This window comes from Streptomyces sp. NPDC014870 (assembly GCF_043081505.1).
Taxonomy (GTDB): Bacteria; Actinomycetota; Actinomycetes; order Streptomycetales; family Streptomycetaceae; genus Streptomyces.
The window spans coordinates 281,408-393,952 of sequence record NZ_JBIBWQ010000003.1 but is presented as its reverse complement, the minus strand read 5'-3'; the positions used below and the strand labels follow the sequence as shown (position 1 = coordinate 393,952).

Below are 112,545 nucleotides of genomic sequence, written 5' to 3'. Positions count from 1 at the left end.
ACCGCCGTCGCCAGATGCGTCACCGGGCTGTTGTTCACGAAGGCCTGCAGCCAGCCGGGCATCGTCTTCGGGTCGACGAAGACGTTGGACAGGAACGTCAGCGGGAAGATCACCATCATGCTGACGCCCATGACCGACTTCTCGCTGCGCAGCAACAGCCCGAACATGGTCCAGATCCACGAGAACGCGAACGAGAAGACCACCAGCAGCGCGACCCCGAGCAGCACGCCGACCACCCCGCCCTCCGGGCGGTAGCCGATGATCATGCCGACGGAGAGCATCACCGCCGAGGCGATCAGATAGCGCACGACGTCGCCGAGGAGATAGCCGACCATCGGCGCGGGCCGCCAGATCGGCAGCGTACGGAACCGGTCGAAGACGCCCTTCTCGATGTCCGTGTTGACCGATACACCCGTGTACATCGTGATCATCACGACGCTCATCACGAGGATGCCCGGCAGCAGGAACTGGATGTACGCCGAGGCCGATCCGGCCAGCGCGCCCCCGAAGAGGTACGTGTACATCAGCACCATCATGATCGGGAACGCCGTCACGTCGAACAGCTGCTCCGGCACGTGCTTGATCTTCAGCATGGCCCGCCAGCCGAAGGTCAGCGAGGCCGAGAGCGCGCTCGGGCGCGGCGGGCGGGTCTGCCCGACGAGCAGCGCCGCGAGCTCGTCCGCCTTCGGGGCGACGAAGTCGAGGGTGTCGGGGCCTTGCGGGTCCTTGCCGGTGGTGACGGTGGTCATGCCGCCGTTCCTTTCCTGTCCGTCAGCGCCAGGAACACCTCGTCGAGGCTGGGCTGGCCGAGCCCGAAGTTGTCGACCGTGATGCCCGCGCGGGCCAGCTCGGACAGCGCCCGGGCGGCCTGCTCCGCGGCGCCGAGATCCGTGCCGTGGCCGTTCACGGTGGCGGTGAGCGCGACCGGGTCCGGATCGAGCTGCACGGTGGCCTTCAGCGCCTCCTTGAGGACCCGCTCGGCCTCCGGGCGCTGCTCGGGGTCCCGGAGCCGTACGTGCACCGAGCCCGAGCCCACGGACGCCTTCAGCTCGCCCTTCGTGCCCTCCGCGATCACCTTGCCGTGGTCGATGACGGCGATCCGGGAGGCCAGCTGGTCGGCCTCGTCCAGGTACTGGGTGGTGAGCAGGACCGTGGTGCCCTGGGCGACCACCGCCCGGACGATGTCCCAGACCTGGTTGCGCGAGCGCGGGTCGAGGCCGGTCGTCGGTTCGTCGAGGAAGAGCAGGTCGGGGGTGTTCAGGATGGACGCGGCGATGTCGATCCGGCGCCGCATGCCGCCCGAGTAGTTCTTGATCTGCTTGTCCGCCGCCTCCGCGAGCCCGAACGCCTCCAGGAGCTGCGCGGAGCGTTCGCGGGCGGCGGGGCGGGTGTGGCCGAGGAGTCTGCCGAGCAGGACGAGGTTCTCGGTGCCGGTCAGGTCCTCGTCCACGGAGGCGTACTGGCCGGTGAGGCTGACGCGCCCGCGCACGGTGTCGGCGTCCCTCACGACGTCGTTGCCGAAGACCCGGGCCCGGCCGCCGTCGGGGCGCAGCAGGGTCGCGAGCATCTTGACGGCCGTCGTCTTGCCGGCGCCGTTGGGGCCGAGGACGCCGTACACCGTGCCCGCCGGTACGCGGAGGTCGATGCCGTCGACGGCACGGTTCGTGCCGAAGACCTTGACCAGGCCCTCCGTCTCGATGGCGAGGTCGGTCATGCGCTGTCCTCCCGCTGCCGGATGCGGGCCCGCTTGCCGGGTGCGGGCCCGTTCCGACCAGTCTCCGACGGTTGCCCGCGGGATGCCAGGGGGAACGCGTGTACGCGGTGGCCAGACCGGGCGGCCGGAGCGCCGTCCGAGACGGCGTCGGCGCCGGTCGGGCGGGTGGGAGGAGCGCCGCCTCCGCCGCGCGGGGGAGCCTGCCGGGCCGGCGGGCCGACGCCCTGGATGGCACCCGCACGCCACGCTGACGCCCATGACGCTCTCACCGACGAATTCACTGCTCAAGAGGTCACCGCTCAAAAAGTCACCGCTCAAGAAGTCACCGCTCAAGCAGCCGCTCCGGATCGACGCCCTGCCGGACGTGCCCCGCTGGGCCGCCGTCGCCGCCCACGCCGTGCCGCTGCTCGTCCTGCCCTCCGGGATCTGGCGGAGACCGTCGTCGCCGAGCTGCTGGCCTTCCTGACGCTCGGCCTGGTCCGCTCCTGGGGCGAGGTCCACCCGCGCCGCCTGCCGCTGCTCGGCGGGCGGCCGGTCTCCCGGCGCGGCGCGACCGCCGCCGCACTGGGCGGGGCGGCCGGGCTCTTCGCGCTGACGGGCTGGTACACGTACGTGGCGGTCAGCGGACTCGGGCGGGACGCGGCGGGCGGGCACACGGAGGGCACGTTCCAGGAGGTCCTCTTCCTCGTCTGCTACCTCCCGCTGGCCGCCTGGGCCCCGCTGCTCGCCGCCGTGGCGGTGGCGTACTCCCGCCGCCGCCGACGGACCCGGGCCTAGGGCCTAGGGCTCGTGCGTGTAGAGCAGGTAGAACGCGGTGACGAGGGTGCCCGCCGCCACGATCAGGCCGAGGATCACCCCGGACAGGATGCTCGCGCCGGACAGGCTGAACAGGAAGCCGATCGCGCAGCCGGCGACCACCGCCCAGGCCGCCGCGTGCAGTTCGCGGGGCAGCACGTGGCCCCACTGGCGCACCGCGTACACCGCCCCCGCGAGGACGAGGCCCGAGACCACGCCGAGCAGGACCTGGCCCCAGGTGATGACGCCCCCGGAGCGCTGGATGGCGGCGGCGTAGATGCCGTAGGCGAGGCCCAGCGTCACCGGCAGGACCAGGCCGTGGGTGCTCAGCTGCCGTCGCGTCGGTACCGCTGCGTGTGCGGCCATGGCAGGCGCTCCTTCGCTCTCGCCCCCCTCACCCTCACCCTCAAGGGCACACCCGGAGCGCCCGCCCGCGCAACCGGGCGGCTCAGCCCGCGGGCCGCACCGCGACCGCGTCGATCTCGAAGAGCATCCCGGGCAGCGCCAGGGCGGCGACGCCGCTCAGCGTCTGGGCGGGCAGTCGCTCGCCGAACGCGCCGTGCAGCGCCTTGCCGAGCACCTCCAGCTTGGCGAGGTCGTGATCGACGATGTACGAGCCGAGGCGCACGACGTGCTCGAAGCCGAGCCCGGCGCCTTCGAGGGCGAGCCGGAGGTTGGTGAAGGCCAGCTCGACCTGCGCGGCGAAGTCCCCGGGGACGGGTGATCCGGTCTCGTCGGAGGCGTACTGGCCGCCGAGGAAGACGAGTTCGCCGGGCGCGGAGACGGCGTGGCTGTAGCCGAAGGGCGACGGGTCGTGGAGGGTCGCGGGGTTGGTGATGGTGCGCCGGTCGGTGGGCGCGGAGTCGGTCGTGGCGGGGGTGGTGCCGGTCGTGGCGGGGGTGATGTCGATCGTGGCGGGGGTGGTGTCGGTGCTCATCGGGAGTGCTTCCTTCCGGAGAGTACGGCCGTCAGGCAGGCGGCCAGGGTGAGCGCGGCGCCCGTGGCGAGCACCGCGGTGAACGTGGTCGCGTCGGTGATCAGCCCGCCGAGGAGGGCGCCGAGCGCGATGGAGAGGCAGAAGACGCTGACCTGGAGGGCCGTCGCGGTCTCCAGGTCCTCGGGCGGGGCGACGGCCATGAGCCAGGACTGCAGACCGACGGAGACCCCGCCGTACGCGAGCCCCCACAGGATCAGCAGCGCCGCGCCGGCCGGGGGCGTACCGCCCGCGAGGGCGAGGGCCAGGAGCGCGACGGTCAGTCCCGCGCCGAGGGCGGCGAGGGTGCGGGCGGGGGAACGGGCGGCCCGGGGCCCGGCGAGGAAGTTCCCCGCGACGCCCGCGATCCCGTAGCCGAGGAGGAGCGGCCCGAGGAACCGCTCGGGCACATGGGCGTGTTCGGCGAGGACGGGCCGCACGAAGGAGTACGCGAGGAAGTGGCCGGTCACGAGGAGGAGGGTGAGCAGGAGGCCGACGCGGACGGGCACGTGACGGCGCGGCAGGTCGAGCGCCCCGGCGATCAGTCCGCCCCGGTCGCCGGCGGTCCGTCCGCCGGCGAGCCTGCCGGCAGCCGCTCCCGGCAGGGCGGGCAGGAGCGCCGCCAGTGCCCCCGTCGCCAGCAGCGCCACCACCCCCGTCCCGGCGAACGCCCCTCGCCAGCCGGTCCATTCCGCCGCCGCCGTGGCCGCCGGTACGCCGAGTACGGACGCGGCCGAGACCCCGCCGAAGATGACGGCGGTGGCCCTGCCCACCCCGGCGGCCGGGACGAGCCGGGGCGCGAGGCCGCCCGCGAGGGCCCAGAAGCCGCCGATGGCGACCCCGAGCAGGGCCCTGGCGCCGAGGACAACCGCGAAGTGCCCGGCCAGGGCGGTCCCGACGTTCGCGGCGGCGACCAGGGCCATCAGCAGGACCAGGACGGCCCGCCGGTCGTATCCGGCCGCGCGCAGCGCGATCAGCGGGGCCGAGACGGCGGCCACCAGACCCGGCACGGTCACCATCAGGCCCGCCGTGCCGGCGGAGACCCCGAGGTCGGCCGCGACCGGGGTGAGCAGGCCGACCGGGAGCAACTCGGCCGTCATGACAGTGAAGATGCCGAGCGTGACCGCACCGACCCGCAGCGGTCCCGACCCGGTCCGGCGGGCTCCGCCACTCCTCCTAATCTGGATATCTGACATCCAGAATCACCCCCTGAAGATAGGGCCGACACCCCACGCGTCGGCTCGACTCCGCGTCGTACGACGGCTCAGACGTTCGCGAACCAGCGGCGGATACGGTCCGGGGCCGCCGGCGCCTGACGCTCCGCCTGCTCCCGTACGCCGTCCAGCGTCCGGGCCGCCAGCTCCCGGCGCCAGGCCAGCTCCGCCGCCCCCATCGCACCCGCGATCGCGCACTCGGCGGCGTATCCGTCCGCGGGGCCCGCGCCCGGACCCTGCTGCCGGATCTCGCTGCAGCGGAACGCCTCCTCCGGGCCCTCGATCGCCGCGACGACGTCCATCAGGGTGATCCGGTCCAGCGGTCGCGCCAACCGGAAACCCCCCTTCGGGCCGGAGGTGGAGCTGAGGATCCCGGCCCGGGAGAGCGCCTGGAGCTGCTTGTTGAGGTAGGCCGCGGGCAGCTCGTGGTACGCGGCGAGCCGCGCCGCCGTCACCGCCCGCTCCGGCCCGATCCAGGCCAGGTTGAGGCAGCTGTGCATCGCCCACTCGACGCCTTCGTTCATCCTCATATTCTGGATACTAGACGTCCAGGATTAGTGAGGCAAGCCCGTCCCGTCCGGGCCCCGCTCCACCAGCTCCGCGAGCCGCGCGAGCGCCCCCGCCAGGACCGGCAGCGGCGGCGAGGCAAGCCCCACCCGGACCGCGTCCGCCGCGCCCCGCGCGAGCCCGCGCCCCGGTCCGGGCCGGCCGCCACCCCCGCCGCCCCCCGCGCCCCGCCCGTCGACCGCGAAGGACGGGCCCGGGGTCAGCGCGATGCCCCGCTCGGCCGCCGCGGCCGCGAAGGTCTCCGCGCGCCACGGCGCCGGCAGCTCCCACCAGCAGTAGTACGCGTGCGGCGAGGTACGGATCCGGTACCCGCCCATGTGCCGCAGCACCAGCGCGTGCCGGGCCGCCGCGTCCGCGCGCTTCGCCGCCACGAGCGCGTCGACCGTGCCGTCCGCCGCCCACCGGGTCGCCGCCGCTGGGGGTCCCCCCACGCCCCCTGGGCGTAGGGGGAGCGAGCCCGCCCGCCGTCCACGCGCCCGAGCGCAACGCCCGCGCGAGGTCCTCCACCATGAGGGCGTCCGGCGCGACCAGGTGGCCGACGGTGAGGCCGGGCGCGAGGCGCTTGGAGAGGCTGTCCACGAGCACCACCCGCTCAGGGGCGTGCGCCGCGAGCGGCGCGGGGGCGTCCGGGACGAGGAAGGCCCAGGTGGTGTCCTCGATCGCGGTGAGCCCCGACTCCCGCAGCACGTCCGCCAGTTCGGCCCTGCGGCCCGGACTCGCCGTCAGGGACAGCGGGTTGTGCAGGGTCGGCTGGACGTACACGGCGGAGAGCGGGGCCGCGCGGTGGGCCGCCGCCAGCGCGTCGGGACGCATCCCCTCGCCGTCGAGCCCGATCGGCACGAGCCGCACCCCGAGCCGCTCCGCCACCGTCTTGACCAGCGGATACGTCAGCGCCTCGATGCCGAGCGAGCCGCCGGGAGGCACGAGCGCGGAGAGCGCCGCCGCGATGGCCTGGCGGCCGTTTCCCGCGAAGAGCACCCGGTCGGGATCCGGCGCCCAGCCCGGCCGCGCGAGGACCCTCGCGGCGGCGGCCCGCGCCTCGGGTGTGCCGGTGGCCGCCGCCGGGCGGCTGGTCTGCTCGCCCAGCACGTCGGCGCGGGCGAGCGCCGCGAGCGCCCGTGCCATCAGCCCCGACTGCCCCTCCGCCACGGGGTAGTTGAGCTGGAGGTCGACCGGCGCGTCCCCGGCCGGCTCGGCGAGCGCGAGCGCGGCGCCCGGCGGCGGGGGAGCCGCCCGTACGAACGTCCCGCGCCCCACCTCGCCGACGACCAGTCCGCGCCGCGCCAGCTCGCCGTACACCCGGATCGCCGTGGAGTTGGCGATCCGGTGGCGCCGCGCGAGGACCCGCTGCGGGGGCAGCCGGTCCCCCGGGCGCAGCCGCCCGTCCGCGATCCGCCGCGCGAACAGATCGGCGATCCGCCGGTACTCCTCCATCGCACGCCCTCCTCCGACGGCACCTCATTGCACCGAGAGCAAAGGATCTCATTGCACCGAGCGAAAGCCGCTGCCTAGCCTCTGACCATGCCTTCCGCACAGATCGACGGACTCACCATCGGCTACGAGGACCAGGGCGCGGGCCCCGCGCTCGTCCTGGTCCACGGCCACCCCTTCGACCGCTCGATGTGGCGGCCCCAGATCGCGCGCTTCTCGGCCACGCACCGGGTCGTCGCCCCCGACCTGCGCGGCTACGGCGCCACCACGGTCGTCCCCGGCACCACCCCGCTCTCCGTCTTCGCGGGCGACCTCGCCGCGCTCCTCGACCACCTGGGCGTCGAGGAGTTCGTCCTCGGCGGGCTCTCCATGGGCGGCCAGATCGTCATGGAGTGCTACCGCCTCTTCCCGGACCGGATCCGCGGTCTGGTCCTCGCCGACACCTTCCCCGCGGCCGAGACCGCGGAGGGCAGGGCCGGGCGCCGCGCCATGGCCGAGCGGCTCGTCCGCGAGGGCATGCGGGGGTACGCCGACGAGGTCCTGGACCTGATGGTCGCCCCGTACAACACGCATGCCGCGCCCCAGGTGCACCGGATGATGCGCGGCACCGACCCGGAGGGCGCGGCGGCCGCGCTCCGCGGGCGGGCCGAGCGTCCCGACTACCGCGCGCTGCTCACCAGGGTCTCCGTACCGGCCCTGGTCGTGGTCGGCCGGGACGACGCGTACACGCCGGTCGCGGACGCGGAGGCGATGCACGCGGCGCTGCCGCACTCCACGCTCGTGGTCGTCGAGCGGGCGGCGCACATGCCGAATCTGGAGCGGCCGGAGGAGTTCGACGCGGCACTCGCCGGGTTCCTCGACACCCTCTGAGCGGGGCCGGTCGAGGGGTGCGCTCCCCCCGACCGACCTCACCCTTTCGCCCCCATTGGTCCGTTCGGTGGCGAATCACCCGAAATCGCCGCACCATGAGCCCATGAGCCAGAACACCGCACCTCCCCGCAGACAGAGCACCGACACCGGCTCCGGCTGGGCATCCGGCGGGACCCTCTTCGCCGGCGTCCTGATGGTGGTCATCGGCATCCTGGACGTGCTCCAGGGCATCGCCGCGATCGCCGAGGACGACGTCTACACCCGCGTCGGCGACTACGTGTTCAAGTGGGACCTGACGAGCTGGGGCTGGATCCACCTGATCCTCGGCATCATCGTCGCACTCGCGGGCTTCGGAATCCTCAAGGGCACCGGGTGGGGCAGGGTCGCCGGCATCACCCTGGCGTCCCTCAACGTCATCGCCCAGTTCCTCTTCCTGCCGTACCACCCCTGGTGGGCGCTGTTCTCCATGGCCATCTCGATCTTCGTGATCTGGGCCCTGGCCACGGACGACACCTACGGCAAGGACACGGTGTGAGGCACACGCGGCGCGCTCGCACCCGTACCCGCGTCCTCACCGCCGCCTCCGTCGCCGCCCTCCTCGCCCTGGCCGGCCTGACCGGCTGCACCGAGGAGGCCCAGCAGAAGGCGGGCGACATCGTCTCCTCGGCGACCTCGGCCGCGGCCTCGGCCGCCCAGGAGAAGATGAACGAGGTCAAGGACGGGGTGAACGCCACCGAGGAGGTGAAGGCGGGTCCGACGAAGGTGGACGGCGACCGGACCACCGCCGAGATCACCGCCACGAACCCGCAGGACAAGAGCGCCGACTACACCGTCATGGTCAACTTCCGCGACAGCGGCGGGAACCTGCTCGACGCCGTCGTCCTGAACATCGACGGGGTCGAGGCGGGGAAGTCCAAGTCCGGTACGGCGCGCAGCAACCGCACCCTGTCGGGCGAGACGAAGGCCGAGGTCGCCCAGGCGCTGCGACACTGACGGAGTGGAGCAACTCCTGGCAGCCCAGCCGTCCTCCGTGCCCGACCCCGCCCCGCAGGCCTCCCGGCCCAGGCACCGCGCAGCAGCCGCCTGGGCCGCCGGTCTGCTCGTGGCCGTGCCGACCCTGGTCACCGGCTGCCGGCTGCTCGACACCGACGCCCTGACCCCCGTACCGCAGCTGCTGTCCTTCCTGCCCTGGCTCACCCTCCCGGCCGCGCTCGCCGCCCTGCTCGCCCTGGTGGCCCGCCGTCGCCTCCTGGCCGGCTGGTCGGCCCTCGTCCTGCTCACCACGGCCTGGTTCACGCTCCCGTACGGCCCGGACACCACGACCGCCCGCGGGCCCGTCGTGGAACGGCTGCGGGTACTCGCCGCGAACGTCGAGTTCGGCGAGGCGACCGGCGCCCTCGTCACGGCGGCGCGGCGGGAGCGGCCCGCGCTCCTGTACGTCTCCGAGTGCGACCCCGCGTGCGTACGCGCCCTCACCGGCGCCCTGTCCACGAACCTCCCGCACCGGGCCGTCGTCGACGGCGAGGGCTCGACGGGCTCGGTGATCCTCAGCGCGTACCCGCTGACCGCGCGGCCCCCGATCCCGGCCGCGATGGGCATGCCGGGCGCCGGCGCCCGGATCGGCGGCCGGGACGTCGAGCTGCGCCTCGCGCACCCGCTGCCGCCGCTCCCCCGCCAGGTCGAGGACTGGCGGACCGAGCTGGGACGGGTGGCGGACGCCGCGGGCGCCGCGCACCGCGCGGGCGGCCCGGTGCTCCTCGCCGGCGACTTCAACGCCTCCCAGGACCACGCCGCCTTCCGCGCCGTCCTCGACACGGGCCGGCTGCACGACGCGGCCCGGCTCGCGGGCGCCGCCAGGACCCCGACCTGGCCGCGCGAGCTGGCCCTGCCGCCGTACGTGCAGATCGACCACGTGCTGGTCAGCGACGACTTCCGGGTCCGCCAGGTCCGCTTCCTGGAGCTGACCGGCTCGGACCACCGGGCCGTCCTGACCGATCTCGACCTGCACGCGGGCCGCTGATCGGCCACGCTGGACTGTATGGAGCACATGCACGACGACCAGCAGATCCTGGCGAACATCGGCGGCCTCGTCGAGGAGGAACGGGCGCTGCGGCAGCGGACGGGCGGCCTGCTCCCCGAGGAGCTGACCCGGCTCGCCGAGCTGGAGGTGCAACTGGACCAGTGCTGGGACCTGTTGCGCCAGCGCCGCGCGAAGAGCGAGTTCGGGGAGGACCCGGACACGGCCGCCGTCCGCCCGGCGGCGGAGGTGGAGGGCTACCGCAACTGACCGGCACCCGCCGGCCCCGTACCGTACGGGCACGAAGCAGCCCAACCGCAGGTGAAACCGCCCAACTACGGGCGGATCCCCGCAAGCCGCGTACCGTGACCCCATGGCACGCCCCGGACGCCTCACCCCGCCCACCTGGCTCACCGCAGGCCTGCGCCCCGCTCCCGCGCCGATCCCCTGGGCCGCCGTCGCCCGTGCCTCCATCGCCCTGTCCGCGCCGCTCGCCGTGGGCTTCGCCGCCGACCAGCCCGTCTACGGCGCCCTGGTCTCCATGGGCGCCCTCTCCGGGGTCATCGGCGACACCGCCGACGCGTACCGGATGCGGTTCCACAACATCGCCGTCCCCCAGCTCTTCGGCGCCCTCGGCGTCACCCTCGGCAGCCTCGTGTACGGCGACGGCTGGCCGGCCGTCGCCGTCCTCACGCTCATCGCGCTCGTCTCCGGGATGATCTCCTCGATCGGCGCGGTCGCCTCCGCGTCCGGGCTGCTCCTGCTCCTCAACGCGGTCGTCGGCGCCGGGCTCCCGATGCCCGACCCCTGGTGGAAGCCACCGCTCCTGCTGACCCTCGGCGGCGCCGTCGTCCTCGCCCTGACCCTGCTCGGCTGGCCGCTGCGCGGCCTCGTCCCCGAGCGGACCGCCGTCGCCGGCACCTACCGGGCCGTCGCCGACGTCCTCGAAGCCGCGGGCACGACACCCGCGTACGAGGAGCGGCGGCAGGCCGTCACCGCCTCCCTCAACCAGGCGTACGACCTCGTCCTCGCCCGCCGCGCCCGCGAGCACGGCCGCGCGCCGATCCTCGTCCGGCTGCTCGCCCAGCTCAACGCCGTCATCCCGCTCGTGGAGGCCGCCCCGGCCGCCCACATCGCCGCCCTCCGCTTCCACCGCCCCCTGCCGCCCGCGATCCCCGCCGCCGTCCGCGACCTCGCCGACGCCGTCGAGGAGGGCCGCACCGGCACCCCCGCCCTGGACCTCCCCCAGCCGGGCAGGCCCGCCGAGAAGGCCGTCGACCACGCCCTGCGGCACGCGGCGACCGTCGTCCACAGCGCGGAGCCGAACCCGTACAACGTGGACGACCGGCTCGGCCGCCCCGCCGCCCTGCGGGTCCGGGCCCGCCGGGTCGCCCGGGGCGTGCTGTTCTCCGAGGCCTCCTGGCGGTACGGCCTTCGGCTCGCGCTCTGCATCGGCCTCGCCCAGGCGCTGGTCTCGCTGATCGACGTACCCCGCTCGTACTGGGTCGCCCTCACCGTCACCTTCGTCATGAAGCCCGACTTCGGCTCCGTCTTCTCCCGGGCCGTGCTGCGCGCCTTCGGCACCGCCGTCGGCCTCGTCACCGCCGCCCTCGTGCTCGCCGAGGTGCCGCGCGGCTGGTGGGACGTGCCGGTGATGGTCGTGCTCGCCGGGCTGATCCCGGCCTTCTCCGCCAAGGGGTACGCCTTCCAGACGGCGGCGATCACGCCCGTGATCCTGCTGCTCTCCGACCTCATCAACCGGCAGGGCTTCGACCTGGTCCTGCCCCGGCTCTACGACTCCCTCATCGGCTGCGGGATCGCGCTGGTCGCCGGCTATCTGCTCTGGCCCGAGTCCTGGCACAGCCGCATCGGCGACCGGCTCGCCGACTCCGTCGCCGACACCGCCGCGTACGTGGCACGGGCGTTCTGCGCGCCCGAGGAGGAGGACCCGGGCGCCCGGGTGCGCGCCCGGCGGAAGCTGTACCGCGATCTGTCCTCCGTACGCTCCGAGTTCCAGCGCGCCCTGACCGAACCGCCGCCGACCGGCACCGTCGCCTCCGCCTGGTGGCCGCTGGTCGTCGCCGTGGAGCGGATCGTCGACGCCACGACCGCCGCCCGGGTCCGCGTGAACCACGGCGCGCCGCCGCCCGACCCGGCGGAAGTGGAAGCCGTGGAGCAGCAGTTGCGGGAGCTCGCGGACGGGCTGCGAGGCACGGACGTCCTGGTGGAGGTACGGGCCGAGCTGACCGGCGACGAGGAGGGCGTGCTCGCCCCGCTGCGCCAGGAGGTCCGCGCCGCCCGGGCGATCGCGACGCCCCGCGCGACGGCGGTGAAGGACTGAAACCGGAAGGCCGGGCCGCGGCGGACCGACGGCACTCTCCCCTTCCAAGATCCGCCCAAACACCCCGCCGGGGGCGTACGGATGGACTTACCGGCGGTCACTGAGCGGAACCCTCCATGCCGCCGTTACCGGAATCCGCCGGGGCGACTACGATGCGCTCGATTCACCTTGATCCGTGCGCGATCCGGGGAAGAACTCACCCGGCGAGCACGGTCACTTCGTCCTGCACCGCTCCCGTGCCCCCCAAGGACATCCGCCATGCGCACCACGACCGGCAGAGGGCTCCAGCCCAATGTCCTCGGGACCTTCGACACCGTCGTCATGGCCGTCGCCGGCAGTGCGCCCGCCTACTCCCTGGCCGCCACCACGGCCGTGCTCTTCGGCGCGGTCGGGCTCGCGGGCCCCGCGGCCCTGCTGTACTGCGCGATCCCGATGCTCGGCATCGTCCTCGCCTACGCGCGCCTCGGGCGGATCGACGTCAACGCGGGCGCCGGATACTCCTGGGTGGGGCGCACCCTCCACCCCTTCCTCGGCTTCCTCTCCGGCTGGGCCCTCGTCGTCTCCGCGACCGTGTTCATGGTCGCCGGTTCGCTGCCCGCCGGCGCCCTGACGCTCTCCCTCATCGACCCCTCACTGGCCGACAACACCCCGCTCGCCGCCGTCGTCGGCGCCGGCTGGTTCCTGATGATGCTGCTCGTCGTCCTGGGCGGCGCCCGGCTCACCGTACGGGCCCAACTCCTGATGTCGGGCGTCGAGATGCTCATCCTCGTCGCGTTCATCCTGGCCGCCCTCCTGCACCGGGGCCACGCGACCGCCTTCGACTGGTCCTGGTTCGGCTTCGGCCACTTCGACGGCCCGGCGGGCTTCGCCTCCGGCGCGCTGATCGCCGCCTTCTACTACTGGGGCTGGGACGTCACCAGCAACCTCAGCGAGGAAACCCGCAACAGCCGCCGTACGGCCGGGCTCGCCGCGCTCGTCGGCGTCGGCGTCGTCTTCCTGATCTTCGAGGCGTTCACGGTCGCGGTCAACGTCCTCCTGACCTCCGACCAGATCGAGCGGGGCGGCGCGAACGTCCTCGCCGTCCTCGGCCAGGAGATCTGGCCGGGCGTCGGCGGAAAGCTCCTGGTCGCGGCGGTGCTCCTGTCGACGGTCGCCACCCTGGAGACCACCCTGATCCAGGTGACCCGCTCGCTGTTCGCGATGGGCCGCGACCACACGATGCCGGCCGCGCTCGGCACCGTGCACCGCCGCTGGAACACCCCCTGGGTCGCCATCGCCGCCGTCGGCTGCGCCGCGCTGCTGATGTTCTGCGCCGCGGCGGCCGCCGGTTCGATGAGCCGGATCCTGCGCGACGCGGTCTCCGCGATCGGCCTCCTCATCGCCTTCTACTACGCCCTCGCGGGCCTCGCCGCCGTCGTCGCGTACCGCAAGATGCTGCTCACGTCCGTACGAAACCTCCTGATCGGCGGTGTCTGGCCGCTCCTCGGCTCGGCGTTCATGCTGTGGGCCTTCGTCGAGTCCCTCGGCGAACTGTCCACGACGGCCCGCGTGGTGGGCCTCGGCGGCCTCCTCGTGGGCCTCGTCCCGATGCTCGTGTACTGGCGCCGGGGCAGCGCGTACTACCGGCCGGCGCGGCTCGACGCGGCGCGCGCCCTGGCGGCGGCCGAACCGTTCGCACCGAGCACGCCGCGGGCGCGCAGGGCGGACGAGTCGCTCTCGACGGACTTCTGACGATGGCCGCACTCCGCCGCTCTGCGCGCTCGGGACGCTCGCCGCGCTTCACGCCCGTCTTCGACCCGGACTTCGGCGACCGGGCGCTGACCGTGGCGCGGAACGACATCGTCATCGGCCGCTGGCAGGGCGTCCGGGACCTGCTGCGGGAGACCGGCGAGGACTGGGCGCGCCGGACCCACCGGATACGGCTCCTCGCGCACGCGGCCGCGGGCAGCTCGGCGGTGGAGTCCTGGCGGGCGGCCGAACCGGACAGCCCGGACGCGGCGGTGCTGCGGGCCGCGACCGAGGTGGTGCGGATCTTCGACACGGCCATCGCGGCGGGCCGGGGCACGGTCGTGGACCGGGGCAGGGTCGACGCGACCGTCGACGCCTGCCTGCGGGCGACGGAGGCCGCGCCGGCGGACCCGATGCCCTGGGTCTCGCTGCTCTCGGTGGCCCGGCTGTACGAGGGCGGGGTGACCCGCAGGCAACTGCGCCAGTGGTTCGACGAGCTGCGGCACCGGGACCCGTACAACACCGAGGGCCATGCCCAGGTGATGCGGTACCTGTCGGCGCGCTGGCACGGCACGCACGGCGCCATGTACGACTTCGCGCGGGACGCGGCGGGCGTGGCGCCGCCCGGTTCGCCGCTGCCGGTCCTGGTGCAGGTGGCGCGCGTGGAGGAGTACCGCTACATCGCGGACGGGGCACTCGGCCGGGGCCCGGTGCGCGGGTTCGACCAGCACTGGAAGCACGAGCTGGCCGTGGACGAGCTGCGCCGCACCCACCAGCGCTGGATCGGCGGCCGGGAGCCGGGCGGTCCGGTGGCCCCCGAGGAGGTACCGGACCTCAACTACCTGGCGCACGCGGCCTGCTACGCCGGCCAGGTCGAGGTGGCGCGCGAGGTGCTCACCATGCTCGGGACGCGGGCGGCGTGGGTGCCGTGGGCGTACACGGGCGAACCGGAGGAGCAGTTCGTCCGCTTCCGGGAGGGCCTGGGGCTGGGCCCGGTGTGAGGGGCGGGGCCACGCCCCTCACACCGGGCTCCGACCGGCTCAGACGCCGATGTCGCGGCCGTCCTTGCGCCAGACGGAGACGACGGACGGACGGACGATCTTGCCGGGTCCGTCGGGCCACTCCGACTTCGGGTTCTCGACGGACGCGCCGTCGAGCTCGCCCGGGTGCTGGACGGCGATGACGACACGGCGGTCCTGGATGATCGGACCGCAGGTCTCGGCGCCCTTCGGGACGGTCAGGAACTGCTTGAGCTCACCGCGCCGCTCACCCTGCGTGGCCACACCGAACAGGCCGTCGTGCGAGCCGAGCTGGGCACCGTCGGTGGAGATCCACAGGTTGCCGTGCGGGTCGAAGGCGACGTTGTCCGGGCAGGAGATCGGGGAGACCTTGTCCTTCGGGTACCCGGCGAAGTACGTGGCCGGGTCGTTCGGGTCGCCGGCGACGAGGAAGAGGCGCCAGGCGAAGCCGTCGGAGGTCGGGTCGTCCCAGTTCTCGGCGAGCTCCAGGATCTGGCCGTGCTTGTTCAGGTTGCGCGGGTTGGCCTCGTCGGCCGGGGCGTAACCGGTCTTGCCGCGGTTGGTGTTGTTGGTGAGCGCGACGTAGACGCGGCCGGTGCGCGGGCTCGGCTCGACGTCCTCGGGGCGGTCCATCTTCGTCGCGCCGACCTTGTCACCGGCGAGGCGGGTGAAGACGTACACCTCCTCGGCGGTCATGCCCTCGACGTGCGAGACGTTGCCGGTGGCCAGCGGGATCCACACGCCGGAACCGTCGAACTCGCCGTCGGACGGGTGCTTGCCGGTGCCGTCGATCTGCGCGGCCGGGCTGTCGCCGGTCAGCTTGGCGACGTAGAGGGTGCCCTCGTCGAGCAGGGTGAGGTTGTGCGCGCGGGCGGCCCGCGAGTTGCCCTTCTTCATCCGCTTCGACGAGACGAACTTGTAGAAGTAGTCAAAACGCTCGTCGTCGCCCATGTAGACGACCGGGCGGCCGTCCGCGGTGAGGCGGGGCTGCGCGGCCTCGTGCTTGAAGCGGCCGAGCGCGGTGCGCTTCTTCGGCGTCGACTGGGGGTCGTACGGGTCGAGCTCGACGACCCAGCCCTGACGGTGGACCTCGTTCGGCTCCTGCTTGAGGTCGAAGCGCTTGTCGAACCGCTCCCACTTGCGCTCGGAGGCACCGGTGCCGACGCCGTAGCGCTTGTCGGTGGCGGAGGAGCCGTTGGCGAAGTACTGGTTGAAGTTCTCCTCGCCGTGCAGCGTCGTGCCCCACGGGGTGGTGCCGCCGGCGCAGTTGTTGAGCGTGCCGAGGACCTTGCGGCCGGAGGGGTCGGCGGAGGTCTGGAGGAGCTTCGACCCGGCGGCGGGGCCGGTCAGCTCGAACGCGCTGGTGGTGTGGAGACGGCGGTTGAGCGAGTGCCGGGTGACGGGCGTGAGCTTGCCCGAGCGGCGCTCCTCCTGGACCACGACGACGGAGAGTCCGTGGGCGGCCCAGGCGATCTCGACCTGCTCGCGGGTCGGGTTCTCGGCGTCGTAACCCTTGAACATCAGGATTTCGTCGGTGTACTCGTGGTTGGCGACCAGGAGCTGGCGGCCGTACTCGCCGCGGAGCGGGAGCAGGCTCAGGAAGTCGTTGTTGTAGCCGAACTGACCGGCCTGCGCGGCGGCGGTCTGCTTGTCGGCGTCGAAGGCCGGCGCACCGCGGAGGATGGGCTCGCCCCAGCGGATGACGACGTTCTGCTCGTAGCCGGTGGGGACGGTGACCTTGTCGGCCGTGTTGGGCGCGACGGGCGTGAAGCGCAGACCGCGGGCGCCGTCGACCCGGTGGAAGCCCTTGGCGGCGGCGGAGGCGGCGTCGCTGTCAGGGGCGGCGGCGACGGCCGGCGTGCTGCCGGAGCCGACGACGGCGCTGCCGGCAGCGGCGGCGACGGTCACGACGGCGGCGGTGCGCATCATGGAACGGCGGGAGAGGACGCCGGCTATGACGTCGCCGACGTACTCGTTGTCGCTGGTGTTGGGCACCTCGTGGAAGCAGGCGTCACCACAGCGGAACCGGCAGGTGAGGGCGGAACGGCCGCCTCCGTGCGGGTTGGTGCTCAGCAGCGGCAGCAGTTTGCGCACTTGGTCCTCCTCCGGCGCAATACTGCGCCGCCCCTTGGTCCCGACATGGTGTCGGGAATTGGTCCGGCGGTGACGTTATGTGTACACATCTGCACGGGGGAGGCGCTGAAGTGAACGGCGCATGAATGGGCAGGAACGGAGGTTCGTTCGGCGGCCGTTCACGGGCGTGGCGCGGGCCGTACGGCGGCCGGGGAGGGTCGATTATGGGCCACCGAAGGCGACACACCCGGGGCCGCTAACCTTACGTGTCCGCCCTGGCCAGGGATGATTCCTCCCAGTACGGACATTCACCGCACTCAACTCATGCGAAAGGCCTCGCCCATGGGCATTCGGAGCTTGCTGCGCAAGGTGTTCGGACGCGATCGTGCGGAACAGCACGCTGATTCCCCGGCAACCTCCGTCCCGCCCCAGGCGGCCCCGGCCGCGGAGGAGGAGACGGCCCCGGCGACGGTGACGGCCACGGTTTCGGCGCCGACGACCGCGTCGGCCACGGCGGCCACAGCGGCCACGGCGGCTTCCGCGCCGGTGACCACGCCTGCTTCCGCGCCGGCCACGACGGCGTCGACGACCACGGAGACGTCCACGGCCGCGGTGCCGTCGGCGGCCCCCAGGAAGGACGCGGCTCAGCGCGCGGCGGACGACCTGGTGGCAGCCGCCTTCGACAACCCGAAGGTCCCGGCGGCACGGACGGCGAGCCCGTCGCCGCAGGAGCCGGTCGCGGAGACCGTGGAGGCGGAGGAGACGGAGCCAGAGGCTGACAAGGCCGTCGTCGCGGAGCCTGAGGCGAACGAGGTCGTCGCCGAGGTCGAGCAGCCCGCGCCGGTCGAGGTGACTGAGGCCGTCACCGAGCCGACGGAGGCGGAGACGCCTGCGGCAGAAGCCGAGGTCGAGGCCGAGGCAGCACCCGAGGCCACGGCGGAGGTCGAGGCTGAGGCGGAGGCCGTGGAGGCCGCCGCCGAGGCGGAGGCGGCCGTCGTGGAGGAGCCCGAGGCGACCGTTGCCGCTGAGGAGCCCGAGGCGACCGAGGTCGCCGCCGAGGCCGACGAGCAGGACGCCGCCGCCCCGGCGGAGGCGGAGCCGGTCGCCGCGGAGGTCGAGCCCGAGGCGGACGACGCGGAGCCGGAAGCGGCCGTCGTCGCCGAGGAGCCCGAGCCGGCCACCGCCCCTGAGCCCCAGCCCCAGCCCGAGCCCGAGCTGGAGGCAGTCACCGCCGCCGCCCCCGAGCCCGAGCCCGAGCCCGAGGCAGTCGTCGCGGAGGCCGAGCCCACCGCCCCCGCTACTGCCCCCGCCCCCGCAGGGGTCGTCGCCGCGGACGCGCCGCAGCTGCTCGACGCGTACGCCGCCGCGGGTGACGTGCTCAAGGAGCGCGGGCTGGTCAAGGCGCAGGCGGCCGTGTACCTCGTGGTCGACCGGTCAGGGTCGATGCGCGGGTACTTCAAGGACGGGTCCGTCCAGCGCCTGGCCGAGCAGACGGTCGCCCTGGCCGCCCACCTCACCGAGGACGCCACGGTCACCGCCGTCTTCTTCTCCACGGACATCGACGGCACCGCCGAACTCCGCCCGGCCGGCATCGACGGCCGCATCGAGGAGATCAACGCGGGCCTCGGCCGCCTCGGCCGTACGAACTACCACCGCGCCGTCGAAGAGGTCCTCGCCCACCACGAGAAGGCCGACCCCACCCGCCCCGCACTCGTCGTCTTCCAGACGGACGGCGCACCCGAGTCCAAGACGGCCGCCACCCAGGCGCTCGCCGAGGCCGCCGAGCGCCCGATCCACTGGCAGTTCGTGGCGTGGGGCGAGGAGGACAACAAGGCCTTCGACTACGTCCGTAAGCTCACCGCCCCCCGTACCGGCCACTTCCTCGCCGGCGCGACCCCCTCCGAGACCGCCCACGCCGACTTCTACCGCGGGCTGCTCTCCACCTGGGAGGCCTGACCGGAAGCGACTGGGGGCCCGGTGGTGACGGAGACGGGCAACGTCACCGTCACCACCAGGCCCCCGCCGTCTCCCTCCCCCCGGGCGACCGCGCTGACGGTCCCCCCGTGGGCGGCCGCGATCGAGCGGACGATCGACAGGCCGAGCCCGGCCCCCGGCCCCATCCGGTCACGGCCCTCGCCCCGCCGGAAGGGCTCGAAGAGCCCCGGTACGTCCGCGGGGTCGACGACGGGTCCCGTGTTCACGACGGTCACGACACCCCCGGCCACGGACACCTCCACCGCACCACCCGGCACGTTGTAGGCGACGGCGTTGGCGACGAGGTTCCGTACGAGCTGCCCAAGCAGCACACGGCTCCCGAGCACGACACCTCCCGCACCCTCCACCGGAACCCCGAAGGTGTCGCACTCCTCCTCGACGACACTCCCCAGCTCAACCCGCTCCCGCCCCTCAAGGCCACGCTCGCTCCTCGCGAGCACCAGGAGCCCCTCGATGAGGCGCTCGCTGCGCCGGTTGCTGTCGAGGAGCACCTGCTTGACCTCGTTCGCGTCGTCGAGGCCGATCTGGATCGCGGCGCGCTGTGTGGCGAGCGGGGTCCGCAGCTCGTGGGAGGCGTTCGCGATGAACCGCCGCTGGCTGTCGAAGGCGGCCTCCAGACGGCCCAGCAGCGCGTCGATCGTGTCTCCGAGCTCCTTCAGCTCGTCGTCGGGCCCGCTCGCGGCGATCCTCTCGTGCAGGTTCCGCTCCGAGAGGCGTCGCGCACGCGCGGTCATCTCGTGGACCGGCCGCAGCACACGCCCGGCCGTCCACCACCCGACCGCGACGGCGCAGAACGCCATGACGACGAGGGCCAGGCACGACCACATGAGCATCTGCTCGCCCGCGGCCCGGCTGACGTCGTCGCTGAGCCGGTAGGCGGTGACGGTCTCGAACGGCGCGACCACCCGTACCCGCGCGGCGATGGCGTCCGCCTCGCCCTCCGTACCGGCGCGGGAGAGCAGGTTCACGACGGTGAGCAGGCACCCGCCGAGCACGACGAAAACGCCCCCGTACACGAGGGCGATCCGGGTCCGGATGGTGGACCCTGCTTCGAGGACACCCGTCACAGCGCGTACCCCACTCCCTGCACGGTCCTGATCAGCGCCGGCTCGCCGAGCTTGGCGCGCAGCTTGCTCATGCAGACCCGTACCGCGCCGGTGAACGGGTCGGTGTGGGCGTCCCAGGCCCGCTCCAGGAGCTCCTCGGCGGAGACGGTCGCCCCGTCGGCCTCCAGCAGGATCTGGAGGACGGAGAACTCCTTCGGGGACAGATCGAGGACGCGCCCGTCCCTGGTCACGTCGCGCCGCACGGTGTCCATCGCCACCCCCACCCGCTCCAGGCGCGGCGGCACGGGCCGGGCGCTGCGGCGCCGCAGGGCGCGGACACGGGAGACCAGCTCGGGGAACTCGAAGGGCTTGCCGAGGTAGTCGTCGGCACCGAGATCGAGCCCTTCGACCCGGTCCTCGGTGGAAGCGGAAGCAGTGAGCATCAGAATCCGGGTCCGGGCGGAGCGGGCGACGAGCGCGCGGGCGACGTCGTCGCCGTGGACGCGGGGCAGGTCCCGGTCGAGGACGACGACGTCGTAGTCGTGCAGGCCCAGGTAGGCGAGGGCGGCGTCGCCGCTGTAGACGGTGTCGACGGCGAAGCCGGCCCGCCGCAGCCCGGTGGCGAGGAGCTCCGCGAGGACCTCCTCGTCCTCGGCGACAAGTACGCGCATGATCTCTTCCTCGCTGCTGACGGCCACGGCTCTTTCTACGCGGGCCAACGTTTCGCAAAGCTCTCCGAGCTCCCACACCCACCCCACGCCCACCCCACACCCACCCCACACCCACCCCACGCCCACCCCACACCCACCCCACACCCACCCCACCCCGTCTCACCCCCCGGTTATGGATGTGAGTGGATCTTGAACTGCCCGTTAGGATTTCGACCATGGCGGCCACTGGATCCGAGAAGCAGGGGGCGAAGGCGTTCTACGTCTCGACCCCCATCTACTACGTCAACGACGCTCCTCACCTGGGCCACGCCTACACGACCGTCGCAGGCGACGTGCTCACGCGCTGGCACCGTCAGCGCGGCGAGAAGGTGTGGTACCTCACCGGCACGGACGAGCACGGTCAGAAGATCATGCGCACGGCCGAGGCGAACAACGTCACGCCCCAGGCCTGGTGCGACAAGCTCGTCGAGGAGGCGTGGAAGCCCCTCTGGGAGCACCTGAACATCGCGAACGACGACTTCATCCGCACGACGGAGAAGCGGCACACGGATCGCGTCCAGGAGTTCGTGCAGGACCTGTACGACAAGGACGAGATCTACAAGGGCGGGTACGAGGGCCCGTACTGCGTGGGCTGTGAGGAGTACAAGCTCCCGGGCGATCTCATCGAGGCCGAGGACGGCACGAAGCTGTGCGCCGTCCACAAGAAGCCGGTGGAGATCCTCAAGGAGGAGAACTACTTCTTCAAGCTGAGCGAGTACGGCCCGAAGCTGCTCGAGTTCTACGAGGCGAACCCGGGCTTCATCCAGCCGGAGTCGGCGCGCAACGAGGTCGTGAACTTCGTCAAGCAGGGCCTCGAGGACCTGTCGATCTCGCGCTCGACCTTCGACTGGGGCGTCCCGGTGCCGTGGGACGAGAAGCACGTGATCTACGTGTGGATCGACGCGCTCCTGAACTACGCGACGGCGGTCGGCTACAACGAGAACCCCGAGAAGTTCAACGAGACCTTCCCGGCCAACGTCCACCTCATCGGCAAGGACATCCTGCGCTTCCACGCGGTGATCTGGCCGGCGATGCTGATGGCGCAGGGTCTGCCGGTGCCGGGCAAGGTGGCGGCGAACGGCTGGCTGATGGTCGGCGGCGAGAAGATGTCGAAGTCGAACCTGACCGGCATCAAGCCGCAGGACCTGACCTCGCACTTCGGCGTGGACGCGTACCGCTGGTACTTCCTGCGCGCGATCGCGTTCGGCCAGGACGGCTCGTTCTCGTGGGAGGACTTCACCGCCCGCTACACGAGCGAGCTGGCGAACGACTACGGCAACCTCGCCTCGCGCGTGGCGGCGATGGTCGGCAAGTACTTCGACGGCGCCCTGCCGGCCGCGACGGCCGACGGTGACGCGGAGAAGGCGATCCACGAGGGCCTGGCGAAGGCCGTCGCGACCGCCGACCAGAAGATCGGCGAGGAGCTGGACTTCCAGGGCGGCATCCTGGCGATCTTCGACTTCGTGAAGCAGGTCAACGGCTACATCACGGAGCAGGAGCCGTGGAAGGTCGCCAAGGACGAGTCGGAGGCGGGCCGCGCCCGCCTGGCGACGATCCTCTACACGGCGGCCGAGTCCCTCCGAGGCGTCGCGGTCCTCCTGAACCCGATCATGCCGGAGACCTCCCAGCAGCTCTGGGACTCCCTGGGCGCGGAGCCCTCCCTGGGCTCCCTCGCCTCCCAGCCGGTCCAGTCGGCCGGCGAGTGGGGCAAGCTCCCGGCAGGCACGACGGTCACGAAGGGCGCGATCCTCTTCCCGCGCCTGGAGGACCCGAAGAAGGACTGACGCCCTTCCCGTAGTACTTGGAGCGAGGCCCGGAACCTGACAGGTTCCGGGCCTCGCGCTTTTGTTCGTTGCTCGTGGAAATGATCGCGTGGCAGCATGCGTGGGTGACGGAGAACGGGAACGGGGACGCGGCGAAGCCTCAACGGGCCTCAAGACTGACTGAATTGTCGGAGAACCCTCCTCCGAGCACGGATCGGAGGACGGCTCCGAACACGGAGCCGCACGCCGAACCGGTCGACGAGGCGGCGGTGGCCCGGCGGGAGTTTGCGCGGTTACTCGGCGAATTCCGTCGCACGGCGGTTCTGGTGCCGTTCGACGAGCACGGGAGCCTGTGGACCGCGGACTTCAGCGGAGTCCGGTGGATCTGCGCGTTCTCGGACGAGGAGGCGCTGGCGCGCTTCGCGGTCGCGCGGGGCGAGGCGGAGCATGAGTGGACGTACCGCACGATCCTCGGCGCACGCCTGCTGGACGTGATGGTGCCGATGCTGCCGGGTCCGGGGGGCGTGGCGCTGGACGCGGGCAGTGCGGACGGGATGGTGTTCCCGCCGGTGGCGGGGATCGTCCCGGACGGGGTGGCGGTGGATCTCGGGGGAACGGGGGCCCAGGATGAGCGGGAACGAGCCTGAACTCGCGGCGCCGGCGGCGGCGCTCGCGGAGATCGTGAAGGGCATCAATCTGGCGCATGCGGAGCTGAAGGAGCTCGGCATGATCGGCGAGGCGTCGGCGGGCCGAGGGTTCTCGGATCTGGCGCTGTCGGGCCTTGAGCTGGGGCACGGGGGCCTGACGGCCGAGTTCGAGACGTTCTGCGACCGGTGGGAGTGGGGCGTCCGTGCGCTGACCTTGCGGGGAAACGGTTTTGCGCAGGGGGTCGGCCTCTCGGCGGGCTCGTTCGCGGAGCAGGAGCAGTACGTGAAGGACTCCTTCAAGATCGCGGTGAACTCCCTCAACGGGAACCCGCACCTGTCGGAGGACGAGGTCAAGCAGATGCGCTGGGACACCATTCGTGACCAGCACATGTGGGACAACGCGGACTACAGCCGGGAGTCGTTCACCGAGGCCCACCAGGAGGTCGAGCAGACCTGGCGGAACACGGCGTACGACGTCGAGGACTCGCTGCTCGACTCGATGGAGAACTCGGGTGTGGTGGACCCGAAGCTGCGTGACTTGATGGACGAGGAGCTGAAGGAGACCCTCGCCCCCGACCGGGCGACGATCGAGCAGGCCGAGCAGCCGCGGTGGGGGGAGAGCCGCTGATGGTCGACTGGCGGGGGATCGGCGACGGCATAGTCGACGGGCTCGACAAGGGGATCGACAAGGGCAAGGAGCTGGTCGGCAAGGGCATCGACCACGCCACCGACAAGATCGGCGAGGGCCTGGAGAAGGTCGGTGCCCACGACTGGGCGGACGCGGTCGAGGACTGGGGCGACGAGACGGCGTCGTCGCTCGGCGCGCAGGTCGGGGAGCAGCAGCTCGGACAGAGCGAGGAAGCGAACGAGCTGATCCACGGCAAACCGGACCGGATCACCGCGACGGCGAAGAACCTCCGGGACTTCCGGCAGGCCTTCGACCTGGTCGGCGGCGGGATGAAGAAGCTGGACTCGGCGCACTGGCGGGGCGAGGCGGCCAACACGTTCCGGGAGAAGTTCCAGACCCTGCCCACCGACTGGCTGCACGCGGCGGACGCGATGGAGGACGCGGCCAAGGCGCTGGAGACGTACGCCAAGACGGTGGTGAGCGCGCAGGGCAAGGCGGGCGAGGCGATCGCCCTGTACAAGGAGGGCGACAAGGACTCCAAGTCGGCGGTAGAGACGTACAACAAGAAGGTCGACGCCTACAACACCGCTCGCACCGGGGACAGTCCGCTGCCCCACCCGGGCACGTTCTCCGACCCGGGCGCGTCAAAGCGGGCGCGGGCCCGGGAGATCCTGAACGACGCGCGCAGGGCGCGCAACGAGGCCGGGGAGACGGCGAGAACGGCGGTACGCGCGGCGCTCGCCCACGCGCCGAAGGAGCCGACGGGCGTCGAGAAGGCCAAGCTCGACATGATGGACCACGCCCTGGGCCAGGGCTTCGAGCTGGCCCATTTCGGCGGCGGCGTCGTCAAGGGCACGGCGGGCCTGGTCAACTTCGTCCGCTCGGTGAACCCGACGGACCCGTACAACCTGACGCACCCGGCGGACTACTACAAGGGCGTCAACACGACGCTCGCCGGCCTGGTCTCCACGGTGGCGAACCCGGACCGGGCGCTGAAGAACGCCTGGGACGCGGCGAAGGGCGACCCGAGCGAGTTCATCGGCCGGCTCCTCCCGGAACTCCTGGGCACGAAGGGCGGCGGCGTCATCAAGGGCGGCCTGCGGGCCGGCCTGGACAGAGCCGAGCGCCCGGACAAACCTCACATGGAGTCGGACGGCACCCCCCGGGCGGACCAGGAGAAGGACCCGCCCACCAGCTGCAAGACGACCGGCCAGAAGGACTGCGAGAAGGACCCGGTCGACATCGCGTCGGGCCACATGCTGCTGCCTCAGACCGACATCACCCTGCCTGGCTCGCTCCCGCTCCTCTTCCGCCGCACCTTCGACTCCTCGCGCCGCTCGGGCCGCTGGTTCGGCCCGACGTGGTCGTCGACGGTGGACCAACGCCTTGAGATCGACTCCGAGGGCGTGATCTTCAGCTGCGACGAAGGCAGCCTGCTCGCGTACCCGCACCCGGCACCGGGCGTCCCGGTCGTCCCGGCCCACGGCCGGCAGTGGCCGCTGGACCGGGTGGAGGACGGCTACACGATCACCGACCCCGACACGGGCACGGTCCGCCACTTCACCGACCACACCCACGAACTGGCCCTCCTGGCCCAGATCGACGACCGCAACGGCCGCTGGATCACGTTCGAGCACGACGAGACGGGGGCCCCGACCTCGATCGTCCACCACGGCGGCTACCACCTGAAGCTCACCACGGCCGAAGGCCGCGTGACGGCCCTCCACCTCGCGGAAGCGGCACCGGACGGGTCCGACCAGGAGATCCTGCGCTACGGCTACACCGACGGCCACCTGACGGAGGTGGTGAACTCCTCGGGCCGCCCCCTGCGCTTCGGCTGCGACGAGGAGGGCCGCATCACCTCGTGGACGGACACCAACGGCAGCCGCTTCGACTACGTCTACGACGACCAGGACCGCTGTACCTATCAGTCAGGCACGAACGGCCACCTCGAAACCACCTTCACCTGGGACGACGTCGACCCGGCGACCGGTCTCCGCCTGACGACCTTCACGGACGGCTACGGACACACCCAGCGCCATCTGATCAACGACCGCGCGCAGCGCGTCGCCGAGATCGACGCGCTGGGCGCGGGCACCCGCTTCGCGTACGACCGCCACGGCAACCTCCTGTCCCACACGGACCCCCTGGGCAACGTCACCCGCTCCACGTACGACGAGCACGGCCGTATGACCGCGCTGGAACGCCCGGACGGCCGTCAGGCCAGGGCCGAGTACAACGCCCTGGGCCTTCCGACCCGTATCGTCGGCACGGACGGCAACGTCACCCGCCAGACCTTCGACGAGCGCGGCAACCGCACGTCGGTGACCGACCCTTCGGGTGCGACGACGAGGTTCACGTACGACGTGTCGGGCGGACTGACGTCGGTGACGGACCCACTCGGCGCCACGACGCACCTGGTGCTGGACCCCCGGGGCCTGCCGACCGAGATCACGGACGCGCTTGGGTCGACGACCCGCTACGAGCACGACGCGTTCGGCCGCACGACCCGGATCACGGACGCCCTGGGCGCGCAGACGCGCCTGGAGTGGACGGTGGAGGGCCTGCCGTCCCGCCGTACGGCAGCGGACGGCACGGTGGAGTCGTGGACGTACGACGGCGAGGGCAACTGCCTGACCCACACGGACGCGTTGGGCGGAACAACCCACTTCTCGTACACGGACTTCGACCTCCTGACGTCCCGCACGACCCCGGACGGCATCCGCTACCGCTTCGCCCACGACACGAACCTGCGCCTGACGCGCGTGACCAACCCGCAGGGCTTGACGTGGGAGTACGCGTACGACGGCGCGGGCCGCCTGGTGACGGAGACGGACTTCGACGATCGCAGGCTCACCTACGGCTACGACGCGGCGGGCCGCCAGACCTCCCGCACGAACGCGCTCGACCAGACGATCGGCTTCGAGCGCAACGCGCTCGGCCAGATCGTCCGCAAGGACGCGGCCGGCGCGGTCACCACGTACGAGTACGACGTCTTCGACGAACTGGCGGCGGCGACGTGCCCCGACGCGACGCTGACCCGCCTCAGGGACCGCTACGGCCGCCTCGTCTCCGAGACGGTGAACGGCCGAACGCTCTCCTTCACGCACGACGCGGCGGGCCGCCGGGTGGGCCGTACGACCCCGGGCGGTTCGACGAGCACGTGGTCGTACGACGCGGTGGGCCGCAGGACGGAGCTGACGACTTCGGGCCGCCGCCTGGCCTTCGACCGGGACGCGGCGGGACGCGAGGCGGCCCGCACGGTGTCGGACTTCGTCACGCTGACGTCGTCGTTCGACGAGAGGGGCCGCCTGGCGACACAAGATGTTGCGTCCCGCGGGACCCAGCTCCAACACCGCACCTACGCGTACCGCCCCGACGGCAACCTGATCGGTGTCACGGACAAGCTCTCGGGAACGCGCCGCTTCGACGTGGACGCGGTGGGCCGTGTCACGGCGGTGCACGCGAAGGACTGGTCGGAACGGTATGCCTACGACGACGCCGGCAACCAGACGGAAGCCTCGTGGCCGTCGACCCACCCGTCCCACGCATCGACGGGCACCCGCACGTACACGGGCACCCGCCTCACCCACGCGGGCTCGGTCCGCTACGAACACGACGCGCAAGGCCGCACGATCCTGCGCCAGAAGACCCGCCTCTCCCGGAAGCCGGACACCTGGCGCTACGCGTGGGACGCGGAGGACCGCCTGACGTCGGTGACGACCCCGGACGGCACGGTGTGGCGCTACGCGTACGACCCCCTGGGCCGCCGAATATCAAAACAATCCCCAGCGGAAACAACCCACTTCACCTGGGACGGCACGACACTCTGCGAACAGCAGACAGCCGAGGTCACCCTCACCTGGGACCACGAGGGCCTCCGCCCCCTGGCCCAGACGGAACGCCGCACGGACTCGACGGACGAGCGCTTCTTCGCCATCGTCACGGACCTGATCGGCACCCCGACAGAACTCGTCGCGGAATCTGGCGAGTTGGCCTGGCACACCCGCACCACCCTCTGGGGCACCACAACCTGGAACCGCACGGCCACCGCCTACACCCCCCTCCGCTTCCCGGGCCAGTACTTCGACCCCGAATCGGGCCTCCACTACAACCACTTCCGCTACTACGACCCGGAATCGGCCCGGTACCTCACTCAGGACCCCTTGGGCTTGACCCCGGCCCCGAACCCGGCGACGTACGTCCACAACCCCCACACGTGGAGCGATCCCCTGGGGCTCGGGCCATGCCCTCCCGGTGGCCCTGACAAGCACCTTGCGCTCGATAAAGATCGCGGCGACGTCCTGTTCGCCGACCACGACTCGGCTCTCGCCGAAGTTCTGCGCCGCTATGACATCGAGGATCCTTCTTACATCATGAGAGTCGACCAATGGGGAAAGAACCCGAACCTCTTCGGGCCCAAGGGAGAACCATGGGAACTGATTCGGGCGATCGACTCGAAGGGGAATGAGATCGAATTCCACCACCACGCGAATGGCCATTACTTCAAGAATAATGATCCAGAACTGGAGGAGTGGTCACTACCTCATTACCATGGCCCTAAGGGCGAGCACGTCTACTATGGCGACATGGAATCCGCGTACGGACTCAGGGGAGTACCAAGAAATGTCGAGTGAGGCTCGCACCGTCGCCGGGCAACGATTCTGGGATTCAGCTGGAATCGGCGCACAAATTTCGTCCTTGGAGAGCGTTCCGGGTGAGGTCGCAGCTGTGTGGGTCTTCTGTGATCCGCTCACAGAAATCGACACCTGGGCCACCACTCTCCCCCTCCTGCGTCAGGAGGGGTTCTTCACCTGGAAAGCGAATCTCCGGCCGGAAGGGTGGGATGCACGCAGCGACGCACCGGACCTCTCGCGGCAGGTGAAGAAGCGCGTGGCTACGCACGAGTTTCAAGCACTATCCTATTACGAGTCCACGCATCAGGAACTTCAGAATACCGAACCGGCAGTACGTCAATTCATCGGCGAACTCAACGTCCGGAGCTCTGGATTCGCATGCGCTGTCGGGAACAGAGGAGAATTGGGCGACACTTGGGTTCGGTCGTCACAAGCCATGGAGCAGCATTTCTCACTCTCGAGAGACTTCAAGAACTCACCTGACCTGGAGTCGCAACGTCGAAGCATGGTTTCCCTGTACGTGAGCTCTTCCATCCAAGCAGGGCTCTATCCCTGTATCCCCCTCAACAGGCACCCGTACGCTGGGTTCACCATTTTCTGCCCCACCCGAGAATACTCAGAGACTCTCCAAAGACTGTCGATTGATGCGGAGGTTCTCGAAGGCAAGGCGGCGGAAACCCAGATCAGCGGATTCATCGAGCAGGGCGGAGACCTCGCCTATCTCTGAAGGAGCCGAAGTCGATGCACGCCAGAAGCCCGACGCGTACGAGACGAAGCCGGCCCATGTCCTTGGCCTGAGGGCGAGGTGGGGCCCGTCAGGACCTCATCGCCTTTCAGGACCACCCGTCAGGCCATCAGAAGCTCGGAGGGCATTACTGACATGACCGATGGTCTGACCTTGGTGAACGCCGAGAGTCTCGCGACCCTCTACGGAGAGGTCCCACCTCTCGACACATTCCGGCTGCGCGCCATCAATGTCGATTGGCGGGGGCCGACGATCACCCTCCGGATAGACCTTTCGATCTTCCCATCGGCGCCCCCTCCGGAGTGGGATGGCGCGGACATCGACACCGTCCAGTGCCACCTGCAGTTCCTCGCGGTGGCGGACCTCTCCCTGACGGAGTGGAAACCGCCCATCCACTCGGCTTCCCTCGATGCGCAGCCCATGGGCGGGGAACGGAGAATGCGCGTGCGGGTGACGGGCGCCGGGGTGGATCTCCGCTTCACCAGCAACGAGTCGGTTCTGGCGGGACACGTGAGCGCCTTCAAGATCGCAGCCGACGGCACGGACGGAACCCGTCACCTCTTCTCCCGGAGGATCGACAGCCTGCGCCATGAATCCATCCCGGAAACCGACGAAAAGACCTTCCATGGGCGACTCTGACTGGACCTTGATCGTCGATTCGGCCAAGGATCTCGCGGACGCCTACGCGACGCCACCAAGCCTGAACGAATGCGAGCTGTTCTATGTGCAGATCGATGAAAGAGGCACGTCGGTGACCTTGGGGTTCGAGACGTCGGCCCTCCCCTCGTCGCCGCCTCCCGCCTGGGCGCACAAGAATTACAACGCCGTTCAGTTCTACGTGAAGTTCATGCGCGTGAAAGAGCTCCGGATCGCAGGCTGGGACGCCAGTGTTCGCGAAGCGGCGGTCACGCTGAGCCCGCGCGACGACGGAGCCCTCCGGGTCTCGGTCGAAGGCGAGGGGGCACACCTCGTTTTCATGGGGTCCACGCCCCTCCTGACCCGCACGCATCCGTTCCTCCGCGCCTAGCACTCCACCTCGGACGGCTCGTCCAACCTCTCGATGGCATCTGCTAGGAATGTCGGCATGGTCGGCGACGAGATAGTCCACCGGATCCGAGAGCAGGACGCGGCCGGCGAGTTGCCGCCGCCTGCGCCTCCCGAGGCCGTGGCCGAGCTTGAGGCTGCGGTGGGGCATCCGATGCCGCTACTCCTCAAGCGGATCTATCTCGAAGTCGCCGATGGTGGTTTCGGCCGCTGGGGTGCGGCGTTGTCTCTCACCGACACGACCTACAGCTTCAGCGACAGCGGTCGCCTGCTGGAGGAGTACCTGGTCTGGCGCGGACGCCCCGACTTCCCACCGTCTGTTGTACCGCTCTTGACCTGGGGCTGTGCGATCTGGTCCTTCGTCGACTACAGCACTCCAGAAGGCCGCATGTGGGGGTGGGATCCCCACGCCCGCTGCGCTGAACACGGACACGCTCTGTTCCCCGAAGACCTCACCCTGGCCGAACGGCTCTGCGGCTGGCTCGACGGACGCGACGACTTCCCGAAAGCGCCCGCTGGTCCGTACTGCTCCGATTGCTGAAACCGCGGCACTCCCGTGCGGCTGCTGCGACCGGACCGGCCTCAGCTCGCCCAGTCCTTCAGCGGCTCCGTGTCCAGTTCCAGGCCCACCGGGTCGGGCAGCGCGACCGTCTTCCCGAAGGGCACGGTGGCCACCATCTCGTACCGTTCCCCGTCCGGCTGCGAGTGGACCTTGACCTCGCCGGTGGTGCGGTCAATCAGCAGATACACGGGGATACCGGTCTCGGCGTAGGCGCGGGGCTTCAGGACGCGGTCACGCAGGCCCGTGTCGGAGTCGCCCGTCACCTCGACGACCATCAGAACGCCATCGGCACTGGCCCACTCACCTTGGCCAACAAAGGCGTCCACCGGAACGAGGCAGCCGTCCGGGCGGGCGTTGCCCTTGCGGTACTTCTCGATCCTCAGGCCTTGATCCGGGTAGAGCCACCAGTCCGCGTTGGTCTGCAGGCACAAGCGCGTCAGCCAGGCGATGATCCGCCCGTGGTCGCCGTCCGGCACAGCCTTCTCCCCGATCCTTCCATCGATGAATTCCAGACGCAGCGATTCGTCCACCCGTTCACCGAGGCGGGCCAGTTCTTCGAAGCCCTCCTGCGTCAGAACGCTCACGGCAGACTCCTCCCAGATCGGCGGTGCCTCCCACGGTAGAGGGTTGCCTGCCGAAACGGCCGGGTTCGTCGCAGTCGCCATGACTGCACCGTGGCATATGCCAGAGGCCCGGGCGTCGAAGATTCCGAGCCTTCACCCGTCCGTGCGATGTCACCGCGGCCCTGCCCGGGCCACACACCGGAGGCCCGCCGGCGGGCCTCCGGTGGCAGGGGCGATCCCAGGTCCAAGGCACGTGAGGAGAAAGAACCCTGCCCAACCCCACCCCTCCCGCCCGTGGCGGGGCGATCACTCGCTCGGGTGAAATGTGCCAACTCGACTGGCTTCGGGGCGGGTTGCCTGATCTACGCTCGGCGAGACAGAACATCCGACCGCAGAAATGCGTCGGCCCCCGCTGGGAGTGCGAATCCCGATGCGAGGGCCTACCAGCGAGGAAGCACTACCTTCCTGATGGATACCCAGCACACTAGCGTGCGTCCGCACGCGCAGTCCCGCTTCGGCGGGAAGAACCACCCCCAGCGGCGAACCTGCGGCGGTGTCGTCCACGACAACGTCCGCCACACCACCCGCTTCACGGTGATCGGCAACCACCTTGCCCAGCACGCCGAGTTGTCGCTGCTCGCCATCGGACTGGGCGTCCACATCCAAAGCCTGCCCAGCGGCTCCGCCGTCGACATCCGGTCCCTCACCGCCCGTTTTCCGGAAGGCAAGGCCCGGATCGCCGGCGCCCTGCGCGAGCTCGAATCCCACGGCTATCTGCGCCGTACGTGCGAACGCACCAGCAGCGGCCGCATCGTCACCCGTACGGTCTCCTGCAACCAGCCGGACCGGACCGGCGGCGACACCGAGACGGAGCCGGTGAAGCCCAAGCGCCCGGCCCGTCGGGACGACAAGCCCCCGCGCCGCGCCCTCCCCGCCGTACCGCAGCCCGCCTACCCCGCCCCCGACCTCCTCCTGACCGCGATCGACGTCCTCGCCGGCCTCCACCGCGAGGATCCGCGGATCCGGCTCTCCGCCACGGACGCCGAGCACCTCGCGCCCGGGGTCGTCGCCTGGCTGGAGCGGCAGATGCCACCGAGCGCCGTCCGGCAGGCCCTGACCGGCGACCTCCCGCCGGAGCGCCTGCACCGACCCGCCGCGCTCCTGGCCCACCGCCTCACCGCACAGCTTCCACCCCTGCCACCGTTCCGCGCCGCGGACGAGACCCCAACGGTCCCGCACCCACTCCAGAACTGCGACGTCTGCGACCGCGCCTTCCGGGCCGCGACCCCCGGCCGCTGCTCCGGCTGCATCACCACGACCGAGGAGATCCATGGTCAGCCCACCCCATGAAGCGATGCACCGCATCTTCCAGCACGACCCTGGTCTGTTCAGCCGGCTGTCGGGTCTGTTGGGGATCCGTCTCGACACACCCATCAAGGCCGTCATCCTGCCCACCGATCTCACCGAGACCACGCCCGTCGAACGCCGCGTGGACACCTTGTTGAGACTCGACAGCGCGACGAAGGGGTCTCTGGTCCTCGCCATCGAAGCGCAGGGGAGAAAGGACCCCGACAAGCCCAGGACCTGGGCCTATTACGCCGCCTACCTGTGGAACAAGTACCGGCTGCCGACCGCACTGCTCGTCGTCTGCCAGGATCGGGCGACGGCGGAGTGGGCCGGTCAGGAGGTGGCCGCAGGGCCGCCCGACATGCCCACCCTCGTCGTCCGCCCGACGGTCGTGGGCCCGCACAACATGCCGGTGATCACCGACCCGGTCCGGGCCCGGGGAGATCTGGCACTGGCCACCCTGTCGGCCATCACGCACGCTGGCGATCCGGACATCGGTGCCATACTGAAGGCGCTGTCCGCCGCGCTGCGCGACGTCCCCGAGGACGTCGCCGACCCGATCGTCGAATTCACCGCACAAGGGCTGGGCAGGCGTCCGGCCCGGGACATCTGGAGGAACCTGGTGGCCTCGGACCTCTCCTTCTACAAGTCGTACCTCTCCGAAGAACTCCGGGCCGAGGGCCGGGCCGAGAGCAGTGCCGCCGCCATACTGATCGTCCTGGAGCAGCGTGGGCTCGAGGTGTCCGACGCCGTCCGTGAGCGCGTCACCGGCTGCGACGATCCCGAGGTGCTGCGCCGCTGGCTGGTTCGGGCGGTGACCGTCGGCTCCGCCGAGGAGATCTTCGCGGACGAGTAGTCCGCGTCCCGGATACGACGAAGGGCCCGGGATCCGAAGATCCCGGGCCCTCACTCGTCCGAAGGACGGGTTACCGCGCCGCGTCCGGGTGGACCGCGTCCGTGATCGGGCGCTCGTCCGTCGGCTTCTCGACGACCTTCGTCTCGACCGGCTTGCGGAGCTGGATGTTCAGCTCACGCAGGCGGGCCTCGTCGAGCTCCGTCGGGGCGCCCATCAGGAGGTCCTGGGCGTTGCCGTTGAGCGGGAAGGCGATGGTCTCGCGGATGTTCGGCTCGTCGGCCAGGAGCATCACGATGCGGTCCACGCCCGGGGCGATGCCGCCGTGCGGCGGGGCGCCGTACTCGAAGGCGCGGAGCATGCCCGCGAACTCCGACTGCACGGTCTCCTTCGAGTAGCCCGCGATCTCGAAGGCCTTGAACATGATCTCGGGCTCGTGGTTACGGATCGCGCCCGAGGAGAGCTCGATGCCGTTGCAGACGATGTCGTACTGCCAGCCGAGGACGTCCAGCGGGTCCTGGGTCTCCAGGGCCTCGATGCCGCCCTGCGGCATGGAGAACGGGTTGTGCGAGAAGTCGATCTTGCCGGTCTCCTCGTCCCGCTCGTACATCGGGAAGTCCACGATCCACGCGAAGCGGAAGACGTTCTCCTCGAACTGGCCGGCGCGCTTGGCGGCCTCGACCCGGACCGGGCCCATGATCTTGGAGACCTCGTCGAACTCGCCCGCGCCGAAGAAGATCGCGTGGCCCGGCTCCAGGCCCAGACGCTCGGTGAGGACCTTGATGTTCTCCTCGGTCAGGAACTTGGCGATGGGGCCCGTGAGGGCGCCCCCCTCGCCGACGCGCACCCACGCGAGGCCCTTCGCGCCCAGGGAGACCGCGAAGTCGCCGAGGGAGTCGAAGAACTTGCGGGGCTGGTCACCCGTGTTCGGGACCGCGAGCGCGCGGACGTGCTTGCCCGCGAAGGCCTTGAACTCCGACGCCTCGAAGACGTCCGAGATGTCGACGAGCTCCAGGGCCGTCCGCAGGTCCGGCTTGTCGTTGCCGTACTTCAGCATCGACTCGCGGAACGGGATCCGCGGGAACGGGGAGGTGACGTGGCGACCGCCGCCGAACTCCTCGAAGATCTCCGTCATCAGCTTCTCGATCGGCTGGAAGACGTCCTCCTGCTCGACGAAGCTCATCTCGACGTCGAGCTGGTAGAACTCGCCCGGCGAACGGTCCGCGCGGGCGTCCTCGTCGCGGAAGCAGGGCGCGATCTGGAAGTAGCGGTCGAAGCCGGAGATCATCAGCAGCTGCTTGAACTGCTGCGGCGCCTGGGGGAGGGCGTAGAACTTGCCCGGGTTCAGACGCGACGGGACGACGAAGTCGCGGGCGCCCTCGGGGGAGGTCGCGGCGAGGATCGGGGTCGCCATCTCGTTGAAGCCGAGGGCCACCATCTTGGAACGGATGGAGGCGATGACGGCCGAGCGCAGCATGATGTTGCGGTGCATGCGCTCGCGGCGCAGGTCGAGGAAGCGGTACTCCAGGCGCCGCTCCTCGTTCACGCCGTCGTCCGTGTTGACGGTGAAGGGGATCTGCTTGGCCGCGCCCAGGACCTCGACCTCGGCGGCCTCGATCTCGACCTCGCCGGTCGGGAGCTCCGGGTTGATGTTCTCCGCGCCGCGCGAGACGACCTTGCCGTCCACGCGGACGACGGTCTCCTTCGTCAGCTTGTCGAGCACCTCGGCCGCGGCCGTGCCGGGCCGGGCGACGAGCTGCGTGATGCCGTAGTGGTCGCGGATATCGATGAAGAGGATGCCGCCCAGGTCGCGCCGATTGTGCAGCCAGCCGCTCAGCCGGACGTCGGTGCCGACGTCAGAGGCGCGGAGCTCGCCGCAGGTGTGGGACCTGTACCGATGCATCGTCGTTCATCCAGTCTTCGGGATCCATGGGGGTGTGCCGCCGTGGCGTGACATGACGGCAGACCTGCCAAGCCTACCGGGCGACCCAAGATCGCATTTCGAATACGCTCAGTGGCGACCTTCTGTCCGATATTCATAAAGTGGGGCAATGCGCACCGAGGACGTCCTGGCCGCGATCGCGACCGGCCTGTGGCGCTGGGACAACGCATCCGGGATCGTCACCCTCGACGCCGAGGCGGCCCGGCTGCTCGGGCTGCCCGCCGAGCCGGTCGAGCTCACGGAAGCGGCCGTACGCTCCCGGTTTCATCCCGTCGACTGGAACGAGATCGACGGGGTCGTGAACCTCGCCGTCGCCGAAGGGACCCTCGCCGAGGCGCGGCTGCGGATCATGGACGGCCGCGGACGGGTGATCCGTACCGTACGGAGCAGGTCCAAGCCGCTCATCGAGGGCACGGACTACCAGCTCGTCGGCACCCTCCAGGAAGTCGCCGAACCGCAGCCGGGCACCGCCGCCCGTACGCCCATCACCGGCGACTGGCGCCGCTCCCGCGAGGCCTTCCTGCTCGACGCGGGCCGTGCGCTCGCCGAGGCCCGGTCCACCGCGGAGGTGCTTCGGGTCGCCGCCTCCCTCTCCATGCCGGGGTTCTCGCCCGACGGGCTCGCCGTCTTCGGGGTCGCCGGCGAGCGGCTGACGATCATCGGCCACCACGGGCACAACGCGGGCGACGAAGGCCCCTTCACCTCGATGTCCGTGGACACCGACTACCCGGCCGCGGAGGTCGTACGGACCGGGCGGGCGATCTATCTCCCGACACCGGACGAGTACCTGCGCCGCTTCCCGGTGACCTGGCCGCTGGCGCAACGATTCGGCAGGGAGTCCTGGGCCTACCTCCCCCTCATCGTCGCCGGGCGCACCATGGGCGCCTGGATGGCCGCCTTCAAGCACCCGGTCGGCTTCACCCCCGACGAGCGGTCCGTCCTCACCACCGTCGCCCGCATGCTCGCCCAGGCCCTCGCCCGGGCGGGCGTCGCCGAGTCCGAGCGCGAACTGTCGCTGGGCCTCCAGCGCACGATGCTGCCCGTCCTCGGCCCCGGCATCCCGGGCCTGCACGTCGCCGCGCGGTACGTGCCGACCGGCGGCGGGCTCCAGGTCGGCGGCGACTGGTACGACATGATCCAGCTGCCCGGCGGCCGCATCGCCCTCGTCATCGGCGACGTCCAGGGCCACGACGTGCGCGCCGCCGGGCTGATGGGCCAGCTGCGGATCGCCCTGCGCGCGTACGCCTCCGAGGGCCACCGGCCCGACGCCGTCCTCTCCCGCGCCTCCAGGTTCCTGTACGGGATCACCAGCGGGGAGACCCCTGAGGGCGGGGGCGAGGGCGAGGGCGAGGACGAGGACGAGGGCGGCGGTGGGGGTGACGGCGGGGCGCGCTTCGCCACCTGCCTCTACCTGGAGATCGACCCGGTCACCGGCGTCGTCGACCTCGCCCGCGCCGGGCACCCCGACCCCGCGGTCCGGATGACCGACGGAACGGTTCTCCTGCGCCCCACGGCCGGCGGGCTGCCGCTCGGCATCGACCCCGACACCGACTACCCGACGACCCGGTTCACGCTGGAGCCCGGCGAGACCCTGATGATGTGCACCGACGGGCTCCTGGAGACCGGCGGCCACGACCTCGACAGCGGCTGGGAACGCATCCGTACGCTGCTCGAAGGGCACGAGGGCGAGTCCCTGGAGGAGCTCGCCGACAGCCTCGTGGAGGCCGTCCACGGCCCCGGCTCGCACTACACGACCGGCCCGCTGGCCGACCGCCGCGAGGACGACATCGCGGTCCTGCTCCTCTCCCGCCAGGGCCGGACGGCCCGCCAGGCCCCGCGCCGCACGATGATGACCATCGCGCAGGCGGAACCGGAGCGGATCGCGGCGGCCCGCCAGCACGTGCGCCAGCTGCTGCACGACTGGACGGACGAGGACCAGATCGACTCGGCGGTCCTGATGGTCTCCGAGATGGTCACCAACGTCCTCATCCACACGGACGGCGACGCGCTGCTCGTCGCCGAGGTGACCTGCGACGACGCCTGCCGGCGGCGGATGCGGGTGGAGGTCTCCGACACCAGCGACGAGCTGCCGCACAAGCGGCACCCGGGCGAGATGGCGTCCTCCGGGCGCGGCCTGGTCCTGATGGAGATGCTGGCGCACGCGTGGGGGGTGGATCCGCGGGGCGAGGGCAAGTCGATCTGGTTCGAGCTGAACGAACCCCCGGAGAAGCCGACGGAAGACGCGTCGGGCGAGGCGTCGGAAGACGCGTCGGGGCAGTCGGCCCGTGAGGCGTCGGGCGAGGAGGCCTCGCCGGAACCCGCTTAGGGCCGTTCGTCCGGGTCAGGGTCGGGCCGGCACCAGGTCGGCGCGCGGGGTGTCGGCGGGCGCGGGAGACTTGTGTCGTACGGCCGCCGCCGGGGGGACCACGGAGTACGCCATGGACATCCACAAGGTCGGCAGCGACACGACCGTCCTCGCCGACAGCCTCGAAGTGCCGGGGATCGGCCACCTGCCCGTGAACGCCTACGTCGTCACCGCCAAGGAGCCCGTGGTCGTGGACACCGGTCTCTCCCTCGACGACCGTGACTTCGTCGCCACGCTCTCCACGGTCGTCGACCTCGACGACGTCCGCTGGATCTGGCTGACGCACCCGGACAAGGACCACACGGGCGGCATCTTCGACCTGCTCGCCGCGGCCCCCGAGGCGAAGGTCGTCACCACCTTCCTGGGCGCCGGGGAGATGACCACCGAGCGACCGCTGCCGATGGACCGGGTCTACTTCTGCAACCCGGGCCAGTCCCTGGACGTCGGCGACCGCATGCTCCACGCCTTCCGCCCGCCGCTCTTCGACAACCCGGCCACCGTCGGCTTCTGGGACGAGAAGACCGGGATCTGCTTCACTTCCGACTGCTTCGGCGGCCCGATGCCGACGGCGGAACTGGCGGAGAGCGGGCACGCGAACGACCTCAAGCCGGAGGAGCTGGCCGGCGCCCAGACGCTGTGGGCGACGATCGACAGCCCGTGGGTGCACCTGGTGGACCAGGGGAAGTACCGGGCGACGATCGAGCCGTTGCGGGAGATGAACCCGGAGATCGTGCTCTCCACGCATCTGCCGCCCGCCGTGCGGATGACGGCGATGATGCTGGAGACGATCGCCGCCGTCCCCGACTCCGATCCCTTCGTGGGCCCGGACCAGGCGGCCCTGGTGCAGATGCTGGCGTCCTTCGAGCCCGGCGCGATGCCCGCCGGGAAGTAGTCGAGGCAGATCAGCCCGGCTGGTGCGCGTACCGGCCGCGCAGCTCGCCGATCACCCCGAAAGCGGCCGCCGTGACCGGTACGGCGAGCAGCATGCCGAGGATCCCGGCGACGGACGCCCCCGCGGTGATCGCGAGCATGACGACGGCCGGGTGCATCTGGACGGTACGGCTCTGGATCGCGGGCTGGAGGACGTTGCCCTCGATGACCTGGACGGCGAGGACCACGCCCAGGACCCAGAGCGCGATGACGAAGCCCCGGTCGGCGAGGGCGACCAGGACGGCGATGGCCCCGGAGAGGAACGCGCCGAGGTACGGGATGTAGGCGGTCACGAAGACGAGCGCGCCCAGGCCCACCGCCCCGGGGACCCGCAGGACCAGCAGGCCGATGGTGATGAGGACGGCGTCGACGAGGGCGACGATGGTCGTCCCGCGCATGAAGCCCTCGACGGCCTCGAAGGCACGGCGCCCCATGGCCTCCACCATGTCGCCGGTCGAGCCGGGGGCGAAGGAGCGCAGGGCGTCGGCGGCCCGGTGGGAGTCCCGGAGGAAGAAGAAGATCAGCAGCAGGGCGAGCACGGCCATGGCCGCGACCTGGCCCACGATGCTGATCCCGGAGATCACCCCGGAGGCGGCGGTCCCGCCGAACTTCTCCAGGAGCGCCTTCGCGTTCTTGGCGAGGTCGTCGATCGAGGTCCCGGCCGCGCCCAGGTGGTCGGCGATGTCGAGGGCGGCCTGCCGCAGCGAGGCGATGATCTGGTCGCCGGTCTCGATGAGCGCGGCGACCACGATGTACGTCGCGCCGCCGACGAAGGCGAGGACGGCGAGGACGGTGAGCCCGGCGGCGAGCGACTTCTGCACCTTCATCCGCAGCAGGCGCCGGTAGAGCGGCCCGAGCAGCGCGGTGCCCAGGATCGCGAGCAGGACGGGCGTGACGGCCGTCTGGAACACCACGCACAGCCAGATCCCGACGGCCACGACCCCCGCGAGGAGCAGCAGGACGGCGCACCAGGCGGCGGTCCGCACGGCGGCCTCGGGAAGAAGCGGCCTCTGCGGCCGCGGGCCCTGCGACTGCGGGTCCTGCGAGTTCGGGGGCGGTGGCGGGGGCGTCTGCACCCGTCCACCGGACCACGCCGCCCGGCGCGTCGTCCTGCGCTACGGGCCGGACGAGTGACGCTCCGTCAGGGAACGCACGGCAGGCGTACGGGGTCGGGCGCGCACCCGACCCCGTACCAGCGCGCACCCGACCCCGTACCGGAGGTACCGGCACCCCTCCTCGTACGACCGTTACTCACCCATCCCGTGCACCGCCGGGATCGTGCCGAGGCGGCCCGCCTGGAAGTCCTCGAAGGCCTGGCGGAGTTCGGCCTGGGTGTTCATGACGAACGGGCCGTAGTGCGCCATCGGCTCGCGGATCGGCTGCCCGCCGAGGACGACGACCTCCAGGTCGGGCGTGTGCCCGTCCTGCTTCTCGTCGGCCCGGACCGTGAGCGCGCCGCCCTTGCCGAAGACCGCGGTCTGGCCCATGTGGACCGGCCTGCGCTCCGCACCGGCCGAGCCGCGCCCGGCGAGGACGTAGACGAGGCCGTTGAAGTCCTCGCGCCAGGGCAGGGTCACCTCGGCGCCCGGCCGGATCGTCGCGTGGATCATCGTGATCGGGGTGTGCGTGATGCCCGGTCCCGCGTGGCCGTCGAGCTCGCCCGCGATGACGCGGATCAGCGCGCCGCCGTCGGGGGAGGTCAGCAGCTGCACCTGGCCGCCGCGGATGTCCTGGTAGCGCGGGGCCATCATCTTGTCGGAGGCCGGCAGGTTCACCCACAGCTGGAGGCCGTGGAAGAGTCCGCCGCTGAGGACGAGCGACTCCGGCGGGGCCTCGATGTGCAGGAGACCCGAGCCCGCGGTCATCCACTGGGTGTCGCCGTTGGTGATGGTGCCGCCACCGCCGTTGGAGTCCTGGTGGTCGAAGGTCCCGTCGATGATGTACGTGACGGTCTCGAAGCCGCGGTGGGGGTGCCACGGGGTGCCCTTGGGCTCACCGGGGGCGTACTCCACCTCTCCCATCTGGTCCATCATGATGAACGGGTCGAGGTACTGGTAGTTGATCCCGGCGAACGCGCGGCGCACCGGGAAACCCTCGCCCTCGAAGCCGGACGGGGCCGTGGTCACGGCGAGCACGGGGCGGGAGACGGCGTCGGCGGGGGCGGCGACGCGCGGGAGCGTCAACGGGTTCTCCACAGTCACAGCAGGCATGGTCGGAACCTCCTTCTGAGTCGAGTTTAGTTGAAACTCGAACTTTCTGCCACACCCGCAGAACAGGAAGGACCCCGAGGGCATTCCCGGGGGCCCGAAGGGCATCAGGACATGACAGACATGACAAAGATCTGCCCCACAGGTCTAACCCCACGGCGTCCGCGCCAACCAGGGCGCGCCACGGCGCGTCCTACCGTGCGTGATGGAGATCTTCGATGTCGCCGGCGACGACGAGCCGGCCGCCCCGCGGCCCGGCCCCTGGTGGAAGCACCTGCTGTCGGTGGTCACGGCCACCGCCTGCGGCCTCGCCCTCGGCTGGGTGGCCGCCGCCGTCCCCTGGGGTCCTGCCGACTACGGCATCCCGGCCGCCGCGCCCGGCTCCCCCTGGGGGCTCCTCGCCGCCTGCGGGGCCGCCGGACTGATCGTGGCCGGGCTGCTGCGCGGCGCCGCCGCGCGGTTCCCGGTGTACGCGCCCGGCCGGATCGGCTTCGTCCTGGTCTTCCTGGGTACCCGGCTGGCCCTGGGCTTCCGGCCCGAGCCCGCGGAGCTGGCCGCGGGGGCCGGGCTCGCCCTGCTCGCCGCCGCGATCTGGTGCGCGCACGCCCTGCACCTCCACCGGCGCGCGACGGCGGCGTAGGGAGCGGCGGGGCGGCCGTACGGCTACGGCCGCATCCGGGGCCGTACGGCTACGGCCGGCTACAGCTACGACCTCAGCCGTACATCCTGCGCATCGCGAAGTCGACCATCTGCTCCACGGCCTTCGCGTCGAAGACCATCCGGTGGTCGCCCTCCATGTCGAGGACGAAGCCGTAGCCGGTCGGGAGGAGGTCGATGACCTCGGCGCCGGTGATGACGAAGTACTTCGACTCCTTGCCCGCGTACCGCCGCAGTTCCTTGAGCGACGTGAACATGGGGATGACCGGCTGCTGGGTGTTGTGCAGGGCCAGGAAGCCGGGGTTGTCGCCGCGCGGGCAGTAGACCTTCGAGCCCGCGAAGATCTGCTGGAAGTCCTCGGCGGACAGGGAGCCCGTCGTGAAGGCGCGTACGGCGTCGGCGAGGGACGGCGGGGACGGCTCGGGGTAGAGCGGCGGCTGCTGGCCGTACCCCTGCCCCTGCATCCCGGGCATCCCGCCCTGCATGCCCGGCATCCCGCCCGCCATCGGCTGCTGCGGGGGCGGGGCGTACTGCTGCTGGGCACCCGGATTCTGCTCGTAGCCGTACATGGCGCACAGCCTAGCGAGTGGGCGACCGTAGCGATTGTCGTCACAGATGACCGGATAGGGGTTGCTTCTTATTACCGGTGGGTAGCATCATCGGAGAGAGCATTAGCTACTCGCTGGTACTCGCCGCACGTGTACGAGGAACCTGCCTCCCCGATCCTTACGGAGCCGTCGCCATGGGGCACTACAAGTCGAATCTCCGCGACATCGAGTTCAACCTCTTCGAGGTGCTCGGCCGCGACAAGGTGTACGGCACCGGTCCGTTCGAGGAGATGGACGTCGAGACCGCCAAGAGCGTCCTGGAGGAGCTGACCCGCCTCTCCGAGAACGAGCTGGCCGAGTCCTTCGCCGACGCCGACCGCAACCCGCCGGTCTTCGACCCCGAGACGAACACCGCCCCGGTCCCGGCGAGCTTCAAGAAGTCCTACAAGGCCTTCATGGACTCCGAGTACTGGCGCCTCGGCCTGCCCGAGGAGATCGGCGGCACCACCTCCCCGCGCTCCCTGATCTGGGCCTACGCGGAGCTGATCCTCGGCGCGAACCCGGCCGTGTGGATGTACTCCTCCGGCCCGGCCTTCGCCGGCATCCTCTTCAACGAGGGCAACGAGGCGCAGAAGAAGGTCGCGCAGATCGCCGTCGAGAAGCAGTGGGGCTCCACCATGGTCCTCACCGAGCCCGACGCGGGCTCGGACGTCGGCGCCGGCCGCACGAAGGCGGTCCAGCAGGAGGACGGCTCCTGGCACATCGAGGGCGTCAAGCGCTTCATCACGTCCGGTGAGCACGACATGGAGGAGAACATCCTCCACTACGTCCTCGCCCGCCCCGAGGGCGCGGGCCCGGGCACCAAGGGCCTCTCGCTCTTCCTCGTGCCGAAGTACCTGTTCGACTGGGAGACCGGCGAGCTGGGCGAGCGCAACGGCGTGTACGCCACGAACGTCGAGCACAAGATGGGCCTCAAGGCCTCCAACACGTGCGAGATGACCTTCGGCGACCAGCACCCCGCCAAGGGCTGGCTGATCGGCGACAAGCACGACGGCATCCGCCAGATGTTCCTCATCATCGAGTTCGCCCGCATGATGGTCGGCACGAAGGCGATCTCCACCCTCTCCACGGGCTACCTCAACGCCCTGGAGTACGCCAAGGAGCGCGTCCAGGGCACCGACCTGGCGAACTTCATGGACAAGGCCGCCCCCAAGGTCACCATCACGCACCACCCCGACGTCCGCCGCTCGCTGATGACGCAGAAGGCGTACGCCGAGGGCATGCGCTCCCTCGTCCTCTACACGGCCACCGTGCAGGACGAGATCCAGCTCAAGGAGGCCGCGGGCGAGGACGCGAAGGCCCTGCACGGCCTGAACGACCTGCTGCTGCCGATCGTGAAGGGCTACGGCTCCGAGAAGGGCTACGAGCAGCTCGCGCAGTCGCTCCAGACCTTCGGCGGCTCCGGCTTCCTGCAGGAGTACCCGATCGAGCAGTACATCCGGGACGCCAAGATCGACACCCTCTACGAGGGCACCACGGCCATCCAGGGCCAGGACTTCTTCTTCCGCAAGATCGTCCGCGACCAGGGCGCGTCCCTGAACGCGCTCTCGGAGGAGATCAAGAAGTTCCTCGCGGTCGGCACCGGCGGCGAGGAGCTGGCCGGCGCCCGCGACGCGCTCACCAAGGCCGCCGTGGACCTGGAGGGCATCGTCAAGAAGATGCTCGACGACCTCATGGCGACCGGCGAGGACGTCAAGAACATCTACAAGGTCGGCCTCAACACCACGCGCCTGCTCATGGCTTCGGGCGACGTCGTCGTCGGCTACCTGCTCCTGAAGGGCGCGGCCGTCGCCGCGGAGAAGCTGGCCGCGGGCGCCTCCGCCAAGGACCAGGCCTTCTACGCCGGCAAGATCGCGGCCGCGAGGTTCTTCGCCGCCACCGTCCTGCCGGGCGTGGGCGCCGAGCGCGCGCTCGCCGAGGCGGTCGACGGCTCGCTGATGGACCTGGACGAGGCCGCGTTCTAGTCGCTTCGACGACGCGCCACGTCCAACGAGGAACGGCTCACTCCCGGGGAGGGGAGTGGGCCGTTCCGCTTTCTCCGGGAACGCGTCCCCCACAGAAACGTTCCGTTCCGTCTATCGGGGCCCCGGCGCCGTATTCCGGGGCCTGCGTAAGGTGAACCCATGACGAGCACCGCCCGCTTCGACCGCGGCCACACCGACGACCTCATGACGTTCCTGGCGGCTTCCCCGTCGCCGTACCACGCCGTGGCGAACGCCGCCGAGCGGCTGGAGAAGGCCGGCTTCCGCCAGGTCGAGGAGACCGCCGCCTGGGACGGCACGACCGGCGGCAAGTACGTGATCCGCGGCGGCGCGCTCATCGCCTGGTACGTCCCGGAGGGCGCGTCCCCCCACACCCCGTACCGGATCGTCGGCGCCCACACCGACTCCCCCAACCTGCGCGTGAAGCCGCAGCCCGACATGGGCGCGCGCGGCTGGCGCCAGGTCTCCGTCGAGATCTACGGCGGGACGCTCCTCAACACCTGGCTCGACCGCGACCTCGGCCTCGCCGGCCGGCTCACCCTGCGCGACGGCAGCCACCACCTGGTGAACGTGGACCGCGCCGTGCTCCGCGTCCCGCAGCTCGCCATCCACCTCGACCGGCAGGCCAACGAGGGCCTGAAGCTGGAGCGGCAGCGCCACATGCAGCCGATCTGGGGCCTGGGCGAGGTCCACGAGGGCGACCTGATCCGCTTCGTCGCCGAGGAGGCGGGCGTCGACGCCGAGGACGTCGCCGGCTGGGACCTCATGGTCCACGCCATCGAGGCCCCCTCCTACCTGGGCCGCGACCGCGAACTCGTCGCAGGGCCCCGGATGGACAACCTGATCTCGGTTCACGCGGGCGTCGCCGCCCTGGCCGCCGTCGCCGGCCGCGCCGACCTGCCCTACATCCCGGTGCTCGCCGCCTTCGACCACGAGGAGAACGGCTCCGAGGCCGACACCGGCGCCCAGGGCCCCCTCCTCGGCAACGTCCTGGAACGCTCGATCTACGCCCGGGGCGGCGCCTACGAGGACCGCGCCCGCTCCTTCGCCGCCTCGATCTGCCTCTCCTCCGACGTCGGCCACGCCGTCCACCCCAACTACGGGGAGCGCCACGACCCGACGCACCACCCGCGCCCCAACGGCGGCCCGATCCTCAAGGTCAACGTCAACCAGCGGTACGCGACCGACGGCAGCGGCCGGGCGGTGTGGGCGGCGGCCTGCGAGAAGGCGGGCGTGCCGTGGCAGACGTTCGTCTCCAACAACGACATGCCGTGCGGCACGACGATCGGCCCGATCACGGCGGCCCGGCACGGCATCAGCACGGTCGACATCGGCGTGGCCTGCCTGTCGATGCACAGCGCCCGCGAACTCTGCGGCGCGGAGGACCCGTACCTGCTGGCGAACGCGCTGGTGGCGTTCCTGGAGGGCTGATCGGAGCTCTCGGTTGTTCCGACCCGTCCGGCGAAACATCCGGGAAAGGTCCCACCTGACACCGTCGACCTCATGGATCGTCATGTGGGCCCGCCCCGGGGGAAGTTCATCGCCTGCCTGTGCGCGGCCGTGCTGATGGGCACGGCCGCGACGGGCCTCCTCGTCGCCCGGTACAACGAACGTCCGCCGTGGGGCACGGACATCGCCTACGAGGGCGGCTATCTGCAGGCCGTCCGCATCCGGAAGGCGGACCCGACCGGGGAGCGTGCCCGCGCCCTGCTGGCCGGGGAGTGCGCGGCCATGCAGCGCACGGGGATGGGCGGCGACCGGGCCGTCCACGACCCGGCCGCCTGGGTCTCCGGCTGCCTGGACGGCGCGGCGAACCGCCCGTCCAGGAACCAGGGTCTGCTGGGTTGACGACGCCGCCGGACAGGCCCTAGGCGGCGTCCATCCCGGCGAGGATCAGCGGCAGCCGGGAGGCGCCGTCGGCCGTGAGGCGCACCGGAACCCCCCAGTCCTGCTGGTGCACATGGCAGGCCGGGTACTCGTTGGCGGGGTCGTCGTCGCAGGACGCCGCCATGGCGGAGACGTGCAGGACGCCGTCCGTGATCTCCGGGTTCAGCTCCAGCTCCCGGAAGAGGTCGGTGCCCGTGCCCTCGCCGTCGAGCAGCAGCTCGGGCGGGGTCGAGGAGACCAGGAGCCGGGTGGAGGGCCCGTAGCGCTCGTCCAGCTTCTGGCCCGTGGGCGCCTGGAAGACGACGTCGAGCCGGAGGCGGCCGGGGGCGACCTCGGTGGCCTCGCGCTGCGTGCGGTGGGCGACCGCCTCGACCTGGACGGCCTCCTCGGGCAGCCGCAGCCGGGTCAGCCGGTGCCGGGCGGACTCGACGACCACGATCTCGTCGCCGACGAGCACGGCGTCGCTCGGCTCGCGCAGATCGGTGGCCAGCGTCGTCACCTCGCCGGTCGCCGGGTCGAAGCGGCGCAGAGCGTGGTTGTACGTGTCGGCGATCGCGACCGAGCCGTCGGGGAGGGCCGTCACGCCGAGCGGGTGCTGGAGCAGCGCCTGGCCGGCGGCGCCGTCGCGGTGGCCGAAGTCGAAGAGACCGGTGCCGACGGCGGTGTGCACGGCGCCCTCGGTGTCGATCCAGCGGACCGCGCTGGTCTCGGAGTCGGCGATCCACAGCCGGTCCTCGGTGGCCGCGAGGCCCGAGGGCTGCGCGAACCAGGCCTCGGCGGCGGGCCCGTCGACGAGCCCCTCGTTGGTGGTACCGGCCGCGACCTGGACCGTCCCGGTCTCCGGGTCGTAGGTCCACACCTGGTGGACGCCGGCCATCGCGATCCACACCTTGCCCTGCCACCAGGCCACGTCCCACGGCGAGGACAGGTCCACGTCGAGGGCGGGCCCGGAGGTAGGCGATCCCTGCCACCACTGCTTGCCTGTGCCGGCGATCCGCTCGATCGCGCCGGTCGCCGGGTCGTAGGTCCGCAGCGCGTGGTTCACGGTGTCGGCGACGACGACCTTCCCGTCGGGGAGCAGCGCGAGCCCCTGCGGCTCCCGGAACTCGCCGTCCCCGATCCGCCGCACCACGGTCTCGCCGTCGGCGGCGAGCTCGACGAGCTGGTGGCGCGTCGTGTCGGAGACGAGGAAGTTCCCGCTGTCGAGCAGCACGGCCTTCCCGGGGAAGCGCAGATCGGTCGCGACCGGCTCCGGCGGCACGTAGGGCCCGTCGCCGCGCCGCAGCGTCCCCTTGGCGGCGTGCTCGGCCTCCAGTTCCTCGACGAGCGTCCGGATGGCGTTGGCGTGCCCCTCACCCGCGTGCTGGGCGACGACGTACCCCTCGGGGTCGATGACGACAAGCGTCGGCCACGCCCGCACGGCGTACTGCTTCCAGGTCGCCAGCTCGGGATCGTCGAGCACGGGGTGGTGCACCTCGTACCGCTCGACGGCGTCGACGACGGCCTGGTGCTCGGCCTCGTGCACGAACTTGGGCGAGTGGACACCGACGATCACGAGCGTGTCCCGGTGCTTCTCCTCCAGTTCACGGAGTTCGTCGAGGACGTGGAGGCAGTTGATGCAGCAGAAGGTCCAAAAATCCAAGATCAATGTGCGACCTCGGAAGTCGGCGAGCTTCAGGTCCTTCCCGCCGGTGTTGATCCAGCCGCCCTTGCCGATCAGCTCGGGGGCACGGACACGGGCGCGACGACGGGGTACGGACTCGGACGCGGGCGCAGGGGTGGGCGCCGGGGCGGCATCGTTCATGCTTCAAGCTTGCCATCCGCCCGTGAACGGGCCGTCACGACCTTACGAAGCGGGCCGCCCCGCGCCAGTGGGAGCGGGCCGTCGGCCCGGGCTCGGCGCCGCCCCCCTCAGCGCACGGAGGGACGGGGATGGGCGGTCCAGTGTTCGTCGGCGGTGAGGCCCATCAGGACGAGGTCCTGGTAGGCGCCCGCGAAGTACTCGTGCTCGCGGAGCCGGCCCTCCTCGACGAAGCCGAGCGAGCGGTGGAGGGCGAGCGAGGCGTCGTTGAAGGCGTGGATCTCGACCTCGCACTTGTGGAGGCGCCGCTCCGCGAACATGTACGTGAGGAGCAGCGCCACGGCTTCCCTCCCGTATCCCTTGCCGCGCCGGTCGCGGGTGATCTCGATGCCCGACTTGAAGTGCCCGGCACGGGTGTCGATGCCCCCGACCGTCACCGATCCCGCGAAGGCACCGTCGGACAGTGCCTCGACGACCAGCCGGAAGGCCTCACCGCCCGGTTCCCGGCCCGCCCGCTCCGCGGTCCAGGAGCGGAAGCCCTCCGCCGAGCGCGGCGGTGTGACGATGTCCGCGTTGCGCAGGTCGACGGTGTCCTGCTCCAGTGCGCGAAAGCCCTCCCAGTCCTCGGGCTCGACGGCCCGCAGGCGCACTTTCTGCCCCACCCATATGTTGGTCATGCCGCCTCACGTTAGGGGCGGGACGGAGTGGATCGCCTCCGATTTGGGCACGCATCCCGGTATGAAATACCTCGTACGGGACAAAATCTTCGCGGTCGGTGACGACTACTGGATCGAGGACGAGCACGGCCGCCACGCCTTCCTCGTCGACGGGAAGGCCCTGCGCCTGCGCGACACGCTCGAGCTGAAGGATCCGATGGGCCGGGTGCTGGTCACCCTGCGGCAGAAGATGTTCAGCCTGCGGGACGCGATGACCATCGAGCGGGACGACCGGCCGCTCGCCACGATCCGCAGGAAACGGCTCTCGCTGCTCCGCAACCACTACCGGGTCACCCTCGTCGACGGCACCGAACTGGACGTCAGCGGGCGGATCCTGGACCGGGAGTTCACCGTCGAGTACGACGGCGAACTCCTCGCCCACATCTCCCGGCAGTGGTTCCGCGTCCGCGACACGTACGCCGTGAACGTCGTCCGGGACGACACCGACACCGCGCTCCTCATCGCGGTCGCGGTGTGCGTGATCCGGATGGCGGAGCGGGGGGACTAGGGCCTGCCTGCCGGAGCAAGAGGACCGGGGAGCACCGTTCCGCGGGGCGCGAGCGGCCCCTACAGCACCCTGTCCTTCAGCGCCGGGAACTGTTCCCTCGTCGTCGCCACCCGCGCCGCGTCCAGCTCCACGCGCAGGATCTCCTCGCCCGGGCCCGCCTCCGCCAGGACTTCGCCCCAGGGGTCGACGACGATCGAGTGACCCGCCTGCTCCACGCCCGCGTGAGTGCCGGCCGTGCCGCAGGCCAGCATGTACGCCTGGTTCTCCACCGCCCGCGCCCGCGCGAGCAGCGTCCAGTGGGCGCGGCGGCGGGCCGGCCAGCCCGCCGGGACGACGAAGGCCTCGGCGCCGGCGTCCACCAGGCCCCGGAACAGCTCCGGGAAGCGCAGGTCGTAGCAGGTGCCGACACCGAAGGTGAGCTCCGGGACCGTGAACGTCACCAGGTCCTCGCCCGCCGCCATCATCACCGCCTCGCCCTTGTCGAAGCCGAAGCGGTGGATCTTCCGGTAGCTCGCCGCCAGGTCCCCGGACGGGGAGACGACCAGCGAGGTGTTGTACAGGGCGCCCTCCGCCGCCTCGACGATCGAGCCCGCGTGCAGCCAGACCCCCGCGTCCCGCGCGGCCGCCGCCATCGCCTCGTACGTGGGGCCGCGCAGCGGCTCCGACTCCGCCGCGAAGGACTCGTACGCGAAGGCGCCCATGGGCCACAACTCGGGCAGGACCACGAGGTCCGCGGCGCCGCGCTCCGCGCGTACCAGCTCGGCCACGCGCGCACGGCGCGAAGCGACCGGTTCGTCCGGGTCTACTGCAATCTGGATGAGGGAGGCGCGCACACTACCACCGTCCTGGCATTCGAACCGTCAACACAGCCTACGATCGTCACACGAAAGCACTGCCGGGGTGCCTTCGGGCAGCGTAACTTAGCGTCCGAGCCTCCCACGCAGTCTTGTCTCCAGCCCGCCTGTCCGCTCGATCGTCAGCCCGCGCACCGCAGAACCGCCGAGGGGTCCCGTGACCGTCCATCCCAGCCTCCAGACCTACGCCGACGCCTGGACCCACTCCATCGAAGCGATATCCGAGTTGGTGCAGCCGCTCGTGGAAGGCGAATGGAACCGCGCGACACCGTGCCCGGGCTGGTCGGTACGCGACATCGTGTCCCATGTGATCGGCATGGAGTGCGAGATGCTGGGGGACCCGCGGCCGATCCACTCGCTGCCGCGCGATCTGTACCACGTACGCGGTGAGTTCGCCCGGTACATGGAGATGCAGGTCGATGTGCGCCGGCACCACACCGGCCCCGAGATGACCTCGGAGCTGGAGTACATCCTGATCCGCCGCGCCCGCCAGCTGCGCAACGAGAACCGGCAGCCCGACCATCTGATGCGCGCCCCTCTCGGCGCCGAGCAGACCCTCGAAGTGGCCTACCGGATGCGCGCCTTCGACGTCTGGGTGCACGAGCAGGACCTGCGGGTCGCGCTCGGCCGGCCGGGCAACCTGGACTCCCCCGGCGCGCTCGTGGTCCGCGACAACCTGCTCGCGGCGCTGCCGAAGGTCGTCGCGAAGGACGCGGGAGCGCCCGCGAACTCGGCGGTCGTGGTGGATGTGCACGGCCCGGTGGAGTTCCTGCGGACGGTCCGGGTCGACGGCGAGGGCCGCGGCTCGGTCGACGGCGCGCCGTCGCTCGGTCCCGCGGTGACGCTGGCGCTCGACTGGGAGACGTACGTACGCCTCGCCTGCGGCCGGGTCCGGCCGGCGGCCGTCGCCGACCGGATCAAGATCGAGGGCGACGCGGAGCTGGCCCAGGCCATCCTGGACAACTTCGCGGTGACCCCGTGACCACGTGACGCCGTGATGCCCGTGACCACGTGGCCCTGTGACGCCGTGACCCCGTGGCCACGTTGCCCCATGACGCCAGGTACCCCGTGACCTGATGACCGACAGCGCGGTCTACGCCGGTACGTGGACCGCCTCGACGCGGCTCGCCACCAGGCGTTCCTTCTCCCTGCGCGCGGTACGGGACTTCAGCCGCAGGATCTGCACGACGCCCAGCGCCTGCAGGACGAAGACCGACGCGAAGGCGATCCGGTAGTCGTCGCCGGTGGCGTCGAGGAGGACGCCGACCGCGAGGAGCGTCGTCATCGAGGCGGTGAAACCGCCCATGTTGACGATGCCCGAGGCCGTTCCCTGCCGTTCCGGGGGGTTGGCGGGGCGGGCGAAGTCGAAGCCGATCATCGAGGCCGGTCCGCAGGCCCCGAGGACCACGCACAGGGTGATCAGCAGCCACATCGGCGCCCGGTCGGCGGGGTACGCGAGCGTGGCGCCCCACAGCAGCGCGGTCGCCGCGACCGTGGAGAGGGCGAGCGGGGCCCGGGCGGTGTGGTGGCGGGCGATGATCTGCCCGTACGCGAGCCCCACCACCATGTTGGAGAGCACGACGAGCGTCAGCAGCTCCCCGGCGACCCCCTGCGAGAGGCCCTGGGCCTCGACCAGGAACGGCAGGCCCCACAGCAGCAGGAACACCATCGCCGGGAACTGGGTCGTGAAGTGCACCCACATGCCGAGCCGGGTGCCGGGCTCCCGCCAGGACTCGGCGATCTGGCGGCGGACGAACGCGGCTCCCGCGTGCGGCGCGGGCGGCGGTTCGTGGCCCTCGGGGTGGTCCTTGAGGAAGAGCAGCAGCAGGACCAGGACGAGGACGCCCGCGACCGAGCTGCCGACGAAGGTGGTCGTCCAGCCGAGGTCGTGCAGGGCGCGGGCGATGAAGATGGTCGAGACGAGGTTGCCGGCCATCCCGAAGAGCGCGGCGACCTGGGCGATGAGCGGGCCGCGCCGGGCGGGGAACCAGCGGGTGCCGAGCCGCAGCACGCTGATGAAGGTCATCGCGTCGCCGCAGCCGAGCAGGGCGCGGGCGGCGAGCGCGGTGCCGTACGAAGGGGAGAGCGCGAAGCCGAGCTGGCCGACGGTGAAGAGGACGACGCCGAGGGTCAGCACCTTCTTGGTGCCGAGCCGGTCGACCATGAGGCCGACGGGTATCTGCATGCCGGCGTAGACCAGCAGCTGGAGGATGGAGAAGGTGGAGAGGGCGGAGGCGTTGACGTCGAAACGGTCGGCGGCGTCGAGTCCGGCGACGCCCAGGGACGTACGGAAGATGACGGCGACGAAGTAGACGGCGACGCCGACGCCCCAGATGAGGGCGGCGCGCCGGCCGCCGGGCGGGTCACCGGGGAGGGTGACGGCGGAACCGTGTCCGTCGCGGCTCACCTCGCCTCACCCCGGACCAGCACCTTGACCCAGCTCAGGTGCTGGCGGACGCAGTGGGCCGCGCCCTCCGTGTCACCGGCCTTGATCCGCTCCAGGATCTCGGCGTGCTCGGTGATGTTCTTGGCGATCCGGTCGGGCTGGGACTGCATGACGGCGACGCCCATCCGCAGCTGACGGTCGCGCAGCTGGTCGTAGAGGCGGGCGAGGATCTGGTTGCCGGCGTGCTTGACGATCTCGGCGTGGAAGGAGCGGTCGGTGGCGGCGACCTCGGCGAGGTCCCCGGCCTCGGCGCGCCGCTTCTGCTCCTCCAGGAGTTCCTCGAGCCGCTCGACGAGCGTGGCGGAGGCGGGGACGGCCCGGCGGACCGCGAACTCCTCGACGAGCAGCCGGGTCTCGACCACGTCGGCGATCTCCTGCGCGGAGACGGCGAGGACGAGGGCGCCCTTCTTGGGGTAGAGCTTGAGCAGCCCTTCCATCTCCAGCTTCAGCAGCGCTTCCCGTACAGGAGTCCTGGACACCCCGACGGCCTGGGCGAGTTCGCCCTCGGTCAGCAGCGTCCCTCCCTCGTAGCGGCGGTCGAGAACGGCCTGCTTGACGTGCATGTAGACGCGGTCGGCCGCGGGAGGTGCTGATGGCATGCGCACAGCATAGATACAACAGGGGTACAACAGACAGACCCGTCCGCGATCCGGACGGGCGCGTGCGGCGCCACGCAGGCACAGTGACGCCGGCCGCTCCCCGCCCTACAGGCGGCCCGCGCCCTCCACCCCTTCCACGGTGTCCTTCACCCTCCGGGCTGTCGAGAAGCCGATCTTCAAGGGGGCTATCTTCGCGACCGCGAGGCTCACCCACTGCGGATCCCCGAGTCGCGGCAGCAGCTTCGCGTCGGAGACCGCGCGGATGAACCGGGAGACCAGATAGATGTGCGCACCCGAGTAGGCACGCTCGTGGTGGGTGTAGCGAACGAACCAGTCGTCGTACGGATGGCGCACCAGGGCGTGCACGGAGCAGGCGTCACGACCCCACGAGCCGGCGCTCGACTGAGCGAGGTAGGGGATCGCGCCTCCGGCACGGGTGGCCATCCAGCCGCGCGAGGTCGCGTCCACCTGGAGCGACATCACCCGCTCCCACGGCACGAGTTCCAGTGGCTCCGGCGCCCCGTTCCTGTGGTACTCGATCCCCTCCCGGGTGAAGACCAGGCACGTGCCGCCCTCGCGTTTCGGGTCCCCGATGATCCACCGGTCCCCGACCAGTTCCAGCGGGCCCAGATACTCCGCCACGTTCCCCCCTGTTCGTCGTACGGCCGTCAGGGGCACCAGCTCAACACGAAACGCCCGGCCGCGGGACCACATCGTCCCCGACCGGGCGTTTCACGTGAAACATCCCAACTGAACTCTTACGCCCAGGTGATGAGCCGCTTCGGCTGCTCCAGGATCGCCGCGATGTCGGCGAGGAACTTGGAGCCCAGCTCGCCGTCGACCAGGCGATGGTCGAAGGAGAGCGCGAGCGTGGTCACCTGACGCGGCTTCACCTTGCCCTTGTGGACCCAGGGCTGGAGCTTGATCGCGCCGACCGCGAGGATCGCGGACTCACCCGGGTTGAGGATGGGCGTACCGGTGTCGACGCCGAAGACGCCGACGTTGGTGATGGTGAACGTGCCGCCCTGCATCGCCGCCGGGGTCGTCTTGCCGTCCCGGGCCGTGGCGACCAGCTCGCTCAGCGACCGCGACAGCTCCGGCAGGGTCTGGGCGTGCGCGTCCTTGATGTTCGGCACGATCAGACCGCGCGGGGTGGCCGCGGCGATGCCCAGGTTGACGTAGTGCTTGAGCACGATCTCCTGGTTCGCCTCGTCCCAGGCCGCGTTGATCTCCGGGTTGCGCCGGACGGCGACCAGGACGGCCTTGGCGATGAGGAGCAGCGGGTTGACCCGCAGGCCCGCCATGTCCTTGTCGGACTTGAGTTCCTCGACCAGCTTCATGGTGCGCGTGATGTCGAAGGTGACGAACTCGGTGACGTGCGGCGCGGTGAAGGCCGAGCCGACCATCGCCGCCGCCGTGGCCTTCCGTACGCCCTTGATGGGGGTACGCGTCTCCCGGGCGCCGGCCTCGACGGGCGCGGCGGCAGGAGCCGGAGCCGCGGCGACCGCGGGGGCCTGGACGGCGGGCGCCACGGCCGGGGCCGCGGGGACCACCGCGGGAGCGGGCGCCGGGGCGGCCGCGGCGTGGACGTCCTCGCGGGTGATGATCCCGTCCGGGCCGGTCGGGACGACCGTCGTCAGGTCCACGCCCAGGTCCTTGGCGAGCTTGCGCACCGGCGGCTTGGCCAGCGGCCGGGTGGCGGTCACGGTCGCGGTGGCGGCCGTACCGCCGTGTCCGTTGAGCTCGCCCTGGATCGCGGCGGCGGCCTGCGCGGGCACGGCCGCACCCTTGCGCGCACGGCGCTTGGTCGAGCTCGCGGCCACGCCGTAACCGACGAGGACCGGCTGACGGCCCTGCGGCTCGTCGTCCTCGGCGGGAGCGGCGGGGGCTGCGGGAGCGGCCGGAGCCGCCGGGGCCTCCACGACCGGGGCCGGGGTGGCGGCCGGGGCGGCCGGCGCCTCTCCGCCCACGTTCACCGAGATGATGACCTGGCCGACGTCGACCGTCGTGCCCTCGGGGAAGCGCAGTTCGTGGACCGTGCCGTCGAACGGGATCGGCAGCTCGACGGCCGCCTTCGCCGTCTCGACCTCGCACACGACCTGGCCGTCGGTGACCGTGTCACCGGGCTGGACGTACCACTTGAGGATCTCGGCCTCGGTGAGGCCCTCGCCCACGTCGGGCATCTTGAATTCGCGGATCGTCACGATGCTCTCCTTCAGCCCGTCAGTACGCCAGCGAGCGGTCGACGGCGTCGAGCACGCGGTCCAGACCCGGCAGGTACTCCTCCTCCAGGCGCGCCGGCGGATACGGCGCGTGGTAGCCGCCGACCCGCAGGACGGGGGCCTCCAGGTGGTAGAAGCAGCGCTCGGTGATCCGGGCGGCGATCTCGGCTCCGGAACCGAAGAAGACCGGGGCCTCGTGGACGACGACCAGACGGCGGGTCTTCTCGACCGAGGCCTGGACGGTGTCGAAGTCGAGCGGGGAGATCGAGCGCAGGTCCACGACCTCGACCGACTTGCCCTCCTCGGCAGCGGCCGCGGCGGCCTCCAGGCAGGTCTTCACCATCGGGCCGTACGCGACGAGCGTGAGGTCCGTGCCCTCACGGGCGACCCGGGCCTTGTGCAGCTCGCCGGGGATGGCCTCGACATCGACCTCGCCCTTGTCCCAGTAGCGGCGCTTGGGCTCGAAGAAGATGACCGGGTCGTCGCTCTGGATCGCCTGCTGGAGCATCCAGTAGGCGTCGGAGGGCGTCGCCGGGGTGACGACCTTGAGGCCGGCGACGTGGGCGAAGAGCGACTCGGGGGACTCCGAGTGGTGCTCGACGGCGCCGATGCCACCGCCGTACGGGATACGGATGACGATCGGCATCTTCACCGTGCCGAGCGAACGGGCCCGCATCTTGGACAGCTGGGAGACGATCTGGTCGTACGCCGGGAAGACGAAGCCGTCGAACTGGATCTCCACGACCGGCCGGTAGCCGCGCAGCGCGAGACCGATCGCGGTGCCGACGATGCCGGACTCGGCGAGCGGGGTGTCGATGACCCGGTCCTCGCCGAAGTCCTTCTGCAGGCCGTCGGTGATCCGGAAGACACCGCCGAGCTTGCCGACGTCCAGGCCCATGACGAGAACCTTGGGGTCGGTCTCCAGGGCCTTGCGCAGCGACTCGTTGAGCGCCTTCGCCAGGGGAAGCTTCTGAACAGCCATGATTACTCGGCCTCTCCGCCCTCGAAGGACGCCTGGTAGGCGGCGAACTGCGCGCGCTCCTCGTCGACGAGCGCGTGCCCGTCCGCGTACACGTTGTCGAACATCGCCATGTGCTCCGGAACGGGCATGGCGCGGACGACCTCGCGGACGTGCTTGCCCAGCGCCTCGCTCTCCGTCTCCAGCTCCTCGAAGAAGGCGGCGTCGGCGTGGCCCTCGCGCTCCATGTAGGCCTTGAGGCGCAGGATCGGGTCCTTGGCCTCCCACTCCTCGCGCTCCGCGTCGCGGCGGTAGCGGGTCGGGTCGTCGGAGGTGGTGTGGGCGGCCATGCGGTAGGTGTACGCCTCGATGAGCGTCGGGCCCTCGCCGCGGCGGGCGCGCTCGAGCGCCGACCGGGTCACGGCCAGGCACGCGAGGACGTCGTTGCCGTCGACGCGGACGCCGGGGAAGCCGAAGCCCTGCGCGCGCTGGTAGAGCGGCACGCGGGTCTGCTTCTCGATGGGCTCGGAGATCGCCCACTGGTTGTTCTGGCAGAAGAACACGACCGGGGCGTTGTAGACCGCGGAGAAGACGAACGCCTCGTTCACGTCGCCCTGGCTGGAGGCACCGTCGCCGAAGTACGCGATCACGGCGGAGTCCGCGCCGTCCTTGGCGATGCCCATGGCGTAGCCGGTGGCGTGCAGGGTCTGCGAGCCGAGGACGATCGTGTACAGGTGGAAGTTGTTGGTGTTGGGGTCCCAGCCACCGTTGTTCACACCGCGGAACATGCCGAGGAGGTTGGTGGGGTCGACCCCGCGGCACCAGGCGACGGCGTGCTCGCGGTAGGTGGGGAAGACGTAGTCGTCGTCCCGGAGGGCGCGGCCGGAGCCGATCTGGGCGGCCTCCTGGCCGAGCAGTGACGCCCACAGACCCAGCTCGCCCTGGCGCTGCAGGGCGGTGGCCTCCGCGTCGAAGCGACGGCTGAGGACCATGTCCCGGTAGAGGCCGCGCAGCTCGTCGGCGCTCAGGTCGATGTCGTACTCGGGGTGCTGGACGCGCTCCCCTTCGGGCGTCAGCAGCTGTACGAGCTCGGGCTCCGAAGTCTGGGACTTCTTGGCGCTCGCGGCGGCGCTGGCGCCGGCCGTGCGCTTGGTGCCGCTGCTGCGTCGCGTCGTCTTGCGCGCGGCAGTGCTCTCCACGGTCACGTGCGTACTCCTCCGTCGGTCCGGCCCCCGGGGTTGCCGGGAAGGCCAGTGCGGCTCGCCTTGTCCGGACGCGCGCACGGGGGTGGGTGCGACTCGGCCGGGTCGGGCGTGACAGGTGCCCCGGCGAGCGCCCTGTCATAGGCACGTTACCCACTGCTTCGCATTACTGCGAAACCCCATTTGACCTGCGATTTTGCTTGGATTTCCAAGTAAATCGAGAAATGTGGGAACAGTAGCTGGTCAGCGCGCTGGCAACAGCCTCGCAGGCCGCCGGAACACCGGCACGTTATCCCGCACACCCCGGGCACGGGAAGAGCCAATATGTGAGACTGAGTGCGTGCGCGAAGATGGAAAAATCCGGGTATTTCTGCTGGACGACCACGAAGTCGTCCGGCGCGGCGTCCACGAGCTGCTCTCCGTGGAGGACGACATCGAGGTGGTCGGGGAGGCGGGCACGGCGGCGGACGCCCTGGTCCGGATCCCGGCGACCCGGCCCGACGTGGCCGTGCTCGACGTACGGCTGCCGGACGGCAGCGGGGTCGAGGTCTGCCGCGAGGTGCGTTCGCAGAACGAGGACATCAAATGCCTGATGTTGACCTCGTACGCCGATGACGAGGCGCTTTTCGACGCGATCATGGCCGGGGCTTCGGGATATGTCCTCAAGGCCATCCGCGGCAACGAGCTGCTGTCGGCGGTACGGGACGTGGCGGCGGGCAAGTCCCTGCTCGACCCGGTCGCGACCGCCCGCGTCCTGGAGCGGCTGCGGGACGGAAACAACCCCAAAGGTGACGACAAGCTCGCGAATCTGACGGAACAGGAGCGCAAGATCCTGGATCTGATCGGCGAGGGCCTGACCAACCGGGCCATCGGCGAACGGCTCCACCTGGCGGAGAAGACCATCAAGAACTACGTCTCCAGCCTGCTGTCGAAGCTGGGCATGGAGCGCCGTTCGCAGGCCGCGGCGTACGTGGCCCGCATGCAGGCCGAGCGGCACTGAGCGCGCCGGTGGACCCGCGCGGGTCACCGTCACCCGTTCGGCCCGGCCCGGTGCGGGCCCCGATTCGGGACCTACGTCCCCGGTGAACCGGGGCAGGCGCCCCTTCCCCGCGCCGGGCCGGTGGCGGAGAGTGGAAGCCATGTCCACCGAGGAGATCCGCGCCATCGAGCTGCTCAACCGCGTCTCGTACGGCCGGGTGGCGACGAGCATGCGCGCGATGCCGTTCGTCGCCCCCGCCCGGCACATCGTGGACGACGGCTGCGTCCTGATCCGCATGCACCGGGGCCTCGGCTACCACCGAGCCTGCGCGGGCAGTGTCGTCGCCTACGGCGCGGACAACTTCAACTCGGGCGAGGAGAACCTCTGGTCCGTGCAGTTCACCGGCACCGCGGAGGTCGTCGAACCGACCGAGGAGCAGCTCACCGCGTTCGGCGCGAGCCCGCAGGTGGTGGACGGCGCCCCCTTCGAGCCGATCTACCTGCGTATCGAGCCGCAGTTCGTGACGGTGCACCAGCTGGACTACACCACGGAGCGACATCTCCAGCACGTAGCGTGATCTAACATCTGACGGGTGCCGCGCTCATCTGAAACGCTCGCTCCGCCCCTCGGCGCGACCATGCCCGCACCCCGGGTCGGGGCCACGCCGCTCGCCCTGCGGGACGCCACGACGTCCATGACGTACACGACGCCCGTGCCGCACGTGCCGCACGTGCAGCCCATGCCGCTTTTGCGCGTCGGCACGCCCGCGCCGCTCGTGAGCGCCGGCACGCCCGCGTCGCCTCTCCGCTCCGCGACGCCCGTGCCGCCCGTCGGCGACCTGCTGCGGCGCTACCGCGAGGCCGGCGAGCCGCTCTCCTGCGAGCCCGTCACCCAGGGCCTCCTCAACCGCGGCTACCGCCTCTTCACCACCCGCGGCGCCTACTTCCTCAAGCAGCACCTCGACGCGCCGACCGCCGACCGGGACACCATCAGCCGCCAGCACCGCGCGACCCAGCGTCTGCACGCCCTCGGCCTGCCCGTCGCCCCGCCGCTCGCCGACTCCGCCGGCCGCACGGTCGCCGTCATCGGCGGCCGCTGTTACGCCCTGCACCCCTGGATCGACGGCCGCCACCGCGACGGCACCCAGCTCTCGACGGGCGGTTCCCTCCGCCTGGGCGCGCTCCTCGGGCACGTCCACACCTGCCTGGAGCAGGTGATGGAGTCCCCGCCACCCGGCGGCGGGCACGAGAGCGCCCGCCCCGAGGACACCCTCCGCGTCATCGACGAGCTGCTGCGCCTCGCCCGCGCCCACCGGCCCCGCACGGGCTTCGACGCGCTCGCCGAGCACCGGCTGCTCGAACGCCGTGGGCTGCTCGCCGAGCACGCCCACCACCGGCCGCCCGCCGCGACCTCGGCCGGCTGGGTGCACGGCGACTTCCACCCGCTGAACCTGCTCTACCGGGGCGCCGAACCGGCCGCGATCGTCGACTGGGACCGCCTCGGCGTCCAGCCCCGGGCGGAGGAGGCCGTCAGGGCCGCCGCCATCTTCTTCGTACGGCCGGCGGGCGAGCTGGCCCTGGAGAAGGTGCGGGCGTACGCGCGGGCCTACCGGCGGGCGGCCGGCGCGGACGCGGCGGAGCTGGCCTCGGCGGTGCACCGGGTGTGGTGGGAGCGGCTCAACGACTTCTGGATACTGCGCTGGCGCTACCAGCTCCACGACCGAAGGGCCGACCCGCAGTTTCCTGCGGCGTCGGCCCTGGTGGTGTGGTGGACGCGCGAATACCAGGCGGTACGCGACGCGTTCACCGGGTGACCCGCCCGGCGGGGGCCTGCGGGCTACGGCGTCGAGCCCGTGCCGCCGCGCGTCGCCGGCTGCCCGGTGCTGCCCTGCACGGTGGTGTCCGGCGGGTCCGAGGGGTCGCCCGAGGGCGTGCCGGTCGGGTCGCCCGTCGGGTCGCCGGTGGTGCCGCCGTCGTCCGAACCGTCGTCCGTCGGCGTCGGCTGCGTGGTCGGCGGGGTCGTCTGGGGCGTCGTCGGAGGCGTCGTGTGCGGGGTGGTCGGCGGCTTCGTCCAGGGCTGGTCGTTGCCACCGCCGGTCGACGTGTCCGGCTCCTGGGTGTCCTCGCTCGCCTCCTGCGACGGCGTCGGGGTCTCCGAGGACGGGGTCGGCGACTGGGTGACCGGGGTCGTCGGCTTCCCGTTGTCCGGCTGACCGGCCTTGTCGAGCGCGTACACGACACCCGCGACGATCGCGATCATCGCGAGCGACAGGAACAGCAGCACCTTGCCGCGCCCGCCGCGGCCCCGGCCGCCCTGCGCGCCGTAGCCGTCCTGGCCGTAGCCGCCGTGGCCGCCGCCGTCGTATCCGCCGTCGTCCGGGTTCATCGGGGGCAGGAGCGGGCGCTGCGCGGTCTCGTGGTGCATCGGGTGCCCCATCGCCGTCGTCGCCGCGACGCCGCCGACCGGGGTGTGACCGCCCTCGTGCACCTCCACCGGGCCGGTGTTCCACGTGCCCGTGTGGCCACCCGCCTGCTGGAGCATCTGCAGGCCGTACTGGATGAGCCCGCGCATCTCCTCGGCGCTCTGGAACCGGTCGTCCGGGTCCTTCGCCAGCGAGCGCATCGCGAGCCCGTCGAGCTCCGGCGGCGAGGCGTGGGCGACCTCGGACGGCGGGACCGGGATGTCCTGGACGTGCTGGTAGACCACCGAGAGCGGGGTCTCGCCCGTGAACGGGGGCCGCAGCGCGAGCAGTTCGTAGAGCAGGCAGCCGGTGGCGTACAGGTCGGAGCGGTGGTCCACGGCCTTGCCGAGGGCCTGCTCCGGGGAGAGGTACTGCGGTGTGCCCATGACCATGCCGGTCTGGGTCATCGTCGACTGCGCGCCGTGCAGGGCGCGGGCGATGCCGAAGTCCATGACCTTGACGGCGCCGCTGTGCGTGATGATGACGTTCGCCGGCTTGATGTCGCGGTGCACGATGCCGTGCTGGTGCGAGTAGGCGAGCGCCTCCAGGACACCGGAGACGATGATCAGGGCCTGCTCGGGGCCCGGGGCCTCGGCGCTGATCAGCAGGTCGCGGATGGTGCGGCCCTCGACCAGCTCCATCACGATGTACGGCACGGACTGGGCGCCGACGACGTCCTCGCCGGAGTCGTACACGGCGACGATCGCGTGGTGGTTGAGGCCGGCGACCGACTGCGCCTCGCGCGTGAAGCGGGCCTTGGAGACCGGGTCCTCGGCGAGGTCGGAGCGGAGCAGCTTGACGGCGACGGTGCGGCCGAGGCGAACGTCCTCGGCTGCGAAGACCTCGGCCATGCCGCCGCGGCCGAGGCGGTGCGTCAGCCGGTACCGGCCGTCGCCGACCACTCCGCCGACGCCCCAGGACTCCGCGGCGGCGCCCGACAGGCCGCCGCCGCCTGCTTCGGATTCGGGTGCCATCAGTCCTCGCCGTCGTCTTCAGTCGTGTGGTGCCGTTCCGTCGTCACGCTACAGGCTTCGTCCGACACCTCGGTCCGAGTCGACCGGCCATCCAACCTCCCGCGTGTACACCCATGCAAATTCCGGCCGGTTCGTGTAACGCTTCCGAGACGCTTCCTGCGCGGAGGGTCACGGAACGGGCACCCGGCTTGACGTGTCCGTGCCCTCGGGCAGACTTGGCCAGGAAATTCACGATCAGCGCCGCCACGCGCGCGTACGGGGGAGCACGAATGAGCCAGGACGGCGCCCAGGGCCGTTATGCGGGCGGTTCGGTAGCGAACGGCCGGTACCAGCTGCGCGACCTGCTCGGCGAAGGCGGCATGGCCTCCGTCTACCTCGCCTACGACAGCGCGCTCGACCGCCAGGTCGCCATCAAAACACTGCACACCGAACTCGGCCGGGAACAGTCGTTCCGCGAGCGGTTCCGGCGCGAGGCGCAGGCCGTCGCGAAGCTTTCGCACACGAACATCGTCTCGGTCTTCGACACCGGCGAGGACACCCTCGACGGCTCGGTCATGCCGTACATCGTCATGGAGTACGTGGAGGGCCAGCCGCTCGGTTCGGTGCTCGCCTCCGACGTGCGGCAGTTCGGCGCGATGCCCGCGGACAAGGCGCTCAAGGTGACGGCGGACGTCCTCGCCGCCCTGGACACCAGCCACGAGATGGGCCTGGTCCACCGGGACATCAAGCCCGGCAACGTGATGATGACCAAGCGCGGCGTGGTCAAGGTGATGGACTTCGGCATCGCGCGCGCCATGCAGTCCGGCGTCACCTCGATGACGCAGACGGGCATGGTCGTCGGCACGCCGCAGTACCTCTCCCCCGAGCAGGCCCTCGGCCGCGCGGTGGACGCCCGCTCCGACCTGTACTCGGTCGGCATCATGCTGTTCCAGCTGCTCACGGGCCGTCTGCCGTTCGACGCGGACTCGCCGCTTGCCATCGCGTACGCGCATGTGCAGGAGGAGCCGGTCGCGCCCTCGTCCATCAACCGCTCGGTCACCCCGGCGATGGACGCGCTCGTCGCCCGCGCGCTGAAGAAGAACCCGAACGAGCGTTTCCCGAGCGCGGCCGTGATGCAGGACGAGTGCCTGCGCGTGCTCTCGGCGGGCCAGACGAGCGCGCCGGTGATCGTGGCGGGCGGTCCGGTCAGCAGCGGTTCGGGTGTCGGCTCGGCGGTCTTCCCGCCGGTCGGCCAGACTCCGCCGCCCTCGACGCACGGCGTCCAGTACCCGTACCAGCAGCCGACGCCGGCTCCGGGCCCCTACGGTCCGCCGACTCCGGCGCCCGGGCCGTCCTACGGCTACCCGCAGCAGGCGCAGACCCCGCCGCCGGTTCCGGCGTACCAGACGCCGGCGCCCGGCCCCTACACGATGTCGCCGCAGCCCCCGGTCTCCGGTGGCAGCCCGTCCGGTGCCGCCACCGCCGGCGGGTCCCGGCGGAACACGCCGATGATCGTGGGCGCGGCCGTCGCCGCGCTGCTCGTGATCGCCGGTGTCATCACCGTGATCAACCTCAACAAGGACGAAGACCCGAACAACAATGCGGGTGGTGACCCGAGCCAGAGCCAGTCGGTCGCGCCGGGGCACAAGGGTCCCGACCTGACGAAGACCATCGACGTGAAGAAGTGCACCGAGCCGAGGGAGTCGAGCGACGATCCGTCGAAGTTCGAGATCCCCGACTTCACGTACAAGAACATCCAGTCGGTGAAGGACTGCATCCAGGCCGCCGGGTGGAAGATCACGAAGCAGACCCCGGTGGACGAGGCGACGTACGGCGAGGGCACGGTGCTCAGCCAGTACCCGCCGGCGGGTGGGGACGCGTCGAAGGACGACGCCGAGTTCACCCTGGAGATCTCCACGGGCAACCCCGGGCAGTAGCCCGCCTCCGGCATCCGGCTCCGACCGGGGTCATCCCCGCGCGGGCGCCCGGATGCCGGAATTGTCACGTCATGTGACGCTGAGTTGGATACCTCGGCGGCTCGGTACGGGAGGGGGTCACCCCGTGACTCCAGGACTCCGCGGCACGCACACGCGGGCACTGCGGCGGCGGGTGGTCGGCCCCGCGGTGGCGTGCTGGCTGCTGGTCGGCGCGGCACCGACGGCGTACGGGTACGGGTACGGGTACGGAAACGTGTACGGGGACGGGTACGGAACCGGGTACAGGTACGGAAACGTGAACGGGTACGAGCGACCGGGGCCCGCGCAGACGGGCTCGGCTCGTTCGGCTCCGTCCACCGCGCAGACGGGCTCGGCTCGTTCGGCTCCGTCCACCGCGCAGACGGGCTCGGCTCGTTCGGCTCCGTCCACCGGGCCCACCACGGCCGGCAAGCCGTCCCGCCCCCCGGCCACCGGCTCCCCCTCCGCCTCCTCCACCCCGGCGGGGCGACCCACACCCACCCCCGGCGCCTCCGGTCCGCCCGCCGCGCCCTCGACCGCGCCCCCGACATCGGCGTCGGCCTCCGCTGCCCCCGGGCCCACACCGTCCGGCTCGCTGGCCGGGCGCCCCGCCGGCGAGGGCCGTGAGCGTCCGGGCAGGCCGCCCGCGCCGCCGAGGCCGAGTGACGCGGACGAGCCCATCGACGACCCCGGCGACGCGTCCGACGACCCGTCGGCCGACCCGTCGGCCGACCCGTCTCGTACCAAGTCCGCAACAGCGGAGGAGCCCGCGGAGGAGTCGCCCGAGGAGCCGGACGCGACGGACGAGGCCCTCGAACCGGTACCGGAGACGGACCCTTCGGCCTCCGACGCGCCGCCCGCGACCGTGCCCGCCGCGGCGCCCCGGATCGGCGACCAGCCCGCTCCCACCGCCTCCGACCGGCAGATTCCCGTGGTCACGCTGGGCGCCGGGCTCGCCATGATGGGGCTCGGCATCGGCTTTCTCGGCCTGCGGATGCGACGCCGCTGACAGGGGCCGGTCCCTCGCGCGACCCCGCGTGTCCCCCTTGAGACGGACGCGCGGACTCCGTCTGAGGTCGCTTGTCCGCGTCGGCATACTCGGTATACATACTGAGTATGTCGATCCGCCACGGGCTTCTCGCCCTCCTCGAACGCGGGCCTCGCTACGGCTCGCAGCTCCGCACGGAGTTCGAGTCCCGCACGGGCTCCACCTGGCCGCTCAACGTCGGCCAGGTCTACACGACCCTGAACCGGCTCGAACGCGACGGCATGGTCGCCCAGGACGGCGCGGACGAGGCAGGTCACGCGCTCTACGCGATCACCGAGGGCGGCCGGGACGAGCTGCGGAAGTGGTTCGAGAAGCCGGTGGACCGCACCAGCCCGGCCCGCGACGAGCTCGCCATCAAGCTCGCCATGGCCGTCGGAGCACCCGGCGTCGACATCAGGAACGTCATCCAGTCCCAGCGCCGGCACACCGTGAAGGCGATGCAGGACTACACCCGGCTCAAGGCGCAGGCGCTCACCGCGCTGGAGTCGGGCACGTCCCGGGAACGCGACGACATTGCCTGGCTGCTCGTCCTGGAGCAGCTGATCTTCCAGACCGAGGCCGAGGCCCGCTGGCTGGACCACTGCGAGGCCCGGTTGATCCGGCTCTCCACGTCCGCCGTCGGCGCGGGGGACCCCCGGCCTCCCGAGGCGGCTCCGGCCGCCGACGACACGCACCACCCGGCGCGGCTGCGCTGACCCCGCGGCCACCCGGCCCCTGGTCTCGCACCACCCGCACGCTCCGGCGCCGTACCGCACGATCCGGCGCCGCCGGCTCTCCATCCGCTCCATCCGCTCCGTACGCGCACGCGCACCGTGTCCGTACGCCCAAGGGGGACCCCTCCATGTCCACAGCGCAGCCCGTGCTGCAACTCCAGAACCTGACCCGCGTCCACGGCTCCGGCGCCACCGAGGTGCACGCCCTGCGCGGCATCGACCTCGCCGTCCACCCCGGTGAACTCGTCGCCGTCATGGGCCCGTCAGGATCCGGCAAGTCGACCCTGCTCACCATCGCGGGCGGCCTCGACAACCCCACCTCCGGCCGGGTGATCGTCGAGAACACCGACATCACCAACGCCGACCGCAAGACCCTCGCGGCCCTGCGCCGCCGCAGCATCGGCTATGTCTTCCAGGACTACAACCTGATCCCGGCGCTCACCGCCGCCGAGAATGTCGCCCTGCCCCGCGAGCTGGACGGCATCGCCGCCCGCAAGGCCCGCGTCGAGGCCGTGGCCGCGCTGGAGGAGATGGACCTCGGCCACCTCGCCGACCGCTTCCCCGACGAGATGTCCGGCGGCCAGCAGCAGCGCGTGGCCATCGCCCGTGCCCTGGTCGGCGACCGGCGCCTGGTCCTCGCGGACGAGCCGACCGGCGCCCTGGACTCCGAGACCGGCGAGTCCGTCCTCGCCCTGCTGCGCGCACGCTGCGACGCCGGGGCGGCGGGCGTGCTGGTCACCCACGAGCCGCGGTTCGCCGCCTGGGCCGACCGGGTCGTGTTCCTGCGGGACGGCGCCGTCGTCGACCAGACCGTGCGCACCGAGGCCGACTCGCTCCTCTCGGGCCAGGCGGCCGAACGGTGAACAAGTGGCTCCACTCCTGGCGCGCCGCGATCCGCATCGCGCGCCGTGACGCCTGGCGCTCCAAGGGACGCAGCTTCCTCGTCCTGGCGATGATCGCCCTGCCCATCCTCGGTGTCAGCGCCGCGGACCTGACCCTGCGCAGCTCGGAACTCTCCGTCGAGGAGGGGCTGAGCCGGGAGATCGGCGCCGCCGACGCGCGGTTCTCCGACGCCCACGTCAGCGGCGTGCCGATCTACCAGGACCCCGACGCCAACACGTCCGTGCCGGTCAAGGACTACAAGGATGAGCCCTGGCCGAGCGGTCCGACCGACGTCACCAAGACCTTCCCGGCCGGCTCCACGGTCATCACCGACAGCAGTGGCAGCGCCAAGCTGACGACGGCCCACGGACTGCTGCTGACCGAGGTCCGCGAGCTGAAGGCCGACGATCCGATAGCCCGGGGCATCATGGCCCTCAAGGAAGGCCGCTTCCCGGAGAAGGCCGACGAGGTCGCCGCGACCACGCACTTCCTGGAGACGAGCGGGCTGGGCATCGGCTCCACGCTCTCCGCGCGCGGTGACAGCCGTACGTTCCGGATCGTCGGCTCGTACGAGCTCCCCAACGATCTGAAGGCCGACCAGATCAACGCCCTGCCGGGCGCGTTCCTCGACGGGTACGCCAAGGTCGTCGCGGCGAGCGGTCTGGACGCCGGCCAGGGGTCCGTCACGTATCTGGTGAAGGCTCCCGGTGGTTTCACGTGGAACACCGTGCAGCAGATCAACACCAAGGGCGTCACGGTCCTCTCCCGCGCGGTGCGCATGGACCCGCCCGCCACGGACGATGTCCCGCTCTACCAGAAGGAGGGCTGGGGCACCTTCGAGGACAGCGCGGCCGCCCAGGCCGCCGAGCTCGCCGCCGCGGGCACGGTCGTCGGCCTCGCCATGCTGGAGATCTGCCTGCTGGCCGGTCCCGCGTTCGCCGTGGGCGCCCGCCGTTCACGCCGTCAGCTCGGGCTCGTCGGCGCCAACGGCGGCGACCGTCACCACATCCGCGCCATCGTGCTGAGCGGCGGCCTCGTCATCGGCGTCGCGGCGGCCGTGATCGGCACCGTCCTGGCGCTCGTCCTGACGTTCGCGCTGCAGCCGCTCCTCGAACAGGCGATGGGCAAGCGGTTCGGTGCCTTCGACATCCGTCCGCTGGAGCTGCTCGGTATCGCGCTCATCGCCGTGCTGACCGGTCTGCTGGCCGCGATCGTCCCGGCCTTCACCGCGTCCCGGCAGACCGTCCTCGCCGCGCTCACCGGCCGTCGCGGGGTCCGCCGCGGCAGCCGCGTCCTGCCGCTCATCGGTCTGGTCGCCCTGCTCCTCGGCGGCGCGATCGCCCTGTACGGCTCGGTGATCTCCGACCAGTTCATCATCGTCGCGGGCGGCAGCGCCCTCGCCGAGCTGGGCGTGGTCGCCATGACCCCGGCGCTGGTGGGCCTCTTCGGCCGCACCGGCCGCTGGCTGCCGCTCTCGCCGCGCCTCGCCCTGCGCGACGCGGTGCGCAACCGGGGCCGTACGGCACCTGCCGTCGCCGCCGTGCTCGCGGCGGTCGCCGGAACGGTCGCCATCTCCACCTACGCGGCCAGCCGCGAGGCCCAGGACGCGGCCGGCTACGAGGCGAAGCTGCCGCACAGCGCCGTCTCCATGCTGGTCACGGAGGAGGGCGGCCGGGACATCCCCGCCGTCCGGGACGCCGTGCAGCGACTGCTGCCCGTCGACACCCGCGCGGACCTCCAGCGGATCGTGGTCGGCAAGGCGAACTGCGCCCCCTACAGCGAGAACCCGGGCTGCGGCCGCTTCGAGCTGATCATTCCGAAGGCCAACGAGTGCCCCCTGTGGATGTCCACCGAGGACGGCTCGGACCCCTCCGAGAAGTTCACCAAGGAGCAGCGCCGCAAGCTCGCCGAGGACTGGCGCTGCACCGAGAACAGTGGCGGTGACCTGCCCGGCGGCGCCTATGTCGAGGGAGGCCTGATCGTCGGTGACGCCTCGCTCCTGAAGGTCATCGGCATCACGGACGCGGGCGCGCAGCAGGCCCTCGCCGACGGAAAGATCGTCTCCTTCGCCAAGGCGCCCATCGACAAGACCGGCAAGATCGCCGTCAAGCTGATCGCCGACAACAAGAAGGCGAACCTGGCCGACCAGGAGCGCAAGCCGGTCCCCGGCGAGGTCAAGCACTTCCCCGCCCACCTGGTGTCCGGGCAGAAGTCCTACGGCATACGGGCGCTCATCAGCCCCGAGGCCGCCAAGGCCGCAGGCCTCACGGCGGTGCCGTTCGGCTCGTTCTTCACCACCGACGCGATGCCCAGCGGCGAGCAGCGCCAGAAGCTCGACGGGGAGCTCGCCAAGATCGGCAGCGATGTCGCGCTGCACGTGGAGGAAGGATTCGTCAGCGACACCAGCATCGTGCTGCTCGCGCTGACCGTCTTCGCCGGCCTCGTCACCATCGGCGCCGCCGGTATCGCCACCGGTCTCGCCCAGGCCGACGCCGAGGCCGACCTGAAGACGCTGTCCGCCGTCGGCGCGCCCCCGCGGGTCCGCCGCACCCTCAGCGGCTTCCAGTGCGGGGTGGTCGCCGCGATGGGTGTGATCCTGGGCTCGGCGGCCGGTGTGCTGCCGGCGGTGGGTCTGCGGCTCACCGAGGAGCGCCAGGAGCTCCGCTTCTACCAGGAGTCCCTCGACCAGGGCTGGGGCGGTGCGCAGGACGCTCCGTACGTCCCGATCGTCGTCCCCTGGGAGACGCTCGGCGCGATGCTGGTCCTCGTACCGCTGGGCGCCGCGCTCCTCGCGGCCCTGGTGACCCGCTCGCGCGGGGCCCTGGCCCGCCGCGAAGCCGCCTGATCGGTCGTTGCCGTCCTGTGCCCCTGGAGAAGGGTGGATCACCCTCCTCCAGGGGCACACCGTGTGATGAGGCACGTGTGCGAGAGAATGGCGGCATGGAGATGCCGAGGAATGAACGGTCGCAGGAGACTCCCCAGGTCCTCATCGTGGGACAGGACGGGATGGCACTCGGCGGCGCTCAGGGTGACGACGAATCCCGCGAGGTCCCGGTGACGGAAATGGTCGAGCAGCCTGCGAAGGTCATGCGCATCGGCAGCATGATCAAGCAGCTCCTGGAGGAAGTACGTGCGGCTCCCCTCGACGAGGCGAGCCGGGTCAGGCTCAAGGACATCCACGCAAGCTCCGTGAAGGAGCTGGAGGACGGGCTCGCGCCCGAACTGGTCGAGGAACTGGAGCGGCTTTCGCTGCCGTTCACCGACGAGGCGATTCCCTCCGAGGCGGAACTGCGGATCGCGCAGGCCCAGTTGGTGGGCTGGCTCGAAGGTCTCTTCCACGGGATCCAGACGGCGCTGTTCGCCCAGCAGATGGCCGCCCGCGCCCAGTTGGAGCAGATGCGCCGCGCGCTGCCTCCGGGCGCGCCGGTCGACGATGACGACGACCACGGCCGCGGTCACGCGGTCCGCTCGGGACCGTACCTGTAGGGCTCCGGGGCACCCGTACACGTGAGGGCCCGGCACACCTGGGGTGTGCCGGGCCCTCACGCATGCTCAGGCCGGTTGCGCGGGCCCTCAGGCGTATTCAGGGGGTTGCGCGGGCCTCAGGCCGCGCCGGGTGCCAGGAGCAGGACCTTGCCGACGTGGGTGCCGGAGTCCAGGGCCCGGTGCGCCTCGGCGGCGTCCCGCATCTCCACCGTACGGTCGACCACCGCGCGCACAGTGCCCGATTCGATCAGCGGCCAGACGTGCTCGCGCACCGCGGCGACGATGGCCGTCTTCTCGTGCAGCGGGCGGGCGCGCAGCGTCGTCGCCGTGATCGCGGCCCGCTTGGAGAGCAGCGCGGCAAGGTTCAACTCGCCCTTCACACCGCCCTGCAGGCCGATGACGGCCAGCCGGCCGTTGACCGCGAGTGCCTGCACATTGCGCTCCAGGTACTTCGCGCCGACGATGTCCAGGATCACGTCCGCACCGGCGCCGTCCGTGGCCTTGCGAAGCTCCTCGACGAAGTCCTGCTCGCGGTAGTCGATCAGGATGTCCGCGCCCAGTTCGGCGCAGCGCGCGAGCTTCTCCGGGCCGCCCGCGGTGACCGCGACCTTCGCGCCGACCGCCTTGGCGAGCTGGATCGCCATCGTGCCGATGCCGCTCGCACCGCCGTGCACCAACAGCGTCTCGCCGGGCCGCAGATGGGCGACCATGAAGACGTTCGACCAGACCGTGCAGGTCACCTCGGGCAGCGCCGCCGCCGTCACGAGGTCCATGCCCTCCGGTACCGGCAGCAGCTGGCCGACCGGGACGACGACCTTCTCCGCGTAACCGCCGCCCACGAGGAGCGCGCACACCTCCTGGCCGACCGACCAGCCGGAGACCCCCGGCCCCAGCTCGGAGATCCGCCCCGAGCACTCCAGGCCGGGGTACGGCGACGTGCCCGGCGGCGGGTCGTAGAAACCCTGGCGCTGGAGCAGATCGGCACGGTTGACGGCGCTCGCCACCACCTCGACGAGGACCTCGCCCTCGGCGGGCACGGGATCGGGCACCTCGGCCCAGATGAGGGCCTCGGGGCCGCCGGGTTCCGGAATCGTGATCGCATGCATGGCGGCGAGGCTACTCGGACGGCGCCGACAGCGGAGTGACGGGCGCCGCGCGCACGATGGTGATCACACGGTCCGTCAACTGCAGCGGACTGGCGGCCGGATCGTCGTAACCGAGCAGCCGGTGCCCGCGCAACACGCTGACCACCAGGTCCTCGGTCTCCCGCACGCTCTTGCCCACCTCGGACTTTATGACCGGCCGCTCCACCAGATCGAGACCCGAGCCCTGCTGGATCAGGTCTTCCATCACCGTGCCGGCACTCGGGCTGAGCACGGAGAGGCCGAGCAGCCGGCCGGCCGCGCTGGCGCTGGTGATCACGGCGTCCGCGCCGGACTGGCGCAGCAGCGGGGCGTTCTCCTCCTCGCGCACGGCGGCGACGATCTTCGCGCCCCTGTTGAGCTGGCGGGCGGTGAGCGCCACCAGGACCGCGGTGTCGTCGCGCTGGGTGGCGATGACGATCTGCCGTGCCTTCTGCACCTCGGCGCGGAGCAGCACATCGCTGCGGGTCGCGTCGCCGACCACCCCGACGAAGCCGTCCGCGTTCGCCGCCTCGATCACCTTGGTGGAGGGGTCGACGATGACGATCTGCTCCTTGGACAGGCCCGTGGCACGGAGCGTCTGGATCGCGGACCGGCCCTTGGTACCGAAGCCGACGATGACGGTGTGGTCGCGCACGGCGGCCCTCCAGCGGTTCAGCCGCCACTCCTCCCGGGTCCGCTCCGTGAGGACCTCGAGAGTGGTGCCGACCAGGATGATCAGGAACAGCACGCGCAGCGGCGTGATCAGCAGGATGTTGACGAGCCGCGCGGAATCGCTGTGCGGGACGATGTCGCCGTAGCCGGTGGTGGAGAGGGTGACGGTCGCGTAGTAGGCGCAGTCGAGGAAGTCGAGCGTCTCGTTGGCGTTGTCGTAGTAGCCGTCGCGGTCGACGTAGACGATGAGCGTGGTGAGGGCGAGCACACCCAGAGCCATCAGGAGCCGCTTGGCCACCTGGCGCATGGGCTTCTCGACGACGCGACGGGGCATCCGGACCCGAGTGGGGGACGCCTTCTCCTCCGCGTCGCGCGCCATGACGTCACGGCTGGGAAGTTTCACGTGAAACATCCTCCTGCCGTGCTGCCGTGAACGGCTGGGGCGGGTCGGTCGTGAACGGCCGGGCCGGGTCTGCCGTGGTCGGCTGGGCGGCGTCTGACGTGGTCGGCTGGGCCGGATCAGCGGCGGTCGGCTGGGCCGGACCGGCGAGCAAGGTCGACCAGGGGAGGTCGAGGATCTCCAGGGCGTCGCCGGGGCGAGCGCCGCCGGGCGGGACGACGGCCATCCCGTCCGCCGCCGCGATCCCCCGGAGCATCGCGGGCCCGTGGTACCGCAGCGGAACGATCCGGTCCTCGCGATGCACGACCGGGACGAGCCGGGTGTCGTACGGATGGCCCTGCACCTCGTCCGCCATGGGGACGCTGTACGGCGCCGGGAGCGGGGCGCCCGCGAGGGCCCGGAGCAGCGGTTCGGCCAGGGTGAGCAGGCCGGAGACGGCGGCGAGGGGGTTTCCGGGCAGCCCGACGAGATGGCGCTCGTCGTCGAGGCGGGCGAGCAGCATCGGGTGGCCGGGACGGACCTTCACCCCGTCGACGAGCAGGGTCGCGCCGGCCTTGGCGAGCACGGGATGGACATGGTCCACCGGGCCCGAGGCCGTGCCGCCCGTGGTGATCACCAGGTCGGCGGGGGAGCCGGTGACGGCCGCCGCGAGGGCGTCCGCGTCGTCGCCGATCCACCGGGTGGCGAGCGTCTCGGCGCCGAGCGCGCTCAGCCAGGGGCCGAGCATGGGGCCGAGCGCGTCCCGGATCAGCCCGCCGTGGGGGAGTCCCGCCGTCAGCAGCTCGTCGCCGAGGACGAGGACCTCCACGCGGGGACGGGCCGGGGTCGGCAGCTCGTCGTACCCGGCGGCCGCCGCGAGCCCGAGGACGGCGGGCGTCACCCGCGTCCCGGCGGGCAGCAGCCGGTCTCCGGCGCGGCACTCCTGGCCACGGGGGCGGATGTCCTGGCCGGGCACGACCTCGCGCCGGGCGTGCAGACGGCCGCTCGCGTCGGTGCGGGCGTGCTCGCTGCGGATGACCGCCGTGGTCTCGGGCGGTACGCGGGCGCCGGTGGCGATCCGCACGGCGGTGCCGTCGTCGAGCGGGGCGGCGGGGGCGTGGCCCGCGAGCACGGCGCCCTGGGCGCGGATCTCCCAGGGTCCGGGGCCTGCGACCGCCCAGCCGTCCATGGCCGAGGTGTCGAAGGAGGGCAGATCGGTGAGCGCGCGCAGCGGCTCGGCGAGCACCTGTCCCAGGGCCTGGTCGAGCGGTGTACGCAGGGGTGCGCGCGCGGCGCCCACCGTGGCCCCGGCGCGCGCGGCGAGGGCGCGGGCGGCGGGCCAGGCGGTGGCGCGGTGGGGTTCGTCGGGCGCGGGCGCCGACCGGTGGGCCGCGCCGCGCTGTGGGGCGACGAGGGCGAGGACCTCATCGACGCCGTCGTCGTCGCCTTCGTCGTGGGGGGTCATCCGGCCGTGTCCCGCTCCGCTTCGGCGGCCCAGCGGTTGGCGAGGGCGGCGGCCTTGCGGGAGGCCTCCGCGACAGCCTCGCGGGAGGCCTCCGCACCGTCCGCGGCGCCGTCGGCGACGGCCTTCGCCGCCGCGTATCCGACCAGGAAGGTGGTCAGCGGCGCGGCGGGGCGGGCGACCCCGTGGGCCGCGTCCCGGGCGAGATCGAGCAGCACGCCGGTGTCGACGTCGAGCTCGATGCCCAGTTCGGCCTTGACTGCGGTGATCCATTCGTCCAGCACGTTCCCATGCTCCCTGATCCTGGCCCGGGCCGCGGCGATGTCCTCCCAGGTGTCGCAGTCGAAGGAGGCGAGGGGGCCGGCGGTGACCCGGACGATCCGTATCCCCTGGGTGAGCAGACGCAGCGGGAGCCCGGAGAGGCTGCCGTGCGTGGTCGTGAGGAGAGCCATCTCACGGCGGAGGGCGTCGGTGCGGTACGCGGCGACGAGCGGCTGGTCGCGACCGTCGGCGTCGACCAGGAGGGCCGCGTCGGCGTCGGGCGCGGTAGTCAGGGCGTCCAGCAGACGGCTGCCGGTCCCCTCGCCGAGGAACGGCAGGTCGGCGGAGAGGACGAGCACGGCACCGGCCTCCACCTCGCGCACGCCGGCGTCGAGAGCCGCCAGCGGTCCCCCGCCGGGCGGCTCCTCCCTCGCCCACACCACGGGCCGCACGGTCGCGCGCCGGTCCCCGACGACCACGGTGCGCCCGGCGGTCCGGCAGCCCGCGAGCACGCGGTCGAGCAGGGCCCGCCCGCCCACGCGCACGGCAGGCTTGTCCACTCCACCCAGCCGTCTGGCCGCCCCGCCGGCGAGCACGACGGCGTCATACTCGGTCATCACCCCAGCAGTATGAGCCGCACTCGCCCCAAGAGCCCACGACCGTCTCGGAGATCAAGACGCCGTGACGGCAGCCGGGGGCTCTTGGGGTCGGGGGCGGGTGCAGGGCCGGGGATCGGCGCGGTGTCCGGGCCGGTGTCGGCGCGGGTGTCGGCGCGCTTGCCGGGCCCGGCGCGGGGGTCAGAGCGTGCGGAGCAGCACCGCGGGGTGCTCCACGCAGTCCGCGACGTAGCGGAGGAAGCCGCCCGCCGTGCCTCCGTCGCAGACCCGGTGGTCGAAGGTCAGCGACAGCTGGACGACCTGGCGGACCGCCAGCTCGCCGTCGTGGACCCACGGCTTGGGGATGATCCGACCCACGCCGAGCATCGCCGCCTCCGGGTGGTTGATGATCGGCGTGGATCCGTCGACCCCGAACACCCCGTAGTTGTTCAGCGTGAACGTCCCGCCGGTCAGGTCCGCCGGTGTCAGCGACCCCTTCCGCGCCGACTCGGTCAGCCGCGCGAACTCCTCCGTCAGCGACTCCGCCGTCCGGGTGCCCGCGTCGCGGACCACCGGGACGACCAGACCGCGTTCGGTCTGCGCCGCGAACCCGAGGTGCACGGACGGCAGCCGGACGATCTCCCGCGCCGCCATGTCCACCGTGGAGTTGAGCTCCGGGTACCGGGCGAGCGCGTGGGTGCAGATACGGGCGAGCAGCGCGAGGAGCGAGATCTTCGGGCCACCGGCCGCGTTCATCGCGGCCCGCGCCGCCATGAGCTCGGTCGCGTCCGCGTCCACCCAGCAGGTCGCGTCCGGGATCTCCGTACGGCTGCGGGACAGCTTGTCGGCGACGGCGCCCCGGACCCCGCGCAGCGGCACCCTCTCGCCGACGGCCGCACCGGCCCCGGCAGGCGTGGCGGGCACGGCCGGAACGGGCCGCGAGGCAGCCGTCTCGGCGGCGGCCACGGCGGACTCCACGTCGGCCCGCAGGATCAGTCCGGCCGGACCCGAGCCCCGTACCGCCCGCAGATCGAGCCCCTTGTCCCGGGCCAGCTTCCGCACGAGCGGCGAGATCACCGGCACCGGGCCCTCGGACCCCGCGGGGGCCGGAGCCGAGGCGGGCAGCTTCACGGGGGCGACAGCCGGAGCGACGGCCACCGGCGCCGCCGGGCTCTCGCGCCGCACCCGGCGACGCCTGGCCGCCGGTCCCGCCGTGCCGTATCCGACGAGCACGTTGCCGGAGTACTCCGAGGACTCCGCGGAGGCGGCCGCCTCCGCGGCGCCGCCGCCCGCGACCGTGCCGGCCTCCGCCGGGGCCGTCGGGGACGCCGCACCGGGCGCTCCGCCGACCGCGACCGTCAGCAACGGCGCGCCGACCGGCAGTTCCGTGCCCTCCTCGCCGAAGCGGGCGGTCACCACACCGCCGTACGGGCAGGGCACCTCCACCATGGCCTTGGCGGTCTCGACCTCCACGACGGGCTGGTCGATGGCGACGACATCGCCGACGTTCACCAGCCAGCGGACGATCTCCGCCTCGGTGAGCCCCTCGCCGAGGTCGGGCAGCTTGAACTCGAGGACCTGGGCCATCAGTTCCCCGCCTCCCACTGCAGCCGCGCCACCGCGTCCAGAACCCGGTCCACGCCCGGCAGGTGGTGCCGCTCCAGCATCGGCGGCGGGTACGGGATGTCGAATCCGGCGACCCGCAGGACCGGCGCCTCCAGGTGGTGGAAGCAGCGCTCGCTCACCCGCGCCGCGATCTCCCCGCCAGGACCGCCGAACCCGGCGGACTCGTGCACGACGACCGCCCGTCCGGTGCGCCGCACCGACGCGCAGACGGTCTCCTCGTCGAACGGCACCAGGGAGCGCAGGTCGACCACCTCCAGGTCCCAGCCCTCGGCCTGAGCCGCCTCCGCGGCCTCCAGGCAGACCGGCACGGACGGCCCGTACGTGATCAGCGTGGCGCTACGGCCCGCGCGCCGCACGACGGCCTTGCCGATCGGCTCCACCGGTGTCGGTGCCTCGGGCCGCCAGTCGGACTTCGACCAGTAGAGCCGCTTGGGCTCCAGGAAGACGACCGGGTCGTCGGAGGCGATCGCCGCCCGCAGCAGCCCGTACGCGTCCTCGACCGTGGCCGGGGTGACGACATGGAGCCCCGGCGTCGCCATGTAGTACGCCTCGGAGGAGTCGCTGTGGTGCTCCACACCGCCGATTCCGCCGCCGTACGGCACACGGATCACCAGCGGCATCGGCATCGCGCCCCGCGTGCGGTTCCGCATCCGGGAGACATGGCTGATGAGCTGCTCGAACGCCGGGTACGCGAAGGCGTCGAACTGCATCTCGACGACCGGCCGCAGTCCGTACATCGCCATGCCGACGGCCGTGCCGAGGATGCCGGCCTCGGCCAGCGGGGTGTCGGTGCAGCGGTCCTCGCCGAACTCCTTGGCGAGCCCGTCGGTGACCCGGAAGACCCCGCCGAGCGTGCCGACGTCCTCGCCCATGACGTGGACGGTCGGGTCCTCGGCCATCGCGTCGCGCATCGCCCGCTGGAGCGCCTGCGCCATGGTGGCGGGCTTGGCCGCGACCTTCTTCTGGGGCGTCTGCTGCGCGGTGGTCATCAGGCCTCGCTCTCGGCGTCGAGCTCGGCCCGCAGCTGCGCCGCCTGCTCGCGCAGTTGTGCCGTCTGTTCGGCGTAGACGTGCGCGAACAGATCCATCGGGTTCAGGACCGGCTCCGCGTTCATCCGCTCACGCAGCGCCGCCGCCATCGTCTCGGCGGCCTCGGCCGCCTCCCGCCTGCCGTCCTCGTCGAGCAGGCCGCGCTCCGTCAGCTCCCGCTCCAGGAGCAGGATCGGGTCGTGGGCCCGCCAGGCCTCGACCTCGCCGTCCCCGCGGTAGCGGGTCGCGTCGTCCGCGTTGGTGTGGGCGTCGATGCGGTACGTCACGGCCTCGACCAGCGTCGGTCCGCCGCCGCGCCGCGCGCGTGCCACGGCCTCGGTCAGCACCTGGTGGACGGCGACCGCGTCGTTGCCGTCGACGAGCCGGCCCGGCATGCCGTACCCGACGGCCTTGTGGGCGAGCGAGGGTGCCGCGGTCTGCTTGGCCAGGGGCACGGAGATCGCGAAGCCGTTGTTCTGCACGAGGAAGACCACCGGGGCCTGCCAGACGGCCGCGAAGTTCAGGGCCTCGTGGAAGTCGCCCTCGCTGGTGCCGCCGTCGCCCACCATGGCCAGCGCCACGACGTCGTCGCCCTTGAGCCGGGCGGCGTGCGCGAGGCCCACCGCGTGCGGGAGCTGCGTGGCGAGCGGGGTCGACAGGGGCGCGACACGGTGCTCACGCGGGTCGTACCCGGTGTGCCAGTCGCCGCGCAGCAGCGTCAGCGCCTGGACCGGGTCCAGGCCGCGGGCGACGGCCGCGAGGGTGTCGCGGTACGAGGGGAAGAGCCAGTCCCGCTTCTCCAGGGACAGTGCGGCCGCGACCTCGGCGGCCTCCTGCCCGGTGGTCGACGGGTAGACGGCCAGTCGGCCCTGCTTGGTGAGCGCCGTGGCCTGCGCGTTGTACCGACGGCCGCGGACGAGCTCCGCGTAGAGCCGTCGCATCAGCTCGGGGTCGGCCTGGGCGGCCGCGTCCGTGCCGAGGACCCGGTACGGCTCGGCGTCGGGCAGCAGCGGGGCGGGGTCGGTGCGCGGCTTCCACGCCGGGGGCGGGGTGGGCCGGTAGGCGGTCGCGGCACCGGGCGGCTCTTGGACTGTCGAACTGCGCTGTTGCAACGAGTCCACCTCCTCGTGGGAGCGGGCATAAGACCCGAAGGCGGGTGGCGCGAATGTGGTGCGCCTCACCTACCGATTGTTCGGTCGTGGAGCCATTTTGGCTACAGGCGCCCTCAGCCTGTGGACAATCGGTTCTCCACAGCCTGGGATGGAGACATGTCGTCCATGGATGAGAGGTGGGGGGACGTGACGGATGAACAAATGGCCGACGGCTGGGAGCAGGCCCTGCCCCCGAGCCCGACCGGAGTGCCGCAGGGCCCGCCGGCCCGCCCGCTCGACGCGATCGACCGGGACATCCTGCGCATCCTGCAGACGGACGGTCGCGCGTCGATACGCTCCGTGGCCGAACGGGTCCATGTGTCCCGGGCCAACGCCTACGCGCGGATCAACCGGCTGATCGACGACGGCGTGATCCGCGGCTTCAGCGCCCGCGTCAACCACGAGCGCGCGGGCCACGGCGCCTCCGCGTACATCACGCTCAAGATCGTCCAGAACTCCTGGCGCACCGTGCGCGAGCAGCTCCAGGCGCTGCCGGGCGCCGCACACATCGCCCTGGTCAGCGGAGACTTCGACGTCCTGCTGCTCGTGCACACGCCGGACAACCGGACGCTTCGCGAACTGGTGCTGACCAGGCTCCAGGCGATCCCGGAGGTGCTCTCCACCCGCACGCTCCTGGTCTTCGAGGAGACGGACCTCGACCCGGACCACTGACGGCGTCCGGAGCAGCACAGCCGGCCGGCGGGCCCACCGACGGCGTCCGGGAACGCCGACGGCCCGGAGGTGTCCAGGAACGCCGGCGGCCCGGACCGCGAGGCTGCCCGCGGTCCGGCCTCAGCGGCCCCTCAGCGGGCCGTACGCAGCCCGTCGAAGGCCAGGTGCACGACGGTGTCGGCCAGCTGGTCCCGCTCGGCGTGGGCGCCCGGCAGCGGCCGGTACCACTCCACCAGCGAGTTGATCATGCCGAAGAGCAGCCGGGTGGCGAGCTTGATGTCCACATCGGCCCGCAGGTCCCCGTCGGCCACGGCCGCCTTGAGCAGATCGGCGACCCTGTGGTCGAACTCCCTGCGCCGCTCCATGGCCCAGCGCTCGGTGTCGGTGTTGCCCCGGACCCGCAGCAGCAGCGTCACGTACGGCAGCTCGGCTATCAGGACCTCGACGGTGCGCCGAGTGACGTACTCGACCCGCTCGATCGCCCGGCCCCGCCCCGCGCCCGGCTCGTCGAGGATCCCGAAGAGGCCGTCGAGCGCCCGGCTGACGGCCCTGCGCAGCAGCTCCTCCTTGCCCGCGACATGGTGGTAGATCGAGGACTTGGAGATCCCGGCCGCCTTGGAGAGGTGCTCCATGGACGTGCCGTCGTAGCCGCGCTCGTTGAAGACCCGTACGGCGACGGAGAGCAGCGTCTCGGGGGTGTAGGTGTCCCGCTTCGCGGTCGTCATGCCGTGGCCTCCTCACCGGCCGTGTCGCCCGCCGGGTCCGCGGCCGCCTGCTCCGCGGCGACCCGGCGGCGCAGCGCCTGCGACGGGGCGTAGCGGCCCGTCGGGTACTCCTCGTGGAGGTTGGAGAGCGTCCCGAGGACCCAGCCCGCGCCCAGTTCCTCGGCCCAGGCGAGGGGCCCGCGCGGGTAGTTCACGCCGAGTCGCATCGCGGTGTCGATGTCGCCGGCGTCCGCCACCGCGCGCGCGGCGGCGTCGTACGCGAAGTCGGCGAGCATCGCGACCGTGCGGGCGACGATCAGGCCGGGGACGTCCCCGATGACGCTGACCTTCTTGCCGGCCGCCTGGAAGAGGCCGATCGCCTCCTGCAGGGAGGCGTCGTCGACGCTCGCGGCGGGCGCCAGGACGATCCGCTCGCAGGCGGCGAAGTCCAGGGCGAGGTCGAAGTGGACGACCGGCATCTCCGCGTCGTCGGCTGCGGTGCCGTCGGCGAGGAACAGCCGGGTCCCACTGGGCAGTTCGATCCAGCCCGGGTAGCCGGGCACCGCGTCGTCGGCGCGCTCGACGGTGACGCCGGCCGCCTCGAAGAGGCCCACCAGCGCGCGTGCCTGGTAGAGGTCGCCCTGGACCGTGACGGAGGCCGGCGCCGCGGCGGGCGGCGCGGTGTGCGGCTCGGGGGCGGTGGCGCCGTCCCCGTACGGGAACCAGCCGTGCCCCGACTTGCGGCCGAGCCGCGCCGACTCGACCAGGCGCCGCTGGGCGAGCGAGGGCGTGAACTTGGGGTCCTGGTAGAAGGACTCCCAGACGGACCGGGTGACGGCCTCGTTGACGTCCTGGCCGATGAGGTCGGTCAGCTCGAAGGGGCCCATCCGGAAGCCGCCGCTCTCGCGCAGGGCCGCGTCGATGGTGGCGGGGTCGGCCGCGCCCTCCTCGTACACGCGCAGCGCCTCGGCGTAGAAGGGCCGGGCGATCCGGTTGACGATGAAGCCCGGGGTGTCGGCGCAGCGCACCGGCGTCTTGCCCCAGCTCTTGGCCGTCGCGTACGCGCGCGTGGCGGCCGAGGCGTCGGTGGCGAAGCCGCTGACGACCTCGACGAGCGGCAGCAGCGGTGCCGGGTTGAAGAAGTGCAGGCCGACGAACCTGCCGGGCAGCCGCAGACCGCCGGCGATCGCGGTGACGGAGAGGGAGGAGGTGTTGGTGGCGAGCAGGGTGTCGTCGCCGACGATCTTCTCCAGGTCGGCGAAGAGCCGCTGCTTGACGCCGAGATCCTCGACGATCGCCTCGACTACGAGCGCCGCGTCGGCCAGCTCCGTCAGCTCGGCGGCGGGGTGCAGCCGGGCCACGGCGGCGTCGCGCTCCGCGCGGTCCAGACGCCCCTTCTCGACCAGTCGGTCGAGGCGGCCGGCGAGCGCGGTCACGGCCTCCTCGGCGCGGCCGGGGGCGCTGTCGTAGAGCCGTACGGGATGCCCGGCGACCAGGGCGACCTGCGCGATTCCCTGGCCCATGGTCCCGGTGCCGACGACGGCGACGGTACGGCTCCGGTCGAGGGCTTCGGCGCCGGGGTCCTGGGCCGTGGCCGGGGCGGCGTCCGGCGCGGAGTCGCTCACATTGGCGGTCATACGGCTGATCCTCCCCGATGGGTTGTCCACAGCTTCGACAGACCCCCTTGTCCCGACCGATCGTTCGGTTACTCTAACTCTGTCCGTTCGTCCCTGCCCACCCGTCTTCCACGACCACCGTCGCGGAGGGCACCGCGCAGGCGTCACACGCGCCGAACCGATCTAGCTCGACGAGGAGTTGGTCCCGCAATGGCCGCCGCTCAGCTGACCACCGACGCTCTGGCCCAGAAGCACCGGTCCACACTCGACCAGGCACTGGACACGATCCGCACCCGTGCCTACTGGTCCCCGCACCCCGAGCACCCCAAGGCCTACGGCGAGAACGGCTCGCTGGACGCCGCCGGCGGCCTCGAGGCGTACAAGGCCCTGCTGAACACCCGCTTCGAGCTGGACCAGCCCGGCACGGACGGCTGGACCGGCGACGAGACCTCGCCGTACGGCCCGGCGCTCGGCATCGAGTACCCGCACGCCGACATCGACGTCCTGCTGCCCGCGATGCGCGCCGGCATGGCCGCCTGGCGCGAGGCCGGCGCCGAGGTCCGCGCCCTGGTGTGTCTGGAGATCCTCGCCCGGATCTCCGCCCGCACCCACGAGTTCGCGCACGCCGTCATGCACACCAGCGGCCAGGCCTTCATGATGGCGTTCCAGGCCGGCGGCCCGCACGCCCAGGACCGCGGCCTGGAGGCGGTGGCCTACGCGTACGCGGAGCAGACCCGGACCCCCGGCGGCCGCGCCGACTGGTCCAAGCCGCAGGGCAAGAGGGACCCGCTGGAGCTGAGCAAGGCGTTCACGCCCGTCGCGCGCGGCATCGCGCTCGTCATCGGCTGCAACACCTTCCCCACCTGGAACGGCTACTCGGGCCTGTTCGCCTCCCTCGCCACCGGCAACCCCGTTCTGGTCAAGCCGCACCCGCGCGCCGTCCTCCCGCTGGCGCTCACGGTCCGCGTCGCCCGCGAGGTCCTCGCCGAGGCCGGTTTCGACCCGAACCTGGTCGCGCTGGCCGTCGAGCGGCCGGGCGAGGGCATCGCCAAGACCCTGGCCGTGCGCCCCGAGATCCGGATCATCGACTACACCGGCTCCACCGCCTTCGGCGACTGGCTGGAGGCCAACGCCCGCCAGGCGCAGGTGTACACCGAGAAGGCCGGCGTCAACACGGTGGTCGTCGACTCCACCGACGACTACAAGGGGATGCTGTCCAACCTGGCGTTCTCGCTGTCCCTGTACAGCGGCCAGATGTGCACCACCCCGCAGAACCTGCTGATCCCCCGCGACGGCATCGCCACCGACGCCGGACCCAAGTCGTACGACGAGGTCGTCGCCGACCTCGCGGCGGCCGTCGGCGGTCTGCTCGGCGACGACGCCCGGGCGAACGCGCTGCTCGGCGCCCTGGTCAACCCGGACGTGAAGGCGCGCCTGGAGGCCGCCGCGGGCCTCGGCGAGGTGGCGCTCGCCTCCCGCGAGGTGGCGAACCCGGACTTCCCCGACGCCGTCGTCCGTACGCCGGTCATCGTCAAGCTGGACGGCTCGAAGCCGGACCCGGAGGCGGCCTACTTCTCCGAGTGCTTCGGCCCGGTCTCCTTCGCCGTCTCCGTCGACTCGACGGTCGACGCGCTGGAGCTGCTGCGGCGCACGGTCCGCGAGAAGGGCGCGATGACCGTCGGGGCGTACACCACCTCGGCCGAGACCGAGCGGGCCATCGAGGAGGTCTGCCTGGACGAGGCGGCCCAGCTCTCGCTGAACCTGACGGGCGGGGTCTACGTCAACCAGACGGCGGCGTTCTCCGACTTCCACGGCTCGGGCGGAAACCCGGCGGCGAACGCGGCCCTGTGCGACGGAGCGTTCGTCGCCAACCGCTTCCGCGTGGTGGAGGTCCGCCGCCAGGCGTGACCCCGGGCGCCCGCGGGGGCCCTCAGGGGCCTCCGCGGGACCGCGGGGGCCCACGGGCCGCTCAGACCGACGGGCGGTCAGCCGCCCGGGGTGATCTCGGCGTACCGCTGCACCCACGCGTGCATCGCGATCGCCGCGGCGGCGCCCGCGTTGATCGACCGGGTCGAGCCGAACTGGGCGATCGAGCAGACCATCTCGGCGTGGTTCCGGGCCTCCTCGGTGAGGCCCGGGCCCTCCTGACCGAACAGCAGCACACAGCGCCGCGGCAGCACGGTCCGCTCCAGCGGCACCGCCCCCGGCAGGTTGTCGATGCCGATGATCGGCACGCCCTCCGCCGCCGCCCACGCCGTCAGCGACACGGTGTCCGGGTGGTGGCGGACGTGCTGGTAGCGGTCGGTGACCATCGCCCCACGCCGGTTCCACCGTCGCCGCCCGACGATGTGGATCTCCTTCGCCAGGAAGGCGTTGGCCGTCCGCACCACCGACCCGATGTTGAAGTCGTGGCCCCAGTTCTCGACCGCGACATGGAAGTCGTGCCGCCGGGTGTCCAGGTCGGCGACGATCGCCTCCCGCGTCCAGTACCGGTACCGGTCGACGACGTTCCGCCGGTCCCCGCCGGCCAGCAGCTCCGGGTCGTAGCGCTCGCCGTCCGGCCAGGGCAGCGGATGCGGCCCCACGCCGACCTCGGGGGCGTACCCGTCGTCGTACTGGATCGGCTCGGACTGTTCAGCGGTGCTCACCCCACGAGGGTACGGGGGGCGGCCTCCTCGTCCGCACGGCGCTGGTCGGGCACCGTCCCGCGCTCGCGGGACAGCAGCCGGTCCCTGCCGCGCCCCGCGCGCGCCCCCAGCCACACCAGGAACGCCGTCGGCAGGAACACCGCGTCCGCCGAGATCATCGCCAGCGAGAAGAGCGGGAGCCCGAGGAGCACGGCGATCCCGGCGTGCTCCAGCATCATCGCGACCAGCAGGACGTTCTTGACCTTGCGGTTGAACAGAGCGAAGGGGAACGCGACCTGGATCAGCACGGTCCCGTAGGTCAGCACCATCACGATCATGCCGCTGGATCCGAGCAGATCGGAGAGGGCGGGCCAGGGCGAGAAGTAGTCCAGCTTGAGCGGGTAGTAGAGCGCGGTGCCGTCCTGCCAGCGCGAGCCCTGGATCTTGTACCAGCCGGCCGTCGCGTAGATCAGACAGACCTCGGCCATGATCACGACGAGGGCGGCGTTGTGCACCAGGTTGGCGAGGACGTCGAGCAGCGTGCGCGGCTCGCCCGGCGCGTAGCGGCACACCAGCCACCACAGCGCCTGCCCCAGCCACAGCACCCACAGCAGCACCAGCAGCCAGGCCGTGCCGTTGGTCTCGGAGAAGTAGGTGGTGGCGAGCAGCAGCCCGCCGAGCACCGTCCACAGCAGCGGTCCGACGACATCGCGCCGGGGCGCCTTGCCCGCCTCCGCCTCGCGGGCCTCGCGAGCGGCCCGGCGGGCGTCCAGGGACCAGACGCGGGAGCAGCGGGTGAGGACGAGGTAGATCGCGGTGAGGTGGATGACGTTGTCGCCGCCGTCGCCCATGAAGACGGAGCGATTCTGCAGGGACAGCACACCGGCCATGAAGACCACCGACACGGCACGGGTGCGCCAGCCGAGCAGCATCAGGAGGGCGGAGAGGAGGGCGAGCGCGTAGACGATCTCGAACCAGACCGCGCTGTCCGACCACATGAGCACCGTGAACGCTTCGTTCTCGGCGATCAGGCGGCGCCCCATCTCCCAGGCCCAGGGGCCGTCGGGGCCGTAGAGCTCATGGCGGTGGGGCAGTTCGCGCAGTAGGAAGAACAGCCAGGTGAGCGAGATGCCGATACGGACGATGGCGGTCTGGTACGGGCCGAGGGCCGAGGACGTGATCCGCTGGATGCCCCGCGCGAGCCGCCGGTCGAAGGGCTCGCGGGCCGCGGACTCGTGGGGCGCGAGCTCGTGGGCCGCGGACTCGTGGGGCGCCGTGCCGGCGTTCCCGGGCTCCGGGGGTGTGGTCGATCGGTTCATCGGCCCGCCTCCGCGCGGTCGTCCCGTGCCCCGGCCGGCAGATCGGCGGCGGTCACCTTCCACCACGGAAACTCCCGGTAGGAGGGGTCCGTGTTCGTCTTCTCGTTGCTCCACGACGGAGCGGGCACGACGCGCGTCACGGAGCGGAGCTGGATCCGCTCCACCGTGCCGCCGAGGTCCGCCCCGTCGAGCCGGAGCATGACGATCCGGCGGATGTACTGCTCGGAGAGAACACCGCGCAGACCGTTCGGCCGGTGGTCGTCGGTGTGGGTGTTCAGATAGAAGTCCCACGCCCGGCGGAGCTCGTTCTGCTCGGTGTGGCTGGGCACCAGGTTGCCGCGGATCGCCTCCGCGTCCTGCGCGCTCAGTCCGATCCAGCCGGTGGTCCGCTCGGCGCCGTCAGCGCCCTCGACCTCGGCGCGGACCTCGACCGCGATGTTCTGCTGGAGCGGATTGGGGGCGAAGAGCTTCCAGTTCTGTTCGAACTCGGGGTAGACCCACTCGTCCACCGCCTCGCCGTTCTGCTTGGTCAGCGTGTTCGACGGCGCGACATGCAGGAACACCATCGCGAGGTGGACACAGGCGAAGACCGCCACACCGGCGAGCGCGACGGCCGCGGCGACCTGGTACGGGAGCGAGAGCGAGGCGATCCCGGCCCCCTGGCCGCGTCCCTCCCGCGGCTCCGGCCCGGGCGGTTGCTGCTCCTCGTGTACGCCCGCGTCGTCCGCGTCGACCTGCGCTTCCATCCCCGCCCCGATCCCCGATCCGTCCACCCTCGGCCATGCACAGGGTTGACACCATACGGGCCGCCGACCGACCATTGAAGTCATTCAACCGAACGATCGGTCGGTAGGGGGTCCGATGACCGCAGGGACGGCAGCGACCGCAGTGACCACGGACGCACAGAAACAAAGGGCGGCCACGCAGGGCACGCCGGGCACGGCCGCTGAGACGGCCGCGTCCGACGCGGCGGCGCAGGCGGCCTACGAGGCGGTGTTCGACGCGGCCGTCGCCGCCGACGAGCGCATCGAGCCCCGCGACTGGATGCCGGACGCCTACCGGGCCTCGCTCGTCCGCCAGATGGCACAGCACGCCCACTCCGAGATCATCGGCATGCAGCCGGAGGCCAACTGGATCACCCGCGCGCCCTCGCTGCGCCGCAAGGCGATCCTCATGGCCAAGGTCCAGGACGAGGCCGGCCACGGGCTGTACCTGTACAGCGCGGCGGAGACCCTCGGCACCAGCCGCGACGAGCTCCTCGACAAGCTCCACTCCGGCCGCCAGAAGTACTCCTCGATCTTCAACTACCCGACGCTGACCTGGGCCGACGTCGGCGCCATCGGCTGGCTGGTGGACGGCGCCGCCATCACCAACCAAGTCCCCCTCTGCCGCTGCTCCTACGGGCCGTACGCCCGCGCGATGGTCCGCGTCTGCAAGGAGGAGTCCTTCCACCAGCGCCAGGGGTACGAAGCCCTCCTCGCCCTCTCCCGGGGCACCGAGGCCCAGCACGCCATGGCCCAGGACGCCGTGAACCGCTGGTGGTGGCCCTCGCTGATGATGTTCGGCCCGCCGGACGACGCATCCGCGCACTCCGCCCAGTCCATGGCCTGGAAGATCAAGCGGCACTCCAACGACGAACTGCGCCAGCGGTTCGTGGACATCGCCGTCCCCCAGGCCGAGGCCCTCGGACTCACCCTCCCGGACCCGGACCTGCGGTGGAACGAGGAGCGCGGGCACTACGACTTCGGCCCCATCGACTGGGCCGAGTTCCAGGACGTCCTCAAGGGCAACGGCCCCTGCAACGAGCAGCGGCTCGACCGGCGCCGCCAGGCCCACGAGAACGGGGCCTGGGTCAGAGAAGCAGCGGCGGCATACGCCGACAAGCACGGGGAGGCACGGGCATGACCACCGACGGATGGCCCCTGTGGGAGGTGTTCGTGCGCTCGCGCCGCGGCCTCTCCCACACCCACGCCGGCAGCCTGCACGCGCCGGACGCCGAAATGGCCCTGCGCAACGCCCGCGACCTGTACACCCGCCGCAGCGAAGGCGTCTCGATCTGGGTGGTGCCCTCCACCGCGATCACCGCCTCCTCGCCGGACGAGAAGGACCCCTTCTTCGAGCCGTCGGCGGACAAGCCCTACCGGCACCCGACCTTCTACGAGATCCCCGAGGGGGTGAAGCACCTGTGAGCGGCCCCACCGAGACCACCGAGACGAACGCGACCACCGCGCACGCGGGCACCACCGTGATCGCCGAAGCCGCGCTCGCCCTCGGCGACGACGCCCTGGTGCTCTCCCACCGACTGGGGGAGTGGGCGGGCGACGCCCCCGTCCTGGAGGAAGAGGTCGCCCTCGCGAACATCGCGCTCGACCTGCTCGGCCAGGCGCGCGTCCTGCTCTCCCTCGTCGGGGACGAGGACGAACTGGCCTACCTCCGCGAGGAACGGGCCTTCCGCAACACCCAGCTCGTCGAGCAGCCCAACGGCGACTTCGCCCACACGATCGCCCGCCAGCTCTACTTCTCCACCTACCAAAGGCTCCTCTTCGCCCAGCTCGCGGCCGGCGACGGCCCCCTGAGCGGACTCGCGGCCAAGGCCGTGAAGGAAGTCGCCTACCACCAGGACCACGCCGAGCACTGGACCCTCCGCCTCGGCGACGGCACCACCGAGAGCCACGAGCGCATGCAGCGCGCCTGCGACGCCCTCTGGCGCTACACCGGCGAGCTGTTCCAGCCCGTCCCCGGCCTCGACGTCGACCCCGAGGCCCTGCGGGCCGCCTGGCTGGACTCCGTCACCGCCGTCCTCACCCGAGCCACCCTCACCGTCCCCACCGGCCCCCACACCGGCGGCTGGCGTGCGGGGGCCGGCCGGCAGGGCCTGCACACCGAGTCCTTCGGACGGATGCTCGCCGAGATGCAGCACCTGCACCGCAGCCACCCGGGGGCGGCATGGTGACCGCCACCCGTCCCGGGATGACCGACCTGGAGCGGGAACTGAGCCGGATCGCCGGCGCCGTCCCCGACCCGGAGCTGCCCGTCCTCACCCTCGGCGAACTCGGCGTCCTGCGCGGCGTCCAGGTCCTCGGCCCCGGCCGCGTCGAGGTCGCACTGACCCCGACGTACACCGGCTGCCCCGCCATCGAGGCGATGTCCTCCGACATCGAACACGCCCTGCACGCCCACGGCATGGCCGACGTCTCCGTCGTCACCGTCCTCGCCCCCGCCTGGTCCACCGACGACATCAGCGACGAAGGACGGCGCAAGCTCGCCGAGTTCGGCATCGCCCCGCCCCGCCCCCAGGGGCCGGCCGCGGCCGGCGGCCCCGTGCCCGTGACACTGGCGATCCACTGCCCGAACTGCGGCTCCACGGAGACCGAGCTGCTCAGCCGCTTCTCCTCCACCGCCTGCAAGGCGCTGCGCCGCTGCACCGCCTGCCGCGAACCGTTCGACCACTTCAAGGAGCTGTAGATGGTGTCCTCAGGAGCCGGACGGGCCGCCTTCCACCCGCTCCGGGTGAGCGAGGTCGAGCAGCTCACGGACGACTCGGTGGCCGTCACCTTCGCCGTACCGGCCGAACTGCGCGACGCCTACCGCCACACCCCCGGCCAGCACCTCGCCCTGCGCCGCACCGCACGCGGCGGCGAGGAGATCCGCCGTACGTACTCCATCTGCGCGCCCGCGGCCCCCACCGGCCAGGACCCCGTCCTGCGCGTCGGCATCCGGCTCGTCGACGGCGGAGAGTTCTCCACCTACGCCCTGAAGGAACTGGCCGTCGGCGACACCGTCGACGTCATGGAGCCCATGGGCCGATTCACCCTCACGCCCCGCCCGGGCCGCTTCGCGGCCGTCGTCGGCGGCAGCGGCATCACCCCGGTCCTGTCGATGGCGGCCACGCTGCTCGCCCAGCAGCCGGACGCCCGGTTCTGCCTCGTGCGAAGCGACCGCACCGCCTCCTCCACGATGTTCCTCGACGAGGTCGCCGACCTCAAGGACCGCTTCCCCGACCGCTTCCAGCTGGTCACCGTCCTCTCCCGCGAGGAACAGCAGGCGGGCCTCCCGTCCGGCCGCCTCGACCAGGAGCGGCTGACCGGCCTGCTCCCCGCGCTGCTCCCCGTCGACGAGATCGACGGCTGGTTCCTGTGCGGCCCCTTCGGCCTCGTCACCGCCACCGAACGCGCGCTGCGCGGACTCGGCGTCGAACGCTCCCGGATCCACCAGGAGATCTTCCACGTCGACGACGGTTCGGCCCCCGCCCCGGCCCCCACGAGCGCCGCACCCGTCCACGCCACACTGACGGCCACCCTGCACGGCCGCTCCGGCAACTGGCCCGTCCAGGAAGGCGAGACCCTCCTCGACACGGTGCTCCGCGCCCGCGCCGACGCCCCCTACGCCTGCAAGGGCGGCGTGTGCGGCACCTGCCGCGCCTTCCTCGTCGAAGGTGAGGTCCGCATGGACCGCAACTTCGCCCTGGAACCGGAGGAGACCGAAGCCGGATACGTCCTGGCCTGCCAGTCCCATCCGGCCACCGCCGAGGTGGAGCTCGACTTCGACCGCTGACCGTCCCCCGGCCGGCCGTCCCGGCGGCCGGGGAGTCCCGCCCATTCCCTTCCCCTAGAACCTGTTCTATCTTGACGACCCGTCAGGCAGACGGACAGCAGTCAAGCAGGCAACGGGAAGGCATGGCCGTGGACTTCACCTTCACCGAGGAACAGCAGGCCGCCGTCGAAGCGGCCCAAGCGGTCTTCTCCGGCGTCACCCCCGACGCCGTACCGAGCCCCGCGCTCACCCCCGGAGCCGTCGCCGACGACTTCGACCGACCGCTCTGGTCCCGCCTCGCCGGCGCCGACCTGCTCAGCCTCGTCCTCGACCCCGCACACGGCGGCGCCGGACTCGACACCATCGCCCTCTGCCTCGTCCTGCGCGAATCCGCCCGCGTCCTCGCCCGCGTCCCCCTCCTGGAGACCAGCGCCGTCGCCATGACCGTGGAACGGTACGCCGACCCGCGCATCGCCGCCGACCTCCTCCCCCGCGTCGGCCGCGGCGAACTCGTCCTCACCGCCGCCTCCAACGGCCACACCGGGCACGACCCCGCCGAACTCGCCGTCACCGCCCACCGCGACGGCACCGACTGGATCCTCGACGGCCTCCAGAGCGCCGTCCCCTGGGCCCACGGAGCCGACCGCATCGCCGTTCCCGCTCACACCGCCGAAGGACAGGCCGTCCTCGCCCTCGTCCCCCGCGCCAAGGCCGGCCTCACCCTCGCCGACCAGTTCTCCACCAGCGGCGAACTCCTCGCCGAACTACGCCTGGACTCCGTCCGCCTCGACAGCGCCGACGTCATCGAAACCGACGGCGCCTGGGACTGGCTCCGCGGCGTCCTCGCCACCGGAACCTGCGCCCTCGCCCTCGGCCTCGGCGAGAACGTCCTCACCATGACGAGCCAATACACCGGAAAACGCGAGCAGTTCGGCCACCCCGTGGCCACCTTCCAGGCCGTCGCCGTCCAGGCCGCCGACCGCTACATCGACCTGCGCGCCATGGAAGTCACCCTCTGGCAGGCAGCCTGGCGCATCAGCAGCGAAGCGGGCGGCCCGCTGCCACCCGCCGCGGACATCGCCGTCGCCAAGATCTGGGCCTCGGAGGGCGTACGCCGCGTGGTGCAGACCGCCCAGCACCTCCACGGCGGCTTCGGCGCCGACACCGACTACCCGCTCCACCGCTACCACGCGTGGGCCAAGCAGCTCGAACTCGCCCTCGGCCCGGCCGCCGCGCACGAGGAGGCTCTGGGCGACCTCCTGGCCGCCCACCCCCTCGGCTGACCGACCCGGAAACCGCCCCGGGCCGGAAGAGACTCAGGCCACGAAGCCCGGGGCGCCGTCCTTCGTCACCACCGGCCGACCGGCCGCGTCCCAGGCGATCATGCCGCCGTCGACGTTGACCGCGTCGATCCCCTGCTGCACCAGATACTGCGTGACCTGCGCAGACCGGCCACCCACCCGGCACATCACATACGCCCGACGCCCCTCGGCCACGGCCTCGGTCACCTCGCCGAAACGCGCCACGAAGTCACTCATCGGCACATGCAGAGCACCCTCGGCATGACCGGCCACCCACTCGTCGTCCTCACGGACGTCCAGCACCAGGGCGTCGGACGGCACGGAAGCCACGTCCACCGAGGGGAGCGGGGCGAAGTTCATGGGACAGGCCTTCTCTCGTACGAACGGCTCGAAGGGAGGATCGAGCCCCTTGGAAACTTAACCCACCTGCCGCACCAACGCGGCCAGCTCGGCCTCCCGCTCGGACACCTGCGCGAGCAGCTGCTCGGCGATCTCCTCGAGAAGCTCATCGGGATCGTCCGGCGCCATCCGCAGCATCGCGCCGATCGCGCTCTCCTCCAGCTCCCGCGCGACCAGGGTCAGCAGTTCCTTGCGCTGCGACAGCCACTCGAGGCGCGCGTACAGCTCCTCGCTCTCGCTGAGCCGCTCCGGCTCGGGCACCGGACCGGCAGCCCACTCGGCCGACAGCTCGCGCAGCAGCGTGACGTCACCGCGCGCGTAAGCCGCGTTGACCCGGGTGATGAACTCCTCGCGCCGCTTGCGCTCGTCCTCCTCGCGCGCCAGGTCCGGGTGGGCCTGCCGGGCCAGCTCGCGATACAGCTTCCGGGCCTCCTCACTCGGCCGCACCCGCTTCGGCGGCTGCACCGGCTGCTCGGTCAGCATCGCGGCGGCCTCGGGGGAGAGCCCGTCGGAGTCGATCCAGTCGTGGAAGAGCTCGTCGACACCGGGCATCGGCATGACGACGGCCCGCGCCTCCTGCGCCTTCCGCAGATCCTCCGGATCCCCGGTCTGCGCCGCGCGCGCCTCGGCGATCTGCGCGTCCAGCTCGTCGAGCCGCGTGTACATCGGCCCGAGCTTCTGGTGGTGCAGCCGGGAGAAGTTGTCGACCTCGACGCGGAAGGTCTCCACCGCGATCTCGAACTCGATCAACGCCTGCTCGGCCACCCGCACGGCCTTCTCCAGTCGAGCCTCAGGCCGCTCATCCCGAGCCCCGGACCCAGCCCCGGCACCGGAACCCGGGCCCGCACCCGTCCCGCCCCCCGCGTCAGAGCCCTCGCCCGTCACAGCGCCCGGGTCAGAAGCGTCACCCATCCCGACACCCGTGTACGAGCCCTCGCCCTTACCCGCGTCAGAGCCCTCGCCCGTATTCGCACCCAGGTCCGCGCCTTCGCCCGCACCCGCGCCTGCGGCCGGATCCACGTCCTGGTCCACGCCCACGTCCTCGTTCCGGTCCGTCACCCCACCAGCCTACGATCCCCCGGGGGGCCTCCCCCCCTCCCTCCCCCGCCCCGCCCCCCGTTTTTCATGGCCTGTGGCCACCGGTCCGAGGCAGCCCGGTTTTCGGGCAGCCCTGGGCCGTCACACTCCGAGTTCGGCCGCTATCCGGCCGTTGCGCACCGCCGTCAGCAGGTCGGTGTGGTCCGCCGTGGTGCGGTCGGCGTAGGCGACGGCGAAGCACGCGACGGCCTCGTCGAACTCCTCGCTCTTCCCGCAGTAGCCGGCTATCAGACGCGGGTCGGCGCTGTGGGCGTGGGCGCGCGCGAGGAGTGCGCCGGTCATGCGGCCGTAGTCGTCGACCTGGTCGGGGGTGAGCGCGGCCGGGTCGACGCTGCCCTTGCGGTTGCGGAACTGGCGCACCTGGAACGGTCGCCCCTCCACCGTGGTCCAGCCGAGCAGGATGTCGCTGACGACCTGCATCCGCTTCTGGCCGAGCACCACGCGCCGGCCTTCGTGCCCCGCGTCCGGGACGGCGAAGCCGACGGCGGGCAGGTGCGGGAGCAGTGCGGACGGCCGGGCCTCCTTCACCTGGAGGACGAGCGCCTCGCCCCGGTGGTCGAGCAGCAGCACGACATACGAGCGGGTGCCGACGCTGCCGGTGCCGACGACGCGGAAGGCGACGTCGTGGACGGCGTACCGCGCGAGCAGCGGGAGGCGGTCCTCGGAGACGGTGTCCAGGTAGGGGCCGAGTGCGGCGGCGACGGCGGCCGCCTCCGCGTCCGGGACCCGGCGCAGGACGGGCAGGGCTTCGACGAACCGGCGGCCTCCGCCGTCGGCGTCGGTCACGGACTCGGTGGATCGGGCGGCGAAGCGCGCGCTGGTGTTGTTGCGGGCCTTGGCCGAGACGCGTTCGAGGGTGCCGAGCAGGTCGCGGGCGTCGGTGTGGGAGACGAGTTCCTCGTCGGCGATGGCGTTCCAGGCGTCGAGGGCGGGGAGCTTGGCCAGCAGGCGCATGGTCCGGCGGTAGGCGCCGACGGTGTCGAAGGCGGCGGCGCGGCAGGTGTCCTCGCTCGCGCCGGCCTCCCGTCCGGCGAGCACGAGTGAGGTGGCCAGGCGCTTGAGGTCCCATTCCCAGGGGCCGACGACCGTCTCGTCGAAGTCGTTGAGGTCGATGACGAGGCCGCCGCGGGCGTCTCCGTAGAGGCCGAAGTTGGCCGCGTGCGCATCGCCGCAGATCTGGGCGGCGACGCCGGTGACGGGGGAGCCGGCCAGGTCGTGGGCCATGAGTCCGGCGGAACCGCGCAGGAACGCGAAGGGGCTCGCGGCCATGCGTCCGACGCGTATGGGGGCCAGTTCCGGCACGCGGTCGCGGCTGGAGTCCTCGACGGCGCGGACGGCGTCGGGGCGGTCGGCGGCGAGGACGAGGGTGTCGTGGATGGTGCGTGGGACGCGCGTGCGCAGGGCCTTGCCCTGTTCCTTCGGGGAGTCGGTGACCCCCGCGGCGGTCCGCCGGGCGAACCCGGGCACGTGCGGAACGCGTCCGCCGTCCGTGTCTCGCTGTCCCGGTACCACTGCCCGGATCTCGCCCATGGGACGTCCACCCCCGACTTCGTGCTGTCCTGTGCCGTTCAACATCAACGGGATGACGGTACCGCCGGGTTCAACGGCCCGTCTTCCCCTGTGGACAACGGCCTGTGGACAACCGGTCACCTGGACGTCCGCCGCTTTTCAGACCCCGACGGCCTCCTCCATCTCCTCCTCGTTCTCCTCCTCCGTCTCCTCCTTGGCCGCCGCCCGGGCCGCCACAGGTGCGGAGGGATCGGCCGGCGTGGTGGCCGCGGCTCGGCTGCGGCGGGTCTCGGCCAGGCCCGCGCACAGGGTGACGGCGACTCCGGCGAGGAGCCAGAGTCCGAGGACCAGGAGGTGTCCGCCCAGGGCGTGGTCGGCGAAGTAGACGTGGCTGCGGACGCCTTCGACGAAGCCGGCGCCGTTCCAGAAGGCGTGCAGGGCGCCGAAGAATCCGGGCTGCAGCTCGGGGCGGTAGATCCCTCCGGAGCTGGTGAAGTTGAGCATCACGAACAGGACCATCACGCCGAGGGTGGTCCAGCGGCGCAGGAAGGTGTGGAGTCCGACGCCGATCAGCAGGATGCCGGCCGAATACAGCCAGGACATCGCCCAGACTCCGCCGAGTCCTCGGTCGACGAGGTGGAACATCGGTCCGGCGAAGGCCGCGCCAACGAGGCTGACGACGAGGGACGTTCCGGTGGCGAGCAGGGCACGGACGCGCAGGGGCAGGACGGCGCCCGCGCCGCCGATGACGGCGACGGAGGCGTACGAGCCGATGCTGAGCGCTACCAGCAGGAAGAAGACGCCCTGTCCGGTGGGGTCGCCGTCGGAGACGGGGGCGACGTCGGTGACCTTCAGGGGTGCGTCGTGTCCTGCGGCGACCTTGGTGAAGACCTTCTCTACGGCCATGGCGCTGGTGTCGGAGGAGGCGGAGGCGACGAGCAGTTCGGGCCGGTCGCCGGGGAGGTAGGCGCCGAAGGAGTGCTGTTCGCGCAGTGCGGTGACGGCGGTCGCGCGGTCGGGGACGGTACGGACGTCGAGGGCCCCGTCGCCCTCGTCGTGGAGGGTCTGGGCGAGGACCTGGACGCCCGGACCTGAGCCGACGACGTCGACGCGCAGGTCGTGGGGGTGGGGGGCGTGGAACGCGCCGAGGTAGGCGAGCCCCATGCCGATGCACATCAGGAGGGGGGTGAGCAGATGTCCGAGCACATGGCGCAGGGCGCCCGCGGGCGCCGATCCCCCGGGCGCGGACGAGGACGCAGCGGCGGACGCGGCGGGGAGTCCTGCGGACACCGAACACCTCCATGAGTGGTTGGCTTTTACAACTGAATACACATGCACCATACATCTAAATGGTGGTTGTACTCTACAACCGACCGCCCGACCACACCTCGGAACGCCCCCGGAGCGCACCATGACCGACGGCGACGGCGACGGCCCGCGCGAGGCCTCCGTCGACACCATCCAGCGGGAGCTGACGGCCTTCGCCCGCCGTGCCCGCGCCGCGGCCGCCCGGCTCCACCCGGATCTACCGCTCGTGTCGTACACCCTGCTCGCCCACATCGACGACCAGCAGGGATGCCGGGCCACCGACCTCGCCACGCACTACCTGCTGGACAAGTCGACGGTCAGCCGCCAGATCGGCGGTCTGGAGAGGCTCGGCCTGGTCGAGCGCCGGCCGGACCCGGACGACCACCGGGTCCAGGTGCTCCACCCCACCGAGGCGGGCAGCCGCGTCCTCGCCGCCACCCAGGCGAGCCGGCACGCCGCCTACCAGGAGCGCCTGAAGGACTGGCCGGCCGACGACCTCGCCCGCTTCGCCTCCTACCTGCTCCGCTACAACGCGGCGGGCCCGGGCGGCGCCTAGAACGCCGGGTCAGAGCCCGGCGTCGCGCGCCAGCAGCGCCGCCTGCACGCGGTTCTCGCAGCCCAGCTTCGCCAGGATCCGGCTGACGTACGTCTTCACGGTGGCCTCGCTCATGTGCAGGCGCCTCCCCGCGTCCGCGTTGGACAGCCCCTCGCCGAGGAGGGCGAGGACCTCGCGCTCCTTCTCGCTCAGCGCCGCCACCCTCCCCCTCGCCTGCTCCGCGCGCGCCACCTCGCGGCCGGAGGCCAGCTGCTCCACCACGTGCCGGGTGGCGGCGGGCGAGAGGTACGCGTCACCCGCCGCCGCGGCCCGGACCGCGCGGATCAGCTCGGCTGGCGCGGTGTCCTTGAGCAGGAACCCGGCGCCACCGTGTTCCAGGGCGCGCAGCACGTTCTCCCGCTCACCGAAGGTCGTCAGCACGATCACCCGCGTCGAGGGCGCCACCCGGCGCAGCTCCGGCAGTGCGGACAGCCCGTCGAGCACCGGCATCTGGATGTCGAGCAGCACCACGTCGGCGTGGTGCGCGCGCACGTGCTCGATGGCCTCGCGGCCGTTCGCCGCCTCCGCGACCACCTCGATGTCCTCGTCCGAGGTGAGGATCATCCGGATCCCGGCCCTGATCAGCGGCTCGTCGTCGGCGACCACGACCCTGATGCGCTGCCCTGCCACAGCTACTCCCCAACGGCTACCGGTTCGGCCGGGTCAGCGCTAGCGCTTGACCTCGTACGACTTCTTCTCGATCAGCTTGCCGTCCTTGAAGCAGAAGCGGAAAACCGGCTCGGTCTCCACCTCTTTCCCCACCTCGGACGACATGAGCACCAGGCACTTGGAACCCTCCGGCTCCTCGGGGCCCTTGCCGTGCAGCCCGGTGGTCGTGATGGTGTCGCCGGACGGCAGCTTGTCGCGGACCTCCTTCTCGGCCGATCCGACCGATATCGCGTCGTACTCGGCCGGGTCGATCATGCCCTTCTCCAGCGATCCGACGAGGAAGTAGACGCCGAAGCCGCCCGCGACCAGCAGCAGGACCAGGGCCGCGAACGCGATCCCGCACCCCAGCGCGATCCCGCTGCCCGCGCTCCTGTTCCTGCCCCCGTGCATCGCCATCGCCAGCTCCCGTTCCGTGAAGGTCCAGTCGGCCTGCCCGACCTGGACGGCTCCACGGTGGCCCACCCGGGGGTGCGTCGACTGCTGCCGGAAGTCGTCCGCCGCATCGACCAAAGGCGCTGCCTCCACCACCCCGTAGGGCAGCATCCCGGCGACCCGGAACCCCCCGCCGTCCGCCGGCCCCGCGTGGACGATGCCGCCGACGAGCCGGGCCCGCTCGTGCAGCCCGGTCAGCCCCTGCCCTCCGCTGACGACATCCTCCGGGGACTTCTCGGCCGCTTCGTTGACGATCTCCACGACCAGGGAGTCCGGCTCGTACCGCAGTTCCACGTCGATGAGCGCGCCCGGCGCGTGCTTGTACGCGTTGGTCAGCGCCTCCTGCACGATCCGGTACGCCGCGTGGTCGGCGGCCGGCGGCAGCGGCCGGTGGTCCCCGTTCCACCGCAGCTCCACCCGGTTCCCCGCGGCCCGCGCCGCCTCGACGAGCCCCTCGATACCGGCGGTCCCCCGTGCCGCCCGTCCCGAGGAGTCGCCCGTCCCCGCGGGCAGGGCCGCGGTCTCCGCCCCGGCGTGGACACCGTCCCGCAGGATGCCGACGACCTCGCGCAGCTCGTGCATCGCGGTCACCGACGCGTTCCGCAGCACCCCGACGGCCTCCCGCTGGCGGTCGGTCAGCTCCCGGTCGACCTCCAGGGCGCCGGTGTGGACCGCGATCAGCGCGAGCTGGTGGCCAAGGCTGTCGTGCATGTCCTGGGCGATCCGCTGCCGTTCGAGCAGCCGCGCCTGCCCGACCACCATCGCGCGCTCGCGCAGCAGCTGCGCGTTGCCCTCCTGCAGGGCGTGCAGCAGGGTCCTGCGCTGGGTCCAGTACCGGTTGGCGAGGCCGGGCGCCAGGGTCGTCGCGAGGAAGTAGAGCGTCGACATGAAGACGACGGTCAGGGTCCGGTGCAGGTCCCAGATGTCGATCAGGCTCGTCGAGACGTTCAGCACGTACGCGACGGTGTAGGCGATCAGTGCCCGTCCGGCCCCGGCGATGTATCGGCCGGACGACCAGCCGACCAGGATCAGCAGGACGAGGAAGCCCGACACGACCGGCGCACAGGCCGCCGTGACGATGAGCACAGTCCCCGGCAGCCGCCGGCGCAGCAGTGACAGCACGGCGGCGCCCAGGCCCACCCCGGCCAGCCGCCACCCCTCGCCGCCGAGCAGCTCTTCGGCGCCCGCGGCGAGCAGCCCCATCACGACGGCGAGCACCACCTCGCCGGTGGTCCTGCGCCGCGACCACATCGCGGGCGCCGCGAACCAGGCCCACGCGGCGGCGGCCCCTGCCCTGATCTTCGAAGTCGCGTCCACGCTCGCACCTTAGGCAGCGCCCCATCCCACCGGCGGCCCTCTTTCGTCGCGTTCCGCAGCGACGAACGTCGCGTACCTCACAGCGAAGGACGCCGGCAACGCGGAAGCCCCGTAGGTCGATGACCTACGGGGCTTCCGTCTGGTGCGCGAGGGGGGAGTTGAACCCCCACGCCCTTGCGGGCACTGGAACCTGAATCCAGCGCGTCTGCCTATTCCGCCACCCGCGCATTGGGTGTGCTCCGGGCTCCCTCACCGTTGTTTCCGGTGCGATCGCCTGGCGACATCTGAAGATTAGCACGTCGCGGACGGTGGATTCACATCCGTTGTTTGACCCCCTGCCCGAGCGAACAGGGACAGAGGGACGGACGGGAAGACCGAGGGCACCGAGAAGACTTGGCGGGCCGGAGAAGGAGGAAGCGACGGGCGGCCCAGGGCGAGGAGAAGAAAGAGACGAAGAGTGGACGGGTAACGGGAGGAACGGGACGGACCGCCCCCACCGCGCGGCCCCGTGCCTCCTGCTCGCTCGCCGGGTGCGGGACACTGTCCAGGGGCCGCCTCTACGATCCGTGGGGGAGGCCTGTGAGAGGTGACACTCGTCCACAGGGCAGAGAAGGGGAACCAGCCGATTTCCCGACGCGTGGATACGATCAGTAAGCAGTACCAGGACGACAACGACGGAGGAGGTGCCCCATGGGAGTCCTGAAGCGTTTCGAACAGCGGCTCGAAGGTCTGGTCAACGGCACCTTCGCCAAGGTCTTCAAGTCCGAGGTCCAGCCCGTCGAGATCGCGGGCGCTCTCCAGCGCGAGTGCGACAACAACGCGACGATCTGGAACCGCGAGCGGACCGTCGTCCCCAATGACTTCATCGTCGAGCTGAGCGCGCCGGACTTCGAGCGCCTCAGCCCCTACTCGGGCCAGCTCGGCGACGAGCTCGCCGGCCTCGTCCGCGACTACGCCAAGCAGCAGCGGTACACCTTCATGGGCCCGATCAAGGTCCACCTGGAGAAGGCCGACGACCTCGACACCGGTCTGTACCGGGTGCGCAGCCGCACGCTCGCGTCGAGTTCGTCACAGCAGCAGTCGCCCGCCGCGGGCCCGCCGCAGGGTGGCCACGCACCGGGCGGTCACGCCCCTGGCGGCTACGGCTACCCCCCGGCCGGCGCTCCGCCGATGCCCGCGGCCCCGCCGCCGGGCGCGGCCGGCGCCCAGCGCCCCGGTCACGCTCCGGGCCACGCACCCGGCCAGGCGCCCGCCGCCGGCCGTCCCACGGCCGGTGGCCCCGGCCCCATGCCTGCCTCCGGCGCCCAGGTGCGCCGGTGGATCGAGATCAACGGCACCCGCCATCAGATCTCCCGCCCGACTCTGGTCCTTGGCCGCAGCACCGACGCGGACGTGAGGATCGACGATCCCGGCGTCTCCCGCCGACACTGCGAGATCCGGACCGGAACGCCCTCGACGATCCAGGATCTCGGATCCACCAACGGCATCGTGGTGGACGGGCAGCACACCACCCGCGCTACGCTCCGCGACGGCTCGCGGATCGTCGTGGGCAGCACCACCATCGTTTACCGGCAAGCCGAAGGGTGAAGCGGGGGCAATGTCAGAGCTGACCCTGACGGTCATGCGGCTGGGTTTCCTGGCCGTTCTGTGGCTGTTCGTGATCGTGGCCGTCCAGGTCATTCGCAGCGACCTGTTCGGCACGCGTGTCACGCAGCGCGGTTCGCGCCGCCAGGACGCCCGTCCGCAGCAGAACACGCGGCAGGCGGCCCAGCCGCCGCAGCAGCGTGGCCAGCAGAGCGGGGGCGGCGGCCGTCAGCGCCGCGGCGCCCCGACCAAACTCGTCGTCTCCGAGGGGACGCTGACCGGCACGACGGTCGCCCTGCAGGGCCAGACCATCACGCTCGGCCGCGCCCACGACTCGACGATCGTGCTGGACGACGACTACGCCTCCAGCAGGCACGCCAGGATCTACCCGGACCGGGACGGCCAGTGGATCGTCGAGGATCTCGGGTCCACCAACGGCACCTATCTCGACCGGAACCGGCTCACGACCGCCACGCCGATTCCGCTGGGCGCGCCGATCCGCATCGGCAAGACCGTCATCGAGCTGCGGAAGTAGTGCTACGTCATGTATGAGTGCGAGCGGAGCGAGCGGGCCGGGGCGGTCCCCACTGCGGGCCGCGCGGCGGACCGTCGGGTCCGTGCCGCGTACCGGCACGGGCTCCCGACCGGAGGGTGGGCAGTGTGGCTCGAGACCGGCTGTACCCCGAGGCGACGTCGTCAGGGCAGGTGCGCATGAGCCTGTCACTGCGTTTCGCCGCCGGGTCGCACAAGGGCATGATCCGCGAGGGCAACGAGGACTCCGGCTACGCCGGCCCGCGGCTGCTCGCCATCGCCGACGGCATGGGCGGCCAGGCCGCCGGTGAGGTCGCCTCGTCCGAGGTGATCTCGACGCTGGTCACGCTCGACGACGACGTCCCGAGCTCCGACATCCTCACGTCGCTCGGCGCCGCGGTGCAGCGCGCCAACGACCAGCTGCGGATGATGGTCGAGGAGGACCCCCAGCTGGAGGGCATGGGCACCACGCTCACCGCCCTGCTCTGGACGGGCCAGCGCCTCGGTCTCGTGCACGTCGGCGACTCGCGCGCGTACCTGCTGCGGGACGGGGTGCTCACCCAGATCACCCAGGACCACACGTGGGTGCAGCGGCTCGTCGACGAGGGCCGGATCACCGAGGAAGAGGCCACGACCCACCCGCAGCGTTCGCTCCTGATGCGCGCGCTCGGCAGCGGCGACCATGTCGAGCCGGATCTGTCGATCCGTGAGGTCCGGGCCGGCGACCGCTATCTGATCTGCTCCGACGGGCTGTCCGGAGTCGTCTCCCACCAGACGATGGAGGACACCCTCGCCAGCTACCAGGGCCCGCAGGAGACCGTGCAGGAGCTGATCCAGCTCGCGCTGCGCGGCGGCGGCCCCGACAACATCACCGTGATCGTCGCCGACGTCCTCGACGTCGACGGCAATGACACCCTCGCCGGTCAGCTCAGCGACACCCCGGTCATCGTGGGCGCGGTCGCCGAGAACCAGGTGCAGCAGTCCGACGGCGGGGCGATGCAGACCCCGGCCGGCCGGGCCTCCGGCCTGGGCCGCACGGCGCCGCACCAGCAGCCCCCCGGCGGGCAGCCGCCCCAGGGCTTCGGCCCGCCCGGCAGCGGCGACGACCACGGCTACGGCGGGATGCCGCCGCAGGGCTCGTTCGGGAACTACACGGACGAGGACTTCGAGAAGTTCGAGAAGCCGCGGACCGGCCTGAAGTGGCTGAAGCGGATCTTCTTCCTGGGCCTCGCGCTCGCCGTCGTCGGCGGCGGTCTGTACGGCGGCTGGCGCTGGACGCAGACGCAGTACTACGTCGGCTCCAAGGACCAGCACGTCGCGCTCTACCAGGGCATCAGCCAGGACCTGGCGTGGGTCTCGCTCTCGGACGTGGAGAAGGACCACCCCGAGATCGAACTCAAGTACCTGCCGGAGTACCAGCGCAAGCAGGTCGAGGAGACCATCGCGGGCGGCAGCCTGGGCAAGGCCCAGACGAAGATCGCGGAGCTCGCCGCGCAGGCCTCGGCCTGCAAGAAGACCGAGCAGCGCCGCGAGGCCGCCGAGAAGGCCGCCGACCAGGCGAGCAAGCCGCCCGCCGACGGTTCGACCCCCGACTCCAAGCCCACCACAGCCGCTCCCTCCCCGGGCCCCACGCTGACGCCGGACGAGCAGAAGCTGGCCTCGAACTGCGGCAAGCAGTAAGCACCCGTAGGGGGCCTTTCACCACCATGAGCGTTGTCACCAACACGACCACCATCGGCGCGATCGAGGCGCCGAGCCGCCGGAACACCGAGCTGGCTCTGCTCGCGTTCGCCGTCGCCATCCCGGTCTTCGCGTACCTCAACGTCGGTCTGGCGATCGACGGCGAGGTGCCGTCCGGCATGCTCGGCTACGGCCTCGGCCTCGGCCTGCTCGCCACCGTCGCGCATCTCGTCGTGCGCAAGTTCGCGCCGTACGCGGACCCGCTGCTGCTGCCGCTCGCGACGCTGCTGAACGGCATGGGCCTGGTGCTGATCTGGCGGCTCGACCAGTCGCCGCGCATCATCGCGCGGTACAAGACGTTCAGCCCGGACGCCCCGAACCAGATGCTGTACTCGGCGATCGCCATCGCCATGTTCGTGGCCGTGCTGCTGCTCCTGAAGGACCACCGGGTCCTGCAGCGCTACACGTACATCTCGATGGTCGCGGCGCTCGTCCTGCTGCTGCTGCCGCTGGTGCCGGGCCTCGGCGCGGACGTCTTCGGCGCCAAGATCTGGATCAGGGTCGGCGGATTCTCCATCCAGCCCGGTGAGTTCGCCAAGATCGTCCTGGCCGTGTTCTTCTCCGGCTATCTCATGGTGAAACGCGACGCGCTGGCCCTGGCCAGTCGCCGCTTCATGGGCCTCTACCTGCCCCGTGGCCGTGACCTCGGCCCGATCCTGACGATCTGGGCCGTCAGCCTCCTCATCCTGATCTTCGAGAACGACCTCGGTACGTCGCTGCTGTTCTTCGGCATGTTCGTGATCATGCTGTACGTGGCGACGGAGCGGACCAGCTGGATCGTCATGGGTCTGGCGATGTCCGTCGCCGGCGCCGTCGGCGTGGCCTCGTTCGCCGGACACGTCCAGGCCCGTGTGGACGCCTGGGCGGACCCCTTCGCCTGCGCCAAGGACGTCCCCGCCTGTGACCAGATGACGGAGGTGCTGATGTCCTTCGGCTCCGGCGGCATCCTCGGCACCGGCCTCGGCCAGGGCAACTCCGACCTCATCGGCTTCGCCGCCAACTCCGACTTCATCTTCGCCACCGTCGGCGAGGAGCTCGGTCTGACCGGCGTGATGGTCTTCCTGCTCTTCTACGGCCTGATCATCGAACGCGGTGTCCGCACCGCCCTCGCGGCCCGCGACCCGTTCGGCAAGCTGCTCGCGATGGGCCTCTCCGGCGCGTTCGCGCTGCAGATCTTCGTCGTCGCCGGCGGTGTGATGGGGCTCATCCCGCTCACCGGTATGACGATGCCGTTCCTCGCGTACGGCGGTTCCTCCGTGATCGCGAACTGGGCCCTGATCGGCATCCTGATCCGGATCAGCGACACCGCGCGCCGCCCGGCGCCCGCCCCCGCACCGTCCCCCGACGCCGAGATGACCCAGGTGGTCCGTCCGTGAACAAGCCCCTGCGCCGGGTCGCGATCTTCTGCGGCCTGCTGGTCCTCGCCCTGCTGATCCGGGACAACTGGCTGCAGTACGTCCGCGCCGACGAACTGAACGCGCACCCGGACAACAAGCGGGTGCAGATCGAGCGGTACGCCAACGAGCGCGGCAACATCATCGTGGACGGCAAGCCGATCACCGGCTCGGTCGACTCCCAGGACCCGTACTACCGCTTCAAGCGCACCTACACCGACGGCCCGATGTGGGCGCCGGTGACCGGCTACGCCTCGCAGGCCTACGACGCCAACCAGATCGAGAAGATCGAGGACGGCATCCTCACCGGCAACGACGACCGGCTGTTCTTCGACCGCACCATGTCGATGTTCACGGGTGACAAGAAGAAGGGCGGCAACGTCGTCACGACGCTCAACGGCGCCGCCCAGAAGGCCGCCTTCGAGGGCCTCGGCAACAAGACGGGCGCCGTCGTCGCGATCGAGCCGAAGACCGGCAAGATCCTCGCGCTCGCCTCCACCCCCTCGTACGACCCGTCGACCTTCGCCGGCTACTCCGCGAAGGACGAGAAGGCCTGGGTCGCCCTGGAGGAGAACCCGAACAAGCCGAAGCTGAACCGCGCGATCCGTGAGATCTACCCGCCCGGCTCCGTCTTCAAGGTCGTGACGGCCGCGGCGGCGCTGGAGAACGGCAAGGTCACGGACATCAACGCGTCGACGGACACGCCGGAGCCGTACAACCTGCCGACGACCCGCGTCCCCATGAAGAACCACGCCTCCGGGTGTGAGAACGCCAGCCTGAACCAGGCCATGAAGGTCTCCTGCAACTCGGTCTTCGCGAAGCTCGGCGACGAGGTCGGCGTCGACAAGATGAACGAGATGGCCGAGAAGTTCGGTTTCAACGCGGAGCAGTTCACCCCGGTCCGCTCGGCCGCCTCGGTCTACGACAAGAAGGCCGACCGCCCCGGTAACGCGCTGTCCTCCATCGGCCAGTTCAACACCGCGACGTCCCCGCTCCAGATGGCCATGGTCACGGCCGCGATCGCCAATGACGGCAAGCTGATGAAGCCGTACATGATCGACAAGCTGGAGTCCCCGAACGTCGACGTCATCAAGCAGAACGAGCCGGAGGAGATGAGCCGCCCGGTCTCGGCGGAGACCGCGCAGAAGCTCCAGCAGATGATGGAGACCGTCGTCAGCGAGGGCACCGGCAGCAAGGCCGACCTGAACATGGACGGCGTGAAGGTCGGCGGCAAGACGGGTACCGCCCAGCACGGCGAGAAGAACGCCAAGCGGCCCTACGCCTGGTTCATCTCCTACGCCAAGACCGACCAGGGCTCCCCGGTCGCGGTCGCCGTCATCGTCGAGGACTCCGCGGGCACGGACCGCCAGGACATCTCCGGTGGCGGCCTCGCCGCCCCGATCGCGAAGGCCGTGATGAAGGCGGTTCTGAAGAGCAGGAGCTGACCTTGCGGCCTGGCACCGGCCAGGTACCGGTCAGGTATCAGGTGGCGGCCACGGGCGGATCCCCTTCCCGTGGCCGGTAGCCTTTGCGCGAACAGCACACCGCCGGACCACACACGGGTGCGGTCGGGACAGACGGAGAGGGCTGGATCAGTTATGGAAGAGCCGCGTCGCCTCGGCGGCCGGTACGAGCTGGGCTCGGTGCTCGGCCGTGGTGGCATGGCAGAGGTCTACCTCGCCCACGACACCCGGCTCGGCCGCACCGTCGCCGTGAAGACGCTGCGGGCCGACCTCGCCCGCGACCCGTCCTTCCAGGCCCGGTTCCGCCGTGAGGCCCAGTCGGCCGCCTCGCTCAACCACCCGGCGATCGTCGCGGTCTACGACACCGGCGAGGACTACGTCGACGGGGTCTCCATCCCGTACATCGTGATGGAGTACGTCGACGGCTCGACCCTCCGTGAGCTGCTTCACTCCGGGCGCAAGCTGCTGCCCGAGCGCACGCTCGAGATGACGGTCGGCATCCTGCAGGCGCTGGAGTACTCGCACCGCGCGGGCATCGTGCACCGTGACATCAAGCCGGCGAACGTCATGCTGACGCGCACCGGCCAGGTCAAGGTCATGGACTTCGGCATCGCGCGCGCCATGGGCGACGCGGGCATGACCATGACGCAGACCGCCGCGGTGATCGGCACGGCCCAGTACCTCTCCCCGGAGCAGGCCAAGGGCGAGCAGGTCGACGCCCGCTCCGACCTGTACTCCACCGGCTGCCTGCTGTACGAGCTGCTGACCGTCCGGCCGCCGTTCATCGGCGACTCCCCTGTCGCGGTCGCCTACCAGCACGTGCGGGAAGAGCCTCAGCCGCCGAGCAACTTCGACCCCGAGATCACGCCCAACATGGACGCCATCGTCCTGAAGGCGCTGGTCAAGGACCCCGACTACCGCTACCAGTCCGCCGACGAGATGCGCGCCGACATCGAGGCCTGCCTCGACGGCCAGCCCGTCGCGGCGGCCGCGGCGATGGGCGCGGTGGCGTACGGCGGCGGTTACGGCAACGGCTACGGCGGCTACGCCCCCGAGGACCAGCCGACGACCGCCCTGCGCCAGGCCGATCCGGCCGGCCAGACCTCCATGCTCCCGCCGATCAACCCGGACGACGGCGGTTACGGCTACGACGACCGCCCGGACCGCCGCCGCCAGAAGAAGTCGAACACCTCGACGATCCTGCTGGTGCTCGCGGGCATCCTGGTGCTGGTCGGCGCGATCCTCATCGGCCGCTCGATCTTCGACACGAAGGAAGAGCCGCAGCAGGTGACGATCCCGTCGCTGGTCGGGCACACCCTCAAGGAGGCCGAGGGCTCGGCGAAGAACGCCGGGGTCAAGGTCGCCCAGTCGGGTTCCGAGCGGTGCGAGCAGCCGAAGGGCAAGATCTGCAGCCAGACGCCGTCGGCGGACGGCGTGGCGAAGATGACCGTCGGCGAGACGATCTCGGTCGTCGTCTCCGAGGGCGCGCCGCAGATCGAGGTCCCGGACGTCCTCGAGAAGTCCCAGGAGAGCGCCGAGCAGCTCCTGAAGGACAAGGGCTTCAAGGTCGTGGTCGTTCAGGAGGAGTCCAGCGAGGACCCCGGCAAGGTCCTGAAGCAGAGCCCGGACGGCGGCTCCAAGGCGGAGCAGAACTCCGAGGTCAAGATCACGGTGGCCAAGCAGGAGAAGTCGCAGCTGCCGGACGTCACGGGCCGTGAGGTCAACCAGGCGATCCAGCAGCTCAACCAGCTCGGCTTCACCAACATCGCCCAGCAGCAGGAAGACTCCCAGCAGCCTGCCGGCACGGTCACCGGGATGACTCCGAGCGGTGGCACGGACCAGCCGAAGGACGTCCAGATCACGCTGAAGGTCTCCAAGGGCCCGCAGCAGACGCAGACGACGATCCCCGCGGGTCTCTCGGGCAAGACGTTCGACGAGGTGAAGGCGCAGCTGGAGGCCCTCGGCCTGGTCGTGCAGCAGCAGGGCTCGAACAACGGCGACGCCAGGGTCTTCGGCACCAACCCGCCGGAGGGCAGCCCGGTCACCACCGGCCAGACGGTCACCGTCTTCACGGCGGGCGGCGGCGGCAACAACGGCGGTAACAACGGCGGCGGCGGCTTCTTCGACTAGCGGCCGCACCGACGCTCCACCACGCGAAGAGCCCCGGCATCCAGGAGGATGCCGGGGCTTTTCGCTGTCCGGTCCGCCTACCGCAGCTCCGCCGGGGGCGTGCGGTCGGCGTTGACCTTTTCGGTGCGGACCAGTTCGCCCCAGACGATGTAGCGGAAGTCCGAGGTGTACATCGGCGTGCACGTCGTCAGCGTGATGTAGCGGCCCGGCTTCGCCTTGCCCGATTCCTTCGGGACCGGCTGGAGGACGGCCACGTTGTACTTCGTCGTCTCCGGGAGGCTCTTGTAGACCTTGTAGACGTACCAGGTGTCCTTGGACTCGAAGACGATCGAGTCGCCGTTCTTCAACTTGTGGATGTTGTGGAACTTCGCCCCGTGCCCGTCGCGGTGCGCGGCCAGGGTGAAGTTACCCTGCTTGTCCTGCGGGAGGGCGGACGTGACCGGGTCGGTGTAGTAGCCGGCGACGCCGTTGTTCAGCGTCTTGCTGTCGGTGCCCTTCTTGACGAGTATCTCGCCGCCGCCCATCTTCGGGACGTGCAGGAAGCCGATGCCGTCCTTGGTGTCCAGGGCGCCGGGGCCCGACGCTGCCCAGTTGTCGCGGACCTGGTTGCCGTCCTTGTCGGCGGCGCGGTCGGCCAGGACGTTCGTCCACCACAGCGAGTAGACGACGAAGAGACCGAGCACCAGGCCCGCGGTGATGAGGAGTTCGCCGAAGACACTGATGACTCCGGCGATCCAGTTGCGCGCACGTGCCACTGCGTCGTCCCGTCCTGAGGTGTGGTTCGTGGGTTCCGTAGGGGGTCAGCCTACGAGCGCGTCCGGTTTCCCCTTGCTGCGCGGGCGTTCCTCGACCATCTTGCCCCACACGATCATCCGGTACGTACTGGTGAATTCGGGCGTGCACGTCGTCAGCGTGATGTAGCGGCCCGGCTCCTTGAAGCCCGACTGCTTCGGCACCGGGTCGATCACCGAGACGTTCGACGGAGCCGTCTGCGGCAGGATGCTCGCCATCTCGTACGTGTAGTACGCGTCTTGCGTCTCCACGACGATCGGGTCGCCGGGCTCCAACTGGTTGATGTACCGGAAGGGTTCGCCGTGGGTGTTGCGGTGTCCGGCCACCGCGAAGTTGCCCTGCTTGTCGGCGGGCATGGCCGTCTTCAGGCTGCCCTCGCTGTAGTGGCCGACCATGCCCCGGTCCAGGACCTTGGGCTTGTCGATGCCCTCGGCGACGGGGACGACGACGTCCAGTTTGGGGATGTACATGATGGCGAAGCCCTGTCCCGGCTCGAACGCGCCCGGCGCCCTGCCCTTGGACCAGGCGTCCTCGATCTGCCCCTTGGCCTGGTTCGCCTGCTGATCGGCGCGGACGTTCGTCCACCACAGCTGGTAGGTGACGAACAGCAGCATGACGACGCCGAAGGTGATGAACAGTTCGCCCACGAACCGGCTGGCGACGACGCCGACGCTGTCCTTCGCCGCGCGCGCCGCGCGGCGGGCCTCGACGCGGGACATCGGCTGGGCGGGAGTCTCGGAGGCCGGCGCGGGACCGCCCTTGCGGCCCTTGCCCTTGGCGGCGCGCCTGCGTTCCGCCCTGCCGGGGCCGGGAAGCGGCGTCACGGCCGTCTCAGGCGCCTCGACGGGCTCCACGGTCCGCAGACCCATCGTCTCGTCCCGAGGCTCGTACGCGGCCTCGTAGGGCTCTTCGGGGGACGGCTCGTACGGACTCTCCGAAACCGGCTGCGGCTGCGACTGCGGTATCGGCTCGTACGCGTACCCCTGCGGGTCCGGGTACGCCTGCTGCTCGTACCCGTCGTACCCCTCGTACGTCGGTATCGCCTCCTGCTCGTCCTCCGGCAGGTTCGTCGCCCGGAACCACGGCGACCCCGTCGTCACGCGACGGCCTTGCCCACCACCGGCGCGAGCCCCGCCGACCGGCCCACCGCCCCCTTGTCGCCGCACCGCTCCAGCCAGTTGGCGAGCATCAGGTGGCCGTGCTCCGTGAGCACCGACTCGGGGTGGAACTGGACGCCCTCGACGTCCCGTTCACGGTGGCGCAGGCCCATGATGATGCCGTCCTGCGTGCGGGCCGTGACCTCGAGCTCGGCCGGCAGCGCCGCGGGTTCGGCGGCCAGCGAGTGGTAGCGCGTCGCCGTGAACGGCGACGGCAGTCCGGCGAAGACGCCCTGGCCCTCGTGCGTGACCAGCGAGGTCTTGCCGTGCAGCAGCTCGGGGGCGCGGTCGACGACACCGCCGTACGCCACGGCCATCGACTGCATGCCCAGGCAGACACCGAAGACGGGCACCCCGGTGTCGGCGCAGTGCCGCACCATGTCGACGCAGACCCCGGCCTGTTCGGGCGCACCCGGTCCGGGCGAGAGCAGGACGCCGTCGAAGCCGTCCTGCGCGTGGCTGAGCTCGACCTCGTCGTTGCGCAGCACTTCGCACTCGGCGCCGAGCTGGTAGAGGTACTGGACGAGGTTGAAGACGAAGCTGTCGTAGTTGTCGACGACGAGAATCCGCGCGCTCACTGGCCGTCCACCGTCACATCGTTGAACGGAAGCAGAGGCTCCGCCCAGGGGAACACGTACTGGAAGAGGGCGTAGACGACCCCCAGGACGAGGACGAGCGAGATGAGGGCCCGTACCCACGCGTTGCCCGGCAGATGCCGCCAGATCCAGCCGTACATGACGTCCGCTGCCCCTTCCGTTCGTTACGGGCACCAGAGTACGGGGCGATGGATCGTTGAGGGGTCAGCCCGTCAAAGCCAGTGGCTTGCCCTGCGTCACAGGCTGGGTGGCGTCGAGGTGCGCCCAGACGATGAGCCGGTGGCTGCTGCCCCACTCGGGCTCGCAGGTGGTGAGGGTGAGATAGCGGCCCGGGCCGTCGAAGCCGGACTTGCGGGGCACGGGGTCGATCACGCCGATGTCGGTGGGGACGGTGCGGAGCGGGGCACGAGCGACGCGGTACGTGTACCAGGTGGTGCCGTCGGTGAGGACGACCGCGTCACCCGGCCGCAGCCGGGGAAAGTCCTTGAACGGATCTCCGTACGTGCGCCGGTGGCCGGCGACGGAGAAGTTGCCTGTCTCGCCGAGGCGGGCGGTGGCGGGGTAGTGGCCGAGGCCCTTCTTGAGGACGCCGGGGGACGTGCCCTCCAGGACGGGCCACTCCCAGTCCTTGCCGAGCCGCGGGACGTACATGACGGCGATGCCGCGGCCGGCCCGGTACGGCTCGGGGGGCGGTGCGGCGGTGACGGTCTCGGCGACGGGCCGGTCCACCCATTCCCGCTCCAGGATGTCGATCTGCCCCGCCGTGGCGCTCTGGGCCTGGACGCCGGTCCAGTACATGACGTACACCACGAAGAGGACGATCACGGTCCCGACGGTGAGGCACAGCTCGCTGAACGTCCGGACGATCAGTCGCACCGTCACCGGCCGGCCTCCCCGTAGTCGGCTCACCAGCTCACCGGCTCACCAGCTCAAGCGGCTCCAGCGGCTCGTCAGCTCACAGGCTTCGCGTAGTGGAGATCCACTGTGCCCGAGTAGCCGGGAAGAGTCACCGCCCTGTGCTCGTCGACTTTCCAGCCGAGCCCGTAGGCCTTCACGTACAGCTTGTAGTTCTGCACGGCCGGGGAGTCGGCGAGCGCCTTGGCCAGCTTTCCCCGGTCACCCACTGCGGTGATCTTGTAGGGGGGTGAGTAGACCCGGCCCTGGAGGATCAGGGTGTTCCCCACGCAGCGGACGGCGCTGGTCGAGATGAGCCGCTGGTCCATGACCTTGATGCCCTGGGCGCCGCCCTGCCAGAGCGCGTTCACGACCGCCTGGAGGTCCTGCTGGTGGATGACCAGGTCGTTGGCCTGCGGCTCGGGGTAGCCGGGGGCCGCCTGGGCGTTCGGCGGGGCGTCGTTGAGGGTGACGGTGAGGCCGGGCCCGGAGGTCTCGGTGGTCCCCGCCGCGGCCTCCAGGGCGCGCAGCCGGGCGTCCTCCGCGCGCGTGGAGCCGTCGTCGCGGGCGGCGAGGCCGTCGACCTGGGCGCGGAGGGCGGCGGTGGACTCGTCCAGGCCCGCGTTCTTGTGGCTGCGTTCCTCGATGAGGTCGGAGAGCCGCAGCAGCGACGCGTCGGTCCGGATATTCGTACCCTTGGCAGTGTTGAAGCTGGTCACGAAGATCAGCCCGGCGAGGGCGAAGACGGCAGCGGTCAGCACCCGGACGGGGCGCCACCTGGTGGGTCGGCCCGGCCCGGGGGAAGAGTCGGCAGAATTGCTCAACGTACCCTGATCCCCTTCGGTGCCGTGGAAGCACTACGCTAACGGACGCCCGGGGGACGCAGTGGTCGTCCCTATGTCACCCAGCCGTCCCACCCCGGCGCCAGCCACAGTTCCCTGCGCGGTCACGCAGCGCATCGACAGGAGAGTCCCTCGTGCCGAAGTCACGTATCCGCAAGAAGGCCGACTTCACGCCCCCGCCCGCCAAGCAGGCCACCAACATCAAGCTGACCAACCGCAGCTGGGTGGCACCGGTGATGCTGGCGCTGTTCCTGATCGGGCTCGTGTGGATCGTGGTCTTCTACGTCACCGACGGCACGCTGCCGGTGAAGTCCATCAACAACTGGAACATCGTGGTGGGCTTCGGCTTCATCGCGGCCGGGTTCGGCGTCTCCACGCAGTGGAAGTAGCGGGCGCCCGTCGCGCCCGTCAAGCCTTGCCCTGAACTTATCCACAGCGTTGTGCACAGCACTGGATAACTTACGAAGATCTGTGGATAACTCGTACCGGGTTGACGCCGGTGTGACTGCGGCAGCGCCGCCCCACACCCACCACGCCCCCCGCTCCCGCTGGAAAAGACCAGCTCAGGAGCGGGGGGCGCGGTCGTTCCCGGCGAGATGCACAAGATCCACCACGCACTGTGGATAACTCTGGGGAAAGCTTTGCGAGAAGCTCGTCCACAGCCCTCGGCGCTCAGGTGAGCGCACGCGATCGGTCAGGTGAGGACGGCTCGGCCGCTCAGGGGAGGACGGCCGAGTCGCTCAGGTGAGGACGGCCGAGCGGACCAGGACCATGACCAGATCGATCAGGAGCACCAGTCCACAGGCTCCGTACTGCACGAGGTTCCGCCGGTCCCTCGGCGCGTGCAGCAGACCGTAGGTCACGAGCGCGCCGCCGACGAGACCGCCGATGTGCGCCTCCCAGGAGATCCCTGGGCGGGTGAAGGTCAGCAGCAGGGAGAGGCCGACGAAGAGCGCCACCGGCCGCATGTCGTAGCGCTGCCGCCGGGTGAGCACCGCCCAGGCGCCGATCAGGCCGAAGACGATGCCGGAGGCGCCGAGGGAGGGCTGGTTCGACGGCGCGATCACATAGGCGAGGGCGGAGCCCGAGAGTCCGGAGAGCAGACAGAGCGCGGTGTACCGGATCCGGCCGAGCTCCGGTTCGACGATGCCGCCGATGACCCAGAGTCCCAGCATGTTGAAGACGAAGTGCGCGACCTCCTCATGGAGGAAGGTCGAGGTCAGCAGCCGGTACCACTCGCCGTCCGCGACCCCGACCAGCTCGCCGAGCTGCGGGCTGTAGGCGTAGCCGATCAGCGACAGCTCGTCCAGGACCCGGTCGCCGGCCGTGTGGACGACGATGAAGAGGGCGAGGTTGATCGCGATGAGGATCTTGGTGACCA

General features: G+C 71.4%; 103 protein-coding genes, 1 tRNA gene and 1 pseudogene (2 of these 105 only partly in view). 53 read left to right on the top strand and 52 right to left on the bottom strand.

The features are described 5' to 3' along the window. Both ACF09C_RS10365 and ACF09C_RS10360 read right to left on the bottom strand, forming a co-directional pair. Window positions 1-749, bottom strand: partial view of an ABC transporter permease gene (locus ACF09C_RS10365; protein ID WP_392090917.1) — the 5' portion only. Its footprint begins 118 nt before the window's first position; 749 of the gene's 867 nt are visible here — the first part of the coding sequence; its start codon is at window positions 747-749; its stop codon lies beyond the left edge, outside the window. Continuing rightward, the gene (locus tag ACF09C_RS10360; RefSeq protein ID WP_392090915.1) at window positions 746-1,714 is read right to left on the bottom strand and encodes an ATP-binding cassette domain-containing protein; all 969 of its coding nucleotides are present in this window, start codon (window positions 1,712-1,714) and stop codon (window positions 746-748) included. The genes ACF09C_RS10365 and ACF09C_RS10360 overlap by 4 nt, the downstream gene beginning before the upstream one ends. A 228-nt stretch (window positions 1,715-1,942) precedes the next feature. Here ACF09C_RS10360 and ACF09C_RS10355 point away from each other — a divergent pair, with 228 nt between their 5' ends. Beyond that, on the top strand, window positions 1,943-2,491 hold the full coding sequence (locus ACF09C_RS10355) for a hypothetical protein (RefSeq protein ID WP_392090914.1): 549 nt from the start codon (window positions 1,943-1,945) through the stop codon (window positions 2,489-2,491). Window positions 2,492-2,494: 3 nt separating this feature from the next. Here ACF09C_RS10355 and ACF09C_RS10350 read toward each other — a convergent pair whose 3' ends face one another. From ACF09C_RS10350 to ACF09C_RS10330, 5 genes and pseudogenes are all read right to left on the bottom strand, one after another. Continuing rightward, window positions 2,495-2,875, bottom strand: coding sequence for a hypothetical protein (locus ACF09C_RS10350; RefSeq protein WP_362415860.1), 381 nt, complete (start codon window positions 2,873-2,875; stop codon window positions 2,495-2,497). Between the two features lie 82 nt (window positions 2,876-2,957). After that, entirely contained in the window at window positions 2,958-3,446 is a 489-nt protein-coding gene (locus tag ACF09C_RS10345; RefSeq protein WP_392090912.1) for a RidA family protein, read from the bottom strand. After that, window positions 3,443-4,678 carry an MFS transporter gene (locus ACF09C_RS10340; protein ID WP_392090911.1) on the bottom strand — a complete coding sequence of 412 codons (1,236 nt, stop codon included), beginning with the start codon at window positions 4,676-4,678 and terminating at the stop codon, window positions 3,443-3,445. Before ACF09C_RS10340 ends, ACF09C_RS10345 begins: the two co-directional genes overlap by 4 nt. Window positions 4,679-4,746: 68 nt before the next feature. Then, a complete protein-coding gene (locus ACF09C_RS10335) occupies window positions 4,747-5,220 on the bottom strand; it encodes an RrF2 family transcriptional regulator (protein WP_392091394.1) in 474 nt (157 codons plus the stop codon). A gap of 30 nt (window positions 5,221-5,250) precedes the next feature. Then, a pseudogene (locus ACF09C_RS10330) lies at window positions 5,251-6,697 on the bottom strand (PLP-dependent aminotransferase family protein). An 87-nt stretch (window positions 6,698-6,784) separates the two neighbouring features. Here ACF09C_RS10330 and ACF09C_RS10325 point away from each other — a divergent pair. From ACF09C_RS10325 to ACF09C_RS10290, 8 genes are all read left to right on the top strand, one after another. Continuing rightward, window positions 6,785-7,564 carry an alpha/beta fold hydrolase gene (locus ACF09C_RS10325; RefSeq protein ID WP_392090910.1) on the top strand — a complete coding sequence of 260 codons (780 nt, stop codon included), beginning with the start codon at window positions 6,785-6,787 and terminating at the stop codon, window positions 7,562-7,564. Between the two features lie 103 nt (window positions 7,565-7,667). Next, complete coding sequence (locus tag ACF09C_RS10320) at window positions 7,668-8,099, top strand: hypothetical protein (protein ID WP_392090909.1); 432 nt, start codon at window positions 7,668-7,670, stop codon at window positions 8,097-8,099. Beyond that, a complete protein-coding gene (locus tag ACF09C_RS10315) occupies window positions 8,096-8,557 on the top strand; it encodes a hypothetical protein (protein ID WP_392090908.1) in 462 nt (153 codons plus the stop codon). Before ACF09C_RS10320 ends, ACF09C_RS10315 begins: the two co-directional genes overlap by 4 nt. A 4-nt stretch (window positions 8,558-8,561) precedes the next feature. Next, complete coding sequence (locus tag ACF09C_RS10310) at window positions 8,562-9,584, top strand: endonuclease/exonuclease/phosphatase family protein (protein WP_392090906.1); 1,023 nt, start codon at window positions 8,562-8,564, stop codon at window positions 9,582-9,584. Between the two features lie 27 nt (window positions 9,585-9,611). Next, entirely contained in the window at window positions 9,612-9,851 is a 240-nt protein-coding gene (locus ACF09C_RS10305; RefSeq protein ID WP_362415983.1) for a DUF2630 family protein, read from the top strand. A gap of 103 nt (window positions 9,852-9,954) precedes the next feature. Continuing rightward, entirely contained in the window at window positions 9,955-11,922 is a 1,968-nt protein-coding gene (locus tag ACF09C_RS10300) for an FUSC family protein (protein WP_392090904.1), read from the top strand. Between the two features lie 258 nt (window positions 11,923-12,180). Then, window positions 12,181-13,653, top strand: a complete 1,473-nt coding sequence (locus ACF09C_RS10295; protein WP_392090903.1) for an APC family permease — start codon at window positions 12,181-12,183, stop codon at window positions 13,651-13,653. Between the two features lie 2 nt (window positions 13,654-13,655). Further along, window positions 13,656-14,651, top strand: coding sequence for a hypothetical protein (locus tag ACF09C_RS10290; RefSeq protein WP_392090901.1), 996 nt, complete (start codon window positions 13,656-13,658; stop codon window positions 14,649-14,651). Between the two features lie 39 nt (window positions 14,652-14,690). On the opposite strand, the gene ACF09C_RS10285 is transcribed toward ACF09C_RS10290, so the two are convergent. Next, on the bottom strand, window positions 14,691-16,763 hold the full coding sequence (locus ACF09C_RS10285; RefSeq protein ID WP_392090899.1) for a PhoX family protein: 2,073 nt from the start codon (window positions 16,761-16,763) through the stop codon (window positions 14,691-14,693). Window positions 16,764-17,059: 296 nt separating this feature from the next. Beyond that, window positions 17,060-17,335 (bottom strand): hypothetical protein, encoded by a 276-nt coding sequence (locus ACF09C_RS10280; RefSeq protein ID WP_392090898.1) that lies wholly within the window; start codon window positions 17,333-17,335, stop codon window positions 17,060-17,062. A gap of 19 nt (window positions 17,336-17,354) precedes the next feature. Between ACF09C_RS10280 and ACF09C_RS10275 the strand changes: the two genes are divergently transcribed. Beyond that, entirely contained in the window at window positions 17,355-18,698 is a 1,344-nt protein-coding gene (locus tag ACF09C_RS10275; protein ID WP_392090897.1) for a VWA domain-containing protein, read from the top strand. On the opposite strand, the gene ACF09C_RS10270 is transcribed toward ACF09C_RS10275, so the two are convergent. Next, window positions 18,665-19,804, bottom strand: coding sequence for a sensor histidine kinase (locus ACF09C_RS10270; RefSeq protein ID WP_392090896.1), 1,140 nt, complete (start codon window positions 19,802-19,804; stop codon window positions 18,665-18,667). The genes ACF09C_RS10275 and ACF09C_RS10270 overlap by 34 nt on opposite strands. After that, window positions 19,801-20,454 carry a response regulator transcription factor gene (locus ACF09C_RS10265; RefSeq protein WP_392090895.1) on the bottom strand — a complete coding sequence of 218 codons (654 nt, stop codon included), beginning with the start codon at window positions 20,452-20,454 and terminating at the stop codon, window positions 19,801-19,803. The genes ACF09C_RS10270 and ACF09C_RS10265 overlap by 4 nt, the downstream gene beginning before the upstream one ends. Window positions 20,455-20,669: 215 nt before the next feature. Here ACF09C_RS10265 and metG point away from each other — a divergent pair, with 215 nt between their 5' ends. The 8 genes from metG to ACF09C_RS10225 all read left to right on the top strand — a co-directional run bounded on the left by metG (window position 20,670) and on the right by ACF09C_RS10225 (window position 30,498). After that, window positions 20,670-22,277 (top strand): methionine--tRNA ligase, encoded by a 1,608-nt coding sequence (gene metG, locus ACF09C_RS10260; protein WP_392090894.1) that lies wholly within the window; start codon window positions 20,670-20,672, stop codon window positions 22,275-22,277. 104 nt (window positions 22,278-22,381) lie between these two features. Further along, a complete protein-coding gene (locus ACF09C_RS10255; RefSeq protein WP_392090892.1) occupies window positions 22,382-22,903 on the top strand; it encodes an SseB family protein in 522 nt (173 codons plus the stop codon). Next, on the top strand, window positions 22,884-23,531 hold the full coding sequence (locus ACF09C_RS10250) for a hypothetical protein (RefSeq protein WP_392090891.1): 648 nt from the start codon (window positions 22,884-22,886) through the stop codon (window positions 23,529-23,531). Before ACF09C_RS10255 ends, ACF09C_RS10250 begins: the two co-directional genes overlap by 20 nt. Then, window positions 23,531-28,168 (top strand): putative T7SS-secreted protein, encoded by a 4,638-nt coding sequence (locus tag ACF09C_RS10245; protein ID WP_392090889.1) that lies wholly within the window; start codon window positions 23,531-23,533, stop codon window positions 28,166-28,168. Before ACF09C_RS10250 ends, ACF09C_RS10245 begins: the two co-directional genes overlap by 1 nt. A 64-nt stretch (window positions 28,169-28,232) precedes the next feature. Beyond that, window positions 28,233-28,895: a hypothetical protein gene (locus ACF09C_RS10240; RefSeq protein WP_392090888.1), complete on the top strand. Its 663-nt coding sequence runs from the start codon at window positions 28,233-28,235 to the stop codon at window positions 28,893-28,895. A gap of 153 nt (window positions 28,896-29,048) precedes the next feature. After that, on the top strand, window positions 29,049-29,552 hold the full coding sequence (locus tag ACF09C_RS10235; RefSeq protein ID WP_392090886.1) for an Imm50 family immunity protein: 504 nt from the start codon (window positions 29,049-29,051) through the stop codon (window positions 29,550-29,552). After that, on the top strand, window positions 29,539-29,940 hold the full coding sequence (locus tag ACF09C_RS10230) for an Imm50 family immunity protein (RefSeq protein ID WP_392090885.1): 402 nt from the start codon (window positions 29,539-29,541) through the stop codon (window positions 29,938-29,940). The genes ACF09C_RS10235 and ACF09C_RS10230 overlap by 14 nt, the downstream gene beginning before the upstream one ends. Window positions 29,941-29,997: 57 nt before the next feature. Beyond that, a complete protein-coding gene (locus ACF09C_RS10225) occupies window positions 29,998-30,498 on the top strand; it encodes an SMI1/KNR4 family protein (protein ID WP_392090883.1) in 501 nt (166 codons plus the stop codon). Window positions 30,499-30,539: 41 nt separating this feature from the next. Here ACF09C_RS10225 and ACF09C_RS10220 read toward each other — a convergent pair whose 3' ends face one another. Next, a complete protein-coding gene (locus ACF09C_RS10220) occupies window positions 30,540-31,184 on the bottom strand; it encodes a Uma2 family endonuclease (protein ID WP_392090882.1) in 645 nt (214 codons plus the stop codon). Between the two features lie 366 nt (window positions 31,185-31,550). On the opposite strand from ACF09C_RS10220, the gene ACF09C_RS10215 reads away from it, so the two are divergent. Together ACF09C_RS10215 and ACF09C_RS10210 are read left to right on the top strand one after the other, a co-directional pair. Further along, the gene (locus ACF09C_RS10215) at window positions 31,551-32,432 is read left to right on the top strand and encodes a helix-turn-helix domain-containing protein (protein ID WP_392090880.1); all 882 of its coding nucleotides are present in this window, start codon (window positions 31,551-31,553) and stop codon (window positions 32,430-32,432) included. Continuing rightward, complete coding sequence (locus ACF09C_RS10210) at window positions 32,413-33,285, top strand: hypothetical protein (protein WP_392090879.1); 873 nt, start codon at window positions 32,413-32,415, stop codon at window positions 33,283-33,285. The genes ACF09C_RS10215 and ACF09C_RS10210 overlap by 20 nt, the downstream gene beginning before the upstream one ends. A 70-nt stretch (window positions 33,286-33,355) precedes the next feature. Here ACF09C_RS10210 and aspS read toward each other — a convergent pair whose 3' ends face one another. Continuing rightward, complete coding sequence (gene aspS, locus ACF09C_RS10205) at window positions 33,356-35,185, bottom strand: aspartate--tRNA ligase (RefSeq protein WP_392090877.1); 1,830 nt, start codon at window positions 35,183-35,185, stop codon at window positions 33,356-33,358. 148 nt (window positions 35,186-35,333) lie between these two features. Between aspS and ACF09C_RS10200 the strand changes: the two genes are divergently transcribed. Together ACF09C_RS10200 and ACF09C_RS10195 are read left to right on the top strand one after the other, a co-directional pair. Beyond that, complete coding sequence (locus ACF09C_RS10200; protein WP_392090875.1) at window positions 35,334-37,550, top strand: SpoIIE family protein phosphatase; 2,217 nt, start codon at window positions 35,334-35,336, stop codon at window positions 37,548-37,550. A gap of 112 nt (window positions 37,551-37,662) precedes the next feature. After that, window positions 37,663-38,481, top strand: coding sequence for an MBL fold metallo-hydrolase (locus tag ACF09C_RS10195; RefSeq protein WP_392090874.1), 819 nt, complete (start codon window positions 37,663-37,665; stop codon window positions 38,479-38,481). Window positions 38,482-38,491: 10 nt separating this feature from the next. Here the strand turns inward: ACF09C_RS10195 and ACF09C_RS10190 are convergent, their stop codons facing one another. Then, a complete protein-coding gene (locus ACF09C_RS10190) occupies window positions 38,492-39,505 on the bottom strand; it encodes an AI-2E family transporter (RefSeq protein WP_392091393.1) in 1,014 nt (337 codons plus the stop codon). Between the two features lie 261 nt (window positions 39,506-39,766). Next, the gene (locus ACF09C_RS10185; RefSeq protein ID WP_362415800.1) at window positions 39,767-40,729 is read right to left on the bottom strand and encodes a pirin family protein; all 963 of its coding nucleotides are present in this window, start codon (window positions 40,727-40,729) and stop codon (window positions 39,767-39,769) included. 202 nt (window positions 40,730-40,931) lie between these two features. Here ACF09C_RS10185 and ACF09C_RS10180 point away from each other — a divergent pair, with 202 nt between their 5' ends. After that, window positions 40,932-41,366: a hypothetical protein gene (locus ACF09C_RS10180; protein WP_392090872.1), complete on the top strand. Its 435-nt coding sequence runs from the start codon at window positions 40,932-40,934 to the stop codon at window positions 41,364-41,366. 73 nt (window positions 41,367-41,439) lie between these two features. Here the strand turns inward: ACF09C_RS10180 and ACF09C_RS10175 are convergent, their stop codons facing one another. Then, window positions 41,440-41,952, bottom strand: coding sequence for an SseB family protein (locus tag ACF09C_RS10175; RefSeq protein ID WP_362005575.1), 513 nt, complete (start codon window positions 41,950-41,952; stop codon window positions 41,440-41,442). Window positions 41,953-42,125: 173 nt separating this feature from the next. Between ACF09C_RS10175 and ACF09C_RS10170 the strand changes: the two genes are divergently transcribed. The 3 genes from ACF09C_RS10170 (at window position 42,126) to ACF09C_RS10160 (ending at window position 45,821) form a co-directional block, all read left to right on the top strand. After that, on the top strand, window positions 42,126-43,955 hold the full coding sequence (locus tag ACF09C_RS10170; protein WP_392090870.1) for an acyl-CoA dehydrogenase: 1,830 nt from the start codon (window positions 42,126-42,128) through the stop codon (window positions 43,953-43,955). Window positions 43,956-44,114: 159 nt separating this feature from the next. Next, complete coding sequence (locus tag ACF09C_RS10165) at window positions 44,115-45,404, top strand: M18 family aminopeptidase (RefSeq protein WP_392090869.1); 1,290 nt, start codon at window positions 44,115-44,117, stop codon at window positions 45,402-45,404. A gap of 72 nt (window positions 45,405-45,476) precedes the next feature. Beyond that, window positions 45,477-45,821: a hypothetical protein gene (locus ACF09C_RS10160; RefSeq protein ID WP_392090867.1), complete on the top strand. Its 345-nt coding sequence runs from the start codon at window positions 45,477-45,479 to the stop codon at window positions 45,819-45,821. Between the two features lie 19 nt (window positions 45,822-45,840). Here the strand turns inward: ACF09C_RS10160 and ACF09C_RS10155 are convergent, their stop codons facing one another. Together ACF09C_RS10155 and ACF09C_RS10150 are read right to left on the bottom strand one after the other, a co-directional pair. Continuing rightward, window positions 45,841-47,664: an NHL domain-containing thioredoxin family protein gene (locus ACF09C_RS10155; protein ID WP_392090866.1), complete on the bottom strand. Its 1,824-nt coding sequence runs from the start codon at window positions 47,662-47,664 to the stop codon at window positions 45,841-45,843. Between the two features lie 107 nt (window positions 47,665-47,771). Beyond that, window positions 47,772-48,338 carry a GNAT family N-acetyltransferase gene (locus tag ACF09C_RS10150; RefSeq protein ID WP_392090864.1) on the bottom strand — a complete coding sequence of 189 codons (567 nt, stop codon included), beginning with the start codon at window positions 48,336-48,338 and terminating at the stop codon, window positions 47,772-47,774. A gap of 61 nt (window positions 48,339-48,399) precedes the next feature. On the opposite strand from ACF09C_RS10150, the gene ACF09C_RS10145 reads away from it, so the two are divergent. Then, window positions 48,400-48,885, top strand: a complete 486-nt coding sequence (locus ACF09C_RS10145) for an LURP-one-related/scramblase family protein (protein WP_392090863.1) — start codon at window positions 48,400-48,402, stop codon at window positions 48,883-48,885. Between the two features lie 59 nt (window positions 48,886-48,944). Here the strand turns inward: ACF09C_RS10145 and ACF09C_RS10140 are convergent, their stop codons facing one another. Next, a complete protein-coding gene (locus ACF09C_RS10140) occupies window positions 48,945-49,718 on the bottom strand; it encodes a carbon-nitrogen family hydrolase (RefSeq protein WP_392090861.1) in 774 nt (257 codons plus the stop codon). Window positions 49,719-49,896: 178 nt separating this feature from the next. Here ACF09C_RS10140 and ACF09C_RS10135 point away from each other — a divergent pair, with 178 nt between their 5' ends. Then, complete coding sequence (locus ACF09C_RS10135) at window positions 49,897-50,721, top strand: maleylpyruvate isomerase family mycothiol-dependent enzyme (protein ID WP_392090860.1); 825 nt, start codon at window positions 49,897-49,899, stop codon at window positions 50,719-50,721. Between the two features lie 111 nt (window positions 50,722-50,832). Here ACF09C_RS10135 and ACF09C_RS10130 read toward each other — a convergent pair whose 3' ends face one another. The 6 genes from ACF09C_RS10130 to pdhA (ACF09C_RS10105) all read right to left on the bottom strand — a co-directional run bounded on the left by ACF09C_RS10130 (window position 50,833) and on the right by pdhA (ACF09C_RS10105) (window position 57,169). Next, window positions 50,833-52,146: a nitrate/nitrite transporter gene (locus ACF09C_RS10130; RefSeq protein WP_392090858.1), complete on the bottom strand. Its 1,314-nt coding sequence runs from the start codon at window positions 52,144-52,146 to the stop codon at window positions 50,833-50,835. Continuing rightward, the gene (locus ACF09C_RS10125) at window positions 52,143-52,784 is read right to left on the bottom strand and encodes a GntR family transcriptional regulator (RefSeq protein ID WP_392090857.1); all 642 of its coding nucleotides are present in this window, start codon (window positions 52,782-52,784) and stop codon (window positions 52,143-52,145) included. The genes ACF09C_RS10130 and ACF09C_RS10125 overlap by 4 nt, the downstream gene beginning before the upstream one ends. 105 nt (window positions 52,785-52,889) lie before the next feature. Then, complete coding sequence (locus tag ACF09C_RS10120) at window positions 52,890-53,426, bottom strand: hypothetical protein (RefSeq protein WP_392090855.1); 537 nt, start codon at window positions 53,424-53,426, stop codon at window positions 52,890-52,892. Window positions 53,427-53,542: 116 nt separating this feature from the next. Continuing rightward, window positions 53,543-54,967 carry a dihydrolipoamide acetyltransferase family protein gene (locus ACF09C_RS10115; RefSeq protein ID WP_392091392.1) on the bottom strand — a complete coding sequence of 475 codons (1,425 nt, stop codon included), beginning with the start codon at window positions 54,965-54,967 and terminating at the stop codon, window positions 53,543-53,545. 40 nt (window positions 54,968-55,007) lie between these two features. Beyond that, window positions 55,008-55,988 (bottom strand): alpha-ketoacid dehydrogenase subunit beta, encoded by a 981-nt coding sequence (locus ACF09C_RS10110; protein ID WP_392090854.1) that lies wholly within the window; start codon window positions 55,986-55,988, stop codon window positions 55,008-55,010. A 2-nt stretch (window positions 55,989-55,990) separates the two neighbouring features. Further along, window positions 55,991-57,169, bottom strand: coding sequence for a pyruvate dehydrogenase (acetyl-transferring) E1 component subunit alpha (gene pdhA / locus ACF09C_RS10105; RefSeq protein ID WP_362415771.1), 1,179 nt, complete (start codon window positions 57,167-57,169; stop codon window positions 55,991-55,993). Between the two features lie 337 nt (window positions 57,170-57,506). On the opposite strand from pdhA (ACF09C_RS10105), the gene ACF09C_RS10100 reads away from it, so the two are divergent. The 3 genes from ACF09C_RS10100 to ACF09C_RS10090 all read left to right on the top strand — a co-directional run bounded on the left by ACF09C_RS10100 (window position 57,507) and on the right by ACF09C_RS10090 (window position 59,958). Then, the gene (locus tag ACF09C_RS10100; RefSeq protein WP_361960018.1) at window positions 57,507-58,166 is read left to right on the top strand and encodes a response regulator transcription factor; all 660 of its coding nucleotides are present in this window, start codon (window positions 57,507-57,509) and stop codon (window positions 58,164-58,166) included. A gap of 139 nt (window positions 58,167-58,305) precedes the next feature. After that, window positions 58,306-58,722, top strand: coding sequence for a pyridoxamine 5'-phosphate oxidase family protein (locus ACF09C_RS10095; protein ID WP_392090852.1), 417 nt, complete (start codon window positions 58,306-58,308; stop codon window positions 58,720-58,722). 162 nt (window positions 58,723-58,884) lie between these two features. Further along, on the top strand, window positions 58,885-59,958 hold the full coding sequence (locus ACF09C_RS10090) for a phosphotransferase (protein WP_392091391.1): 1,074 nt from the start codon (window positions 58,885-58,887) through the stop codon (window positions 59,956-59,958). A 23-nt stretch (window positions 59,959-59,981) separates the two neighbouring features. Here the strand turns inward: ACF09C_RS10090 and ACF09C_RS10085 are convergent, their stop codons facing one another. After that, window positions 59,982-61,580 carry a protein kinase gene (locus ACF09C_RS10085; RefSeq protein WP_392090851.1) on the bottom strand — a complete coding sequence of 533 codons (1,599 nt, stop codon included), beginning with the start codon at window positions 61,578-61,580 and terminating at the stop codon, window positions 59,982-59,984. 269 nt (window positions 61,581-61,849) lie between these two features. Between ACF09C_RS10085 and ACF09C_RS10080 the strand changes: the two genes are divergently transcribed. From ACF09C_RS10080 to ACF09C_RS10055, 6 genes are all read left to right on the top strand, one after another. Then, window positions 61,850-63,496, top strand: coding sequence for a protein kinase (locus tag ACF09C_RS10080; protein WP_392090850.1), 1,647 nt, complete (start codon window positions 61,850-61,852; stop codon window positions 63,494-63,496). 124 nt (window positions 63,497-63,620) lie between these two features. Continuing rightward, a complete protein-coding gene (locus tag ACF09C_RS10075) occupies window positions 63,621-64,523 on the top strand; it encodes a hypothetical protein (RefSeq protein ID WP_392090849.1) in 903 nt (300 codons plus the stop codon). 107 nt (window positions 64,524-64,630) lie between these two features. Further along, window positions 64,631-65,257, top strand: a complete 627-nt coding sequence (locus tag ACF09C_RS10070; protein ID WP_392090847.1) for a PadR family transcriptional regulator — start codon at window positions 64,631-64,633, stop codon at window positions 65,255-65,257. 146 nt (window positions 65,258-65,403) lie between these two features. Next, window positions 65,404-66,138 (top strand): ABC transporter ATP-binding protein, encoded by a 735-nt coding sequence (locus tag ACF09C_RS10065; protein ID WP_392090846.1) that lies wholly within the window; start codon window positions 65,404-65,406, stop codon window positions 66,136-66,138. Further along, window positions 66,135-69,002 (top strand): FtsX-like permease family protein, encoded by a 2,868-nt coding sequence (locus tag ACF09C_RS10060; protein ID WP_392090845.1) that lies wholly within the window; start codon window positions 66,135-66,137, stop codon window positions 69,000-69,002. Before ACF09C_RS10065 ends, ACF09C_RS10060 begins: the two co-directional genes overlap by 4 nt. Before the next feature lie 95 nt (window positions 69,003-69,097). Beyond that, window positions 69,098-69,643 carry a bacterial proteasome activator family protein gene (locus tag ACF09C_RS10055; protein WP_392090844.1) on the top strand — a complete coding sequence of 182 codons (546 nt, stop codon included), beginning with the start codon at window positions 69,098-69,100 and terminating at the stop codon, window positions 69,641-69,643. 116 nt (window positions 69,644-69,759) lie between these two features. Here the strand turns inward: ACF09C_RS10055 and ACF09C_RS10050 are convergent, their stop codons facing one another. From ACF09C_RS10050 to pdhA (ACF09C_RS10020), 7 genes are all read right to left on the bottom strand, one after another. Next, a complete protein-coding gene (locus tag ACF09C_RS10050) occupies window positions 69,760-70,749 on the bottom strand; it encodes an NAD(P)H-quinone oxidoreductase (RefSeq protein WP_392090843.1) in 990 nt (329 codons plus the stop codon). Window positions 70,750-70,759: 10 nt separating this feature from the next. Then, window positions 70,760-71,851 carry a potassium channel family protein gene (locus tag ACF09C_RS10045; RefSeq protein WP_392090841.1) on the bottom strand — a complete coding sequence of 364 codons (1,092 nt, stop codon included), beginning with the start codon at window positions 71,849-71,851 and terminating at the stop codon, window positions 70,760-70,762. After that, window positions 71,823-73,283 (bottom strand): molybdopterin molybdotransferase MoeA, encoded by a 1,461-nt coding sequence (locus ACF09C_RS10040; RefSeq protein WP_392090840.1) that lies wholly within the window; start codon window positions 73,281-73,283, stop codon window positions 71,823-71,825. The genes ACF09C_RS10045 and ACF09C_RS10040 overlap by 29 nt, the downstream gene beginning before the upstream one ends. Next, window positions 73,280-74,158, bottom strand: coding sequence for an NTP transferase domain-containing protein (locus tag ACF09C_RS10035; protein WP_392090838.1), 879 nt, complete (start codon window positions 74,156-74,158; stop codon window positions 73,280-73,282). The genes ACF09C_RS10040 and ACF09C_RS10035 overlap by 4 nt, the downstream gene beginning before the upstream one ends. Window positions 74,159-74,338: 180 nt before the next feature. Continuing rightward, window positions 74,339-75,724: a dihydrolipoamide acetyltransferase family protein gene (locus ACF09C_RS10030; RefSeq protein ID WP_392090837.1), complete on the bottom strand. Its 1,386-nt coding sequence runs from the start codon at window positions 75,722-75,724 to the stop codon at window positions 74,339-74,341. After that, complete coding sequence (locus ACF09C_RS10025; RefSeq protein ID WP_362428094.1) at window positions 75,724-76,752, bottom strand: alpha-ketoacid dehydrogenase subunit beta; 1,029 nt, start codon at window positions 76,750-76,752, stop codon at window positions 75,724-75,726. The genes ACF09C_RS10030 and ACF09C_RS10025 overlap by 1 nt, the downstream gene beginning before the upstream one ends. Continuing rightward, on the bottom strand, window positions 76,752-77,912 hold the full coding sequence (gene pdhA, locus ACF09C_RS10020) for a pyruvate dehydrogenase (acetyl-transferring) E1 component subunit alpha (RefSeq protein ID WP_362428091.1): 1,161 nt from the start codon (window positions 77,910-77,912) through the stop codon (window positions 76,752-76,754). Before pdhA (ACF09C_RS10020) ends, ACF09C_RS10025 begins: the two co-directional genes overlap by 1 nt. Before the next feature lie 192 nt (window positions 77,913-78,104). On the opposite strand from pdhA (ACF09C_RS10020), the gene ACF09C_RS10015 reads away from it, so the two are divergent. After that, window positions 78,105-78,614: an Lrp/AsnC family transcriptional regulator gene (locus tag ACF09C_RS10015; protein ID WP_392091390.1), complete on the top strand. Its 510-nt coding sequence runs from the start codon at window positions 78,105-78,107 to the stop codon at window positions 78,612-78,614. Between the two features lie 131 nt (window positions 78,615-78,745). Here the strand turns inward: ACF09C_RS10015 and ACF09C_RS10010 are convergent, their stop codons facing one another. Both ACF09C_RS10010 and ACF09C_RS10005 read right to left on the bottom strand, forming a co-directional pair. After that, complete coding sequence (locus tag ACF09C_RS10010; protein WP_392090836.1) at window positions 78,746-79,339, bottom strand: TetR/AcrR family transcriptional regulator; 594 nt, start codon at window positions 79,337-79,339, stop codon at window positions 78,746-78,748. Next, window positions 79,336-80,955 carry a 3-hydroxyacyl-CoA dehydrogenase gene (locus tag ACF09C_RS10005; RefSeq protein WP_392090835.1) on the bottom strand — a complete coding sequence of 540 codons (1,620 nt, stop codon included), beginning with the start codon at window positions 80,953-80,955 and terminating at the stop codon, window positions 79,336-79,338. Before ACF09C_RS10005 ends, ACF09C_RS10010 begins: the two co-directional genes overlap by 4 nt. Before the next feature lie 189 nt (window positions 80,956-81,144). Here ACF09C_RS10005 and paaN point away from each other — a divergent pair, with 189 nt between their 5' ends. Beyond that, window positions 81,145-82,842 carry a phenylacetic acid degradation protein PaaN gene (gene paaN, locus ACF09C_RS10000; protein WP_392090832.1) on the top strand — a complete coding sequence of 566 codons (1,698 nt, stop codon included), beginning with the start codon at window positions 81,145-81,147 and terminating at the stop codon, window positions 82,840-82,842. Between the two features lie 77 nt (window positions 82,843-82,919). On the opposite strand, the gene ACF09C_RS09995 is transcribed toward paaN, so the two are convergent. From ACF09C_RS09995 to ACF09C_RS09985, 3 genes are read right to left on the bottom strand one after another with little or no spacing between them, the layout of a single operon-like run. Beyond that, the gene (locus tag ACF09C_RS09995) at window positions 82,920-83,582 is read right to left on the bottom strand and encodes a TrmH family RNA methyltransferase (protein ID WP_362428079.1); all 663 of its coding nucleotides are present in this window, start codon (window positions 83,580-83,582) and stop codon (window positions 82,920-82,922) included. Next, on the bottom strand, window positions 83,579-84,880 hold the full coding sequence (locus tag ACF09C_RS09990; RefSeq protein ID WP_392090829.1) for an HTTM domain-containing protein: 1,302 nt from the start codon (window positions 84,878-84,880) through the stop codon (window positions 83,579-83,581). Before ACF09C_RS09990 ends, ACF09C_RS09995 begins: the two co-directional genes overlap by 4 nt. After that, on the bottom strand, window positions 84,877-85,626 hold the full coding sequence (locus ACF09C_RS09985) for a DUF5819 family protein (protein WP_392090826.1): 750 nt from the start codon (window positions 85,624-85,626) through the stop codon (window positions 84,877-84,879). Before ACF09C_RS09985 ends, ACF09C_RS09990 begins: the two co-directional genes overlap by 4 nt. A gap of 115 nt (window positions 85,627-85,741) precedes the next feature. Between ACF09C_RS09985 and paaA the strand changes: the two genes are divergently transcribed. From paaA to ACF09C_RS09955, 6 genes are all read left to right on the top strand, one after another. Then, window positions 85,742-86,785: a 1,2-phenylacetyl-CoA epoxidase subunit PaaA gene (gene paaA, locus ACF09C_RS09980; protein ID WP_392090823.1), complete on the top strand. Its 1,044-nt coding sequence runs from the start codon at window positions 85,742-85,744 to the stop codon at window positions 86,783-86,785. Beyond that, window positions 86,782-87,069: a 1,2-phenylacetyl-CoA epoxidase subunit PaaB gene (gene paaB, locus ACF09C_RS09975; RefSeq protein ID WP_362005482.1), complete on the top strand. Its 288-nt coding sequence runs from the start codon at window positions 86,782-86,784 to the stop codon at window positions 87,067-87,069. Before paaA ends, paaB begins: the two co-directional genes overlap by 4 nt. A 56-nt stretch (window positions 87,070-87,125) precedes the next feature. Continuing rightward, on the top strand, window positions 87,126-87,833 hold the full coding sequence (gene paaC, locus ACF09C_RS09970) for a 1,2-phenylacetyl-CoA epoxidase subunit PaaC (protein ID WP_392091389.1): 708 nt from the start codon (window positions 87,126-87,128) through the stop codon (window positions 87,831-87,833). Continuing rightward, window positions 87,827-88,345: a 1,2-phenylacetyl-CoA epoxidase subunit PaaD gene (gene paaD, locus ACF09C_RS09965; RefSeq protein WP_392090820.1), complete on the top strand. Its 519-nt coding sequence runs from the start codon at window positions 87,827-87,829 to the stop codon at window positions 88,343-88,345. Before paaC ends, paaD begins: the two co-directional genes overlap by 7 nt. Then, window positions 88,346-89,434, top strand: coding sequence for a 2Fe-2S iron-sulfur cluster-binding protein (locus ACF09C_RS09960; RefSeq protein ID WP_392090818.1), 1,089 nt, complete (start codon window positions 88,346-88,348; stop codon window positions 89,432-89,434). A gap of 128 nt (window positions 89,435-89,562) precedes the next feature. Beyond that, window positions 89,563-90,696: an acyl-CoA dehydrogenase family protein gene (locus tag ACF09C_RS09955; RefSeq protein WP_392091388.1), complete on the top strand. Its 1,134-nt coding sequence runs from the start codon at window positions 89,563-89,565 to the stop codon at window positions 90,694-90,696. Between the two features lie 33 nt (window positions 90,697-90,729). Here ACF09C_RS09955 and ACF09C_RS09950 read toward each other — a convergent pair whose 3' ends face one another. The 4 genes from ACF09C_RS09950 to ACF09C_RS09935 all read right to left on the bottom strand — a co-directional run bounded on the left by ACF09C_RS09950 (window position 90,730) and on the right by ACF09C_RS09935 (window position 95,010). Then, the gene (locus ACF09C_RS09950; RefSeq protein WP_392090816.1) at window positions 90,730-91,074 is read right to left on the bottom strand and encodes a rhodanese-like domain-containing protein; all 345 of its coding nucleotides are present in this window, start codon (window positions 91,072-91,074) and stop codon (window positions 90,730-90,732) included. Between the two features lie 57 nt (window positions 91,075-91,131). Beyond that, on the bottom strand, window positions 91,132-92,025 hold the full coding sequence (locus tag ACF09C_RS09945; RefSeq protein WP_392091386.1) for a hypothetical protein: 894 nt from the start codon (window positions 92,023-92,025) through the stop codon (window positions 91,132-91,134). A 267-nt stretch (window positions 92,026-92,292) separates the two neighbouring features. Continuing rightward, window positions 92,293-93,741: a DUF2252 domain-containing protein gene (locus ACF09C_RS09940; RefSeq protein WP_392090814.1), complete on the bottom strand. Its 1,449-nt coding sequence runs from the start codon at window positions 93,739-93,741 to the stop codon at window positions 92,293-92,295. A gap of 138 nt (window positions 93,742-93,879) precedes the next feature. Next, window positions 93,880-95,010, bottom strand: coding sequence for a hypothetical protein (locus ACF09C_RS09935; protein WP_392090811.1), 1,131 nt, complete (start codon window positions 95,008-95,010; stop codon window positions 93,880-93,882). Window positions 95,011-95,131: 121 nt separating this feature from the next. Here ACF09C_RS09935 and ACF09C_RS09930 point away from each other — a divergent pair, with 121 nt between their 5' ends. Then, complete coding sequence (locus ACF09C_RS09930) at window positions 95,132-95,584, top strand: MarR family winged helix-turn-helix transcriptional regulator (protein WP_392090809.1); 453 nt, start codon at window positions 95,132-95,134, stop codon at window positions 95,582-95,584. A gap of 9 nt (window positions 95,585-95,593) precedes the next feature. Here ACF09C_RS09930 and ACF09C_RS09925 read toward each other — a convergent pair whose 3' ends face one another. The 3 genes from ACF09C_RS09925 to ACF09C_RS09915 all read right to left on the bottom strand — a co-directional run bounded on the left by ACF09C_RS09925 (window position 95,594) and on the right by ACF09C_RS09915 (window position 98,268). Further along, window positions 95,594-96,253, bottom strand: coding sequence for a response regulator (locus ACF09C_RS09925; RefSeq protein WP_392090806.1), 660 nt, complete (start codon window positions 96,251-96,253; stop codon window positions 95,594-95,596). A gap of 39 nt (window positions 96,254-96,292) precedes the next feature. Next, the gene (locus ACF09C_RS09920) at window positions 96,293-97,975 is read right to left on the bottom strand and encodes a sensor histidine kinase (RefSeq protein ID WP_392091385.1); all 1,683 of its coding nucleotides are present in this window, start codon (window positions 97,973-97,975) and stop codon (window positions 96,293-96,295) included. A 206-nt stretch (window positions 97,976-98,181) separates the two neighbouring features. Next, a tRNA-Leu gene (locus tag ACF09C_RS09915) sits at window positions 98,182-98,268 on the bottom strand. A 463-nt stretch (window positions 98,269-98,731) separates the two neighbouring features. Between ACF09C_RS09915 and ACF09C_RS09910 the strand changes: the two genes are divergently transcribed. The 6 genes from ACF09C_RS09910 to pknB all read left to right on the top strand — a co-directional run bounded on the left by ACF09C_RS09910 (window position 98,732) and on the right by pknB (window position 106,883). Continuing rightward, window positions 98,732-99,628 carry an FhaA domain-containing protein gene (locus ACF09C_RS09910; RefSeq protein WP_392090804.1) on the top strand — a complete coding sequence of 299 codons (897 nt, stop codon included), beginning with the start codon at window positions 98,732-98,734 and terminating at the stop codon, window positions 99,626-99,628. Between the two features lie 10 nt (window positions 99,629-99,638). Continuing rightward, the gene (locus tag ACF09C_RS09905) at window positions 99,639-100,160 is read left to right on the top strand and encodes an FHA domain-containing protein (RefSeq protein WP_362005457.1); all 522 of its coding nucleotides are present in this window, start codon (window positions 99,639-99,641) and stop codon (window positions 100,158-100,160) included. A 176-nt stretch (window positions 100,161-100,336) separates the two neighbouring features. Beyond that, window positions 100,337-101,836: a Stp1/IreP family PP2C-type Ser/Thr phosphatase gene (locus ACF09C_RS09900; RefSeq protein WP_392090801.1), complete on the top strand. Its 1,500-nt coding sequence runs from the start codon at window positions 100,337-100,339 to the stop codon at window positions 101,834-101,836. A gap of 26 nt (window positions 101,837-101,862) precedes the next feature. Then, window positions 101,863-103,272 (top strand): FtsW/RodA/SpoVE family cell cycle protein, encoded by a 1,410-nt coding sequence (locus ACF09C_RS09895; protein WP_392090798.1) that lies wholly within the window; start codon window positions 101,863-101,865, stop codon window positions 103,270-103,272. Next, window positions 103,269-104,735, top strand: a complete 1,467-nt coding sequence (locus ACF09C_RS09890) for a peptidoglycan D,D-transpeptidase FtsI family protein (protein WP_392090795.1) — start codon at window positions 103,269-103,271, stop codon at window positions 104,733-104,735. The genes ACF09C_RS09895 and ACF09C_RS09890 overlap by 4 nt, the downstream gene beginning before the upstream one ends. Window positions 104,736-104,888: 153 nt before the next feature. After that, window positions 104,889-106,883 carry a Stk1 family PASTA domain-containing Ser/Thr kinase gene (gene pknB, locus ACF09C_RS09885; RefSeq protein ID WP_392090793.1) on the top strand — a complete coding sequence of 665 codons (1,995 nt, stop codon included), beginning with the start codon at window positions 104,889-104,891 and terminating at the stop codon, window positions 106,881-106,883. 77 nt (window positions 106,884-106,960) lie between these two features. Here pknB and ACF09C_RS09880 read toward each other — a convergent pair whose 3' ends face one another. The 6 genes from ACF09C_RS09880 to ACF09C_RS09855 form a co-directional block, all read right to left on the bottom strand. After that, the gene (locus ACF09C_RS09880; RefSeq protein WP_392090791.1) at window positions 106,961-107,638 is read right to left on the bottom strand and encodes a class E sortase; all 678 of its coding nucleotides are present in this window, start codon (window positions 107,636-107,638) and stop codon (window positions 106,961-106,963) included. A 45-nt stretch (window positions 107,639-107,683) separates the two neighbouring features. Then, on the bottom strand, window positions 107,684-108,775 hold the full coding sequence (locus ACF09C_RS09875) for a class E sortase (protein ID WP_392090789.1): 1,092 nt from the start codon (window positions 108,773-108,775) through the stop codon (window positions 107,684-107,686). Then, window positions 108,772-109,410 (bottom strand): aminodeoxychorismate/anthranilate synthase component II, encoded by a 639-nt coding sequence (locus ACF09C_RS09870; RefSeq protein ID WP_392090787.1) that lies wholly within the window; start codon window positions 109,408-109,410, stop codon window positions 108,772-108,774. The genes ACF09C_RS09875 and ACF09C_RS09870 overlap by 4 nt, the downstream gene beginning before the upstream one ends. Next, entirely contained in the window at window positions 109,407-109,568 is a 162-nt protein-coding gene (locus tag ACF09C_RS09865; RefSeq protein ID WP_362005436.1) for a hypothetical protein, read from the bottom strand. The genes ACF09C_RS09870 and ACF09C_RS09865 overlap by 4 nt, the downstream gene beginning before the upstream one ends. A gap of 64 nt (window positions 109,569-109,632) precedes the next feature. Beyond that, a complete protein-coding gene (locus tag ACF09C_RS09860) occupies window positions 109,633-110,310 on the bottom strand; it encodes a class E sortase (RefSeq protein ID WP_392090784.1) in 678 nt (225 codons plus the stop codon). 68 nt (window positions 110,311-110,378) lie between these two features. Further along, window positions 110,379-111,146 carry a DUF881 domain-containing protein gene (locus ACF09C_RS09855; protein WP_392090782.1) on the bottom strand — a complete coding sequence of 256 codons (768 nt, stop codon included), beginning with the start codon at window positions 111,144-111,146 and terminating at the stop codon, window positions 110,379-110,381. 152 nt (window positions 111,147-111,298) lie between these two features. On the opposite strand from ACF09C_RS09855, the gene crgA reads away from it, so the two are divergent. Beyond that, window positions 111,299-111,553 (top strand): cell division protein CrgA, encoded by a 255-nt coding sequence (gene crgA / locus ACF09C_RS09850; RefSeq protein WP_137988265.1) that lies wholly within the window; start codon window positions 111,299-111,301, stop codon window positions 111,551-111,553. 351 nt (window positions 111,554-111,904) lie between these two features. Here the strand turns inward: crgA and ACF09C_RS09845 are convergent, their stop codons facing one another. Next, on the bottom strand, window positions 111,905-112,545 hold the 3' portion of the coding sequence (locus tag ACF09C_RS09845; RefSeq protein WP_392090780.1) for a rhomboid family intramembrane serine protease. Its footprint extends 226 nt past the window's final position; 641 of the gene's 867 nt are visible here — the last part of the coding sequence; the start codon falls outside the window, past its right edge — the gene reads right to left on this strand; its stop codon occupies window positions 111,905-111,907.

Excerpts from the sequence above, each read along its gene's own strand:
- ACF09C_RS10125 (WP_392090857.1), bottom strand. The coding sequence starts at position 52,784 with ATGCCATCAGCACCTCCCGCGGCCGACCGCGTCTACATGCACGTCAAG.
- ACF09C_RS10355 (WP_392090914.1), top strand. The coding sequence starts at position 1,943 with ATGGCACCCGCACGCCACGCTGACGCCCATGACGCTCTCACCGACGAA.
- ACF09C_RS10145 (WP_392090863.1), top strand. The coding sequence starts at position 48,400 with ATGAAATACCTCGTACGGGACAAAATCTTCGCGGTCGGTGACGACTAC.
- ACF09C_RS10185 (WP_362415800.1), bottom strand. The coding sequence starts at position 40,729 with ATGCCTGCTGTGACTGTGGAGAACCCGTTGACGCTCCCGCGCGTCGCC.
- aspS (WP_392090877.1), bottom strand. The coding sequence starts at position 35,185 with ATGCATCGGTACAGGTCCCACACCTGCGGCGAGCTCCGCGCCTCTGAC.
- ACF09C_RS10290 (WP_392090901.1), top strand. The coding sequence starts at position 13,656 with ATGGCCGCACTCCGCCGCTCTGCGCGCTCGGGACGCTCGCCGCGCTTC.
- ACF09C_RS10335 (WP_392091394.1), bottom strand. The coding sequence starts at position 5,220 with ATGAACGAAGGCGTCGAGTGGGCGATGCACAGCTGCCTCAACCTGGCC.
- ACF09C_RS10250 (WP_392090891.1), top strand. The coding sequence starts at position 22,884 with ATGAGCGGGAACGAGCCTGAACTCGCGGCGCCGGCGGCGGCGCTCGCG.
- ACF09C_RS10325 (WP_392090910.1), top strand. The coding sequence starts at position 6,785 with ATGCCTTCCGCACAGATCGACGGACTCACCATCGGCTACGAGGACCAG.
- ACF09C_RS10215 (WP_392090880.1), top strand. The coding sequence starts at position 31,551 with ATGGATACCCAGCACACTAGCGTGCGTCCGCACGCGCAGTCCCGCTTC.
- ACF09C_RS09920 (WP_392091385.1), bottom strand. The coding sequence starts at position 97,975 with ATGTGGTCGCGGCGCAGGACCACCGGCGAGGTGGTGCTCGCCGTCGTG.
- ACF09C_RS10170 (WP_392090870.1), top strand. The coding sequence starts at position 42,126 with ATGGGGCACTACAAGTCGAATCTCCGCGACATCGAGTTCAACCTCTTC.
- ACF09C_RS09930 (WP_392090809.1), top strand. The coding sequence starts at position 95,132 with ATGACCGACGGCGACGGCGACGGCCCGCGCGAGGCCTCCGTCGACACC.
- ACF09C_RS10015 (WP_392091390.1), top strand. The coding sequence starts at position 78,105 with ATGGCCGACGGCTGGGAGCAGGCCCTGCCCCCGAGCCCGACCGGAGTG.
- ACF09C_RS09910 (WP_392090804.1), top strand. The coding sequence starts at position 98,732 with ATGGGAGTCCTGAAGCGTTTCGAACAGCGGCTCGAAGGTCTGGTCAAC.
- ACF09C_RS10320 (WP_392090909.1), top strand. The coding sequence starts at position 7,668 with ATGAGCCAGAACACCGCACCTCCCCGCAGACAGAGCACCGACACCGGC.
- ACF09C_RS09905 (WP_362005457.1), top strand. The coding sequence starts at position 99,639 with ATGTCAGAGCTGACCCTGACGGTCATGCGGCTGGGTTTCCTGGCCGTT.
- ACF09C_RS10085 (WP_392090851.1), bottom strand. The coding sequence starts at position 61,580 with ATGGCACCCGAATCCGAAGCAGGCGGCGGCGGCCTGTCGGGCGCCGCC.
- ACF09C_RS09900 (WP_392090801.1), top strand. The coding sequence starts at position 100,337 with ATGAGCCTGTCACTGCGTTTCGCCGCCGGGTCGCACAAGGGCATGATC.
- metG (WP_392090894.1), top strand. The coding sequence starts at position 20,670 with ATGGCGGCCACTGGATCCGAGAAGCAGGGGGCGAAGGCGTTCTACGTC.
- ACF09C_RS10095 (WP_392090852.1), top strand. The coding sequence starts at position 58,306 with ATGTCCACCGAGGAGATCCGCGCCATCGAGCTGCTCAACCGCGTCTCG.
- ACF09C_RS10080 (WP_392090850.1), top strand. The coding sequence starts at position 61,850 with ATGAGCCAGGACGGCGCCCAGGGCCGTTATGCGGGCGGTTCGGTAGCG.
- paaN (WP_392090832.1), top strand. The coding sequence starts at position 81,145 with ATGGCCGCCGCTCAGCTGACCACCGACGCTCTGGCCCAGAAGCACCGG.
- ACF09C_RS10245 (WP_392090889.1), top strand. The coding sequence starts at position 23,531 with ATGGTCGACTGGCGGGGGATCGGCGACGGCATAGTCGACGGGCTCGAC.
- ACF09C_RS10150 (WP_392090864.1), bottom strand. The coding sequence starts at position 48,338 with ATGACCAACATATGGGTGGGGCAGAAAGTGCGCCTGCGGGCCGTCGAG.
- ACF09C_RS10030 (WP_392090837.1), bottom strand. The coding sequence starts at position 75,724 with ATGGCCCAGGTCCTCGAGTTCAAGCTGCCCGACCTCGGCGAGGGGCTC.
- ACF09C_RS10300 (WP_392090904.1), top strand. The coding sequence starts at position 9,955 with ATGGCACGCCCCGGACGCCTCACCCCGCCCACCTGGCTCACCGCAGGC.
- ACF09C_RS10010 (WP_392090836.1), bottom strand. The coding sequence starts at position 79,339 with ATGACGACCGCGAAGCGGGACACCTACACCCCCGAGACGCTGCTCTCC.
- ACF09C_RS09990 (WP_392090829.1), bottom strand. The coding sequence starts at position 84,880 with ATGAACCGATCGACCACACCCCCGGAGCCCGGGAACGCCGGCACGGCG.
- ACF09C_RS10050 (WP_392090843.1), bottom strand. The coding sequence starts at position 70,749 with ATGCATGCGATCACGATTCCGGAACCCGGCGGCCCCGAGGCCCTCATC.
- ACF09C_RS10345 (WP_392090912.1), bottom strand. The coding sequence starts at position 3,446 with ATGAGCACCGACACCACCCCCGCCACGATCGACATCACCCCCGCCACG.
- ACF09C_RS10115 (WP_392091392.1), bottom strand. The coding sequence starts at position 54,967 with ATGCCCGACGTGGGCGAGGGCCTCACCGAGGCCGAGATCCTCAAGTGG.
- ACF09C_RS09950 (WP_392090816.1), bottom strand. The coding sequence starts at position 91,074 with ATGAACTTCGCCCCGCTCCCCTCGGTGGACGTGGCTTCCGTGCCGTCC.
- ACF09C_RS10225 (WP_392090883.1), top strand. The coding sequence starts at position 29,998 with ATGGTCGGCGACGAGATAGTCCACCGGATCCGAGAGCAGGACGCGGCC.
- paaD (WP_392090820.1), top strand. The coding sequence starts at position 87,827 with ATGGTGACCGCCACCCGTCCCGGGATGACCGACCTGGAGCGGGAACTG.
- ACF09C_RS09895 (WP_392090798.1), top strand. The coding sequence starts at position 101,863 with ATGAGCGTTGTCACCAACACGACCACCATCGGCGCGATCGAGGCGCCG.
- ACF09C_RS09985 (WP_392090826.1), bottom strand. The coding sequence starts at position 85,626 with ATGGAAGCGCAGGTCGACGCGGACGACGCGGGCGTACACGAGGAGCAG.
- paaB (WP_362005482.1), top strand. The coding sequence starts at position 86,782 with ATGACCACCGACGGATGGCCCCTGTGGGAGGTGTTCGTGCGCTCGCGC.
- ACF09C_RS10235 (WP_392090886.1), top strand. The coding sequence starts at position 29,049 with ATGACCGATGGTCTGACCTTGGTGAACGCCGAGAGTCTCGCGACCCTC.
- ACF09C_RS09940 (WP_392090814.1), bottom strand. The coding sequence starts at position 93,741 with ATGGGCGAGATCCGGGCAGTGGTACCGGGACAGCGAGACACGGACGGC.
- ACF09C_RS10035 (WP_392090838.1), bottom strand. The coding sequence starts at position 74,158 with ATGACCGAGTATGACGCCGTCGTGCTCGCCGGCGGGGCGGCCAGACGG.
- ACF09C_RS10005 (WP_392090835.1), bottom strand. The coding sequence starts at position 80,955 with ATGACCGCCAATGTGAGCGACTCCGCGCCGGACGCCGCCCCGGCCACG.
- ACF09C_RS10070 (WP_392090847.1), top strand. The coding sequence starts at position 64,631 with ATGTCGATCCGCCACGGGCTTCTCGCCCTCCTCGAACGCGGGCCTCGC.
- ACF09C_RS10200 (WP_392090875.1), top strand. The coding sequence starts at position 35,334 with ATGCGCACCGAGGACGTCCTGGCCGCGATCGCGACCGGCCTGTGGCGC.
- ACF09C_RS10110 (WP_392090854.1), bottom strand. The coding sequence starts at position 55,988 with ATGGCTGTTCAGAAGCTTCCCCTGGCGAAGGCGCTCAACGAGTCGCTG.
- ACF09C_RS10160 (WP_392090867.1), top strand. The coding sequence starts at position 45,477 with ATGGATCGTCATGTGGGCCCGCCCCGGGGGAAGTTCATCGCCTGCCTG.
- ACF09C_RS10175 (WP_362005575.1), bottom strand. The coding sequence starts at position 41,952 with ATGTACGGCTACGAGCAGAATCCGGGTGCCCAGCAGCAGTACGCCCCG.
- ACF09C_RS10195 (WP_392090874.1), top strand. The coding sequence starts at position 37,663 with ATGGACATCCACAAGGTCGGCAGCGACACGACCGTCCTCGCCGACAGC.
- ACF09C_RS10350 (WP_362415860.1), bottom strand. The coding sequence starts at position 2,875 with ATGGCCGCACACGCAGCGGTACCGACGCGACGGCAGCTGAGCACCCAC.
- ACF09C_RS10055 (WP_392090844.1), top strand. The coding sequence starts at position 69,098 with ATGGAGATGCCGAGGAATGAACGGTCGCAGGAGACTCCCCAGGTCCTC.
- ACF09C_RS10040 (WP_392090840.1), bottom strand. The coding sequence starts at position 73,283 with ATGACCCCCCACGACGAAGGCGACGACGACGGCGTCGATGAGGTCCTC.
- ACF09C_RS09865 (WP_362005436.1), bottom strand. The coding sequence starts at position 109,568 with ATGTACGGCTGGATCTGGCGGCATCTGCCGGGCAACGCGTGGGTACGG.
- ACF09C_RS10065 (WP_392090846.1), top strand. The coding sequence starts at position 65,404 with ATGTCCACAGCGCAGCCCGTGCTGCAACTCCAGAACCTGACCCGCGTC.
- pknB (WP_392090793.1), top strand. The coding sequence starts at position 104,889 with ATGGAAGAGCCGCGTCGCCTCGGCGGCCGGTACGAGCTGGGCTCGGTG.
- ACF09C_RS10210 (WP_392090879.1), top strand. The coding sequence starts at position 32,413 with ATGGTCAGCCCACCCCATGAAGCGATGCACCGCATCTTCCAGCACGAC.
- ACF09C_RS10155 (WP_392090866.1), bottom strand. The coding sequence starts at position 47,664 with ATGAACGATGCCGCCCCGGCGCCCACCCCTGCGCCCGCGTCCGAGTCC.
- ACF09C_RS10230 (WP_392090885.1), top strand. The coding sequence starts at position 29,539 with ATGGGCGACTCTGACTGGACCTTGATCGTCGATTCGGCCAAGGATCTC.
- ACF09C_RS10025 (WP_362428094.1), bottom strand. The coding sequence starts at position 76,752 with ATGACCACCGCGCAGCAGACGCCCCAGAAGAAGGTCGCGGCCAAGCCC.
- ACF09C_RS10360 (WP_392090915.1), bottom strand. The coding sequence starts at position 1,714 with ATGACCGACCTCGCCATCGAGACGGAGGGCCTGGTCAAGGTCTTCGGC.
- ACF09C_RS10165 (WP_392090869.1), top strand. The coding sequence starts at position 44,115 with ATGACGAGCACCGCCCGCTTCGACCGCGGCCACACCGACGACCTCATG.
- ACF09C_RS10340 (WP_392090911.1), bottom strand. The coding sequence starts at position 4,678 with ATGTCAGATATCCAGATTAGGAGGAGTGGCGGAGCCCGCCGGACCGGG.
- ACF09C_RS10045 (WP_392090841.1), bottom strand. The coding sequence starts at position 71,851 with ATGTTTCACGTGAAACTTCCCAGCCGTGACGTCATGGCGCGCGACGCG.
- ACF09C_RS09960 (WP_392090818.1), top strand. The coding sequence starts at position 88,346 with ATGGTGTCCTCAGGAGCCGGACGGGCCGCCTTCCACCCGCTCCGGGTG.
- ACF09C_RS10090 (WP_392091391.1), top strand. The coding sequence starts at position 58,885 with ATGCCGCTTTTGCGCGTCGGCACGCCCGCGCCGCTCGTGAGCGCCGGC.
- paaA (WP_392090823.1), top strand. The coding sequence starts at position 85,742 with ATGACCGCAGGGACGGCAGCGACCGCAGTGACCACGGACGCACAGAAA.
- ACF09C_RS10265 (WP_392090895.1), bottom strand. The coding sequence starts at position 20,454 with ATGCGCGTACTTGTCGCCGAGGACGAGGAGGTCCTCGCGGAGCTCCTC.
- ACF09C_RS10295 (WP_392090903.1), top strand. The coding sequence starts at position 12,181 with ATGCGCACCACGACCGGCAGAGGGCTCCAGCCCAATGTCCTCGGGACC.
- ACF09C_RS10220 (WP_392090882.1), bottom strand. The coding sequence starts at position 31,184 with ATGGCGACTGCGACGAACCCGGCCGTTTCGGCAGGCAACCCTCTACCG.
- ACF09C_RS10305 (WP_362415983.1), top strand. The coding sequence starts at position 9,612 with ATGCACGACGACCAGCAGATCCTGGCGAACATCGGCGGCCTCGTCGAG.
- ACF09C_RS09945 (WP_392091386.1), bottom strand. The coding sequence starts at position 92,025 with ATGGGTGACGCTTCTGACCCGGGCGCTGTGACGGGCGAGGGCTCTGAC.
- ACF09C_RS10180 (WP_392090872.1), top strand. The coding sequence starts at position 40,932 with ATGGAGATCTTCGATGTCGCCGGCGACGACGAGCCGGCCGCCCCGCGG.